This is a genomic window from Francisella sciaenopsi (assembly GCF_045862875.1).
Taxonomy (GTDB): domain Bacteria; phylum Pseudomonadota; class Gammaproteobacteria; order Francisellales; family Francisellaceae; genus Francisella; species Francisella sciaenopsi.
In genome coordinates, this window is sequence record NZ_BTHG01000006.1 from 57,672 (window position 1) to 173,014 (window position 115,343).

Genomic DNA, 115,343 nt, shown 5'->3' on the forward strand with positions numbered 1-115,343 from the left:
ATGAGAAATCAAATATTGGTAATAGATGTACATGAGTTGCTCCAAGTTCGTGAATACTATCTATACCTGTTGAAACAGATAGTTCACCATCTGAGCTGGTTATCTCAGATCCTTCATATACTGTGCCTAAGAATTTGCCACGAATATTATCTGGGATATTACTGTCAGGACTGATTGTAAAATCTCTAACATGTAGTTCGTATATAACAGCATCTTGAGGATTCTTAGGTGTGTGGAAGTAGCTGTTTCTCCAGCTTTCAGGTGCAAGCTCTTCGGAGTTAAGGTTTAGTATGAAGCCTTTTCTACCATTAGCACCAAGTCCAATTGCATAAGGATCGATAGCGTAAGTTATTTTTGTATATTTATTTCCACGATAATCTATATCATCAAAATAAAATCTATATAAATAGAACTTGTTCTCACAGAATTCTCTAGCAATGCTTACACTATGTGTGCCATACTCTGGTTCAGGTACTAGATTAAATGCATCATCAGGCATTTCATGTTTATCATTATCATCTTCATGATATATCAATAGCTCAACGTGCTTTGCTGTCGGAGCCCATATTCTAAAAGATACAATATCATTAGAGAATGTCACTCCCATATCATCATTTGGATAGTAATATTTATCTAAGAAGTTTCCGATACATACCTTAGTTGGCATAAACGTATTATTTGCACGTATTTCTATCAAGTCACTAGGACTTAAATCTGTAGGCAAATTAGTAAATATAACTTTTTTAGATTTATATTTGATAATACTTGCTGCATGGGTTACTTTTTTTGAGTTGATCCATAGTTCAAATATAGTGCCAACAAGAGGTGTATCAGATAGGTATGCTTCAATCTTATTAGGTTCATCTAATACGGCGTAATTTATTCTAGCGTTAGTTCTGTTAATAACATCATTTAGTGATGTATAGATGTCATAATCACCATAAACTATATAAAAATTATCATGCTCTTCATTTGTTTTGAATGAACCTGTCTGTTCGGCCCAATCATTTTGCCAATACATATTCCAATTTCTTTTACGAGCAATAATATTTTTATTTATACAATCAGCATATAAGCCAAAATCACTTTTTTTGGATAATGATTTAGGTCGTGTTTTGCCTTTTTCGTCATATGTCCATAATTCCCAACTAAAATCCTGACCTAGATATTGATCATCCTTTTTGACAAAATGAACAAGTTGCCCCTCTCGAGGTTCTCTAGCTATCCTAAAAACTCTTTCCGCCCTATGATTAGGATTGTTTTTGCTACTGCAAAAAACTTTAACTTCACTAATATCAGTTATTGCTGGATCAATAATTAGTTGATTGTTTTTGATTTCAATAAGCTTAGATTTAGGTTCTACTCGCCATGTAACATCTACAATACTTCTTTTTTTTGTCAATGATTCTGTTATTGCAACTAGATCTAGTTTATAACCTGGTACTATATAGTCTTCAGATGCTTTTATTGAAAGAATCTGAGGGTTTACACACCAATTAAAGGTTAATGGTTCAAAAGCACGATTGCTTGCAGATAGTCTTCTTTCATTACCTTCTAAATCAACTAATACAAAAGAGTATTGATTTGAGCCATTGATGAGACTAGAGATTTTAAGTACATTTTTTGTTAGCCATAAGCTACCATCATCAGGATCTGCTTCCCAGACAAGTTTATATCTATCTTCTTTTTTCCAATGATTGAAGTGTCCTATAACATATCCATATGAGAAACCATGCGCATTGATTCTAAATCTAATACTATTTGTATCTGGATCTTGATAGAGCGTATATTCGGCATTGAATTTTTCGAAAATATTATTTTTTTCTATCCATATATTATTTGATAACTGCATATCTACAACTTTAAGTTAAATTTAAAATTTTTGTGAATAATTTGGTTAAGCTATTATAGCTTTATTTTTTGAGTTTGAGAACAAGAGTGGCCATTGGAGGAACTTTTATTGTAATCCTTTGATCAAAACCATGTGATGATTCAGGAGTTGAGAATATTTCATCTGCAATAAGTTGACCAGAACCACCAAATTCAAGATCATCAGAGTTAAATGCTTCAATATAAGATCCTGCATCAGGAACACCTATATGGTAGTCGTAATATGTCACTGGAGTGAAGTTACAGACAAATATCAGCTTTTCTTTACCATCCTTGTTAGATCTAACAAAAGACAAAACACTTTGTTCAGAGTTGTTTGCATCAATCCATTGGAAGCCTTTATGATCATAATCACATTCCCATAACGCAGTTTCAGTTTTATAGAATTCATTTAGTTTCTTAAAGAAATGTAATGTCTCTCTGTGAGTATGATATTCATCAACAACTTGCCATTGTAGCTGCTCATACTCTCTCCATTCGATAAATTGACCAAATTCACTACCCATGAATATAAGTTTTTTACCTGGATGTCCAATCATAAATGACATGTATAAGCGAAGTCCTGCATACTTATTCCACAGATCCCCCCACATTTTATTTATCAATGATTTCTTACCATGTACAACTTCATCATGAGATATAGACAAAATAAACTTCTCTGAATAATGGTATACCATAGAGAAAGTGATTAAGTTGTGATGATATTTGCGATAAACAGGGTCTAATGAAATGTAGCGTAATGTATCGTTCATCCACCCCATATTCCATTTGAAATCGAATCCTAAACCACCTTGTTCAACAGGTGTGGAGATATTTGGCCAAGATGATGATTCCTCAGCAATTGTGATCACTCCTTTGCTAGTATGTTTTAAGACACCATTGAGCTCTCTTAAGAAAGCAATTCCTTCTAAATTCTCATGTCCACCATGAATGTTAGGTACCCACTGACCATCTTCTCTATCATAGTTTAGATATAAGATATTCGATACTGCATCGACACGAAGTCCATCGATATGAAATTCATTGATCCAGTACATGGCATTTGATATTAAGAAACATTTGACCTCATTTCTACCTAGATCAAAATTATGTGTCCCCCAGCCTTTATTTATAGCTTTTGTAGGCTCTTGGTATTCGTAGCATGCACTACCATCAAAGTTAATTAAACCATGCTGATCTTTGCAGAAATGTCCTGGTACCCAATCTAAGATTACACCAATATCATGCGTATGAAGTTTATCAACTAGATGTTTCAAACCTACTAAATCACCATGACGACTATTAACTGAGTAAAAACCTGTTGGTTGATAACCCCATGAAGCATCTAGTGGATGCTCATGTAACGGCATAAACTCAACATGTGTGTATCCCATATCCTTGACATATTTGGGTAATACTTCAGCAATTTCCTCATAAGTCATAAACTTATCATCTTTAGTTTTCCATGATGCTAAGTGAAGTTCGTATATGTTCATCGGGTTGTTATAATAGTCGGCAGTAGCACGCTTTTTTAACCATTTCTCATCATGCCATTTGTATGTGGTTTGTGTACTTATTACAGAGGCAGTATTTGGTCTTAATTCTGAGAAAAAAGCATAGGGATCACTTTTATATACATAATGATTTGTATCTTTATTTGTGACTACAAATTTATATTTATCACCATCTTTTACATCCGCGACAAATACGCTCCATAGTCCAGCATCAGTGATACGTTTCATGTGATTTTTATCTTCAACTTGCCAGTGGTTAAAATCACCAATGACACAAATACTTTTTGCATTTGGAGCCCATGTTGTAAATCTAATACCATCAATTCCATCTTCGGATGCTTTGTGAGCTCCCATGAACTCATAAGCATATATGTGCTTACCTTCGTGGAAGAAATGAATATCTTGCTCACCAATAGTAGAGTGATTATTTTGTTTTGAATTTACGTTTTTCATAAAAGCTCCTAATCAAAAAGTATAGAATCCATACGGATCTCTAGCCCGGATGCTTGCAAGCACCAAAAATCTCTATAATTACAATCTTAATAGTTTATGAGAGCTTAGTAAACTGAATAATTAATATAAAAAATAATTTTAGTAATAATACAGTTATTGGTTATTTTAAATTCATAGATATAGTGATAAGATGAATTGTATAGGCTATTACCTAATTCCAAATTTGGAAGAGGATTGCTGCTTATTTTATTCGTTAAATTAACTTAATAACTAAGGTAAAGAAATGGCTATTCAAACTATATCTACTAAACCTTTTGAAAATCAAAAACCAGGAACATCTGGTTTGCGTAACAAAGTTACTGCTTTTCAGCAACCAGGATATTTAGAGAATTTTGTACAATCTATATTTAACTCTTTGGATGATATACAAGGCAAGACTCTAGTTGTTGGTGGTGATGGTAGGTACTATAATGATGTAGCCGTACAAATTATTGTTAGAATGGCTGCGGCTAATGGGTTTGGTAAAATTATAGTTGGCCAAAATGGTATCTTTTCTACTCCAGCTGTCAGCTGTGTTATCAGAAAGTATCAAGCTTTTGGTGGTATTGTACTATCAGCTAGCCATAATCCAGGTGGTCCAAAAGGAGACTTTGGTATCAAATATAATGTTTCTAATGGTGGTCCAGCACCTGAGAAAATTACAGATAAAATCTTCTCAGAAACTAAGAAGATTGACCAATACTTGATAAGTGATGCGCCTAAAGATAGTGTTAATTTAAATAAGATAGGCACATACAAAATTGAAAATACAACGGTCGAGGTTATTAATTCAGTGATTGATTATGCTGAGTTAATGCAACAAATATTTGATTTTGATAAGATTCGTGGACTATTTGCAAATGGCTTTAAGGTACGTTTTGACTCTATGAGTGCAGTATCTGGTCCTTATGCAAAATATATTTTTGAGACTCTTTTGCAAGCTCCAGCTGGTACAGTTGTCAATGCTGAACCACTTGAGGATTTTGGTGGCTTTCATCCAGATCCAAATCCTGTCAATGCTGAAGATTTAGTCAAGCATATGCGTAGTGGTAAGTATGATTTCGGCGCAGCTTCAGATGGAGATGCTGATAGAAATATGATTGTTGGTAAACAAATAGATGTGTCGCCTTCAGACAGTTTAGCAATTATGGCTGCAAATGCGCATCTTATACCAGCGTATTCAAAAGGAATTAAAGGTGTTGCTAGATCAATGCCTACATCAACAGCAGTTGACAGGGTGGCAGAGTCATTAGGTCTACCTTGTTTTGAGACTCCAACAGGATGGAAATTCTTTGGTAATTTATTAGATGCTCAGAAAATCACACTGTGTGGTGAAGAGAGTTATGGAACAGGTTCAGATCACATCCGTGAGAAAGATGGAGTTTGGGCAGTATTATACTGGTTGAATTTAGTTGCTGCAACAGGCAAGCAGGTTGATCAATTGGTTGAGGAGCATTGGCAAAAATTTGGTCGTAACTTCTATTCAAGACATGATTATGAAGCTATAGATACTGTGATTGCTAACTCTATCATGAGTTCTTTAAGAGATAAATTATCTAGTCTTGCAGAAACGCAATTAAATGGTGAGAAAGTGGCTAAAGCAGATGATTTTAGTTATACAGATCCAATAGATGGTTCAGTTTCTAACCATCAAGGAATAAGAATTATTTTTGAAGATGGCTCTCGAATTGTGTTTAGGTTGTCAGGCACAGGAACGCAGGGAGCTACTTTACGTATATATTTAGAAAAATATGAGTCTGATTGTTCTAAATTTAATACACCTACACAACAAGCTTTAGCTAGTCTGATAAATATTGCTGGAGATTTAACCAATATCAAATCTCTGACAGGAATGACTGAACCAACTGTAGTAACTTAATTTAAAAATGTATTAACACTAAGGAGTTAATTATCATGGATAATCATAATTCATCATCACATCAATTATATAAAAAAGCGATGGCGCTAGTATTAGCTGGTGGGCGTGGCTCTCGTTTATATAATCTAACCGACACTAGAGCTAAACCAGCTGTTTATTTTGGTGGTAAGTTTAGAATTGTAGACTTTGCTCTATCAAATTGTTTAAACTCTGGTATCAGAAGAATCGGTGTGGTTACACAGTATAAATCACACTCGTTACTTCGTCATATCCAACGTGGTTGGGGCTTCTTACGCGGTGAGTTAAATGAGTTTATAGACTTATTACCAGCTCAACAAAGGGTCGATGAAGAGAGTTGGTATCGTGGTACTGCCGATGCTGTGTACCAAAACATTGATATTTTACGCTCTTATGGTCCGGAGTATGTTATAGTTTTAGCTGGCGATCATATATATAAAATGGATTACTCAGTAATGCTAAGAGACCATGCTCAAAGTGGTTATAAGTGTACTGTAGGATGTGTTGAGATTGCTGAAGAAGAAGCATATGCATTTGGTATTATGGGTATTAACGAAGATCGTGAAATTACAAGTTTCATCGAAAAACCTAAGAAAAATGCACCAACAATTCCTGGTACTACTGATAGATGTTATGCGAGTATGGGTATATATATATTCAATTCTGACTATTTGTATGATTTACTTGAAGAAGATATCGCAAACAAAGAGTCAAGCCATGACTTTGGTAAAGATATAATCCCAAGAGTGGTTAGTGAAAATCAAGCTTTAGCTCATCCATTTAGTATGTCATGTGTGCCTAGAGGAGAGGGTATTGAGCCTTATTGGAGAGATGTTGGTACTATAGATGCATTCTGGGAAGCTAACCTTGACTTGGCAGCTAATATGCCTGAGTTGAATATCTATGATAAAGACTGGCCTGTGTGGACAGCTCAAGAGCAACTTCCTCCAGCTAAATTTGTTCCAGATAGAAAGGGTAATCATGGTGTGATTACAAATACTTTGACATCTGGAGGATGTATCGTGCTTGGTTCACAGATTTCTAAATCTCTGATGTTCTCAAAAGTTAGAGTCTCAGCTGGTTGTGAGATTGATCAGTGTGTGATAATGCCTGAGGTAGTAGTAGGTGAAAATTGTCGTCTGAAAAAGGTTGTGATTGATAAAGGTTGTGATATCCCAGCTGGTATGGTTATTGGTGAAAACCCAAAAGAAGATGCTAAGAATTTCTACAGAACTGATAAAGGTGTAGTATTAGTAACTAAAAAAATGATAGATGAACTAAAAGAAAAATAAGAGAAGCTTATGCGCGTTTTACATGTATGTAGTGAATTATATCCAATTCTAAAAACAGGAGGTCTTGCGGATGTTACAGCTGCCTTGCCTCCTGCGTTAGCTAGTTTTGGAGTTGATAGTAGGGTTCTAGTTCCAGGATTTCCAGCATTTATGAATGCTATTAAGGATAAACAGCTTTTGATTAATATCCCTTCTCGTTTTGGTGCAGAAGAGATAAACATATTTTTAGCTAAGATTCCTAATACTAAAATCGACATATATGTAATAGATGCGCCTAGTCTATTTGCTCGTCCAGGTAATCCGTATGCAGATAGTAGTAATCAAGCTTATGCAGATAATTATCTTAGATTTGCTTTATTGGGCTGGGTAGCGGCGAGAATTTCCGAAGGCTTAGATGCTAAGTGGAAACCAGAAGTTGTTCATAGTCATGATTGGCATGCTGGATTAGTACCTGCTTATATCAAAGCAAGTGAGTTAGCATCTGGCAAAAAAGCTGTAAAAACGGTGTTCACTGTGCATAATCTTGCTTATCAAGGTCTTTTCCCAATGAGTGTTTTTGCGGAGTTAGATTTACCAGGTATATTCTTGAGTATGAATGGTTTAGAGTTCTATGGTCAAGTATCTTTTATGAAGGCAGGTCTATACTTTGCTGATAAGATTACCACAGTAAGTCCTACATATGCTAAAGAGATTCAGTCTTATGAGCAGGGATGTGGGTTAGAAGGACTACTTGCAGATCGTCATAATGATCTGTATGGAGTACTTAATGGCGTAGATCCTCATGTATGGAATCCTAAAAAAGATACTCTTATAGAAGCTAACTATTCAGTTACTACAGCGAATGTTGGTAAAGCAAAATGTAAAACAGCTCTACAGGCAATGACTGGACTTGCGAAAAAAGAGGATGCAGTAGTTTTTGGAATTGTAACACGCTTAACTGAGCAAAAAGGCCTAAACCTTTTAATTGAAGCAATAGGTGAAATCACTAGTAGAGGTGGTCAAGTTGTTTTGTTAGGAAGTGGTGATAAAGCTTTAGAAGAAGCGTTTTTAGCAGCCGCTAAGAAATCTCCTAAATCAATAGCTGTACAAATCGGTTATGATGAAGAGCAAGCACATCGTATAATTGCTGGTTCTGATGTGATAATGGTACCATCTCGTTTTGAGCCTTGTGGATTAACACAATTATATGGTCTGACTTATGGAACTTTACCTTTAGTACATAAAGTTGGTGGTCTAGCAGATACCGTTACAGATTCTTCATTGGAGAATTTAGCTGATGGTACGGCTACAGGGTTTGTTTTTGATGAGTTTAGTGTAGAGTCTCTAACTTTAGCAATTCGTCGAGCATTTGCATTATATAATCGTAAAGCAGACTGGAAGAAGGTTAGAAAAACTGCAATGCAACAAAAAGTAGATTGGAATGCAGCTGCTGATAAAATACATCAAATTTATTCTCAATTAGTTTAATAAGCTTTCAAAAAAATCAAAAAATCAATATTTTTTTTACCAAAAAAAATACTTAAATGATATTATAATTTTTAATGTAATTATTTTTTATCAATGAATTATTATCAAAGGTTTCTAAAAAAATGGATAACAAAAATCAAATCAAGCTTTTTTTACAAGATGCTTTAGGATGTGATATAGCTAAAGCAAGTGATCAAGATCTATATTATGCTCTATTATCTTATGTTAAAGAGCAAACAGAAAAACTACCAACGCCTGATTTCAAAAAGAAAATATATTATATATCTAGTGAATTTTTGATCGGTAGAATGCTAGCAAATAATCTTATAAATTTTGGAATTTATAATGATGTTAAAGAGCTATTTGAGGCTAATGGTAAAGATATTGCTTTGATAGAAGAGTGCGAGCCAGAGCCTTCTCTAGGTAATGGTGGTTTAGGTAGATTAGCAGCGTGCTTTTTAGATTCAATAGCATCATTAGCTATTCCTGCAACGGGTGTTAGTTTGAACTATCATTATGGTTTATTTAAGCAAAAATTCAAAAAGAACCTACAAAAAGAAACACCAAATCCATGGATAGAAGACAAAGGTTGGCTTAATAAGAGAAAAGCTGCTTATAAGATTGATTTCAATGGTTTTAGTATACAATCTCAGATGTATGATATTGAGATGGTTGGTTATCAAAATAATTTTGTTAATAAGTTATGTTTATTTGATGCTGAGAGTGTTGACTCTAGTATCGTTAAAAAAGGTATATCTTTTGATAAAACAGCTATCGAAAAGAATGTTACGCTTTTCTTATATCCAGATGATAGCGATGAAGCAGGACATTTATTAAGAATTTTCCAACAGTATTTCATGGTAAGTAATGCGGTGCATTTAGTCTTTGCTGATATGGATGATAAAGGCTACTCAATTGAGAAGCTTCATGAGCATGCAACTATTCAAATTAATGATACTCATCCAACTTTAGTGATTCCTGAGCTTGTACGTCAGCTTATGGCTAGAGGTATATCTATAGATGCAGCTATCGAAATAGTTAAGAAAACAGTAGCGTATACTAACCATACTATCCTAGCTGAAGCGCTAGAGAAATGGCCTCTAAGATATCTTAAAAAAGTACTAACTCAAGAGTTAATCGATATTATTAGATATTTAGATGCTAAAGTTAAGCTTGAGCATATTGATGAGAAGTTATCTATCATTGATGATCAAAGTATTGTACATATGGCTCATATGAGTATTCATTATAGCTTTAGTGTGAATGGTGTAGCAGCACTTCATACAGAGATTCTTAAAAATGATGAATTGAAGCATTTTAATGATATTTATCCAAATAAATTTAATAATAAGACTAATGGTATAACATTTAGAAGATGGTTATTACAATCTAACCCTGAGTTAACTAAATACTTAGAAAGTGTTATCGGCGATAGTTTCAAAACTAAAGCTACAGATTTAGAAAAACTTCTAAAATTTGATAATGATGATACTTTAAAAGCTCTTGAAGATATCAAAAAGGTTAAAAAAGCACAATTTATTAAATTTGCTAAAGAGCATTATGGTGTAGAGCTTATCAAAGATGGAATATTTGATGTGCAAATCAAGCGTATCCATGAATATAAGCGTCAACAAATGAATGCTTTGTATATAATCCATAGATATTTACAGATTAAATCAGGTAAGCTTAAGCCTGCAAGAGCTGTTAACTTTATTTTCGGTGGTAAGGCAGCTCCGGCTTATATTATAGCTAAGGATATTATTCATTTAATCCTATGCTTACAAGAGCTTATCAATAATGATTCTGATGTGAATAAGTACATGAGAGTATTGTTTGTTGAGAACTATAATGTAAGTGTTGCTGAGAAGTTAATCCCTGCTGCTGATATCTCTGAGCAAATATCTCTAGCATCAAAAGAAGCTAGTGGTACAGGTAACATGAAGTTTATGCTAAATGGTGCTATTACATTAGGAACTATGGATGGTGCTAACGTTGAGATTGCTGAGCTAGTTGGACAGGATAATATCTACACTTTTGGTAAGGATAGTGACACTATTATCAATCTATACAAGACTAGTGGTTATATTTCTAAAGATTACTATAAGCAGCCTGCGATCAAGCCAATTGTAGATTTTATAGTCTCTAAAAAACTTGTTAAGCTTGGTAAGAAATCTAACTTAAAAGAGTTGTATAACGAGTTACTTAATAAGGACTGGTTTATGACTTTGATAGATCTTGTAGAGTATGCAAAAGTTAAAGATCAAATGATCAAAGATTATGAAAATCGTAAAGAATGGATGTCTATGGCTTTAGTAAATATTGCAAAAGCTGGGTTCTTCAGTTCAGATAGAACTATTGCTGACTATAATAGAGATATCTGGAAGATTTAATTTAAAATGTGATTTCGCTACTTGTTTTGCAAGTAATAGCGACATACTTTTTCCATAGCAGAAAAAGTATGCAAAACTATCTAGCATTCTGCTCTCGCTATGTTGTAAACTAACGACAGTTACAAAACTCACTTAAGCACAGACAGTTGTAACTGTTAGAACATTAATTTACAACAGCTTGTCGCAATGTGCATTTTGTTTATGATGTAGAGAGAGTATATGAAAAAATCTGGATTATTATTAGCTATCTCAAGTTTACCAAGTCAATTTGGTATTGGTGATTTGGGTAAAAGTGCTTATGAATTTGTTGATATCCTAAAACAAGCAAATACTAAGATTTGGCAGGTATTACCACTTACGCCACTAGGCTTTGGTAATTCACCATATCAGTCAAGCTCTTCTTTTGCAGGAGATGAAATTTATATTAGCTTAGAAAAACTAGCAGATTATGGTTTGCTTGAAGAATCATCTCTTAAGAATCTAAATGCAAACTCTAACAAAGTTGAATATGAACTTGTTCGTAATTTCAAAGATAAATATCTTGAAGAAGCATTTAGTAATTTTCAAAGCTCAAAAGATAAGTTTGAACAAGAATATAATGATTTTATAGCTCAAAACACTTGGGTTAAAAATTATGCTATTTTTAAAGCCTTTAGAAAGGCAAATGATAACCAAGCTTGGAATTTTTGGCCGCAAGAATATAAAAACTGGATCAAAGAGAAAGCTATAGAATTGGATCAATTTCAACAAGAGATAGATTACCAAATATTTTTACAGTTTATCTTTTATAAACAGTGGTTTGAGCTAAGAGGGTATGCTAATAAAAATAATATTGAAATAATGGGTGATTTGCCTATCTATCTTGGTTTTGACTCTGCTGATGTATGGGAGCATCAAGAAATATTTTTATTAGATGAGAATCAAAATCCTAGTTATGTCGCAGGAGTTCCACCTGACTTTTTCTCAGAAACTGGTCAGCTATGGGGCAACCCTTTATATGATTGGGATAAGCTCAAAGAAACAAACTTTGATTTTTGGATAGATCGATTAAATGGTAACTTCAAACTATTTGATATTGTCAGGATTGATCATTTTAGAGCTTTTGATACATATTGGAAGATACCTGCAGGTGAAAAAACTGCTATAAATGGTGAATGGATAGAAGCTCCTGGTTATGATTTCTTTGATACAGTCTATAAGCGTATTCCAGATGCTAATATTATTGCGGAAGATTTAGGAGATTTACGCCCTGAAGTGCTTGAGTTGCGTGATCACTACAAGTTAAAAGGTATGAAGGTTTTTCCTTTCCACTTTGATCTGAAGACTGGTAGCTTTATTGATGATGCAAATATTGTTGCTTACTCTGGAACGCATGACAACAATACGCTCAAAGGTTGGTATTTTGATGAGCTAAATAGATACCAAAGAAAGCTGTTAAAGAAATATTTCAAAGCTAATGATAAAAATATTTTTAAAAAAATTATTAAGTATTTACTAAATTGTGATGCTGAATATGTGATTTTACCAGTCCAGGATGTTTTAGAGTTGGATAGTCATGCTAGACTAAATACTCCTGGTACTGTGGGTGAACCCAATTGGCAATGGAAGTTGGCTGATTTAAATAAGCTTATTATAAAGACATAATGTTTGTATAACGAAATGCGAAAATCTTTATGTAATTAAAAAGAATTTCTCTTTAATATTTATTTTTGATAAGATAAAACTTTCTAAAATTTAGTCTTATTAATTTATTAAAGAGGATATTTATGTATAAAAGTAAATCAACGAAGTATTTATTATCATTACTTTTTGCGATAGTTTTATTAATACCAAATTTAACTTTTGCAGATAATTTAAACACTACAACATCTATTGATAGTAAAGCGACATTTTCTCCTTACTCACCTAATCATGTATTAATAGATAGCCAAGCTTTTTATGATAACTTAAAATTAGTGCAACAACTATTTCCTCAAGATTTAAAGATATTGATAGTTATGAAGTCTAATGCTTATGGTTATGGTATTTTGAATTTGGTAGATGCTGCTAAAAAAGCAGGTATTAAATATTATGGAGTAACAGAAAATTCAGAAATGTTTGATCTATATAAAAGTAATGTTAATGCTACTATTATGAGGCTTAGAGAAGCAACGTTAGATGAAATTGAAGATGTTGCTAAAAATCCTCAACAATATGGTCAAATTGTTGAAATGACTGGTAATTATAATCTTGCTAAACAAATGGATGAAATAGCAGAAAAATATAATATGGTTATTCCTATTAATATAAATTTAAATTCTGCAGGTATGGGACGTAATGGCGTTGACCTTGATTCAGAAGAAGGTAAACAAGAGTTAAAAAATATTTTAGGTCTGAAAAATTTAAAAATTGTTGGAATAATGAGTCATTTCCCGAATGCTGGAGATAAGGATTTAACAAGTTCAAAAATAGCAATTAAGAAATTTGAGCAACAAGCAAACTGGGTTATACAGGAAGGTAAGTTAAATAGAGATGAACTGTTATTACATATGGCTGCAACATCAGCAGCATTAAGAATGTCAGAATCTCATTTTGATATGATTAGAGTAGGTTCTTTAATTTATGGTGAGAAAACAGAAAAAGAATCACCAAAAGATTTAAAACCTTTAATGTCATTTAAGAGTCATGTAGCTGCAAAAATGCATTTCTCAAAGGGAGATACTATTGGTTATGGTAGTAAGGCTATATTGGATAAAGATTCTGTCTTAGCAAATATTCCTTTTGGTAAAGTTAATGGTGTTCCTTATGATTTAAAGCAAGTTTTGATTGGTGGTAAAAGATTTAATACTATTGGTGCGATGTCAATGAATACTACAATGGTTGACATAACAGGTTATGAGAACGATATTAATCTAAATGATGAGGTCGTAATTCTTGGGAAACAAGTGGGTAAGCTTGGAGCAGATGAGATAACAACTCAAGAGATAATTGATAACGCTGGATTGAAGAGTTTGTCTATGCAAAATTATTTTATGGGAAATCTTAATTATTTAATTAGAGAGCAATTGTCTTAAATTCTTTGAAATGATGTAGAAATAAATCGCTTAAATTTAATAAAAGTAATCTATCTCTTTGAGATGGTTGAAAAAATAGCATCTAAAAATACTTATAAAATATTGTAGAATAATGGTTCACTAAATTAGCAATGGAAGTTGGTTGATTTTGATAATCTAATATCGCAGGTGAATGGCTACAAACACAAATTGTAAAGTCATTTGTGAGGTAGCCTTTTATTACTACATTATATCTAATGGAGATTTAAAGTTACCTTTGTTTAGCTCTTTTACTATGTGAGTATAAATCATCGTAGTACTTACATCCTTATGACCAAGTAGTTCTTGTATTGTTCTAATATCGATGCCATTTTGAAGTAGATGGGTTGCGAATGAGTGCCTAAAAGTATGGGCAGTTACATGCTTATTTATATTAGATTTTCTTACAGCTGATTGTATATTTCTGCTAAAAGTTCTATCTAGTATATGAAATCTCATTCTAGTTTTTTTATCTAGTGTCAGTGTTGTTGTTTTCATAGGAAATAGATATTGCCATTGAAATTTATATTTTGCATTTGGGTATTTAGAGGATAGATTATTTGGCATTTCAACTTCTCCAAATCCATCAGCTAAATCTTTGTTGTGAATGTTCTGTACATATTGCATGTGCATTTGTAAATCTTCTATTATAGATTTAGGCAAGGGAACTATTCTATCCTTTAATCCTTTGCTATCGATTATATAGATATTACCCATAGCAAAATCAATATCTTTGATTCTCAATCTTAATAACTCGTGCATTCTGAGGCCTGCTCCATATAGCAATGAGAGCATTATTTTATATACACCAGACATATTGAATATTACTAGCTTAACTTCTTCCATAGATAGAACTGTAGGCATCCTTTCACGCTGTTTGGCTCTTAACGCATTAATGTTTTGATCTTTTAATGATATTTGTAAAACTTGCTCATATAAAAACAATATAGCATTAAAAGCTTGGTTTTGGGTGGTTGCAGCCACATTTTTATGGGTTGTTAGGTGTGTGAGAAATGCTTCTATTTCTAACTTGCCCATATCTTTGGGGTGCTTTTTATCATGAAAGTATATGTATCTTTTAATCCAAGAAATATATGTTTGCTCTGTTTTGTAACTATAGTGTTTTAGTCTGATCTTATCTCTAATAATATCTAATAGTTTTTTCTGTTTAGGCATTTTATGTTTTAATGATTATATTTTGCGTAAATAACAACATATCTATACTTAAACTGTCTATCTATCGTGTATTTAATGTGTTTAGTGATTCTTTTTATGGCTAATTGTTTGAAATAATAATGATATGTGATTATGATTGGTGTATTAATAATTGTTATGCCAATTTAAAGAGTAGAGCTCATGCAAGATAGAATGGAAGAGTCCAGAAGGCGCGAAGAAGCTAAGAAGGAAAATGAGTATTTAGATGCAAGAGAGCGCGAATTATCTCGGTATAGAGAAATTATCGAGCATCAGGAGCGTGAGCTTGATGCTTATCGGTCTCGCTTAAAAGAAGAGCAAATAGAAAAAGAAAGAGAGCTAAGAAAAGAATTTGAAGAAAGAGAGAAGTTCTTTGTTGACCGAGAAAGAAAGTTGTTAGATCGGCAGAAGAATTTTGAAAAGCATTTTCATATGAGAGAGGCTGAAGTTGCTGAACTTCGTCATCGATTAGAAAATGAAGTGGCCCAACGCGAAGCCGACTTGAAAAAAGCTGCTATGGAATTACAGCAAGAAAAGGAAAGGCTAACCGAAGAAGGCAGAAAAAAGTTAGAGCAAACATCGAGAGATTACGTTGCCGATGCTTTAGAGGCATTGGGTAGCAAAGAGTCCAAATTTCATACTATATCTAAAATATGGAGTGGCATTGGTGCAGGGGCTATGGTAATCGGCTTCGCATTATTTGTGGTAATCACATTCACTACAAATATCGATGACTTAAAGGATGTATCATGGCCATTTCTAATCTTTACTTTATTCAAGGGGATTATCGCAGTTGGTCTACTTCTGGGGGTTGCCAAATACTCTTATTTGTTTAGTAGCTCATATATGCAGGAGTCACTTAAAAATGCCGATAGAAGGCATGCCATTAATTTTGGCAAATTTTACCTTGAATCTTATGGCTCTACCGCCAATTGGTCAGAAGTTAAAGAAGCATTCGAACACTGGAATATCACGGGTATAAATGCATTTAGCAAACAGGAAAGCCCAACGGTAGACGCTGGAGCATTAGAGAAAGCACTAGAAATTATTGAAAAAGCAGGAAAATCTGCATTGAAAGTTTCGGAAAGTGCGAAAAAGGCATAACAAAGTGCTGCTAGGGACAAACCTACGCTGCGCTCCGGTTTGCCCCAGAGCACGGCGTTACCATCATCAAAATTTATAAAAAAATAATTATGAGTATAAAACAACACTATTTAACCTTTTTAGATATTACATAAACTTATTTTTTGTACTTGAATAGAAATATCAACATCCTCTAAGCATTTTTCGCAACTCTAACTTTAAATATGTTAAAATCTATCTCAATTAATTAGGTTAAAAAATATTCAAAATGCTTACATTTCAAGAAATTATTTTAAAACTACATCATTATTGGGCATCTAAAGGTTGTGCGATTATTCAGCCATTAGATATGGAAGTAGGTGCTGGGACTTTTCATCCAGCGACAACTCTACGAGCGATAGGTCCAGAGCCATGGACAGCAGCATATGTCCAACCATCTAGACGTCCTACAGATGGTCGTTATGGTGAGAATCCAAATCGTACACAGCATTACTATCAATATCAGGTTGTAATGAAGCCATCGCCTGATGATATTCAAGAATTATATCTTGGTTCACTTAGAGAGCTAGGTATTGATCCATTAGAGAATGATATTCGTTTTGTTGAAGATAACTGGGAGTCGCCAACACTAGGTGCTTGGGGACTTGGTTGGGAAGTATGGTCAAATGGTATGGAGATTACACAGTTTACATATTTCCAACAAGTAGGTGGACTGGAGTGTAAGCCGGTTATGGGTGAGATTACTTATGGTCTTGAGCGACTAGCTATGTATATCCAAAATGTTGATAGTATGTATGATATCTTATGGGCTAATACGCAAAATGGTCCTTTGTATTATCGTGATGTATTTTTACAAAATGAAATTGAGATGTCTACTTATAATTTTGAAGAGGCTAATGTTGAAGAGCTTTTCAAACAGTTTGATTTATTAGAGAAAGAAGGTTATAGACTAGTAGGAAAAAATCTACCGATACCAGCTTATGAGTTTGTATTGAAAGCTTCACATACTTTTAACTTATTAGATGCGCGTCATGCAATATCTGTGACAGAAAGACAAGGCTATATTCTAAGAGTTAGAAAGTTAGCCCTAGAAGTGGCTAAAGAATATTATAGTGCTAGAGAAAAATTAGGTTTTCCAGCTTTTAAAAAAGACAATTGATTAAATGCTTTCGTTAACTTACGATGTAAATTTTAGCGACATACTTTTTGCAATAGTAGAAAAAGTATGCAAAACTGCTTAGCACATGTTCGCGCTTTAATGTAAGTCATTGGTGCCTACAAAACTCGCAAGCCCAGACAGTTGTAGTCACTGGATCAATGACTTTGACATAAGCTTGCCACAAAGTGCTTTAATGTGGTGAAAATTAAAATGAAAAGTATAAATCAAATATTAAAATTTCTAGATATTCAAACCTTATCTCCAAATAATTTTCAAATTGAAACGCTATCTTTAGATAGTCGTAAATGTGACGCAAAATCAGCATTTATAGCTCTCAAAGGGCTATCAACTGATGGTAATAAATATATTGATAGTGTTTTAGCTAAAAATGTTAGCTTAGTATTAACAGATAGTCATGAATTTGAAGATCATAAATGTGTTTTCTATATTCAAAATTTAAAAGAGAAACTATCGAACCTTGCTAAATGGTTTTATGACTATAAAAAGCCACAAAATATAATAGGTATAACAGGTACAAATGGTAAAACATCTATTTCTAGTTATATTGCACAATTACAAAAATTAATCGGTCAAAAATCATTATTACTAGGTACAAATGGCAATGGGATTTATCCAGATCTACAAGAAAGTACCCATACAACATTAGACATATTATCTTTGTATCAAACTATTTCATATTATAAGGATTATCAAAATCTTGTTATGGAAGTATCTTCTCACTCATTGGATCAAAAGCGTACTGAAGGTTTAGATTTTGATATTGCAGTATTTAGTAATCTTAGTCATGATCATCTTGATTATCATAAGACTATGGATAATTATTTTGAGGCTAAAGCAAAACTGTTCCAGTTTAAAAGCCTTAAAAAAGCTGTAATAAATATAGATGATGAATATGGTTTGAAACTGTGTAAAGTTTGCGATTGTGAGATAGTAACAGTCAGTTTAAAATCAAAAAAAGCGGATATTTATCTGGAATCTAGGAGTATAGAGAATATGCAAACAAGCTTTGATTTATATATTTCTCAAAAGTATATGGGTACTTATCAAACATCTTTAGTTGGCGAATTTAATCTAATGAATTTGGGTTTGAGCTTAGCGGCATTAGATGATGGCTCTACTAGAGATCAACTTCTAGAAAATATTTCTAAATTAAAACCTGTAAAAGGGCGTATGGAAGTAATCGCATTAGCAAATTGTGCTAAAATCATAATTGACTATGCGCATACTCCAGATGCTTTGGAGAAAGCTCTACAAACTTTAGCAAACTATCATCTAAATGATCTATGGTGTATCTTTGGTTGTGGTGGTAATAGAGATACCACCAAAAGACCTATAATGGCTAAAATAGCAGAAGAATACGCTAATAAAGTAGTCGTTACAGAAGATAATAACCGTTTTGAAAATATTGAAAGTATTTTTGATGATATCAAAAAAGGTTTTAGTCATCCTGATAAGCATACTTTTATTGATAGTAGAGAAAAAGCTATTAAATATAGTATTGAAAACTCGAAAGCCAATGATGTTATTCTATTAGCCGGTAAAGGTCATGAGTGCTATCTTGATAAAAATGGCATTAAAGAGTATTTTGATGAGCGAGAAGTTATCGCTAAGTATAAAAACACTACCCCGTCAACCTAAAGGTTGCCACCCCTTCAATATTTTGAAGGGAAATTTATGATATTTATGGAGCAAAATGACAAATTTAGAAAAGAAAATAAGTTTTATCCAAGAGATAGATAAGCTAAAAGGCGTATATCGTAGAGCATTGATAAAATGTGATAATAATCGTAGAGAGAATACAGCAGAACATAGTTGGCATGTAGCTCTTATGGGCGTTATATTAGAAGAATATGCAAGTGAAGAGCTTGATATGCTAAAAGTGCTTAAGATGCTATTGATCCATGATATTGTTGAGATATATGCAGGTGATACTTATGCTTTTGATAATCATGCAATACTTGCAGAGCAAAATGATAAAGAGCTAGAAGCATTAGAAAAAATATTTGCATTGTTGCCAAAAGATGAGGCTGATGAGTATAAAGCCTTATGGATTGAGTTTGAAGATAATCAAACAGCAGAAGCAAAATATTCAAAAGCTATCGAGCGAGCAGTCCCAGTTTTGCAAAATATGCAAAATAATGGTGGTAGTTGGGTAGCTTATGGCAAAGTACCTAAAGAAAAAGTTATTAATAGAAACTTAGGATTAAAAGACATTGCTCCAGAGTTATGGCAATATGTAAAAGGACAGATTGATTTGGCTGTAGAGAAAGGTTGGCTAGTTTAAGCAAATATTTGTAGTGACAGTACATTGTACTGTCATAAGAAAACAGACAGATCAATGATCTGTCACTACGATAGTTTATTTAAAGCTATTTTCCCTTCACACTTAGACTTCGCTCAGTGACAGGAAGGGGAATTTGATATTAGTCTTATGGAGAAAAAATGATCAAATCACTAAAACAATTAGCAACACAATCTGGGTTAGAATACATCGGTGAAGATGTATCAATTCAAACAGTTAGCATTAATTCTAATGATATTAAGCAAGATGCTTTATTTGTTGCGATTGTAGCTAATCGTGACGGCCATGAGTTTATTCCAAGTGCTATTAGCAATGGTGCAAAAGCTTTGTTAGTATCAAAAAAACAAGATATAAATATTCCGCAAGTAGTTTGTGGTAATACTATCAAGGGACTTAGAGCATTAGCCAAAGAGTATCGTAAGTCTCTAAAAATGCCAATTATTTCCTTAACTGGCAGTTGTGGTAAAACAACTGTTAAAGAGATGATGGTAACTCTACTTGGAGGTAAAAAAGTACATTTTACGCAAGGTAATTTCAACAACTATCTTGGTGTGCCGATGACAGTTTTAGAAACTCCACAAGATGTCGATTTTGCTGTGATTGAAACTGGTACAAGCGTTGCAGGTGAGATAAAAGCTGCTGCTGAAATTATTCAACCAGATATTGCGTTGATAACAAATGTTGGTGCTAGCCATTTAGAAAACCTAAAAACTATAGATGGTGTAATGGTTGAAAAAGGTGAGCTTCTTAAAACTTTACCAAAAGATGGTTTTTGCATTGTAAATCTTGATGATGAAAGAATACCAGCTTATTCAGGCAAATTAGACTGTAACAAAATTACTTGCTCAATGAGTAAGCAAGATGCAGATATCATCATCTTAGATTATCAGGTTACACCAGAGTTCTATGATGTTAAGGTTAGAATCTTTGACAAACAATATAACTATCAGTTGCCAAATATTGGTAAGCATAATTTGTCTAATAGTATGCTTGCAATAGCAAGTGTAGTTGCTGCAGGACTGGAACCTGCTGACTTCTTACAAAATACGCAAAATATCAAAAACTATAAAGGTAGATTCTCAATTGAAAAACTAAATGATAGATTTACTCTTGTAGATGATACATATAATGCTAGTGCAACAGCAGTTAAAGCAGCTATTGAAGATTTAGCAGGTTATGATGGTAAAAAAGTTATAGCAATTACCTCAATGAGAGAACTAGGTGATGAGGCAGAGAACTATCATCGCAAGATGGGGCAGTGGCTCAATAAAGCAAATTTGGATAATATATTTTTATTTGGCGAAAAAAATTTAATAAAGTTTGCTTTAGAAGAGTATAAAGGTTTAAATGCTAAATATTATGATGACAAACAAAAGTTAAATAATGATTTATTAAAAGTACTCGATGAGTATAAATCTCAACAAAATACTAAACTTACTGTCAAAGGAGCTAGAAGCTTTAAAATGGAAGAAGTTGTCAAATTTGTTAAGGAAAATTTATAAGGGATATTATGAAAAGACTTTTTGCTATATTAGCTTTTGTATTACTTATAAGCATATCTTTTGGTAAAGATATCGTGAAGTATCCACTAATGGAGTCAAATGTACTTTGTGATTCTGTAAGACCCTTTTGTGGCGATAACTGTAGTAATATGCCTTTTTATCCGACCTTATGTAAGCCTACTAAATATGGCTCAGCTTGGTCTGGTGGTGGAGCAACTAGTGCAACTAAACAACTGTATTGTGCAAATGCAACTTATGCAAATTGTCACTACTCAGGCTCTCCAGAAGCAACAGGTATAAATCCAAACAATCAAGCTATGCCATGTAAAGTAAGCGAAGATGGAAAAATAGCTAATTGTAGATGTAAGGTTTTCACAGGTCCTAACTATGTCAATATTGATGGAATTATGAACTTAGGTGTTTATTATAAGACAGTAGCAGTTTGTGGTAAAGATGGCTCAAAGTGTAAAAACCTTTCTACTTGTCTACCGGATGGTAATGGTGATTGTAAAGGAGTAGAAGCTCCAGTGTGTAAGTATATAGCTAATCAAAATACTCAAGATGATAATGTCTCTTTTATCCCAGGTGCTGATTTAATTTCAACTTATGGTTTTGATATGAATAAGGACTATGATATTGCAAAACCAGGTGAAGGGGTTAAATGTCAAAATATTGATGTGGCAGGTTGTATGACTCAGCCATGTAAATATGAGAAAGGTTCAAAAGAGTATGCGACTTGTAGTTGTCCTATTACAAATATGAAAACTATGATGCTAAGCCAAAAAGGCGTATCTTGTGATTTGCCAAAAGGTTATGTTTGGGAATAGCCTAAAAGAATTGAATCTTTTAAACTTTCTAAGATTTTTTATTTCAGATTTTATTTTTAATAATATTTAAAACTCTTCTTAGTGGTTCTGCAGCTCCCCATAATAGCTGATCTCCCACCGTGAAACAATGAAATATATCATCAGCTAATAGAGATGACTTAATACGACCTATAGCGATATCAAGAGTTCCTGAAGTTGCTTGAGGTGTTAGGTGCTTAAGAGTTTCTTCTTTGTTATTATCTATTACTTTAACCCACTCGTTACCTTGAGATATTTTTTGCTTAATTTCATCAATCGTTAGTTTCTTTCTAAGCTTGACTGTCAAAGCTTGAGAATGTGATCTTAGGCTAGAAACTCTGACACATACGCCATCAACAGGGATTGTTTTCTTAGTATCTAAAATCTTGTTTAGTTCTGTAGCTGCCTTGTACTCTTCTTTTGTTTGTCCACTTGGCATACCAACATCTATCCAAGGCAATAGATTATAAGCCAAAGTTTGTACAGTTTTTTGTTGAGGGATTTTTGAAGAGTCTTTAGATAGTTCTCTTAGAGTTTTTTCTCTTGTTAGTATATCTGTATTTGTATCATCAGCTTTACTCAAAAGATCAGCTTGTTGGAGAAGTTCTTGCATTGCTGCAGCACCAGAACCTGATATCGCTTGGTAAGTACTAGAGTTAACCCATTCAACAAGATCTTCTTTAAGTAGTCCAGCGATTGCTAGAGACATTAAACTAACAGTGCAATTACTACCAATAAAGTCTTTTTTACCACTATCAATAGCGTTGATTATTTGCCCATGATTTAATGGATCTAGAACTAGAGTACTTTCATTCTCTAGACGTAGTGTAGATGCGGCATCTATCCAAAAACCTTGCCAACCAGATGCTCTTAACTTAGAGTGAATTTCTTTGGTATATTCACCACCTTGACAGCTTAGAAGTATATCCATTTTAGCTAATTCTTCGATGCTGTAGGCATCTAGTAGTGCGCCATATTTCTCCATAAAACCTGAAGGCTGTTGTCCTGCTTGAGATGTTGAAAAAAATGTTGGCATGATATCATCAAAATCTTTCGATTCAACCATGCGAGACATCAAAACTGAGCCAACCATTCCACGCCAACCAATAAAACCAACTTTAAGCATAAAACCCTCATAATTATTAGTGATAAAATTTATGGCTCAAGTATAATACAAAAGTAATCAATTTGATATTTGTTAAGAGTAAGAGTGTAAAATATGATAGTACATAAATTTGGTGGTAGTAGTTTAGCATCAGCTGAGAAAATAAAAAATGTTTCGAATATAATTAGTTGTGTCGATGAAGCTGTGGTAGTTTCTGCGTCAGCAAAAACTACTAGTAATTTACAAAAAGCTATAGATCAAGCGATTGAATCTCAAGATTATAGTGAAACACTTAATTTTATTTTTGAGCATCATAGTTCTATACTTCAGGAATTAGTTCCTTCAGATGATTCACTGCAGCAGTCAATCTTAGAAGATTTAAAAAATATCAAACATATTTTAAGTACTATTGCTATTACAGGTTTTTGTGCAGATAGCTTAAGATTTTTCATACTAGGGTTTGGGGAAATCTGGTCAGCTAAAATTCTTACACTATATTTGCAATCAAAAGGTAAAAAATCTTATTTCATAGATGCATCACAATGTTTGATTGTAAATGATCGTAGCTATCCTGTTACAGTTGACTGGCAAAAAAGTTTGGAGCTACTTGAGTCTATCAAAAATGATAATCCAGCAGATGTATATATCATAACTGGCTTTATTGCTCAAAATAGACTAGGCAAAAGAACTATATTAGGTTTGAATTGTAGTGATTACTCAGCAGCTATTTTTGCCAAATTATTACAAGCAGATAAATTATATATTTGGACAGATGTGGCGGGTGTATATAGTGCAAATCCACAAGTGGTTCCAGAAGCAAAACCTCTAACTCAATTAACATATAAAGAAGCTCTTGAGCTTGCATACTTCGGTGCATCTGTAGTACATCCTTTGACTATTGCTCCTATGGCTCTAGAAAGAACTCCAATCTACATTAAGAGTAGTTATTCTCCAAATGAAGTTGGTACTAAAATTAGTGCAGATAAAGATGAAAATCAAGGAATTATCAAAGGTCTAACAAGCGTCTCAGATGTTGCGATTGTGCGTGTGCAAGGTGCTGGTATGATTGGTGTATCAGGAATATCATTTAAAGTATTTGGAGCGTTAGAGAAGGCAGAAGTGTCGGTAATGATGATATCTCAGGCTAGTTCTGAGTACTCTATCTGTTTTGCTATAGATAGTGTCAACGCGGACAAAGCAACAGAAGCTCTTAGACAAGAGTTTGCAAATGAGATAAAGAGTAATCTTATCGAAGAAATAGTTGTTCATAAACATCATGCTTTGATTACAGCTGTTGGTGAGGGCATGAAGTCTAAGACTGGCTCGCTAGCAAAATTGGTAAATTCACTTAAGTTAGCAAATATCAATATACATGCTATTGCTCAAGGATCATCAGAAAGAAGTGTTACATTTGCTGTAAAAGCAGAAGATGAGATACGTGGCGTACAAGCTATGCATCGTCACTATAATTCTGAGAGTGATGATATCGCAATTGCTGTTATTGGAGCTGGAAATATTGGTACAGCATTTATTAAACAAGTCAAAAAAACTTATGAAAAATGGTATGCAAAAGGCATTAATTTAGTATTAGTCGGAGCTACTAATTCAAAGCAAATGCGAGTTTCTTATGAGAATTTATTATTTGAAAATATAGATAATCTACTTAATGAGAATACAGAACAAGTTAATCTAGAGAAGTTGGCTGAGTTTATGTCACATGCTTCAGCTACAAAAAAAATTGTTATTGATGCTACGGCAAGTGAAAATGTTTCGAAAAATTATAGTAATTTCTTAAAGAATGGAATAAGCGTAATTACTCCTAATAAATATGCAAATTCAGGAAACTATGAGTTCTATCAAGAGCTTAGAAAAGTCGCTAAGCAAAATGGTACTAGTTTTCTATATGAAACAAACGTTTGTGCGGGTCTTCCGCTAATAGTTACATTACAAAATATGGTTCAAAGTGGTGATCATGTTAGCACTATAAAAGGAATTTTCTCAGGAACTTTAAGCTATTTATTTACTCAGTTAAATAACGGTGTGATTTTCTCAGATGCAGTTAAAATGGCTTATGATGCTGGGTATACAGAGCCAGATCCAAGACAAGATTTATCGGGTATGGATGTCGCGAGAAAGACAGTGATCTTAGCTCGAGAGATAGGTTTAAATATAGGCTTGAATGACTTGGTTATTGAAAATTTAGTACCTGAAGAGTTGCGTGAATGTAGTGTAGAAGAGTTTTTTGCAAAACTTCCAGCATTTAACGAGCAAATAATGCAACAAATAGCAGCTAAGAAGCAAAAACTTGCTGGTGTGCATTATGTTGGATCTATAGTTAATGGTGCGGCAAATGTAGGTATTCAAGCTTATGATGAATCTAGTCCTTTTGCAAATGTGAAAGGTACTGATAATATCGTAATGATAAATACAGATAGATATACTCAGCCTATGGTTATCCAAGGTGCTGGTGCTGGTGTTGAGGTAACAGCGGCAGGTGTATATGCTGATGTTATAACTGTGATAAGAGAAAAGTAGTCATGAAATTAGCTAATATTAAATCAGCTAAGGCATTTGCTCCAGCAACTAGTGCAAATTTTGCAGTTGGTTATGATTTGCTAGGATTTGCTATTGATGGAGTCGGTGATACTATAGAGCTTATCAAAAGAGATGATACTGAGTTGATTATCAAACAAATTAGTGGAGCCACTGGCGCAGATAAATTACCTTTTGACAGTGATAAGAATGTTGCTACAGCGGTAATTAAAAAGTTTTTGACAGATAAAAATATCAAGATAGGTTTTGATGTTTATATACAAAAAGGTATTACTTTAGGTTCTGGTATGGGTGGTTCAGCAGCCTCATCTGTTGCAGCTCTAGTCGCGATGAATGCTTTTTTTGAAACACCGTATAGCTATGATGATTTGATTGACTATGCTATCTATGGTGAGAGTTTGATATCAGGATCATTTCATGGTGATAATGCAGTTCCATGTATGTTTGGTGGACTGGTATTATTACAAAGTTCAAAACCATGCAAAAAAATAGATTTACCAATAGTTGATTGTAATGTCGTTATAGTTTGTCCAGATCTTTCAATTGAGACAAAAAAAGCACGTGAGCTTTTGAAAGAGCCTTATGATTTATCTACAATAGTTGAACATAGTGCATGCTTAGCAGCTACAATAAGTGCTTTATACACACAAGATATTGAATTGTTGAGTCAAAGTCTAAAAGATATATTGATTGAACCAAGAAGATCTAAATTAATCACAGGGTTTTATGATGTACAAAAAGCTGCTTATGATACTGGTGCGATAGCTTGTGGTATATCAGGATCAGGACCGACAATGTTTGCACTTGTAAAAAAACAAGATGATGCGAATGTTGTTGCTAAAACAATGCAAGATAAGTTTAAAGAATTTGACCTAAAGTCAGATAGCTGGATAAGTGCTATGAGTGACAAAGGTGCATATATACTAGAGAAAAAATAATAAAGGTAAGACATGAATTTTATTAGTACAAGAGATAAAAATATCAAAGTTTCATTAAGCGAGGCAATGCAGTCTGGGTTAGCTCCTGATGGAGGACTGTTTGTACCGGAGAGATTTCCAACGGTTGATTGGCAGAGTTTTGCTAAAGATATTAGCTATGCTGAATTTGCTGCAAATACTTTGAGAGAGTTCTTTAAGGGAGATCAGCTTGAAGCTTCTTTAGATAAGATTTGTAATAATGCTTTTACATTTGATGTGCCAGTTAAGCGCTTGGATAAAACTACATCTGTTTTAGAGCTTTTTCATGGACCAACTTTATCTTTTAAGGATTTTGGTGCGAGATTTTTAGCAAATTGTTTAAGTTCTATAGATAGTGAGAAGCCATTTACAATTTTAGTGGCAACCTCTGGCGATACAGGTTCTGCAGTAGCAGCAGCTTTTCATGGTAAGGGTAATATTCGTGTTATAGTGATGTTTCCTAAGGGTAAAATCTCCAAGAGACAAGAAAAACAAATAACTTGTTGGGGAGATAATATACAAGCTGTTGAAGTTGAAGGAGTTTTTGATGATTGTCAAAGTTTAGTTAAAGAAGCTTTTAAGACACCTTGGTGGACAGAAAGAACGAAACTAAATACATCTAATAGTATTAATATTGGTAGATTACTACCACAATCTACTTACTATGCTTATACATCATGGCAGCATTATTCACAGACTGGAGAGAAAGCAAACTACATAGTTCCATCTGGTAATATTGGTAATATCACAGCAGCATTTTGGGCTAAACAAATGGGCTTCCCAATCGGTGAGATATCTATGAGTCTAAATGCAAATGATACGGTTATAGATTACTTAAATACTGGAGAATTTAACCCAAGAGCAAGTGTTGAAACATTAGCTAATGCGATGGATGTTGGTAATCCTAGTAATTTTGAAAGATTATTATACTTGCTAGGGAATTATGAAAATTTCAAAGCTAATGTTAAGGCTATATGTGTTTCTGATTTTGAAATCATAGAAGAAATTAAGCAAGTTTATCGTCAGTATAATGAAGTTGTTTGCCCACACACTGCAACAGGTTTTGTAGCAAAAAATCAGCTTGATGTTAATAAGGATTATATAATCGTAGCGACTGCACATCCTGCTAAATTTGAGAGCGTAATTGAGCCAATATTAGATATACAGGTTCCAGCTACGCCAGCGTTACAGAAGCTACTAGACAAAGAGCAACATAAGGTAGCGATAAATAAGTCTATGGATGAACTTTGCGAAGTTTATACAAGAGCTTTTGAAGCTTAAGAAAAAAGTAAGTTCGCAAAATTCTTTAAGAATTCTTTGATTTAATCTGAGTAACTGCAATAAATCCTATTATTAAAATAACTCCAGCTATCCAATATAAATATGGTGCTAAATTACTATCTATAAGTAATCCACCACATATAAGGATAATTAGTTGAGGTAATGAGAAAAACATATTTAACCATCCCATATATTCACCAAGCCTATCTTTAGGAGCTAGTTTAGCTATCAATGTATAGCAAGATACTTGAGATAGAATAAATCCTGTAGCAACTGCGAATGTGATAATATACCAAAGATAGCTTTCTGTAGTTAAAAAAGATCCACATATTAATGCAATAGCAAATACTAATAGTCCGATTTTAAATATATTTTCAACCTTTATTAGATTAATAATAGTTGTTGCTAGTATTCCAACAATAACAGAGCCTATCCCAAAAAACATTACTAATGATGCTGAAAAGTCTTTACTAAAACCTAAGTAGTGGTTCATATATCCTCCCATTAGAGGCATAAAAGCACCAAATCCAGTTAGCATACAGAAAGTAGCCAAAAATAGCAGATTAATATTTCTATTGCTGAATATATCAAAGCTTAGTTTAAAAGCAGACGTCATCTGATTTTCAGGTCTTTCTTTAACTATAAAAGGTATTACTGCTATAGTAGGAACTATTAAGAGTAAGCATACAAAAATACAGCTGAGAAAAGCACCACCCATGTTCCAGATCATTGCTCCAACTAGACCAATAATTATTGTTCCTATTTGTGCTGTAGTCCTAGCTAGTAGTGTAGCAAAAGGAATTTGATCACGATCAACAACTTCTACAACCATTGTGTAGTAAGGTCCTTGAAAGAAGTTTATGCTAGCATATGTCAAAAAAGCTATTACAAATAAACAAATATAATTAGGAGCAAAAGGCCATAACATCTGAAATATACATGTGCTTATAAGTCCTATTAATAGCCAAGTTGTTCTTTTGCCAAGAAAGGTGCTTGGGGAAGTTTTGTCAGAAATAATTCCTGATAGTGTCTGCATAAATAAACCAGTGAATGCAGCCATGGATAACAAAAATCCAGCTAATAAAGATGAGTCTGTATGTTGGTATACTATCCATGAGCCAATAGTTCCAGTTAATGACCAGTACATTCCAATTCCAATATCGGGTATTGAAATTAAAAAAGGATTCCAACGACGGATATTGTATTTCATGATAGATTCCTATTGGTAATATTTAGAGTATAATTCATAAAACTCTGAGTATTTTAATATTTGAGTATCATATGCTTTAAGTTTAAGCCCTAAATATTCTATTTCATTTCCATTGTGATTTAAGATAATAGCAATTTTAGAATCCTTTTCACCTTTGATAACAACTTCAATGTCACTCGGAGAACTATAAGTATCTAAATTATGTTTTTTAGCTAAATCTAAGACTAAATCATTCCAAAAATATTCATCATCAATACCGGTGCCTATATAATAAATTTCTCCCTTGCCCACTTTATTTTTTACAGCAGCACTATAATTTTCAAATTCATCAATATAGTTACATAGTGACTTGCTAGATTCTTTAACTGTAAGCATATCACGCCATACGGTAGCAGTTAAATCTTTACCTTGATATTTGATTTTACAATCTGCTCCTATAGGAAGAGGCTCAAAATATTCTGCTTTTACACCAGCAAGTTCATGAATTGGATTCTCAACGCCAAAACGAATTTCATTATGATATTCTTTTAGGCCTGCTCTAAATGTAGCGATAACTGTGCCACCATTCTCGATGAATGTTTTGATTCTAGCAATATTTTCATCAGTAATTAACATAGCTACTGGAAGTAATAAAATAGAATAACTACTAAAATTATGACGAATATCTAATACGTCAACACTAATGTTTGCATCAAAAAAAGGTTTGTATAGCCTAGCGTGTTCATGTTGGATATTAAAAGCGGTAGATTGTTGCTGAATACGCCAGCTATAGATATTATCCATTGAGTATAGCAATGCTACTTTTGATTGTGTTGGAGCTTGTATTGCCTTTTGATTTTGTTTTGCTAATCTAATGATATCTATCATTTCATCATAACGATGGTTATATTTGTTATCATGATCTAGTACGCCATAACAAAATTGTTCAGCACCTTTTGTGGCAGTACGCCATCTGAAATATATTAGGTTTTCACAGCCTCTAGCCATAGCTTGGAAGGACCATAACTTAGCATGTCCAGGCCTAGGTACAAATCCCATTATATTATGAGCTTGAGCACCTATCAGTTGTTCTGTGATCCAGTAGTTTTTTCTATGAAAACCTCTAGTTTGATCTAACTTCATAGCTGTTTTATATGCATCTACAGGGATTTGTTGACCACCCCATACTGGATAGTTGTTTAAAGCAACGATATCTATTTGTTCTGCTAGATCTGTATGATCTTGTGCTTTAGAAAAGTAGTCCCCAGTAAAATTATGTAAAGTTTGTTGGTTTGGTACCATATCTTTAATAACCTTAGCTTGTATTGCTAAAAAGTTTGTTGTTGTTTGAGCTCTAAAGCGATTGAAGTATAATATCATACCAGGATTTGGAGCTGGAATTGTTGGACGAGGAATATTTATTTCATCAAAATTGTTGTAAGTTTGAGACCAAAAAACAGAACCAATAGCATCATTAAATGAATTGATGTCGTTATTAAACTGTTGTTTTAGATAGTTTCTAAACTCCAATTCACACTGATCACAATAACACATATCACTAGTTTCATGACCAAGCTCATTATCAATGTGCCAAAGCAGTAAAGCTGGGTGTTTATGATATGTTTCAACCATTTTTTGAGTAATGCGCTCAGCATACTTATTATAAGTTGGCGAATTTAGGCAAGCTTGTCTTCTACCACCAAAATGTCTTTGTAAACCATTTTCATCAATAGAGAAAATTTTAGGATCTTTTTTATATAGCCATGCAGGAACAGTTGCTGTAGGCGTGCCTAACATGACTTTTAATCCTAGTTTATGAGCTTTATTTAGTATCATTTCAAAAAAACTAAAATCAAACTGATTTTCTCTAGGCTCCATTAGATGCCAAGCAAATTCAGCAATTCTAATACAATTTAACTCAGAATTTGCTATACGATTTAAATCATCATCAATAAGAGAATAGTCCCATTGCTCTGGGTAATAGTCAACACCGAAATACATAATTACATTATATGGAAAATAAAGATAAAATTATTATATGTTTAAGCGATATTTACTTCAATTAATTAGTTAGAAATTTGGCTTTAAAAAAAGGATTATCTAAATTGAGGTGATTTGCATAATCTCACCATTTTTTGAGATTTTTATATAATTACCATCGTTGAACCAGTCACCAAGTACATATCTAGTATAGTTATCAGCTATATGTATAGCCATTTTATGCGTATGACCATGAATGACAATATCACAATTGTTACGATATTTTTCGATACCTTTATTAGTTACATCAACATTTGGATTCTTACGATTTTTTACATAGCTTGCTTGGCGGACATTCTTTGCTGTATATTCTCTTATGAATAAAGGTAATCTTCTAAAAATAAATCTCAGAATAGGGTTATATGCAATCCATTTTCTATAAGTTTGGTAACTCTTATCATCTGTACAAAATAGATCTCCATGCGAGAAAAGTATTTTTTGATTAGATATATTTATATAATACGGATCTTTAATTAGAGTCACTCCACTTTGTTTAGCAAATTTTCGACCAATCAAAAAATCACGATTTCCATACATGAAAAATATTTCTAAACCTTGATCTGAAGCTTCTTTTAGCCACTTTGTGATTTTATGATAAAAGTCATCTCTGTGGTTGTCACCAATCCAATAATCAAAAAAGTCACCAAGTATGAAAAGTTGATTTTGTGTAGATGTAATACTATCTAAAAACTTTTTAAAAAGATCGGCCATCTCAGCATGGTTAGCATTTAGATGAAGATCCGAAATTAGATAAATATCTTTGTTATGAGCCATATTTTTGACGATACTGTTTGAATTTGTCGATTATTGTTTCATCAAGATTTTCTTTGACATACTCAAAAATATTTTCAAAGTTTGTCACCGCTAAAACTGGGATATTGAAATCTTGAGATATTTTCTTGGTTGCTGAAATATCGCTATCTTTAGCTTTTTCTTGTCGATCTATCGATAGTATAACACCAGCTATCTCAGCATTAATAGTTTTTAGCTTGTTGTATGACTCGTGAAATGCGGTACCTGCAGTCATCACATCATCTATGAGTAATACTTTTTTATTAGTCATGTCGGCACCAACAAATACACCACCTTCACCATGATCTTTTGCTTCTTTACGATCAAAAGCATAAGGCATATCTATATTATACTTCAGAGCTAGTACAGTAGAGATAGCTGCAACTAGAGGAATTCCTTTATATGCTGGTCCAAAAAGAATATCGTACTTGATATTGCTTTTGGTAATCAGTTGAGCGTAATAATCGGCAAGTGTTGCAAGTTGAGTACCTGTGTTAAATAACCCCGCATTAAAGAAATATGGACTAATACGTCCTGATTTAAGGGTAAATTCACCAAATTTAAGTACCTGATTCTTAAGGGCAAACTCTATAAACATATATTATTCCTAATACATCCAAACCTACTATAAATTATAGATAATAACTTTGGTAATACCAAGTAAATATAGTTTAAGATAGATGTACATGATGAAAAAATTAAAAAAGCTGACAAAAGCCTTATTTGTTCATTATTTATGAGACATGAAAAAGCACTGTAATCAGCCAAGAGGAAATTTATCTAAAATATTTACTTAGATAAGTCGAGAGTAGATTACTTATGTAATCTATTAATGGGTTTAATATCATCATAAACAGTTAACTTGTCAAGGATATCAGGATATTTAATAACAATAATATCTTTGAACTTCAGAAGATTGCAAGGTTTTTTCAAAGATGAAGAATTTGATTTTGATACTATAACAGAGTTATCTAAATAATATTCATCAATTTTTGACAAGGACTATTAATATCTAACAGATAAACTTTTTTAACTTGATATATAATAATCTCACAAAGTTTATTTTATTAAATAAAGTCATTTTTTGGTGAGGAACATATATGAAAAAAATCATTGTCAGCTCAATACTAGCATCAATAGCACTACCAGTATTATCAGTGGCTAATACACCACTGAAAGAAGGGCAAGTTGCATATCACAATACATTCCCTATCAGTAAATCAGCAACTTATGACTTATTCGCTACCAATACTGAATATGCAAATACTGTAATTATGTCCAATACTATTGCCGGAGTTATGTATGGATATTTGATCAAGCAAAAATATCCTGATATGAAATTCAATAAGGATTATCTATATGGTTCATTAATTGGACAACTAATGCAAGAATCGGATATGACGACTCAAATTAACACTAACTTTGAGCCAAATAATCCGGATCAATCAATTCAAAACAAAACTTACTCTGATATTCTTCTATCAGTGGGTCAAGGAGGTCCTTATCAAATCAATGATTATTCAAAAAGATTACCAGCAGTTGGTGAAAAAGGTGCTCTTGGCCTGGTAAATTATGACTCGGTTGCGAAAGTTCTTGGTTATTCAATATTCAATCAAGACAATAAAGACATATATATTGATGGTAAAGAGGTGCCTAATCCAGACTATCAAACAACGCTGACTGGGCCTGAAGCTTTGGTAAATATTTATGCAGGCCCAATGATTACTGCATTTTATCACTTCAATGATATCAATAGAATGAATGTTAATGCATCAAATGACTGGTATGTATATCATGATTCATGGACAAAGTGCTTAGAAAACTCTCAGAAGAGTACTGCTAATGGGTTATCATTTCCGTTTGTAATGAATGTGGTTTATAATGCAGGCGATTATACTCCGGTGCTTGGAACATACTTAAACATTTGTGCTAATGAATCTACCGATTCTAAAGAGTATAAAAATATGAATAATTGGTTGTTAGATACTATTAAATATCAAACAATTATTGGCAATGCAACCCCTAGTGATGGTGATGCTACGTACTATCGTTATCCTAGGCAAGTATCTTTCTATATTAACCAAATATTCAATAACAACAATACAAAACTTCAGAATACAGGCATAGAAGTGAACAATAGTGTAGTATTCAAAATCACAAGATTAAAAGAAGTTTTTGGTATGGTGATGCATAAATTATCATATAGAGACCATAATGAAGAACTTCAGTATATAAGTGTTACAGATGCAAATACTGCTTTTGATCAAGCTATTAAGCAATTAAAAGTTACAGATACTGAACTAAGTTTCTCAAATACGCCTAAAACAGCTAATCAGCAGAGAGTATTACTATATAGAATCATCGAAAAAGCTATAGCTAATTTAGCAAAGAATGATAGTATAGATTTTGATGCAACTTATGATTCTTCAGAGCCAGAACCACAACCAGGCCCTACACCAGAGCCACAATATACTTATCCTAATGGAATTGGAGAGTATGTTGCTGGTACAGTTGTAAGTGCAGGTGATAGCACATATAAGTGTATATATCCAAACTGGTGTAACTCTTCTGCATATTCTCCACTAGGCCCTAATTCAGATTCAGCGTGGCAGAATTTGAACCCTCAACCAACACCTCCTACTCCAGAGGGTGACTGGGATCCTAGTAAGATATATGTTGAGAATGATGTAGTAAGAGTAGACAGCATAGATTATAAAGCTAAATACTGGAATAAAGATCAAGATCCACGTGAGAACAACTGTGATTACGGTTGTCCTTGGACTAAAATATAGTCTTAAAACTAATAAATCTGCCAATCTATTGAAGCAAAATTCTTTCTGATCAAAACTAGTGACTATATCAACATAAACAGATCCGATGACTCGGGAATTAAGTACTTGTAGCATCAATAAGTTTTTTTCTTGCGAGCAAATGAACCCGATAGTATAAAGACAAGATTTATTTTAATTTCAGATATCTTTTGTATTAGAGTGTCTGTAAAAGTCTCTTATCCAATATCTTTGTGTGAATTAACCTTGAGAACTTTTACGGTAAGAATTGTATTTAGGAGAGATATACTTCGCTCAATTCAAGATGCGAGATGATTAGAAGCTTTAAACCTGATAACATTTCTTTCTGATTTTGCAAATATACACGATGATGGAGGAACTTTAACCTCTTGTTGTACAGAAGAAGATCTATTAATATATTTAAACTTAATAAGCTGATATAATTTAACTACTTTATTAATTAAGTTTCAAAAAATTTTTAATGTCAAAACATATTCATATTTTAGGTATCTGTGGTACTTTTATGGGCTCTTTAGCTGTATTAGCTAAACAAAAGGGATATAAAGTAACAGGTTCGGATCTTAATGTCTATCCACCAATGAGTACTTATCTTGAGTCTCAAGGCATAGAGATATTACAGGGATTTGATTGTGATCAACTAGATACAAATCCTGATGAAATTATTATTGGTAATATCATGAAAAGAGGTATGCCAATAATAGAAAAAATTCTCGCAGAAAAGCTAAATTATTTCTCAGGACCACAATGGCTATATCAGAATATTCTTAAGTACAGAAAAGTAATTGCAATAGCTGGTACACATGGTAAAACTACAACTACTACAATGACTATAAAAATACTAGATCAGGCTGGCTTAAATCCTAGCTTTTTAGTTGGTGGTGTTAGTAGTGATTTTGGTGTTTCATCACGTTATACAGATTCAGAGTATTTTGTCATTGAAGCTGATGAATATGATACGGCTTTTTTTGATAAGCGTTCAAAATTGATACATTATGATCCAAGTATTTTTGTGATTAATAATATTGAGTTTGATCATGCTGATATTTTCAAAGATATTGACGCAATATTTTGGCAATTTCATCAACTACTTAGAAAAATGCCATCGACAGCGAAGATTATTTATAATGACAAAGATGAAAATGTTCAAAAGATAATATCAATGGGATGTTGGTCAGAGTTAGTTAGAGTAAATTCTGATAATGGAACCAAAATAGCTAAACATACAGCAGATTATTCAAGGTTTGAATTATGTGATATTAGTGGAAATAATATTGAAATATCATGGGGCTTAATAGGTGAGCATAATGCACTTAATGCGATGAGTGCCTATGCGGTAGCAAAACAACTAAATATATCTGATGAAGTAGTAAAAGATGCTTTAGAAAGCTTTAAGGGAGTTAAAAGACGTTTAGAAGTATTATCTCATCAGGATAATGTTACTTTGTATGATGATTTTGCTCATCATCCGACTTCTATTAAGCTAACTTTAGAAGCTGTGCGTAACAAAGCTAAAGAAGCTTATGTAATAGCTCTTATAGATCCACGTTCAAACACAATGCGCCAAGGCGACAATAAAGATAATCTGCCGATGTCAATTATCGAAGCTGATAGAGTATTGTTGTATGATCATAGTTTATTAAAATGGGATGCTAAAGAAGTTCTAAAAAATAGTAATAACGTTGATTTTATAGTGAATGTTGATGATTTTGTTGATCATATAGATGAATTGTTAACTAAGTACCAAGATAGAAATATCCAGCTTGTGATGATGAGTAATGGCTCGTTTGATGGATTAAGAGAAAAGCTAGTTAAGCTTTTGGAGACTAAATGAGTAGTTTAATTTATGGCATTCATGCTGTTGATAGTTTGGTAGAAGCTAATCAAGCAAAAGAAATATTGGTATTTAAGAAGCCAAATGCTAATCATAAGATTGAAGGTATTGTCTCTAAAGCTGAATCAAAAGGGTTAAAAGTTACTTATATTGATAGCTTCAAGCAACTTCCAGGGCGAATCAGAAAAGATGCAAATCATCAAAATATCTTTGCCATAGAGATAAATGACTTTAAAACATATTCTGAGAATGATATTGAAAATCTAATTCCTCAGGATAAAAATGCTTTTATTTTGATATTAGATAATGTCCAAGATCCTCATAATTTTGGTGCGTGTATACGTAGTGCACATTCTGCAGGTATTGATTTTATAATTATTCCTAAAGATAATAGCGCACCAGTCAATGCAACGGTCAAAAAAGTTGCTTGCGGTGCTGCAGAGCATACAAAGATTGTAGTTGTTACTAACCTTGCTAGAGCAATCGAAAAACTCAAACAATTAGGAGTATGGATTATTGGTTTAGCAGGCGAGGCAGATGACAGCTTATATTCGATGAATCTAGCAGATTCTGTAGCAATAGTTGCTGGTGCAGAAGGTAGTGGTATGCGTCAGCGCACAAAAGCTAGTTGTGATTTTCTTGCTAAATTACCAATGTTAGGCGAAGTTTCTAGCTTAAATGTCTCTGTTGCTACAGGAATAGCATTATATGAAACAGTAAGACAAAGAGGAATTATTTGATTGGAGTCTTTATCTACCTATTTTCTTATTGGTTAGGTATATAATTAAACTAGTAATTAATATAATAGTTAGTTGCTGGATAAGTAAATTTGATACAAGCATAGATATTGTAGAAAAACTCATTATAAAGTTTGCAGCTCCAGCAAGTGAAAATTTAAAAAAGTTATTTATAGCTGTTGCAGAGCCAAAGTTAGATGAGACCAATTGTAATGATTGGCTTAATAGAGATGTTGATCCTAAGCTTAGACCATAACAAGTAATTAGCATTAAACTTACAAAGATATAAGCATAATTAAGCTTAATATAGCTAAATAGAAGCATTATAAGAATGCTTGATAATGAAACACTAAGCCCTACAATTGTAAATAATTTTAGAGGGAATTTCTTACGTAATTTTTTTAATGTAAAATTTGCTAAAATTGATCCTACTATGGTTAAAGCAAAATATAGTATGTATAAAGTATATCCTGTTTCATAAATCTTAAGAAAAATTATTGAAGAAGAACTAATGTAGCTAAAAAAAGCAGCAAATATTAATCCTGAGCAAGTGGTATATGTAATAAATTGTATGTTTCTAAAATGACAAAAATATGCAGAGAATAGTTTTTTTATAGATTTAGTTCTTTGCTCGCTAATATGTGTTTCTGGAAGCATAAAACAAAGTAATAGTAATAATATTCCAAGAATAAATAAGAAATAAAAAGAACTTTTCCAGCTAGATGTTAGAAATATTAAACCTGAACCTATCATTGGTGAGACAATGAGTGATATTAACATTACTATGGCTAATGTTGAGACAGTGTTTGTCAAGTGTTTACCTACATAACAGTCTCTTGCAATGGCTAAAGAAATTACAGTTCCTGATGAAACCATTAGACCTTGAATTAATCTAAATAATCCAAGCTGTGAGAAACTATGACTATGTGCACACAGTAGAGTGCTTATTATATATAAAAACATTCCTATAATTAGACAATGTTTCCTACCGAATTTATCTGATAAAGAACCCCATAAAATCATACCAACTGAAAATCCTATAAAATAAGATGTTGTGAATGTGAAGGTTACGCTACTAGTATTAATATTAAAATGAGTTGCAATATTTGGAATTGCTGGAGCATAAGTATTTACAGCAAATGGAGGCAGCATCGCTAGAAATGCTAATGTGATAAGAAACGCTTTACTATCTTTTTGAATCATTTAAATTAATTATTTCACCAAATTTTTGTTAAGTTAGAAAAAATATTTTATCAAAAAAAAATATGAAAAAATAAGCTTACGTACTTCAAAGAACTTAGAGTTTAAAGCTAAAGAGTATTGTAATGATATGATAAACTATAAAAAACAATTTTATAATAAATAGTTGGTTTTTATGCAGTTTGCCTTTTTAAACAGTAATAAATATGCAACAATAAATGCTCTTAAAGCTACGTTAGCTGTTGTGATAGCTTATACATTAGGTCTTCTGTTAGGTAGTTTTTTTGATATAGAACAAATGTATCTTTGGATGACAATTACAGTAGTTGTTGTAATGTCTACTCAGCCTAACTTAGGAGGAGCTCTAGATAAGGCACTAATGAGATTTTTGGGAACAATTGCTGGAGCCATGGTGGCTTTAGTTATTATAGCCACAGTGCAGAATCATATTTTACAAGTAGTGTTAATTCTACCATTTATTTTTTTAGCTGTTTATTTTGCAGGAGCTTCTAAATACAGTTATGCTGGTACTTTGGCAGGAATAACTATTATAATTATTATTTTAAATAAACAGCCGGGTGTGCAGGTTGCTATTTATAGAGCTATTGAAATATCTCTGGGTATAGCAATCTCATTATTTGTAAATAGATTTATATTTCCGATTAGAGCAGAAACACGGCTTAAAGAAAGTTATGTTAAAACAATTTCAGAGATTCATGATTTTTTTGATATTCTGTTTATTGAGCGTAATCATTCACATAAAAAACTTAGAACTAGTATATTTCATGAGTTTGCAAAACACCTTACTCTTATTAAAGAACTGAAATATGAAAAGTCTGCAAAAAAAGTGCAAGAGTTTGAAAAAATGAGCTTATATATTCGTAGACTATATAGATATATGATTGTAATGTATGAGTATATAGAATTTTCTTTTGATCCTCAGACGATAGCAGATCTTGATAAGGAACCTGCTTTTATAGAGTTTAAGAAATATATCATGAAATCACTAACAGATGTATCAGAAGATATCAAAAAACGTAAACGTATAAGTTATAAAGAATTGTTACGTTTTGAAAGACACATTTTACCTTTATTAAAAGATGTTAGAGTTTTGAATGATAAAGATGAGAGTTTTATTTTTTATATAAAGATGTTTCTTAATGCACTAAAAAGACTTTCGTTAGAGCATAACTATATTTTGCAGATTTCCAAATATTGATAAATTAAGCCTGTTACGGTAGTATATACGCTTGAATTTTCTTATTGAAAAGCTTTTATTTTCATTTGTTACGAGGTTATATAAGTTATGAACTTACACTCTAAAAATATTTTGATTCCTATACTTATCACAACAATTATTATAGATATTATGGGGGCAGGGCTTGTTTTTCCAATAATGCCATCATTATTCTTTGGTCAATCTTGTGTTACTTTTGGTGATCCTGGTGGTAATTTTCAAAATTGGTATTATTCCATAGCTTTGGCTTGTTGGCCATTAGGGTTATTGATAGGCTGTCCAATAATAGGGGAGTTATCTGATAAGTATGGGCGTAAAATAATATTGGTTGTAGCTTTATCAACAACTTGTGTTGCTTATCTTTTATCGGCATATGCAATATATTCCCATGATTATTTATTATTTGTAGCAAGTAGGTTTATTTGCGGTTTAGCTGGAGGAGCTTTTGAGATTGCTCAAGCTGCTGTTATTGATATATCTACCGAAGAAGATAAGTCACGAAATCTAGGTTATATAACTATGGCTGCGTCTTTAGGTTTTGTAATTGGACCAATAGTCACTAGTTTTGCATCTGTAATGGAAGTAAGCCATACAATACCATTTGTATTTGCAGCTATTTTAGCGTTAGTAAATATTGCATTTATAGTTATCATTATGAAAAAGGATTTACCAAAAAATCCAGGTTTAGTCATCCAATTAGGTACGATTTATAGGACTATATCTTTTTTATTGTCAGACAAACGTGTTAGGTTAATTGGCGTAGTTTATCTTCTTGTACAGTGCGCGTGGGGGTTTTATGCACAAGGGGTAGCGTTGTTTTTAAATTTAACATATAGTTATAACATCTCTATGACAGGTGCTTTTTACGCTGTTATGGGCTTAGCTACAGCATTAGCAAGCATTCTTATACAACCGAAGATTTTTGCAAAAGTATCAAATCAAGTAGCTTTTGTGAGAGCTGCTGTTATTTGTGGTATTGGATTTATTTTAGTATCAATTATATTTAATGAAGCGGCACAGTGGGTTTTAACAATAGTTTTATCTGCATCACAGCTTATATGTTATACAGCACTTCTTTCAATGATTTCGAGCGCTGTGTCTGATAAAGAGCAAGGTAAAGCTATGGGAGCAGCTGGTGCTGGTTTTGGTCTAGCATGGTTCTTAAATGATATTATGATGGGACACTTATCATCAATATCGCCAAGTTCACCTATTACATTTGCTGGCTTCATGTATTTTATTGCTGCTATTATCTTTGTCTTTTCTATCAAAATCTTGCGTGAAAGGGTACAATAATCAGCATTAATTGAATTTGATTATTTTTCTTAAATGCAGCTAATCTCTCTTAAAAATGTAAGTTTAAACTTTGGTACTCAAATAGTTCTTGATAAGGTTAATTTAGAAATTACAAAAGGACAAAGAATTTGTCTAATTGGACGCAATGGTACGGGTAAATCATCATTATTGAAAATTATTGAAGGTAAGGTTATTCCAGATGGTGGTGAGGTAATAGTACATAATAATGCTATTGTCGCTAGTATGATCCAAGAAGTTCCTAGTGATATCAAAGGAAGTATCGCAGAAGTTATATTACAAGGTTTAGGGGAGCTTGGTGAGTATCTGATAGCATATCAGCAGACTTTAATGTCAGATCCTGAATCTAATGAGCTTGCAAAATTACATAGCTACATTGATGAAAATCATGGTTGGTCATATTTAAACGATGTTGAAGTTTTGGCTTCTAAACTTAATCTTGATTCTCAAGCTTCTTTTAAAGATCTATCAGGAGGGATGAAAAGACGAGTTATTCTAGCAAGAGCTTTGATAAAAAAACCTGACCTACTTCTTTTAGATGAGCCAACAAACCATTTGGATATTGATTCAATTAGTTGGCTTGAAGAATTCTTAGCGAGTTTTGCTGGAGCGATACTTTTTATTACTCATGATAGGAAGTTTCTAAACAATGTTGCTAAAAGTATTATAGAACTTGATAGGGGACATTTATATTCATTTGATGGTAACTATACAAAGTTTCTTGAAAAGAAAGAGCAAATCCTAGATGCTCAAGAAAAAGCAAATAGCGAGTTTGATAAAAAGTTAGCCCAAGAAGAAGCTTGGATTCGTCAAGGTATCAAAGCAAGACGCACTAGAAATGAAGGGCGTGTTAGAGCACTAGAGCAAATGCGTCGTGACAGACAGCAACGTAGAGAAAATGTTGGTAAAGCTGATATCAAGGTTGCTGAAGCAGGCAAATCATCTAGAAAAGTTATTCAAGCTAATAATATTTGCTTTGAGTATGATGATAAATTTCTGTTTAAAGATTTCTCTACTGAAATTCAAAAGGGTGACAAGATTGCAATTATTGGTCAAAATGGTTGTGGTAAAACAACGCTACTAAACTCACTACTTGGGTTGGATAAACCTACACAAGGTACAGTAACGTTAGCAGATAATATTAAAATTGCCTATTTTGATCAATTAAGAGATCAATTAGATGAGTCACTTAGCATTATAGATAATGTCAAAGAAGGATCTGATTTTATCAATATAGATGGTAAAGAAACTCACGTAATTACCTATTTACAAAAATTTTTGTTTACTCCAGAAAGGTTGCATTCTCCTATTACTCATTTGTCTGGGGGAGAAAAAAACAGATTATTGTTAGCCAAAATTTTATCTAAACCAAGTAATGTAATCATACTTGATGAACCGACTAATGATTTAGATATTGAAACTCTAGAAATTCTTGAGGAAATGTTGATAAGTTATCAAGGTACTGTAATTATTGTCAGTCATGATAGAGAGTTTATAAATAATATTGCAACAAGTACTATAGTTTTTGAGAATGGCAACTTACAAGAGTATATTGGTGGCTATGATAGTTGGATAGCGCAACGAAAACAGCCTTTGCAACCAACCAAAGAAACAAATAAGGCGCCACAGCCAAAAAACAGATTAACTTATGAGCAGAAAAAACAGCTACGTAATCTACCAAGTCAAATAGAAAAACTAGAGGCAAATATTACTTTGATTCAACAACAAATGGGGGAATTGGATTTTTACCAAAAATCACAAACACAGCAAAATGAAATTCAACAAAAACTCAACTCACTAAATGAAGATCTCGAGAAAAAATATGTACTTTGGGAAGAGCTTTTAGAATTAGAATAATCAAAATTTAATTATATATTTATGTTATTATAACGGCTATGTAAGTTTAAAGATTATTTATATTATTAAATATGAGTAGCCAAGATATCAACTCTAGAGATCTTAGAGAAGAAAAAAAAGTTTTAGCAATCACATCATTAGCAGAGTTTGCTGAGCGTTATGGGTATTATATAATCCAATCACTATTAATATTTTATTTGATAGATAAATTTCAAATTTCACAAGACTTATCAGCATCTTTGGTTGGCACAACTCTTTCGATGGTATATATTTCAGCTATTTTAGGAGGCTTTATTGCTGAGAGATATTTGGGATATTACCGAGCTGGTCTACTAGGTTCACTTTTCATGCTTAGCGGATTCTTTATATTGGCATATTCAACTAGTCAAAGCATGTTATATTTGGGTTTGAGTTTCATTTCTGTAAGTACAGGTCTCATAAAGTCAAATATGTCTGCCTTTATTGGGAGATTTTATGACAAGTCTAGTTTGAATGATTCAAAAAGAGATTTTGGTTTTAATATTTTCTACATGGGTATTAATTTGGGAAGCTTCGGAGCGCTATTTATAGCTAGTTGGTTAAAAGATAATTATGGCTATGGAGCACCATTTTATAGTAGTATGGCAGTTAGTGCATTCATGCTTTGTCTTTTATTAGTAGGCTTTAAGTTTTTAAATAAACATATTATAGAGTTTAAACTTACTTTATCAGTAACTCTGAAAGTAACTTTTTTATTAATAGTATATATAATAGTTTTATTTTATATCTTTGAACAACCAGTAATTGCTAATTTATCTATATTTGTTGCTGTGATAGCATCTAAAGTGATACTTGGTATGTCAATGAAGAAATCTAGTTTTAAAAAAGTGTTTGTTGCGGGAATATTTTTCTTGTTGTCAATAATATATTGGGGTCTGTACTTTCAAATATTTATAAGTGTATTGCTGTTTACTCAGTATTCAGTGGATAATTCGTTATTAAATCCGAGTCAGTTTTTAAGTGTAGAATCATTAAGTGTATTATTTTTTGCAGGAATTCTAGGCAAATTTTGGATTTATTTAGATAAGAAGCGAATGAAAGTAGAAGATATTGATAAATTTAATATTGCTTTTGTCTTATTAACTGTCACATTTTTAGTAATACTGGTTTCAATACTTATATCTCCTGAGCATACTAAAGTCTCGGCGTATGGTATCATTTTTGCTTATATAGTATTGGGAGTTTCTGAGCTATCTTTATCGGCTATTGGCTTATCAATGATTACAAAAATAGCGCCTAAAGGCTTTGTTGCTTTGTATATGGGAATATGGTTGCTTACATTGGGTGTAGGGGGAAAATTAGGAGGTTTTCTTGCTAGTTTCTTCTATATTTCAGATAGTGATTTAGGTTTATCTAAAGCTAATATGAGCGATGGTTTAGATACATTTATTGTTATAGCAATATTAACAAGTATGGTAATTTTGTTGCTGAGAAAGTTTGTGAATAGGAATGTTTAATATACAAAGAATATCTGCTATTTAGCTTCCCAAGTATTTCTAAGAGTAACAGTTCTGTTGAATACTAAATTTTCATTAGAGCAGTCTTTAAAATCGGATATGAAGTAACCAATTCTATTGAATTGAAAGTGTTGCTCAGAGCTTATATTTTCTAGAGATTTTTCTACTTTAGCATTTTTGATAATCTCTAGAGAGTCTGGATTTAGTACATCTTCAACATTATCAAAGCTTGCAGGATTCTCGTGATTAAATAGTCTGTCATATACTCTCACTTCAGCATCAATACAGTTATTAGCATCAACCCAATGTATGATGCCATTAGGTTTTATTCCATCATTAGGTTTCTTACCACCTAATGTTTCAGGTAAATAAGAACATACTAGTTCTATAATTTCACCATCATCATTAGTTATAACTTCTTTACACTCAATTACATAAGCATTTAAAAGCCTTACTCTCCCATTAGGACTGAGTTTTTTCATATCTTTCTCTAATTCAAAGACGAAGTCATCTCTTTCAATGTAAATATCAGAAGATATTGTTATATCTCGGCGACCAAACTCAGGGTCTTGGGGATGGTTTGGTACATTTAATTCATGCACTGGCATATCAGCTATAGTAACCTTGATAGGATCTAAAACAGCATTTTTTCTTAGGGCATTTTTGTTTAGGTCATTTCTAATAGTCTCTTCTAAAACAGAGATATCAATGATTGAATCTTGTTTAGATATTCCTATCATGTCGCAGAAGTTGCGAATAGACTCAGGAGTGTAGCCTCTACGTCTAAAACCTTTGATTGTTGGCATACGCGGATCATCCCAGCCACTTACTAGGTTATTATCGACAAGGTATTTCAACTTTCTCTTACTAGTTATAGTGTAATTTAAATTTAGCCTTGAAAATTCAATTTGTTGAGGCTTTTGTTGAAATTCAGTTTCTTCGATAACCCAGTCATAGAAAGGTCTTTGATCTTGAAACTCTAATGTACATAGTGAGTGAGTAATGGTTTCTATAGCATCCTCTAATGGATGTGCAAATGCATACATTGGATATATACACCATTTATTTCCAGTTTTTGGATGGTGTGAAAACTTTATTCTATATAAAGCAGGGTCTCTGAGGTTGATATTGCCAGAAGCCATATCTATCTTAGCACGTAATGTTTTATTTCCTTCAGCGAACTCACCATTTTTCATCGCTTCAAAAAGCTTAAGATTTTCCTCTATACTACGTTCTCTATATGGACTATCTTTACCGGGTTTTTTTAGTGTGCCACGATATTCACGCACTTCTTCTGCTGATAAATCACAAATATATGCTTTACCTTTTTTTATTAGTAATATTGCTAATTCATACATCTTATCAAAGTATTCTGAAGCAAAGTGAGGCTCATTTTCCCATTTAAAACCCAACCATTCGACATCTTCTCTTATTGCATTGATGTATTCGATATCTTCCTTGTCAGGGTTTGTATCATCAAAACGTAAGTTGCATTTACCACCAAACTCTTCAGCTATGCCAAAGTTTAGACATATGGATTTTGCATGTCCAATATGCAGATAACCATTTGGCTCGGGAGGGAAGCGTGTTAGAACACTAGAAACTCTTTTTGTTCCAATATCTTTTTTAATTATATTTTTAATAAAATTAGTTTTATTTGCTTTAGTTTCACTACTCATTTTGTTGAAGAAATCATTTACTTAATATATTTAGGTAATAGTTTACTTTATTACAAAAACAATAACATATTTTTTTGAAAAAAAAGTATATACCGGATATAATTTGCAGTTAAAATCTAAATGCTTCGCAACATAGGAACTTTCATTATGGATCCTTCAACCATAGACGATAATAAATATTTATATACAATTAAGGAAGTGCATCAAGATCTATCTTTGGATGAACTAGCTCAACATGCTAAAAACAATACTGGCTTTGTTGATTGCGAAGGAAAAACTTTAATTGTTGATAGTGGTGATATCAAAGGAAGACTTCCTGATGATAAATATATTGTTGAGACTAAATATGCAAAGAAAAATATTTGGTGGCATGAAGATGGATCGGATAATAAAAGATTAAAAAGAAAACATTGGAAAGTAATTAAGCAAAAATTTCATCAGGATGCATCTACTAAAGATATTTTCGTAATTGATGGCTTTTATAATCATGATGAAAAAAATTCAATTGCAGTTCGGTTAATAACAACTCAGGCATCAGCAGCATATTTTTTTAAATTGATATCGATTACGCCTAATCAAAAACAGTCAGAAGAGTTTGAACCACAGTGGGTGATTATGCACTCTCCAGCAACTGAGATTGATGACTATGTTGAAATAGGCTTAAACTCATCAAAAATAATAGCTACAAATCTAAAGCAGCGTGAAAGCATATTAATAGGTACTTTATATTTAGCAGAGATTAACAAAGTATTATTATCTGTCATGAGCTACTATTTATCATTGAATAATATAGGCGTTTTTTATTGTGCTGTTAGTGTTGATGATGAAGCTAATAGTTCTATGTTTTTTGGATTATCAGGTAGTGGTAAGACAACTTTGGCATTAGATAATAATAAAAGCTTAGTTGCTAATGAAGCTGTGGCTTGGACAGAGACACGAGGTGTCTATAGCTTAGAGTCTGGCTTAACTATTAAATCAGCAAGTTTTAAGAAAAATGATAGACGTATAAAAAAAGCACTTCAAGGTAATCTGCTAATTGAGAATCCTAACTTTGATGAAAATAAAAATATTGTTTTTGGAGAAAAATCAAAATCACAAAGTAACACGTATGTAACTTTCCCGAGAGAAAATTTTGACAATATTGTAAATACAAATGATCCAAGTAAGATAATCTTTCTTGTAAAAGACGCTAAAGGAGTTTTACCTCGAGTAGCTAAACTGAGTAAAGGTCAAGCAATTTATTATTTTTTATCAGGCTATACATGTACATCTACAGGAATTGAAGCAGGTGTTACTGAGCCTAAACCAGAGTTTTCGTGTTGTTATGCTCAACCATTTTTATTACTTAAACCAACTCGTTATGCTAGTATTCTGCGTCAACGTTTGAAGCACAGTGATGCTAAAATATATATGGTTAATGTTGGTTGGATTGATGGTGATTATAAAACTGGTAGACGAGTACCTGTTGAAGAAACAAAGATGATTGTTAACTACTTGTTGACAGAACCAGAAAATGTCAATTTCAAATTTGAACGTCAAAAATATTTTAACTTTAAAGCTTTGACTTCTATTTATGATAATGATGAGGTTATACATCTGAAAAATTTATGGGAAGATGAATCTGCATACAAAAAACAGTATAAGTCTTTAATTAAAAGTTTTATTAAAAATTACGAACAGTTTGAAGAAGATGATTTCGCTGTTAAATATAAGAAATTTGAACCAAGTATATAGATACTAATTTTCTCTCTATAAAAAATATAATATATCCATTATAATAGCGCAAATACACTGAAATTTTTTATTATATGTTAATCTATATTTTTAATTGGTTAAGTCACTACTATAAAGGTCTAGAGGTTTTTAGTAGTTATGTATCTGTAAGAATTATAATGATTTCTATAACTTCATTATTGATAACTCTTTTTCTTGGTAGACCAATGATTAGATGGTTGCAGAAAATGCAGATTGGTCAAGTTGTAAGAGATGATGGACCTCAAAGCCATTTTTCTAAGAGAAATACTCCAACTATGGGAGGAGTGTTGATACTTTCTTCGGTTATTATTTCTGCGCTGCTTTGGGGAAATTTATCTAGTATATATTTATGGATTTTGATTTTGGTAGTTATCTTCTTTGGAGCTATTGGCTTTTTTGATGATTATTTGAAATTGGTTCTTAAGAATCCTAAAGGTCTAAGAGCTAAACACAAATTTGCTTTACAATCTATTTTTTCAATTATATTAGCTATAGTTCTGTTTTACCTTTTGTCTAAAAACGGTCAGATGAGCCTTTCGATACCATTTTCTAAGAATCTATATATTCCTATGGGAATTTTCCTATTTGTGGTTTTGACATTTTTCATTATTAATGGAAGTAGTAATGCTGTTAATTTAACTGATGGATTAGATGGTTTAGCGATAGTTCCTGTAGTTCTTGTTGCCGCAGGATTAGGTATTTATGCTTATATTGAAACAAATAGTATGTTAGCTAATTATCTATTATTTCCATATATAAATAATCAGGGTCTTGCTGAGGTGGCAGTTTTTTGTGCGGCTCTATGTGGATCAGGTTTGGCATTTTTATGGTTTAACTCTCATCCTGCAGAAGTTTTTATGGGAGATGTAGGCTCTTTGACGTTAGGTGCTGTGCTAGGTGTGATCGCGGTGATGATTCGCCAAGAGTTAATCTTTTTTATTATGGGCTTATTATTTGTTGTAGAAGCTTTATCTGTGATATTACAAGTAGGATCATATAAGCTTAGAAATGGTAAGAGAATTTTTAAAATGGCTCCTATTCACCATCATTTTGAATTAATGGGGTGGCCTGAGACAAAAGTTGTGATACGTTTTTGGATAGTCTCTTTGATACTTTTCTTAATCGGTTTAGTAGCTATTAAGGTTAGATAATGTTTAGTTTTTATTTTGATGATAAAAAAATTTCTAAGCTGCTCATGGTTGGTTATGGTTCTACAGGTAAGTCTGTTTGTGATTTTTTAGCTAATTTTATTGATCTTTCAGTTGATATTTCACAGAATGATGATGATTTTATAAATTGTGATTTAGAGCAATATGATTTAATAACGGTAAGTCCAGGTATTCCTATTAATAAGTCGCCGTATCGGGTTTTATCTAAATTTAAGCAAAAAATAGTTAGTGATATTGATTTGTTTTATCAATCAATTAGAAACACTAAGGCAAAAATGATAGCTGTTACAGGATCAAATGGAAAAAGCACTATAGTGACGATGCTTGATTTTGTCTTAAGAGATCTGGGTTATAAGAGTATTCTTGTAGGTAATATTGGTACGCCGCCATTAAATAAAATTGGTGAAAAATTTGATTATTGTGTTGTTGAGGTCTCAAGTTTTCAAATAGACTTATTTAATAGTGTTGAGTTTGATTTAGGATGTGTAGTTAATGTATCACCCGATCATTTAGATAGATATAAAAATTATGAAGAATATAAGCAGTCGAAGCTAAATTTAGCAAAATTTAGTAAAGATTTTTTTGTTTATGATGTCCATAATACCGGCATTAAATATGCTGGGGAATATCAGATAGTAAGAGGTTCAATCTATAAAGATACAACTAAACTATTAGATATCACGGAAACAAATCTTTTTGGCGAACACAATCTGGAAAACATTATTGTTGTTTTGAATATCTTTGATAGATTTGGTATTGATATTTCTAAAGCTGTAGCTTCAATTAAAAAATTTAAAGGCTTGAAGCATCGTTGTAAAATTGTAAAAAAAATAGCTGGTGTTACTTATATAAATGACTCAAAAGGTACGAATGTTGGAGCTACTATAGCTGCACTAAATAGTATAACTAGTTCAAAGAATATTATATTATTACTCGGTGGAGTTGCTAAAGGCGGTGATTTTAGTCTAATGAGTAAATCACTAGCTAAGTATGTTAAATATGTTTATCTATATGGTCAAGATAGAGAATATATAGAAAATCACATCAAAGATCTGTGCCAATATCAGATTTGTAATGATATGAAAGACGCATTTAGATTAGCTAGTCAAAAGGCTCAAGATAGTGAGATTGTATTATTATCACCAGCATGTGCAAGCTTTGATGAGTTTAGTGGTTATGCTGAGCGAGGTGAGGTGTTTGAGAAACTTGTTGCTGATTTAAAATAAAAATTGGGAAAGTAGAGTGCTATATAGATTAAAGCTTTTATTAAGTAGTCAAAATACAAAAAAAGAACGTGTAAGAGCGAAGTTAGAAATAGATATCTCAATAGTTTTTGTAATGCTAGGGCTACTTACTTTTGGCTGGGTCATGGTTACATCCGCATCGATGATTGTTGCATTAGATGATTATAATAACCCATATTTTTATTCTATTAGACAGGGTTTTTTTGCAGTTATTGCGGTGTTTCTTTTTTTATTGGCGTTGTTAGTGCCGACTAAAAATTATGAGAAAAACTATAATGTTTTTTTCTTTGTAATGCTTATAGTGCTTGTAGCCGTATTGGTTCCAGGTGTTGGAAAAAGCGTAAATGGAGCTAGACGTTGGATACCTTTAATTGTCATCAATATTCAGGTTGCAGAATTGGCTAAACTTTTAGCAATTATCTTTTTTTCTGGATATATTGCTGAAAATCTATCCAAAATGGCTAATTTTAAAGAGGGTATTCTTACTCCTATTACATTATTAGGGTGTGTTGCAGTTTTATTGCTGATGCAACCTGATTTTGGTTCAACAGTTGTGATCTCTATATGTGTAATGGGGATGTTATTTGTATCTGGTAATAAGGCGCGGTGGTATGGCCTACTTATTGGTGCTATGGTCATTATGGCGACTATGCTTGTGATTATTTCACCGTATCGTATGCACAGGATTACGGGATTCCTTCATCCATGGGAAAATGCCAATGGTTCTGGCTATCAGCTTGTACAGGCTCTTATAGGCTTTGGTCGAGGAAGCTGGTTTGGTGATGGTTTAGGTAATGGTGTTCAGAAGCAGTTCTTTTTACCCGAGGCGCATACTGACTTTATCACTTCTGTAGTTGCCGAAGAGATAGGTGTTGTTGGTTTGATGGTATTGCTGCTTGTATATTTGTTTATAGTATTTAGAGCTATGAATATTGCAAAAGCAGCTTTTGAACTGAAAAGATATTATCAAGCATTTTTATCTTATGGGATAAGTTTTTGGATTGGCTTTCAGGTTTTTGTTAATATTGGCGTTAATACTGGTTTGTTGCCAACAAAAGGTCTTACTTTACCACTTATAAGCTATGGTGGTAGTAGTTTGCTTATTATGTGCTTTACTCTTGGTATTCTCGTGAGGATTGACTTTGAAAATAAACTTTTGGCAGATACCATTAATCCTAAATATATATATAAAAAAGTAAAAAAATAAAAAAATAAAAAATAGCTCTAACTATAAGATAATATTGTTATTTTTTTGATCATCTAGTGCTTGGTCGGATTTGAAGTATTCATATTCTCTGAGACGTGATTTACCAATAGGATCACTCTTATCGATAGCTTTGGCTGGGTGACACATTATTATTCCACCATGTTGTATTTTTTTATAAGCCAAGTTTATAACTTTTCGGAAATCTTCAGTATTACTCTCTAATGAGTATACCCCGGCAAAACTCGTGTTATATTTGATATTCTCAACTACTAGCATTTTATTGAGCTTTTTTGCACCACTATAGTATATGACCTTAGATTTAAAATCAGGTTTAGACATATTATAAGTTGAGCGAATATAAGTTTGTTTATTATTCATATTGAATTCTTTATAGAGGTTTACTAGAGCTTTTCTAATAATTGGGAAATGATGCACGTGTTGATGACCATCAATAAAATCAGGTAAGTTTCCCCAGTTATCTATGAAGTATTCTATTTGATATTTTAACTCATTATAGACATCTTTATATTTTATAAATCTTAGCTGTGATTTTATAAGAAGTTTTGATATGGGTATAAAAGAGCCATTACTTACTAATGATTTAGCCTCTGTAAAAGGAATTCCTTCCGTTAAATTTAGGTGAATACCTACATTTATAGAGTTATTGTATACTCTCTTTAGCTCGGAGACACCTTGTTTAAATTCGGGCATATTAGTCATACAACTAGTAGCATTTATAATATTTTTTTTTAAAAGTTCAACAATAGCATTATTTATGCTTTGGCTCATGCCGAAATCATCGGCACAAATTATAATTTTTTTAGACATATATACTACTTATTTTATTTTAGAAAAATATTTTTTACTGCTACTCATTTTATACTGACATGGCTATAATAGCATCAATTAAGGCTAATATATTTTTGTTTAATGGCTAACGTTAGAAATATCAAAGATCCAAATATTAATGCAGTTATACCCGTCTATAATGAAGAAGTTTTAATTGAGTCTTTTCTTAGAGATTTGGCTAATAAACTTTTACAGATTACTCCTAACTATAAGATAGTCGTTGTAAATGATGGAAGCTCAGATAACTCTGTTGCAATCATTCAATCCTTGATTGGACAGTTAAATATTAAGTTTATTAGTTTTTCAAGAAACTTTGGACAAGAGGCAGCTATTACAGCAGGATTAGAGGCATCTAAAGATGCAGACGCTGCAATTATTATGGATTGTGATTTTCAGCATCCTATAGAAGTAATTGATGAATTCTATGAGAAATGGTGTGAGGGATTTTCTAATATCTATGGAGTTAGAAATCGTACAGACCAAAGTGCTACTAGAAGCTTTTTATCGGAGATCTTCTTTAAGGTTAGTAATGAGCTAATGGGAGTTAAAATACCTGCGAATGCTGGATATTTTAGGCTATTGGACAAGCAGTGTATAAAAGCATTTAATTCTTTACCAGAAAACGGTAGGTTCATTAGAGGACTATTTGCATGGATAGGCTTTAAAGGATATCCAGTTTCTTTTGATGTTGCAGATAGACAGGATGGCACAGCTAGTCGTTGGGGCTATCGTAAGCTTTTTAAACTGGCATTTACAGGTATATTTTCATTTTCATCAGTGCCATTAAGACTCATATCTATATTTGGTCTATTAGTTTCGATAATCGCTATGTCGTACGGCCTTTATATTTTTGTTGAAAGTTTATTCTTCGGCGGGAATGTAAGTGGTTGGCCAACTATTGTTGTTAGTATAATGTTTTTTAGTGGAGTGCAACTTATATCATTAGGAATTTTAGGGGAATATATTAGTCGTATATTCGAAGAAGCAAAAAAGAGACCACGTTATATTATTGATGAAGATGAAAGTAGGAATCTTTAATTAAATTATAAAACTATTAATTTTTAATCACATTGACAACTATATTTTTTCTATAAGTTGCTTCTATTTTAAAACCAATATTAGGATATTTTTGTTGTAATTCTCCTAATTGGTTTTCTTGCAAGAAAATTATTATATTATCATTTGTCTTTAGTAGTTTATCAAATTGTGTATAAGTTATTAGATATTCTGGCCATTTACCATTATGGGAATTCTCATATTGCTTTATACCATAATGGAATTCTCTTGCCCAATTATCAATCTCAGGTGTATAAGTTTTCCAGTTGTAAACTATATAGATATTTTTATTTAACAATATAGGTAGATCTTCTTCATAACCTTTTTGTTTAAGTTCATCTTCGAGTATAAAGTGTTTCGGCTGAGTTCTATTGTAATAGACAAAGGTCGTATTAGGACTAGAGTTGCTGAGTATTTTTTCTACAAGTGGTTGAGATGTTCTTATATCATAAAAAGGTATTATAATTTGTCCGAGTATATTTAAGAGCATCATCACAGAAATTACAAAAATAATTGCTTGTTTGATATTATTTTTTAATGAGATTCTAAAGCTATATGATAAGGCTAAAGATAGTATTACTACTAGGGCTATATAAACTAAAGGTGCTTGAGTATCTAAGATGCTTTGCTGAATTTGAGAAAATATTACAACGGCAATTGCTACAATAAAAAATAGAATACTTGTAATTAAATGCATTTTTTTAAATGTAGATAAATTATCATTAGTTTTTATAATTTTCTCAAATGATAAAGCCATCAAAAGTGATAACGGAGCGAATATTGGCATAATATAACTTACAATTTTTGAGCTTGGTATAGTGAAAAAAATAAGAATAAGTACGCACCAAAGAGTTATCAAAAATCCTATGTAATCAGACTTTCGATTTTGCCAAATATTTTTGAATCCTCTAGGTAATCTATTGAAGAGTAGCATGCTGAATGGTAAAAATACTGCCAAAAGAATTATAAAATAAAACCACGGACCAATTGCATTATTGAAACCTTGTCCTACAAAACGATAAAACTGTTGAAAATAAAAAAAGAAATATAAAAAATCAGGATTTTGTTCTTGCGCTAATATTAACCATGGAGAAATGACTAGAACAAATAGTATTATGCCTGTTGGTATGTATAGCTCTTTTAGTCTATGCCAATTATTAGTAATAAGCATCCATACGAAAATAGCCATACATGGAAAAACAATCGCGATTAGTCCTTTGGTAAGAAAAGCTAAAGCAGATACAAAGTATGCGACATACATAAGTATTCTTTTACTCTTTGTGCTCGACTGTTTTAAACTAACCAAACATAGAAAAAAAGCAATCCATAGAAGGTTAGCAACAATCAGATCCATATTTGCATAATGAGCTTCGAAAAAATAAAGTACATTTGTTGCCAGTATAAAACTTGCAAGAACTCCAGCAAATCGTGAATAGAAATAGCGTCCAAAAATATATATTAATACACAGCCGAGTATACCAAATATTGCTTGAGGTAATCTAATTGCCCAAGCGTTGACTCCAAAGAAGTGCATTGAAGTTGCTTCAAGCCAGTAATACAGAGGAGGTTTATCTAAGAAGGGCACACCGTTGATTGTTGGAGTAACCCAGTTTCCAGATGTTAACATCTCTCTTGCTATTTCTGGATAACGTCCTTCATCGGGGATGCTTAGATGACGTGATCCTAAAAATAAGAAAAAATAAATGATATATATGGCTAGTAATATTAAAATATCAAAAAAATATGTATTTCTTAGATTTTTCACTTTTAATGGGTGGTGTGAAGCTTAGATTGTGTGCAAATTTAACCTTAAATAAGATAAATCGCAAGTAGATATTGTATATACTTTGAATGGATATTTTAAATTTCGTTGAATTGCTCTGGTTTGTCTTCTTTATTTTCAAATAAAAACTTCTGCATTTCTTCTTTGAGAAATTCTTTAGCTTTTGGGTCTATTAGATTTAAACGATACTCATTAATCAAAATTGTTTGGTGAGCTAACCAAGCTTGCCATGCTTTGTTTGAAATCTCAGTATGTATCTTTTTACCAAGTTCACCAGGTAGTGGTTGAAATGGGATAGCATCTAATTCTTCATTATATTTTTTACATAAAACTTTTGTCATTATTCACTCCTTTGAATATTTAAATACATCTTTTGGGTTTTGGAAGGCCTGCTAGTTTTGCAGCTTGCACCGCAGGAGATACTGGGAATAGTACTTGTAAGTACAAACTATTGCCTATTTTTTCTCCATGCTTTTCTTTTAATGCTTTTACAAACTCTCTAATCGCTGGGGATTTCTTATTTTGTTGATAAAAATCGCGTAAAAAGCTGACAACTAGCATATGCTCATCAGTTAACGAGATTTTCTCATCATTAGCAACTTTATTACAAAAGCCAATGTCCCAACTATCAAAGTCTAATAAAAAGCCTTGCTTGTCTATGTTGTAGTTATCCACAAATATGGTAAAATTTGATACTAGTTTTTTATTATCTGACAATTATAGCAAACTAGCATAATTGTTTTAATCCATAAAAAGGCATATTTGATGAAAGTTACATTATATACTACAAAATATTGTCCATATTCTTTGAGAGCAAGAATCGCTTTGTCAGAAAAGAAAATGGCAATGGATGTTGTTGAATCAGGAGATTTAGATCCAAATGTGGTTAAAAAAATCTCTCCAAATGGTATTTTTCCTGTTCTTATGGAAAAAGATTATAGTATAAATAATAGAAAAGCATTATTGATATATATTGATGAGCGCTTTCCGGCACCAAGTTTATTACCAAGTGTTGTCAATGACCGTATTAAGATACGTCTTTCTTTAGATAAGATTGATAATGAGTGGTATCCAGTACTTGATGAGATCAGAAAAAATAGAGAGAATAAGACTAAACTAAAAGCAATTTTTAAAGATCTTAAAGAGAGTTTATTAGCTATGGAAAAAGCTTTTTCGGATGCGGATTATTTCATATCTTCAGGTTTTACTTTAGCTGACTGTTACATAGCTGCTTTAATTATCTGTTTAGAAGCAGAAGGTTTTGTAATTGATGAAGAATATGGATCAATTTTTAATTATAAGAAGCGTGTGTTTGCAAGAGATTCTGTTAAAAAAGCTAATTTAAAAGGTGGTGCCGGAGAGTCTTTATTAAAGACTTTAAGAGCTCATCGATAGGATAAAATAATTATGTGGTATCAAGGTTTTATAGATTTTGTATTTTTCGCTTTAAGTACAGCCTTGGTTGTAATAGCTATTGTTTTTGTTGTAGGTAGTTTTTTTTCTTTACTTGCTAAAGCCAAACAAGAGGTTTCAAAATTAGCAAAAGGAAAACTTGAAATTAATAGAATGGGCGATGAGTATAAATCTACAAAAGAGCAAATTTTAGAAACTTTGTTAGATAAAAAAGAATATAAAAAGTTTGTCAAAGAACAGAAAAAAATTGATAAACAGGAAAAACCTAAGCAAAGAAAGTTTGTTGTTAATTTTAAAGGAGATATTCACGCATCTCAAGTTGAAGATTTACGCAACGAAGTAACAGCAATTCTAGCTGTAGCAGTAGCAGGCGATGAAGTTGTAGTTAGAATAGACAGCCCAGGAGGCGTTGTCAATGGTTATGGGTTCGCAGCAGCTCAATTAGAGCGTATTAGACAGGTAGGGATAACTTTGACAGTTTGTATTGATCAAGTCGCAGCTAGTGGTGGATATATGATGTCAGCGGTTGCTAATAAGATTATTGCAGCACCTTTTGCTATAGTGGGTTCAATTGGTGTTGTTGGTACCGTTCCGAATATTAGAGAGCTTCTTGAAAAAAATGGTATCAATGTTGAAATGCACACTTCAGGGGAGTTTAAGCGTACATTAACAACTGTTGGCGAGAATACAGAGGAAGGGCGTAAGAAGTTCAAGCAAGATTTAGAAAATATTCACGAGTTATTCAAAAAGCATATTTTGGCATATCGTCCAAGTTTAGATATGCATAAAGTAGCTACCGGAGAATATTGGTTTGGTAAAGATGCTTTAGAGTTGGGTCTAGTTGATGAAATTAGAACTTATGATGATTATTTAATTGAGTTTCTTGATAATCATTATTCTGTCTATGAAGTTAGCTACGTTAGAAAAAAGGATAAAGGGTTTATTAAATCTAAGCTTGCTATGATTAAAAAAGCTATAACAAGTTTTTTGTATGCGCGTAAAATAATGTAGGTCAAAAGTGTTATCTTTAGGTATTCATCAGCAACTTCTTGATAGTTTTTTTGAGCAAAAAACGAAAAATATGTTACATCATGCTCTTATTTTTAGAGTAAAAGATGCAGTATTATTAGATAGCTTTATGAATTCTTTGTGTCAACTATTATTGGGACAGAGTGTTACTGACTATAAAGACTCTCCCTATGTAAGTGTGGCTGCTATAGAAAATGATGAGATCAAAGTTTCTGAAATTAAAAAAATAATTAAAAACTGTGAACTGACTGCGCATAATAATTTAGCTAAGATAGTTATAATTGAAGAACTTGACTTGTTAAATGAATCTGCAGCTAATGCTTTATTAAAAACATTGGAAGAGCCTACAGCAGATACCTTCTTTTTGATGTTTACCAAAAACTATACAGATATTTTACCGACGGTTAAGAGTAGATCTATAGTCTATGATATTAAATTTAGCCAAAAAGATAAATATAACTATTTAAAGTATACATTTGATATGTCTCAAGAAGCTGTTGAGAAATCATTGCAAATGGCTCGTGATGATATAAATATTATAGCTAAGATTAAGCTTGAGCAACATTTTTGGGTGCTTAGGAATAACTCGATGAAGGTTTTGGTTAATCAAACGAATCCTAATGTGTTTTTAAAGGAGATTAATCCGTATTTTAGAGATACATTATATTGGTTAACTAGTATAATAATTGATGTTTATAATTATAAACTTAATGAGCAGGTAGAAGTTGCCAACTACGATAAGTTAGCAGTTATAAAGTATCTTGCAACTAAATTTACAGATGATTACATATATAATCTTTATCATAAATCACTAGAAGCAAAGAGTTATTTTTTAAACTTTAAGAATGTTGATAAAGAGTTAGTATTAGAAAATTTAATATTAGAAATTATAAAATAGGTAAAATAGAATGGATGTAAAACAACAACAAAATTTAAAAGCCCAAGCACATGCTTTAAAGCCAGTTGTGCTAATGGGCGAAAAAGGACTTACTGAGAATGTAATGTTAGAAATTGATCTAGCCTTAGCATCACATGAGCTGATCAAAGTAAAAGCAGGCCGCCTACCTAAACAAGAAAAGCAAGAAATTGCTGCAGAGATTGTTAAAGCTACAAAGTCCGAGCTTGTTCAGATAATCGGTAATATCTTAGTGCTATACAGAAGAAATCCTAATATAAAGAAAAAGTAGGTTTAAATAAATATGAGTTTTCCAATATCACGCCCACGTAGACTTAGAGTTACTCAAGCCTTTCGAGATATGGTTGCTGAGACAAATTTGAACATAGACGATTTGATGTATCCAATATTTGTTGTACATGGTAATGGTATCAAAAAAGAAATCTCAAGTATGCCAAATCAATATCATTGGTCAGTTGATATGCTTGATGAGCTTGTTGAGCAGGTTGTAAAATCAGGAATAAAAAGTTTGATGATATTTGGTGTACCAAAAACCAAAGATCTTATATCATCAGAGAATTATGATCCCAATGGTATAACGCAACAAGCAATCAGAAAAATTAAACAACTTGCCCCAGAGCTTGTGATAGCTACAGATGTGTGTATGTGTAGTTTTACACCTCATGGACACTGTGGTATTTTGGATGAGCATGATTATGTTGATAATGATCAAACATTAGAGATATTACAAAAGACAGCTGTTTCTCATGCACAGGCTGGTGCAGATATTGTCGCACCAAGTGGAATGATGGATGGCATGATAATTGCGATGCGTCAAGCATTGGATGAGTCAGGATTTGAAACTGTAAGTATTATGTCATACTCTGTGAAGTATGCTTCAGCATATTATGGTCCATTTAGAAGTGCTTGTAGCTCATCTCTTAAGGGAGATCGTAAAACTTATCAAATGGATTATCGTAATAAAAAAGAGGCTATCCGTGAAGCTCTAGCAGATGTTGAACAAGGTGCAGACTTTATTATGGTCAAACCAGCATTGAGTTATTTAGACATTATTAATGAATTGAGTCATATAATAGAGTTGCCAATAGCAGCATATCATGTCAGTGGGGAATATGCGATGATTAAAGCTGCTGCAAAAGCAGGTCTAGTTGATGAAAAAGCAATCACTATAGAAACACTGACATCAATGAAAAGAGCTGGAGCTAAAATAATTCTTACTTATACAGCTTTAGATGTTGCATCTTGGTTAAATTAAGAACTATCAAAAAATTTTAAAATAATATAGAATCGAAACTATAAGATTATTTTAGGTATCGTTACAATGAAAAAAAAACTTAGTTTGATTTCAGTTGTATTTTTTTTATTAATTATCTCTTCATGCGCAATAATTTCACAAGATGAGTTTGTTTATTTGGGACATCCTAAGTCTTTGAATGATTATCATATTTATTATGATAAGACAGAAAAACTTTATCTATTTATTGATACCAAAGGATGTTTTTACAAATCAGAAGAGTCTGGCACTTGTTTTGCGTTGGATGAAAGTGAGACAAAATATTTTCTTGACAATGTTCTTCCTAAAATGATAGCTGCTGAACACAAAGTTATAAAGCATAAACAGAAGCTTCTAAAATACTTGAAAGAAACAAATAAGAAAATTATTAGAAAAGCAGTTAAAATTAATTATGAAGTTAAGCCTGTGAAGCAAATCGATATTGATAATCATAAGGAGTATCATTTAGTTAATCAGAAATATAATCTTGAAGCTAACTTAGTTGTTATAGAAAATAATGACGATATCGTAGTCTTGTATTCTGTGAGAATTCCTGAAGCTATGAAAAAACAAAAAACACCTAACAAACCATTTTTACTTGATCCTGAATATTTGCAAAAGATTATGAATAAAGATTTTATAGCACGAGCAGAGAGCTATCATTTAGATAAAACAGTAGCAAAAAAAGCGAAACAAGATGAGTTTGATAATTTTTTAAATAATGATGTAGATATATAAAAATGATAAATATTGCTTTATATGAGCCTGAGATTCCACCAAATACCGGTAATATAATTAGATTATGTGCGAATGTTGGCGCTAAGTTACACTTGATAGAACCATTAGGGTTTAAATTAGAAGACAAGCAACTTAGAAGAGCGGGTCTTGATTATCATGAATTTGCAGATCTTAGAGTTTATAAGAATTTTGATGAGTTTTATCAGAAAAATAAAGAAAATAAGATTTGGGCATGTACAACCAAAGCAAAACAATATTATCATCAAATAAATTTTGATCATGATGATATTTTACTTTTTGGTCCGGAGACAAGAGGGTTGCCGGTAGAAGTTTTAAAATTACTTGAGCAGACACAGCTTAAGATTCCAATGCACAAGAATAGTCGTAGTCTGAATTTGTCAAATTCTGTAGCTGTGATTTTATATGGAGCCCTGAATAATATAGGCTTTGATAAATTAGGCCTTTTGTAACATTTATTCTTTGTGAAAAACAGCTAACTTGCTTGCCTAATATAATTCTTGTTGAGTTATTCTAAAACTGTGATTTAATTTGTATAAATTAATCTCAGTTTATTAGTGCTATGGAAAATATCAAAAAAATCATACTTTGTTTTTCAATTTATCTTATGACAGTTGCTATGGGATTAGCTCTACCGAATGTATATATTGTTGCTACAGGAGGTACGATAGCAGGGGTTGCTAAATCATCAACAGATTCAGTCTATAAAGCAGGAAGTTTATCTATTAATGATATTGTTGAGCAAGTACCATCAATCACTAAAATAGCAAATATAAAATCTGAACAGTTTTATAATATTGATAGTGTAGATATGACTATGGCAATGAGAGTCAAGCTGGCTGAATATGTACAAAAACTGTTAGATAATTCAGATGTAGATGCTGTGATAATTACTCATGGTACTGATAGTATGGTGCAAACAGCCTTCTTTTTAAATCAAGTTTTAGATGTTAAAAAACCGGTTATCTTCGTGGGTGCAATGCGAGCATTTACAGCTTTAAGCAGTGATGCTCTTATGAATCTTTATGATGCGTTATTGGTTGCGGTTGATAAACAATCTTTGGATAAGGGAGTATTAGTAGTTATGAACGAAGAGATCTTAACTGCTAACGATGTTTCTAAAACTAATACAACGAATGTTGATGCTTTTAAAGCATTAAATTATGGTAGATTAGGTGTTGTAACTCCTAATAATGTTAGTTATTATCAAACTCCTAAATATGTAGGGAATATAGTATCTGTAGAAGATTTGGAGAAAATAAAAGCCTTACCTCATGTTGAGGTTATTTTTGAGTCACCGGATATATCCATAGAGTTTTTAGATAATCTTTTTAAAATTAAAGATTTAAAGGGTATTGTTCTTGCCGGTCTTGGTGATGGTAATATTCCATCTAATCAAGCTGATTTTCTTAAGAAAGCAAGAGCTAAGGGTATAGTTGTTGTACGCTCAAGTTATGTGGGTTCTGGTCAGATTACACATAATTATAATAATTTAGATGATAAGTTTGATCTTGTATCATCAGGAACTCTTTCACCAGAGAAAGCGAGAATATTTCTACAACTATGTTTGCTAAAAACAGACAATGTAAATCAGATCCAAAAATTATTTGATCGTTTTTAACAAGCTAAATGATTACTGTTGATTAATAAGTTTCTTTTTAAAAGGCGAAAGACCAAAAGATATAAATGAAACAATTACAATAGCAATTCCAATCATTAAGAAAAGGCTAGTGTAGGTATTTAGAGATAGAGTTAGGGTTTCTGAAGATACTTGTTGTTTACTAATAGCAGTTAATTGAGCAACTAATCCACCTAAAATCGAAGCAAATGCTAAGAATACCCACCAAACTCCAATCATAAATCCATTAACTTTAACTGGAGCAAGTCTGCTAAACATTGATAAACCAATTGCTGATATTAGCAGTTCTCCTAATGCCTGAAGAGCATAACTACCAAATAACCAGTATGATGAGATGATACCATTATGAGCTGTAAATTTAGAAATATATAGTAGTATGAAAGATAAACCTATTACAAGTAATCCTGTAGAGAATTTGCTATATACACTTAAGCTAAATTTTGTGTTATTAGAGTGTATATAGTACATTGCTAGAATTGGACTTAAAACAAATATCCAGAAAGGATTGAGAGCCTGGAATGTTTCCGGTGCTATCATAAATCCCAAGATTGAATGATCTGTATTTTTGATAGTAAATAGGTTTATTGATGATGCCATTTGTATGTATGAAATCTTATATACTATAGCTTCACACATTAGTATCAAAGCAAGCATCATCTTGTAGAAATATCCATCCTTTTTGTATAAAAATGCTAGATATATATAGATAAGTAAACAAGCAATAAAGCTCAAAATAACTATCAACTTTGCTAAGAGTAAATACGCAAGTAGAGCTTTGACTATATATATCATAGCAATCATCCCTACTATTACCCAGAATAAATAACTTAATCTAAGCTTCTTGGCACCTGCGTGAGTAGAGATATGTTTCATCGTGAAACCAAAGCCTACAAAAGTAGCTATAGCAAAGATTAAAGCTATAGAGATAACTACAAAACTCGCAGAATAGCCATAATGTTTCGCAATCGTTGGAATCGCTAAGCTACCAAGTAGTGAGCCTAAATTTATAGCCATATAAAAAAGAGTGAAGGCATTGCTGATTTGTCCGGAGTCACTTTTTTCATAACATTTTGATAATAGACTTGTAGGGTTTGATTTAAATAAACCTGTACCAACACATATAAAAGAAAGTCCCCATAATGTTGACTCTTTATCTCCTATTGTCAATAGTGCATATCCACTTAGTAAGACAATAAGTCCTAGAACGATTGTTCTTTTTGCTCCTAGTATTGCATCGCCAATATAGCCACCTAATACTATAAACGCATATACCAGTGCTGCGAATGCAGCATAAGTCGCAATTGCAGAGCTTTCGCTTAATTGAATGCTACCACGTTGTAGATAAACAACTAAAATAGCAACTAAAGCCTGATAGCCAAAGCGTTCCCATATCTCTAACATAAAGATAGTATAAAAAGCCTTCGGCTGTTCAAAAATTTTTAACATAAGCTAGTTTCCAATTAATTTCTAACTGACTTTATAGTAGAAATTAAAGTTAAATTTGGTAGGACTAAAGTAGTTATTTATTTCTACATTCTCTCAGGAATAGAGATTCCTAATAAGTCTGTTGCTATAGTCATGGCTTTTACTGTTGCCATACATAATGCGATTCTTGATTTTTTTAGTTGTTCATCTTCAAGATTCATAATAGGACAATTTACATAAAATCTGTTAAAACTATTAGCAAGAGAGTATGCGTATTCACAAATGTGATGAGGCTGAGAATTTTCATAAGCACGAGATACTGCAATTGGGAATTGTATTAATTGTAGTTGTAGTTTTTCTTCATGCTCATTATCTGCTTTTGTTATTCTGTATTCTTTAGCTAGAACGTTGATGTCGTAATTCTCGCCGAAGACTTTTCTCAAAATAGCTTTTGCTCTAACTGTTGTATATAGTAGATACGGACCAGTTTTACCCTCGTACTGTGCGAACTTTTCTAAGTCAAAAATATAGTCATTAGCATAGTTGTTAACCAAATCACCAAACTTAATAGTTGCCATAGCGATTTGATTAATAATATTCTCATCGTTCTCTTCGGGCATTCTTTTATGAGCATAATTTTTCGCTTGAGATATTAGATCTGAAAGATGCATTACACCACCTTCACGTGTTTTAAATGGGCGACCATCCTTTCCATTTACGGTGCCAAATGCAACATGCTTAAGTTTACATTCTTCACTAATTACTTTTGTTCTCTTAGCAACACTAAATACCTGCTTAAAATGAAGGGATTGTCTTTTATCCACTACATAAATTATTTCATCAGGGTTTAAATCTTTAGCACGCTGCCATAGTGTCGCAAGGTCGGTAGTGCCGTACATCACACCCCCATCTTTTTTAATGACTATAAGTGGAGGAATACCTTCTTTGCTGGTGTCAATGACCCATGCTCCTTCATCTTCATATATAAAGTTATTTGTTTTAAAATGCTCGATCATTTCATCTACAAATTTATTTGCATCACTTTCGCCGAGCCATAAGTCAAAATGTACATCTAAACTATCAAAATCTTTTTTAATAGCTTCTATAGATATTCTCACAAAATGTTGCCATAGAGCTACATAACCTTTGCGACCTTGTTGAAGTTCAAAAGTTGCTTGTCTTGCTTTATCCATTTCGATAATATCAGATTTACATCTTTTTGAAGCTCTTGGATATATTTCAGCTAATTCTTGAACAGTTACAGGAGATTCTTTAGGGTACTCCCCATTGTAGCTTTCATCAAAGTAGACTAGATTTGGAGATTCTAGCTTTATTTCTTCTATCAACATACCCATTTGTGTACCCCAGTCACCAAGATGCACATCTGATATTACATTATCATTGCAGAATCTATGTAATCTTTGGAGAGCATCACCTAATAATGCTGATCTGATATGACCAACATGCATTGGTTTAGCAACATTTGGTCCACCAAAGTCTAAAACTACTTTCTTGGACTTTGAGTTGCCTTGTAGACCAAACTTGGATGAATTTAAGAATTTATCAGTTGTGGTTGCTAGAAACTTATTGGATAAAGATATATTTATAAATCCAGGCTTTGCTATTTCAAGTTTAGAAAAAATGTCTTCATTATCTATTTGCTCAATTATTTCTTGAGCTATTACTAGAGGTGCTTTTTTGGCAAATTTAGCTAGCGGCATCGCTCCATTGCATTGAAAGTGACCTACACCTTCGCGAGTAGATGTTACAACTTTAGCAAAACTCTGAGAGTATCCTAACTTTTCAAATGCTTGTGCAAATATGTCTGATAAATAATTTTCTATATTCATTGAAGTTAATCCAGTTCTTTGTTTTAGAAATTACCGTCTTTAAATTAAAAATGGAAAAATTTAGTAAATGTAGATATAATATCACGGTTATTTTTAAAAACTCAATAAAATTAAGGCTTTCAAAGGTCAAATATGTTAAAGGGGATTCACAGGTATTTACTAGTATGCTTCGGTACTGTAGCGTTTACGGTACAAGCGCATGCTGCGCGGATTATTAGTAAAAATCCTATCAAAGAAGATTGGAAATGTGAAATTGTAGATGGTCAGTGGAGCTGCAAAAGAGCAGAAAAGCCTAAGAACGTTTTTGATAAAGAAATTAGCGCTGCAGAGAAAGAAAAAGCTCTTGCTGATGACTTGGCATGGGTTAAAAAACCTGAAACTTTTGTGGGAGGTTATTACAGTAACGATTCACAGTTTACCCAAGCTTTATGTGCCTCGAAGAAGACTGATCTTAGTTACGAAAATTCTGAATTTGATAATGATGGTACATTAATTGCTTCTGGTAATGTACAAGTTCTTCAATGTGATCAAGAATTATATGGGAACAATGCTATAGTAAATTTAACGAGTGATAATAGTGCGATTAGATCAATGGTAATAACGGGTGATGTTATTGCTAAGCAACCATCTACAGGTATTGTAATTAGGACGAAAGAACTAGATTCTGATATGACTAATGGCACTTATAGTACTGGAGAAGCTTATTTTAGAATGGCTCGTGAGATGCCTGATACCAGGATTTACGATAAAGAGAATTTTACGGGTTATTTGCGTGGTTATGCAAAAACACTTAAGAAAGAAGAAGATGGTAATATAATGCTTTCTGATGGTTATATTACATCAGGTAGTCCATATGATAATGCGTGGAAGATAACTGGTAGTGATATTGATATTGATACTAATACAGAGATGGCATATGTTAAAAATGGTTTCTTCAAGATAGATGATGTGCCTGTGATGTACATACCATATTTTTCACATCCAATAAACGATAAGCGTAAATCAGGTTTCTTATTCCCAGGATTGGTGCAAAATAGTAATTCTGGTATAGGAGTTTCTGTACCATACTACTTTAATTTAGCACCAAACTATGATTTCTTACTTAATAACGTTATTTGGTCAGAAAGAGGTATTATGGAAAATGGTACTTTCAGATATATGACTAAATATTTTGAAGGAGAGTTTGATGGCTCTATTGTTCCATGGGACTTCAAAGAAGGTAGGATGAGAGGTGCATTTGATATAACTACTACTGGCAGTTATGCACTCGGAGATGGGACCTTATCTACAAATTTGATATACGAATATGTCAGTGATGAGAATTACTATAATGATTTCTCAGCAGGGAATGTTAATTTGGTTACTAAAACATTGCTTACTAGACAGTTTGATTTAAATTATGATAATGATTATGTTGATTCTGGGATAACAGTTTTAGATTATGGAGTTGTTAACCCTTCTATTGATTTAGCAAACATCCCTTATGCTAAACTGCCAGAGGTGAAATTTAATGTAACTTCTGATGGTTATACACCTGATTATGTAACACTAAGTGCAAATACTCTTAACACATATTTCTATAAATCACCTTGGGCAATAAACCCTGCGGTGTCGCCGACAGAAGGGACTAACGTAAGTGGCTTTAGATCTTATGAATCACCTAAAATTAAAGGTAATTTCAATAATGAGTGGGGCTATCTTAACCCTTCTTTAGAGTTGCCAATTCGTTATTATCAACTTGATAGAAAAGCAACTGATACAATCAAATTTAATAATAGTACGGTTACAAGTGTTTTACCTATATTTAATATAGATGCAGCTGCATATTTTGATAGGGATTATACGACTGAAGGTGGTTCATATACACAAACAATTAAACCAAGACTGTTCTACACATATATTCCTTATCAGAATCAAACAGATATTCCAATATTTGATACAAGTATGCAGAATGAGCAGTATATGCAGATGTTCCAAGTAAATAGATTTACAGGTTATGATAGAATTAATAATGCTAATCAGTTGACCTATGCCCTAGAAACATACACTACAAGCCAAGATGATGGAAGTACTTTAGCTTCTGCTAAAATTGGACAGATGGCATATTTTGAGGATAGAAAAGTTAATTTATGTCAAGGCGATGCAAAATGTCCATATCCTGGAATGGAAGATCAATATGCAAATGATATGTTTTCTCCTATTATGTCATCTTTTGAATTCCAGGTAGTAAAAAATATCTATTTATCAGCACAAATTAATTATAGGCTACAAACCTCAAAATTTGACTACCAGGTTTATCAATTATCATACAAAGATGAAAATGAGAATATCTTTAATATTTCTTATAATAGTATTGAAAATAACTGGAACTCTATTACACAAGAACAAATTAATAATGGACAAACTCCTCAGCCTCAAGAGACTATAACTTTATCAACACTGTTGAATATTACAGACCACTGGGGTATTACGGCTTTATGGAACTATAACTTTAAGCAACAGCAAATATCAAACGTATTTGCAGGTCTTCAGTACAATGCTAAGTCTTGGGCTCTTAGGGCTATGTGGCAAGCTAGTTCATATACTAATGAAGATCCAAATAACCCACAGAAATTAGCTGACTTGACAAATACTTTCTTATTAGAGTTTGAATTAAAAGGTCTTGGTGGAGTTGGAAATACTAGTAATTTATCTTCGCGCTTACAACAGATAAATGGCTATAAAGAGGGTCAGTGGGGAGAGGGCATATAATGAAGAGGCTACTGACTTCAGTTGTTATTACATTGCTGACTGTCTCTAGCGGTCTATCAGATATATCATCTAGCTTATTTCAAAATTCTTTTAATTCTAGTATCAATGCACCAACAGACTCACCAGAGATTTCTGAAGATAAAAGACATCTTGTTAACAAGACAGTAGCAATAGTTAATAGCAAACCTATTACTTCTTTTGAGTTAGATCAAGAAGTCGCAAAACTTGAAGCAATGAATCCAAATTCAAGCTTTAACTCTGATGCATTACAGCTTAGAAGGGAAGCTCTACAGGAGTTAATATCTCAGAGTGTATTGTTACAATTAGCTGAGCGAAATAATATAGTAATTTCTAATCAACAACTTGATGCTGCGATAAAAGATGTAGCAGCAAAAAATGGAGTTTCGGTTGAATCTCTAAAACTAAATATTGAAGCTTCAGGTATGCCTTTTGATAGTTATAAGAGAAGAATTAGAGAGCAACTCATGGTTGGTCAGCTACAGCAACAAGCTATTTCTCAACAAGTATATGTTTCACCAGAAGAAATTCAAAAATATATTAAGAAGCATCAAGAACAATTTGATAGAGAAATGGCTCCTGTTAAGCTTTATACTTTAAAAAATCTTATTGTAGCTTTACCAGATTCGAAAAAAGCGCAACAAAAGAAAATAGATTTATTTAAGAAACTAGCAATTGCAGTTAACAAAGGATATGTTGATTTTTCGGAAGTTGTTAAACAGTTTTCTCAAGCTCCTAATGCTACTTATGGAGGTATTGTTAGTCAACAAGTTAAATTTGATTCAATACCTAGTATGTATCAAGAGTATGTAAAAGATTTGAAAGAGCATGAAGTATCAGATCCTTTTATTGTAAATCATACATTACAAATGATATATATAGATAACATTGATGAAAGAGCACCAATGCTAAGTAAGAAAGTTACTAAATACTATGTATATGCTATTGAAATAAAATTAGATGGTGGTATGACAGAGGAAGGAGCTAAGAGTTCTCTAGATCGTGCAAGGCTTGCCATAGAGAGTGGACAGGATTTTACAAAGGTAGCTTTGAAATATAATCAAGACTATGATCATGCTAATGGTAAATTTAGATGGGTTTCTAGATTAGATAGTCCGCCTGCGATACCACCGGCAGCATTTGAAAAATTAGAGTCTATGAAAGAGGGAGAAATTTCTGAGCCTTTTCAAGCAGATCCTAAAACTTGGATGATTATGAAATATACAAAAGTTAAAGAGCATGACGCCGCAGAAGAGCTTAAAGAGCAAAAAGCTTTAGAAGCTATTTTCTCTGAGAAAGCTCAACAAGTTTATAAGACATGGTTAACCTCAATGAAAGATGACGCGTATATTGATATATTAGAAGATGATTTAAAAACACCAGAACTTTATTAAAATGCAATATAAAACAAAAGCTAAAAAATCATTAGGTCAAAATTTTCTACAAGATGAAAATATAATAAGAAAGATAGTCCAATTAGCCAATATTAAAAAGGATGATATAGTTCTTGAAATAGGTCCTGGTCTAGGAGCATTGACACGCTATATACTTACATGCTCTAATAATGTTAATGTTGTTGAGTTTGATGCTAGTGTTATTGATACTTTATTGCAAAATTGTAAAAAATATGGTGAACCAAAAGTTTATAATGAGGATTTTTTAAAGTTTGATTTGGATGTTGTAAGAGCTGAATTGCAACAGAAGTTGAAGCTTATTGGGAATTTACCTTACAATATTTCCTCACCAATATTATTTAAAGTAGTTGAGCAGAGTGACAAAATTATTGATGCACATTTTATGCTACAGAAGGAAGTTGTTGAGAGAATCGTATCTCAACCAAATTCAAAAACTTATGGTCGATTATCAGTGATTTTACAGTATCATTTTGATTGTAGTATGATATTGAAGATTCCTCCAGAAGTTTTTTATCCGCAACCAAAAGTTGACTCAGCAATTTTGCGCCTTAAACCAAAAGCTAATAAGTTGGTTATAAACGATTATGTTTTTTTTGAAAATATTGTTAAACAAAGCTTTGCGCAACGCAGAAAAACTCTGCATAATAATCTTAAGGGTATATTAAAAGAACTTGATGTTGATCCTAGTACTTTGCCTGTAGATACTAAGCTCAGAGCAGAAAACTTAAGTATGGAGGACTTCGTCAGTTTAGCAAATTTTTTAAAATAAGGTGTAAATGAATGGCTACATATGTTATCGGTGACGTACAGGGCTGTTATGATGAGCTACAATTGTTACTGCAAGATATAAAGTTTAATAAGCATAAAGATAAACTTATTTTTGCGGGAGATATTTTAAATAAAGGACCTAAGTCTCTTGAGACAGTTAATTTCATAATGTCTTTAGGAGAATCAGCGCAAGTTGTCTTAGGCAATCATGAGATATTATTTTTAGCAGTTAGTTATAATTATTTACCATCAAGTAATAAGAATACTTTTGATGATATTGTTAAAACTAAGAATTTGAAAGAAATTCAAGAGTGGCTGTGTAATCAAAGTCTTCTAGTGAAAGTAAATAACACTTTTATAGTTCATGCAGGAGTTCCACATATTTGGTCACCTAAAAAAGCGCTTAAAAGGGCTAATGAAATAGAGTTTGTTCTAAAAAATCCGACAACTAGAAGGCTTTTATTAGCTAATTTGTTTAGTAATGATATCGAGAAATGGAATAAAGAGTTAGAAGGTATTGATAGGTGGTTATGTATCCTCAATTATTTTACCAGAATGAGAACAATCGATAAAAATGGAAGGTTAAATCTTAAATTTAGTTCAACAATTGATCAAGTCCCTGAAAATTTTAAGCCATGGTTTAAACTTAAACATAAGAAATTTGAAAATAAGTATAAGATAGTTTTTGGTCATTGGGCAGCTATCAAAGGAGAAACAAAAGATAGTAATGTTATAGCTTTGGATACAGGTTGTGTTTTTGGGGGTAGGTTAAGCTGTTATTGTGTAGAGACGAATAAGCGTTATAGTGTTAAAGCTTTAAAAAGCTACAAGGATATTTAGTATGGATATTTTAGTTATTAATGGACCTAACCTTAATCTTTTAGGAAAAAGGCAGCCTCATATATATGGCAATAAAACTATTGATGATATTAATAATGAGTTGCATAAAACAGCGCAAAATAATAATGTAACTATTGATTTTTTTCAGAGTAATCATGAAGGAGAAATTGTTGATAAAATTCAACAATCAGTCGCAAAAATAATAATTATAAACCCCGCAGCATATACACATACAAGTATTGCGATACGAGATGCTTTTTTGGCGATAAATAAGCCTTTTATTGAAATACATTTGTCTAATATATATAATAGAGAAGAGTTTAGGACTAAGTCGCTTCTATCGGATATCGCTTATGGGTGCATATTTGGGTTTGGGCCAAACGGATATACATTAGCGCTAATAGAAGCAATTAACTATATTAATATGAAAGGAGAGTAGAACATGGATTTATTAAAAGCGATAGATAGAGTAGCAGAGATTCTTAACTCGAGTGATATCAAAGAAATTAGAGTAAAAGATGGTGGTTCGAGCATCTTTATGACAAAAAATAATACTGTTGCTACAGTTGTATCAGCAGCTCCTGCTGTAAGTAGTGTAACATCCGCTGCACCTGTTGTGGCTAGTACTCCAGCTCCAGTATCTGCTTCTAAGCAAGCAGAAGTAGCTTCGGAAATTAGCGGTGAAGAGATTAAGTCTCCTATGGTTGGTACTTTCTATAGTGCATCTTCGCCTGATGCAGCACCTTATGTTAAAGAAGGTCAAGAAGTTAAGAAAGGTGATGTTCTTTGTATAATCGAAGCAATGAAGATTATGAATAAAATTGAAGCTGAAAAAGCTGGTAAGATCGTTAAAGTAATCGCTAAAGATGGCGATGCTGTTCAATTTGATCAACCTTTATTTATTATTGAATAATAGCAAATCAATAATTTAAGTAGAGACTTCGTAAATCTAGTATAAACTTTTAAAGGTAATACAAAATGATTAAAAAAGTATTAATTGCCAATAGAGGTGAAATAGCCCTTAGAATATTAAGAGCATGTAGAGAGTTGGGGATTAAGACAGTAGCTGTATATTCAACTGCTGATGCTAATCTTATGCATGTAAAGTTAGCAGATGAAGCCGTTTGCATTGGTCCAGCTGCTCCTAATCTTAGTTACCTTAACATTCAAGCTATTATAGCAGCTGCTGAAATAACATCTGCAGATGCAATCCATCCAGGTTATGGTTTCCTATCTGAAAATGCAAAATTTGCAAAAGCAGTCGAAGAAAGTGGCTTCATATTTATTGGTCCACGTGCCGAAAATATTGAAGTAATGGGTGATAAAGTAGAAGCTATTAAGTATATGAAGAAAGCTGGAGTACCTTGTGTACCTGGTTCAGGTGGTCCATTAGGAAGTGATGAAAAGAAAAACTTAGAAATCGCTGAGCAAATTGGCTATCCTGTTATCATCAAAGCTGCTGGTGGTGGTGGCGGTCGTGGTATGAGTATCGTTAGAAAGAAAGAAGATTTGATCAGTGCTATCTCTCTTACTAAGAGTGAAGCAAGAATCGCTTTCAATAACGACATGGTATACATGGAGAAGTTTTTAGAAAATCCACGTCATATTGAAATTCAGGTTTTCGGAGATGGTCAAGGTAATGCTGTTTATTTATTTGAGAGAGATTGTTCAACTCAAAGAAGACACCAAAAGGTTATCGAAGAAGCTCCGGCAATCGGCTTGACTGATGAGCAGAGAAAACGTATTGGTGAACAGTGTGTTAATGCTTGTAAAATACTTAAATATCGTGGTGCTGGTACTTTCGAATTTTTATATGAGAATGGTGAGTTTTATTTCATTGAGATGAATACTAGAATTCAGGTTGAGCATCCAGTAACGGAGTCTATAACTTCTACAGATCTTATCAAAGAACAGCTCAAGGTTGCATCTGGTCTGGGATTAAGTTGGAAACAAGAAGATATTGCTATCGTTGGACATGCTATTGAGTGCAGGATTAATGCAGAAGATCCTGAGAGAATGATACCATCTCCAGGTAAGATAGATATGTATCATGCGCCAGCGGGTCCAAGAGTGCGTGTAGATTCACACATATATTCTGGTTATACTGTACCACCAAACTATGATTCAATGATAGCAAAAGTTATCGTAAGAGGTCATGACAGAACTACAGCATTACAGAAAATGCGTGCTGCACTTGAAGAAATGGTTATTAGTGGTATCAAAACCAATATACCTCTTCATCAAGAAATTCTGAATCATGAAGAATTCATCAAAGGTGGAACTAACATACATTTCTTAGAGAAAATGTTAGAAAAGAAAAAACAGTCTAAGTAAATCCTTTCTTTCGTATATATCTTCATTTAAATTTCTAGTTTTTTCTTATATAATTTTCTTAGTATTTAAATATAATAAAATATTTGCGAATTATGCATAATTTTCAAACTTTTCTTAAAATGACTAGAGAAGCAAAAGAGCTTCAGACAGAAACGGTGGCAGATGCTATAAATTTGTCAGTACAAACAATTGAGATAATTGAAGAAGCTGATAATGATTCATTGTTGCAGAACTCTAATAGTGTGCTTAAAAATCAGATCAGAAGATATTGTGAATACTTAGAAATTCCTGAGAAGAAGATAGTATCAATGCTTAACAAAATTGATGTTTTGTATTATAAGAAATCTCGTTATGGTAAGTTAAAGTTTTTTGATTATTTGAACAGGCTTGCAATTCTTATAATAGCAATAGCAATAATTGTTTTAGTCGTTAAACATATCAAAGAAAATATGTATATAGCGAGCACAGAAGAAGGCCCTAAATCATCTATAATATATACACCAATTAATTATGATCTGAATGAACCAGATCAACAGTCTATTGCTGATAACTCTTCTGCTTCTAGTGATGTATCTATTACTCAAAATAATATACCAACCTCAAATGATGAGATAAGCAGTGGCTCTTCTGTAGCAACAGAGTCAGAAAAAAATCCTCAAGGTACTGCTAACAGTAGCATGGCAGCTCATCCACCAGCAACTGCAAATATGAATGATATTGTCATAGATGATGATATTGATAGTAGCAGATAAACTTATAGTATTTTCTTATAATGAATGTTTTAAATAATGTTTTGTTAAGAGTAGAAAACTATTCTACTTTGTATATTCTATTTATAGATTTCTTATTATGCTTTGGTCTTAGTATAGTTATTTCTATACTTGGTAGCATTCTTGTTATCAAATATAAAAATACAATCAGGTTCACATTTGTTAAATCATTTAAGCTAACATTATATATTATAATTTGGTCCTACTTTATCAAAACCTGTGTTGATTTACCTGTAATAGTTCATCTACCAAATTATAAAGAAGTTATAATTCAGTATTCAGATAAAATTTTTGATTTTTGTATATATTTAGCAATTATTATCAGTTTATTTAAGTTTTTGTATAATAGTAAGAATATTTCTATTGAGAAGAAAAAAGCACAAAATAAAGATTCCTATAGTGACTTTAGAGATATTAATGCTATATATAAAGCTTTTGAACTAGGAGCTGTCGCTATCTCTGTTATACTAATCTTAGCAGCATTTAATGTACCTTTAACTGCTTTAGGAGCTTTTAGTGGTGTAGCTTTTGCTGGCTTAACTTTTTCTCAAAGTACACTGATTACAAATTTCTTTGGTGGATTATTTGTTATATTTAATCGCAAGTATTCTGAGGGTGATGTTATTTCATCAGACATCAATTCATCGATTAAGTTTAGTGGAACTATTAAAAAAATAGGTACTCTTACAACACAGGTTGATAATTATGAAACAGCACCAATGCATATTCCAAATTCGGTGTTTTTAAATACATGTATAACAACAACTTCACGTCGTACTCATAGACGGATAGTACAGTTTATAACTATTGATTATAAATACATAGATAAAATACCAGTTATAAAAGAAAAAATTCTTGCCGTACTTAAGTCTCATCCTAATATTGATCAGAATAAAACAGTATCAGTATCACTAGCTTCTAGTGGTAGTAATATTTCCGGTAGATCGGAGGGTAGCTTTGGAACTAATGGTATCAATTTACAAGTTTATGCTATGGTAAATAAGGTATTTTTTGTTGATTTTATAACAGCTCAAGATGAAGTGTTTTTGAGCATTGCAAAAGAGTTAAGAGACTTGAGCGTAGAGTTTGCAATAAATCCAATTACTTTGTATAAGTAGCATTATTGATTAATCTATAATGTTCAAATCTTGTATTTTGTCAATATTTTCTAAACTCATAAGAAGTCTATCGAAACCTAGTGCTACTCCAGAGCATTCTGGTATATTTTCTATACAAGTTAGAAGCTTATGATCTATATCTAAAGAACCCTTATTTTGTTGTTTCCTTATTTCGAGATCACTATCGAAGCGCTTGAGCTGTTCATCTTTATCAATTAGTTCATAGTATCCATTTGCTAGTTCAATACCATTACTAAATACTTCAAATCTTGCGGCTACTAGTTGTTGATTTTTATTATATATTTTTCTAGCGAGTGCCGATTGGTGGATTGTATAATCATAAATAAAATAGATAGTATCCTTTTGGTTAAGGTTTCTTTCAATTTTATAACTAAAAAGTATATCTAAACAATCTGCGATTGTTGGATTTGTCAGTCCTTGAATATCTCCAACAGTTTCTCTGACTATATCTTGTAAATGTTCTAGAGATATATCGTGAGGATTAATCTTATAATATTTTTCAAAAGCTTCATGATAACTTAAATACATAAAGTTTAAATCTGGTTTAAGCGCTAAGAATAAATTCTCCATCTCTTGCACTAGTTGCAGATAGTCAACACCTACTCGATACCACTCTATCATTGTAAATTCATGCTTATGGAGTTGTCCACAAGGCTCATCACGGAATGCTTTACAAATTTGGTATATACTACCGCTACCTGCAGCTAATAGCCTTTTCATTGCATACTCTGGGGAACTTTGGAGGTATCTTTTGCCAGAAACTGTCTCAATGCTAAAAACATCTATAAAAGGATCTGTTACACCAAATTCATAAGCTAAGGGTGTATCCACTTCGAGAACTTCTAAGTTTTTGAAATAAGTACGAATTTTTTCTAAATATTTCGCACGTTTTTTTATATTTGCTAAGCTCATTTTATGACTCTTATTTTACTAATATTTGCTAGATCAAACTCGTGAAGATTGTTATTATCATCTAAAATTTTTAGCATTAGATTATCAGTAACACCTTTTGCGATCCCTTGGAAACTCTTATTTGAATAGTTGAAGGTGATCTTTTTGTTCAGTGTGTAATCATACTTTGAAAAAGCTTCTAGAGTATCTAAGTAAGATTTCTCAAAATTATCAATAATATATCTTACTAAATCGACTATAACTTTAGATGAGTCTATCTCATGATTATTAATTATGGATAGTGATGTCCACTGCCTATCAATATCTTGATTAATATTTGTCATATTTACATTTATACCGATACCAATAACAATATCAAAACTATCTTTTTTGATATTTTTAGTTTCAATAAGTATTCCTACTAATTTATGATCTTTAAAATAAATATCATTTGGTAGTTTTATTTTTAGTTTTTCTTGTTGATCAACCGGAATATATTTCTTGATAGTTTCTAAAACTCCTAGTGCTACTTTAACGCTTATAAAAGGGTCTTCTGAGATGTTAAAGTTACAGCTAAATGCCAATGTTGAATAAATATTGTCATTGTTATCAGAGATCCATTTATCACCACGACGCCCACGCCCTTTAGTCTGTTGATCTGCATAGCAAAAATGATATTTATGTGATAGCTCTCTTTCTAGTAAATAGTCATTGGTTGAGCCTATTGTAGAGAAATGTTCAACATATATATCACCAATAACTGTATTGAGAGCGGTCTTAATATATTTATGATTTTTCATTTTTCGATAAGTTTAATATTGAGAGATAAGTTTGTCTGCCCGAGGAACTCTTCTTTTTGTAGTTCGTAACAAGCTTTTATAGTATCGCCAATAGCTATTTGTTCAGTTATTTTATTATCTGAAGCATTAAACCATATTGCTTTGATTGAAGGAATATTTTTATAGCGTAAAACTAGTTGAGCATGATTTTTATCTTTACCAACTAAACGTAGATTTTCTATAGTGAAGCTATTGTAAAATAGAGGTTTTTCAAATTCTCTGCCAAATGGTTCAAGAGATTCTATCTTTTCTAGAGTTTGTAGTTTGAAATCATTTTCATCAAGCTCAAAATCATACTCTAAAATAGGTTCTAAAGATATACTATTGTTTTTAACGAAATTGATAATTTCACTTTCAAATAAATCATAAAAAGTATCGAAATCAGATTTGTTAATTGTTAAGCCAGCAGCACCTTTATGACCACCATATTTTATCATCAAAGTAGGTGATTTACGTGCTATAGTATCAAGTATTGTTTTAATATTAATACTATCTACACTTCTAGCAGAGCCTGATATTATGTTAGAATCATTTTGTGTTTCAGAAAAAATAATCACAGGTTTACCAAACATTTCTTTGACTCTACTTGCTGTAATACCATGAATTCCAGAGTGACCATAATTAAGTAGTATACATAATGATTTGTTATTATTGTCTAATTGATGTGCTTTGGTTATTGCTTCATGAGTAAGCTTTTTTTGAATTTCTTTACGTTGACTATTTTGTTTAGTTAGGTTTTCGTAAGTTTCTTCAATTTTGCGTTCATCATTCTCAAGTAAAAAGCTAACAGACCCTAGTGCATCAGAAACTCTTCCGTCACTATTTAGCAAAGGAGCTATACTAAAACTAATATACTCACTTGATAATTTATCTTTATCTAAGAAGTCCCAACATAGACGATCATTGTTTTTTAGTTGCTCTATACCTAGTTTTGTAACAATGCGGTTGTTGTGACTATTTGCCATGCTAACACAGTCTGCAACTGTACCAATTGCAACAAAATCAAGTAAATTACTTAATCCGTAAGACTTAGATAATGATTTACCATTTTGCAGATATTTTCTACGAAGAGCCGCCATAAAAAGCCAAGAAACCATACAGCCAGCTATAGCTTTATCTGGATAATCACAATCATGTTGGGTTGGGTTAAGTATAGCTATAGCACTTTGCGGAGAACCTTCTGGAGGAATACCATGGTGATCTGTTACAATAGTGTCTATTCCATTTTGTTTAAGAACAGCAATTCTAGGCTCATCTGTTGAACCATTGTCAGCTGTTATAATAAGATTTGGTCTAATACTATCTGTTAATATTCTATTCATCAAAGACTCAGACAGACCATATCCTTCCTGCATCCTGTGACCTATATATGAGCGAATCTTATCTTTAGGATAGTTAAATATCTTTGTCAGTGCCTCATATAAAATTGCATGAGATGTTTGCCCATCACAGTCATGATCAGTTTCCAATCCAATAACTTCATTATTTTGTAATGCTTGAAAAAGTCTATCTACAGCTTTATCGATATCTTTGAAGAGAAAGGGGGACGATAGATCCTTGATTGATCCTTTCAATATAAGATCAATATTCTCAAAATTACTTACTCTAGAAGAGATTATTTTTGATAAGAATGTATCGTAACCTTTTGATATCAAAGTATCTAAAACTTTTTGGTTAATTTGTTTTTGTTTTATTAGCATAGATTTATATTAGAAATATTTTTTTTACCACTGAGGTGGTTTCGACACATATTTACACCTGATATAAACAGTAATGCTAAAGGTATCGCAAAGAATATACCCCATAATCCCCAAATACCACCAAATATAAGAATAGACGATACTACTCCTACAGGGTGGATATTTAGAACTTCAGAGAAAAGAAGAGGGACTAGCAAGTTACCATCTAAAGCTTGGATAATAAAGAATACGATCAGCATTGATACAAATGTACCATTTAGCCCAAACTGTAAAATACCAACCATGACGACTGGGATTGTAATAATAACCATTCCAACATAAGGTATAATTACCGATAAACCAACACCAACAGCTAATAGCAATGCATAGTTTAAATTAAAATACGCGAAACCCATATATGTTACGATAGACACTATAATCAACTCAATAGCTTTGCCTCTAACATAATCAGCAAGTTTAGGTTTAAGATCATTCCAAACGAAATATAATGCACCATTTTGTTCTGGTAAAAATGATTTAAACCAGTTAATCATTCTTGCTTTATCTTTTAGAAAGTAAAACACCATAAGAGGTACTAAAAATAGATATATCAAAACAGAGAAAAGAAAAGGAATTGTAGTAGCAGTATTTTGTAGAATAAAAGATCCTATATTTGAGCTTATCTTTTGCCAGTCAATACTATCAAACCAAGTTACTATAGAATTGATTCTAGCCTCGGTAAGTATTGTTGGATATTTCACAGATAACTGCTCTAAGCTTTCTTTTAAACTAGATAGTGTATGTGAAGCTTGTTTAATAAAATCAATTAGCTGATTAACAATAATTGGTAATAAGACAAATATTAGTGATAAAAGTAATATAAGGAATAATATATAAACGAAGTACACTAAGATGATACGTTTTATCTTGGTGAATTTCTGTAATATATTTACAAGAGTATCTAATAGATAGGCAATAACAAGAGCAGCTAATATAGGAGCTATATAATTGCCTAAAAATGTTAAAACTAAGTAGAAGAATAGCATTAAGCCAAAAAAGACAATTGGCTCATTATTTTGATATCTATCGCGATACCAGCTTTTTATAGTTCGTAAAATCATTTATGATTAAATCATTATTAAATTTGAAGATATTGTAACAGTTTTAAAAAAAATTGAATATATAAAGGTATCAAAAGTAAACTTAAGAAGAAGCTATTTTTTGATAGTTATGACAGCCGGGATGATTAGTGTTACAATGATTCCACCTATAAGCATCATATCAAAGTTGAAAACAGACATAGCCATACTATCTATAGGTATGAATCCAACTATAATCGCAACAATACATCCAATACATCCTAACAGAGCCATTAGTATAGTCCCAAAAGAGCCTTTACATATTTCATATTGACCTTCTTGAAGAGGAGAGCTTATCTTAAGCTTCACAGCTGTAATAAACATAAGTATATATGCAATAACAGCTAATTGAGCCGTTAGATCACTAAGATACCAGTAAGCCTCATTGACTGATGGCATAAATATATATGAAAAACAAAATACTGTAAAAATAAGGGCCTGAGTTATCAGCATAGTATCAGGAGCATCATTTTTGTTAGTTCTACCAAATGCTTGAGGTAGGATATTGTCATTACTGACAACCATAAATGCTCTAGATAATCCCATAATCCAAGCTGAAGTTGTTGTAAATGCGCCAAATATTAAGGTAATAGCAATAATATATGTCATCCACGGCATATTGATTTGGTTAAAGAAGTAGTGAAATGAAACCATCAATCCTGTAACAATATCAACATCACCAATCTGTAGCTGACTACTAACTAAAATCACTGCAATATTTGATAATATCAAAGAACCTAGTATTACAGAGCCTGAGATTAGTAAAGCTCTAGGGAAGTTCTTTTTAGCATTTTTGACGTTAGCTGCATGAATTGCACTCATTTCTAGACCAAATAGACTAAACATAACCGTTATAAATAAAGCCCAGCTACTTATGTTATTGCCAGATGGGATAAAATCAGTAACTGTGGGTAAAACTATCTCGGAGCTATGAGAAAACGACCAAACAATAGCTATTAATATAATAATAAACATCGGAAGAAGTGTACCTATGATAGCACCAAGAGTACTTACTGTACTTGATGTTTTGATACCGAATAAGTTTATAGCTGTAGCACTCCAAAACATTACTAAACTCATTGATATCATATACCATGGATTAGCTACCAGCTCATTAGCATTTTGACCTATGGAAGGAGCTATTACATAAGCTATGATACCAGCGAAAAAGCCACAAATTGAAGGAAACCATACGAGGTTATAAACCCATTGTATCCATATCACTAGAAAGCCTAATCTTTTACCAAAAGCTTTTTTGACCCAGATATAAATACCACCAGTCTCTTGAGATGATCCTGTAGACATCTCAGCAGTAAGTAGTGCACATGGAACTAAAAAGAAAATACCTGCAAGAATATAAAATGTAATAACAATCCAGCCAGCTTGAGCCGTGATTGATATGTTTCTTAAGCTATCAACAGCAATAATATTTATCATTATTAGTCTGATTAGACCAAACTTTTTACTACTAATAATTTGTTCCATTATTCCACTTTTCTATTTCTCCGATACCACGGTTTAGTATATACTTAAAGGAATTTTATAACAACTAGAGCGTGTGTTACTTTTATGAAACGAAAAGTTTTTGTTTTGGGCCTGCTAGTTAGCTTACTAAATGTGGCTTATTCTGAAGAAGATTCGTATATTTGTGATAATAAAATTCTCAAAAATCCAATTATAGCATCAGAGTCTAGAACCCAGTTAAATTTTACAAACTGGGCTGACTATATATCTCCTGATATAGTTCCTTGTTTTTCAGAGTTGTCTAATACTAGAGTTAAGTATATATATACATCTGATGATAATATGACAAGAGCGAAGATAATGACGGGCTCTTCAGGTTTTGATTTGATAGAGCAGGGTGCTTTGTATTTGAATAGTGAGATAGCATCGAATGCTCTTATCAAGTTAGATAAGTCAAAGTTACCGAATCTTGATTATCGTAATAAAGTTATCTATGATAAGGTGTCTCAAATTAATGATCCAGGTAATAACTATGCTGTAGTATATAGTTATGGAACTACTGGACTAGCTTATAACAAACAAGAAATAGAACAAAGATTAGGAAAGGATGTTGTTCCTAATAGTTGGAAATATGTATTTGATAAAAAGTATCTCAAACAGATAGCGCCATGTGGAGTCTCATTGCTTGATGAGCCTGAGCAGATTTTTGGTAATTATTTCTTCTATCATGGTATTGATCCTAATACTAATAGTAAAGCCGAATATGAGAAGGCAGCTCTAGATATTATCAAAAACGTACGTCCATATATTAAGTATTTTGATAGTAATAAATATCAAAATGATTTCACGGCTGGTAATCTTTGTCTAGTAATGGGATACTCTGGCGATGTGGTTAGATCTGTTGAAAGAGCAAAGACTGTTAACCCTGATGTGACTTTAGCTTATGTGATACCTAAAGAAGGTACTAATATTTGGTTTGATATGTTAATGATTCCAAAAGGAGCTAAAGATCTTGATAAAGCTTATGCTCTTATGAATTATATTATAGATCCATACGTAGCAGCTCAAAATAGTAATTATTTATATCAGCCTAATGCAGTAACACAAAATGAAAAATATTTAGATGATATATTTAATGATACGAATATCAGACCTATTGATGAGATGATCAAAAAAATGTATGTTCTTAATATTCATGATGCAGAAATGCAGAGTTTCATCAGCAGAATGTGGATGAATGTTAAATATGGCATAGAATTTACACCAAAGTACTATAAGCCCGCTCAAAATAACTAATGTGCATACATACCTACGCTAAACTACTAGCAAGTATAGGGTAGGTAACAAGCATTATCTGAGTTATATTAACTAAATAGTGAGTTGTAATACTTGCTAATAGATTATTTGTAGAATTATATGATAATCCATAAATAATACTTGCAAAAAAAGCAAGAATTGCAAATTTATAGTTTGCAAAAACTAAGTGTGCTGTTGCGAATAAAATAGCTATTATGAGTATAGATAAATATTTATTTAAATAATTGTTAAATATGTTCTTTTGTAATAATCCTCGCCAGAAAACTTCTTCATAAAAACAAGTAAAAAATAAATTTTGAATCATAAATATGATAATCAAATTATTAAATTTAATATCCCATTTAACAAAATTGAAGTTAAATGCTATACCTCCAATTATAAGAATAGCTAATAAACCATAAAAAATACCGAATAATATAGATTTCATAATCTTGTATTTTAACTCTTGTACTAGAGTTGGTATCGCCACAGTAATTATTGATAATCCTACAAATAGAGAGTCAAACTTTAAAGTCATAGAGTATGGTATAGCATCAGGCGAGACCAGTATGTTTTTATATAAATTCAGATTGTTAAATCCTGGAAGTATATGCAGCATCAGCAAGTATGCAAATAAAGCTAATATGATTTTAAATATAATGTGATTATATTTATTCACAACTATAGAAAATGCTAAAAATAATAATAGAATTAAAGCACCAATTAAATTTACAATATTAGTCAATAAACCTATTAATAATGACAATATTAGAAATATTATATATTTATAGTCGCCATTTTGTGAATTCATTGAAATACCTATAGATGCATGATTTTAAATATATTTTAAGATCCTGAATATTATAGTTATGATTTGATCTCTGCTAATATTCGATGATAATTCTTAAATCTAACAGGGTTAATATGACCTTGTTTAACTTGCTCGACAATTTGACAACCTTTAGATCCCTCTTCATGTGAGCAATTTCTGAATTGGCACATCCCTTTATATTTTTTGAAATCTAAGAAACCATCAAAAAGCTCTTCTTTTGTGATATGCCAAAGTCCAAATTCTCTTATGCCAGGAGAGTCGATTATATTAGTGGTATCATCTATCTCGTACAAAGTAGAGCATGTAGTAGTATGACGTCCTTTTTTGGTAGAATCTGATACAGCAGTTGTTGCAGTGATTTTTTCACCTAGTATTGTATTTAATGTTTCAGACTTGCCAACACCAGATTGGCCTAAGAATATAGATGTTCTGTCTTTAAGTTCTTCAAGAAGGTTATCAATTCCTATATTGTTTTGTGCAGATATATAAAAAACTTTATAGCCAATTTCTTGGTAAACATTTGCTAGATTTTGAATATGTTTTTTATATTCTTCTGTTTGATTGTCTATCTTATTGATAACAATAATAGGTTCTATAATACTATTATGTAATGCAGCTAGATATCTATCAATATAGTGCTCAACTGGTGCTGGAGAGTGTGCAATAATTATTACAGCATTATCAATATTTGCGGCAATATTTTTATTTTTACGCTGATATTGATTTGGACGAGAAATTAGATTCTTTCTATCAAGTAATTTACTAATGACATATGTTGAATTTGTATATTCTAATTCTACATTATCACCAACAGTGAGTTCACCTTTTAAGTGGCTTCGTAATAGTGCCGAAACTTTCTCGCCATTTGTAAGTTTGACAGAGATATTGCCACCAAAATTCGTTATGATTTTTCCTTGCAAGAATGTACAATTTTAATTACTTAATATTAGAATTAATTATAAGCTTTATTTATAAAAATGCTAATAATGTCTTGTATATATTTGAATAAAAATATTATCTTTGTTAGTATCGAGAGATTAAGAAAGAAAATTTATATTTAATCTTAAAGAAGAATTAAAGGAGAAATAATGAAAAAAACTAAAATTTTAGCATTAATGGCTTTGGCAACGTTTGGTGCGACAAGTTTTTCTTATGCAGATGATGCAGGAGGTGTTAATTTATCACCAGAAGGTTACTGGGTACAATTTGATGAAGATCCAGATGCTGGCAAAGGAATGCCAGAAGGTATTATTCATACTTATTATGCAGAGAATGATGAGTATGGCAAGAAAGGTACGCTACAGATGGAAATCGTAGTTCCATTAATGAATGTAAATGCATCTGGTAAGCCGGCTAAGCCAAGAGCAACTTGTAATAACTGTTCAAACAGTTCTTACAATGGCTTTAGCTATAAAGGTAAAAATGCCCCTCTACAAGGTTTTGTGTTTGCAGGCAATATGCAACCACAATCAAGTACAGGTGTTGCTGGTCAAAGTAGTGATGTATATAAAGATGGTGGTGTAATAAATCCAAATGATGGTAAAGTTTATGCATCGGAAGCACAAGTTCAAGATGCAGGCAGAACAATGTATGCAAAAGCAGCTTATATTGTTTGGGGCAAAGAATTAGGTAGTAAGGCGGCTTACTGGCAAAGAATCACAAAAGCTGATTATGAAAAAGTTAAAGCGGACTGTGGCGTAACTGCTGATGGACAATATGTAAATAAAGATGAGAAAGTTACTGCTATTTGTACTAACTATCCTGTTGAGCAATTTGGTGTTAAAAGTCCTGTCTAATTAAGTTTGTATAATTACAATTTTTCTTTATACTTTATCTTAAAAGTCATAACAAATTTCTACAATGATTAAAAAAATTACTTTTCTAATTTTTGGTTTTTTAGTGGCTATGACTAGCTATGCGAAATTTGATAGATCAAATATTAATGGCTACTGGTTACAGAGGGATGATGCTACAAATACAAATGTTGGTGTAATTCATGCTTATACTAATGACCATGGTAGTTTAAATGCTAAAATGTTTGTACCACTAGCAAATGTTGATGATGGTAAGATTCACCCACCTATGGTCTACTGTAAAAATTGTGGTAAGGGTGATGCTTATGGACATAAATATGATTACTCTAGTGGACATGATACATATCAAGGGTTAGAATTTGTCTGGGATATTAAAAAATCAGGTTCTGCTGATAAATCACATGGAAAAGGATCTGTTTATACTGAAGGATCTGTACTAAATCCACATGATGGTAAATTTTATCATGTCAAAGCTCAAACTATAGAAGATGGCGATAAAGTTTATGTTAGAGCTTTTTGGGGATTTTTAGGTAAAGATGAATACTGGCAAAGAATACCTAAATCCCAAGCTAATAAAATAAAATGGGAATGTGGTCTAACGAAAGATAAAATCTATCCATATCAAGATAAGTCTGGCAAGATTATCGATCAGGAGCTATGGAAGGAGTGTTCAACAAGAGATTTTGTAAAAGATCCTTTATGATAGAGTATCTATGTATTCTAAGCAAAATTATCGCCAAATAAGATTATTACCTGAAGATTTAGCCAATCAAATAGCTGCTGGGGAAGTTATAGAAAGACCCTCTTCTGTAGTGAAAGAGTTAGTCGAAAATTCTATAGATGCTGGAGCAACATCTATTACTATAGAAATTCAAGAAGGTGGTAAATCTTTAATTAGAATCAGAGATAATGGTAGAGGGATTACACAGGATGATTTACAATTAGCTTTAGCACCTCATGCAACAAGTAAAGTTTATACCCTTGAAGAGTTAGAATCTGTTGCAAGTATGGGCTTTCGTGGTGAGGCTCTAGCGAGTATTGCATCTGTTTCAAAGCTAAAGATTATCTCAAAACATCAGGATTTAGATGATGCTTGGCAAATCAATAACCAAACTAGAGAGGTTGTGCCAGCTGCACATGTGACTGGGACAACTATTGAGGTTTGTGAGCTTTTTTATAACACTCCGGCTCGACGTAAGTTTTTAAAGAAAGACAATACCGAGTTTTTACATATTTCTGATTTACTTAAGAAATATATGCTTTGCTATTTTGGTATAGCTTTTCGACTTATTCATAATGGTAAAGAAGTCAAAGATCTATTATTAGCAGAAGATGCGCAACTAAAATATAATCGTGTTTTAGATTTGTATAGTCGTGATTTTATTGAGAATGCTATCTATATAGATAAAGAAGTTGGTGATGCTCATTTATGGGGGTGGGTGGCTAGTCCTAGATTTAATAGAGCTAGAGCAGATATGCAGAGTTTCTATATAAATGGGCGTATTATCAAAGATAAGATTGTCACTCATGCGATAAAAAATGCTTATAAAGATGTAATGTATGGTAATAGATATCCAGCATTTCTACTTTATCTTGATATGGATTATAAAGAGGTAGATGTAAATGTTCATCCAGCTAAGAGTGAAGTACGTTTTAGAAACCAAAAATTTATCTATGATTTTCTATTTGGTACAGTTAATAAAGCAATAACGACAAGTGCAGATATCGAGATTGAAACTTCTAGTTTTAGTGAAAACAATACATACCAAGAATCTAAAGGTACTAATAATCCTCTTAATATTGGTAATATGAGTTTAGATATCAATATTGAAGATGATAAAGAAGAAGATAATAGTGCGACTATATTAGATAGGTATTTTAATAATCAAAACACTCAAGAAAATGAAATTAATATATCACAAAAGCCAAAAGCTAGTGGTTTAGGACAAGCTATCTGTCAGATTCATGGTATATATATACTCTCACAAGTTGAAGATGGTGTTGTGCTTGTTGATATGCATGCAGCACATGAGAGAATACTCTATGAAGAGATGAAAAAAACTTGGCATGCAGATACTGCTAAGTTTAAGCAAAATCTATTAATGCCCTTAACATGCAGATTATCAAGTAATATAGTCGCAACGATTGATGAGAACATCGAAGTGTTTGAGAGACTAGGCTTTGAAATATCAGTAGTAGCAGATGATGCAGTATTAGTGCGTTCAACGCCAATATATGTCAAAGATAAAGATGTGCAAAATCTAATATCAAATGTAGCTACAGAGCTTACATCTTCTGGTAAGACAAAGAGTGTCGAGTTTTATTTAAATCATATTTTAGCTACAGTATCTTGTCATGCTGCAGTTAGAGCAAATGATAAGTTGAGTATCCCAGAAATGAATCATCTATTAAGACAAATGGAAACTGTTGAAAATTCTGGTCAATGTAATCATGGTCGCCCAACTTGGGTAAAGCTTAATTTTGCACAATTAGATAATTTCTTTTTGAGGGGACGTTAACCTTAAATATACAAATTATAACTTGTTTAGTTATTGTAGTGACAGAACATTGTTTTGTGTTTTTATTTCGTTACTTACTGCGTAAGTTATAGCGACATACTTTTTTCATGGCAGAAAAAGTATGCAAAACTGCCTAGCACTACGCTATCGTAGTTTAAAACAAATCGAAAATAAAAAACTAACTTCGTTCAAACAGTTTTATTTTCTAATCATTTGTTTTTGAAACTACTTGTCGCTGATGTGCATGTGCAGTATGGGGTTTCGTTTGATATAGAAGCTATAAGAGCTTATTATATATATTATCATTTTTGGTATCCTAATTAATTCTTATGAAAAAGTTAACCGATAGAAATCATTTTAGTCCGGTTTTTTCCAATAGACATTGGACTAGTGAGGAGAATGGTTGGCATTATAGTTATTATTACTATTGCAAAAATAGAAAAAAGGTTGTTGAAGCAAATAAAGATATAGGCAAGACTGCATGGGGATTTGAATATCATCTATATTCACAAACACTTGAGGATCGTCTTGATGTTGAGCTTGAAAATCAAGTAAAGCACCTTTATGATAAATTATTACAGAATGAAGCTTTATCCTCTAATGAGAGGATGAAGTGGGGACAATTTATTATTACTCAAGCGGTAAGGACACCAAGTTTTTTTAAATATAGAGATAAGCTTGAAGAATTGAATGGTGGGAATAGTGAGCTATATAAAGAAGAAATTATAGGCTGCCAATGGTGTATGGATAATCAATATATAGCGAATAGAAATTGGATTATTCTTGAAGCAGCTGAAGATGATTACTTTGTTAGAACAGATAATCCAGTATATATGACAGGCTTTCTTGATAACCCAGAAACAGTAATATATTATCCACTTAGTCCAAAAAAATGTTTTGTTGCATGTTCATTTATTGAAGCGATACCTATCTTAAAAGGTAGTGAGCCTAGTTTACCTAAACAAGAACTTTTACAATTATCAAAAGGTGATGCGTTTAAAATTAATTTTGATATTATAAGGTCTGCTTCTAATTCATTAATCGTTTCTAAAACAAATAATAACTGGGCTACTAATCATATGAATCTTCAATTGCTTGGATTATATCCACAGATTCCATTTATGTTATCTAGGGCTAACAACGCATTTTCTGAGTCGGAGGAAATGAACAAGATTATCAAATTAATGAGTATTGCAGATAATGTCGAATATCCTTTAGATAGAGAGTATGAATTGAAACCATTTTATGGAGTTGAGTTTTCAATGGGTATTAACCCTTTTTCAGTTTTTGGTGTAACAGATGAAAAGCTTCGTGAGTTGTATCCAGATATTGAAATATAAATTACATCAGTATTGCCATACTTTCATCTTGCTTATAAATATTTTTAATATAGAATCTCCTTAGATTATTTATGTCTGCATTTTCAGTGATTAATTTAGTCTTATGACTTTTTTAAAAATCTTATTTTAGATAGGTATTAGTATGCTTAATTATTTTAAAGCTAGAAGTAGACTATTTAGTAATAGTTCTTTTAGCTATGCTTGTGTGATGACTTTATTTAATGCTACTGTGGTAGGTATCGCGTATATATCTATAAGTTGGCATTTGTTAACTCTAAAGAATAACCTTGAAGTTATAATGTTGTTTATGCTTACTTGGTGGATTTTTGGAGTAATATTATCTCCAATTACCGGTTATTTTGCTGACCTTATACCTAGAAGAATAATTATAGTTCTAGTAAATGTCTTTCGAGTTATATTACTTTCATCATTTGTATTTTTGGGTAATTTAGACTCTTTAACTCTAGTATATTTGTTTACAAGTATATGGGGAATTATATTAGCATTTTTTATGCCGGCAATGATGATAATGTCGCGAGAGCTATTTCCTAATGATGATGTTCTATTGTATGCAAATAGTACGATGGATGGACTATTTGAATTTGGTATGGTTATTGGAATGTCTTTAGGAGGGATCTTAGTGGCGTATTTCGATATGCACCAGATTATGATAATAATGCTTGCTGGAAGTATTTTTGCTACTTTGTGTAGTTTTATGATTGTGCCAAAGAGAATTGTAAAAAATCAAAAAGGGAATTTTGTAGATAATTGGAAAGAAGTTATGAACTACCTTAGCAAAAATATATCGCTATATTGGTGTTATTTAGCTCAAGTTAGTATGACTTGTATATATATGATTGCTCCAATCTTCATATCTCCATACGCGAAGAATATTCTTCATGCGTCGTCTTTGGAATTTGGACTAATAGAAGTGGCGTTTTCAGTAGGTTTTATTATTGGGAATATTTTACTGCCATATATGATAGAAAAAATGTCGCCAAAATTAACTCTAGCTTTTTCTATGAGTGCATCAGCTATGATGTATTTATTGTTAGGATTAAACCAGAGTATAGCTTTTGCTATTTTGTATTATCTAGTAGCAGGTGTGTTTATATCATCATGGGTGATAATTGTTACTATAGCACAAAAAAATACGCCGATAACTTTACAGGGTAAAATACAAGGTGTTGCTTATGGTTTATCTGGTCTAGTGGTTATGTTTATATATACAATATTCTTTATGGTTAACTATTTAGAGCCGTTACCTAGTAATAGATGGTTTTATGTATTAGCAGCTTTGGCATTATGTACATTATGGCCAATACTTAAAGGATTAAAATTTTTAGATAAAACCAAGTAATAGATATTTAATTAGTGATGAGTTGAAATTATTGATTTAGGTTATCTAAGTACTTTTCAGCATCTAGTGCAGCCATACAGCCAGTACCTGCAGAAGTTACTGCTTGTTTGTAAATATGATCAGCTACATCTCCAGCAGCAAATACGCCTTTGATATTTGTTTGAGTAGCATCGCCAGCTAGACCAGATTTTACCTTGACATAGCCATTTTCCATTTCAATCTGACCTTCAAATATACCAGTATTTGGAGTGTGACCGATAGCAATAAATACTCCCATTACATCAATTTGAGATTCCTCATTGGTTTTGACATTTCGAACACGTAGTGCATTTACACCCATATCATCACCAAGAACTTCTTCTAATGTAGTATCCCAGATAATATTTACATTACCATTCTCAGCTTTTTCCATTAGCTTGTCGATTAGGATTTTTTCAGATCTAAGCGAGTCTCTACGATGAATCAAGGTTACAGATTTAGCAATGTTTGATAAAAATAGTGCCTCTTCAACAGCAGTGTTACCACCACCTACAACCGCAACATCTTTATTTTTGTAGAAGAATCCATCACAAGTAGCACAAGCAGATACACCTTTGCCCATGAATTTTTCTTCTGATTCTAAACCTAAGTATCTAGCAGTAGCACCAGTAGCTATAATTAGAGCATCACAAGTATACTCTTCAATCTCTCCAACTAACTTGAAAGGTCTAGTTTGTAGATCTACGGAGTTAATTGTGTCATATGTGATTTGTGTATCGAATCTCTCAGCTTGTTTTTGTAGTTTTTCCATAAGCTCAGGGCCCATGATACCATCAGCTTCACCTGGCCAGTTATCGACATCTGTAGTAGTTGTAAGTTGTCCACCTGGTTGCATACCTGTGATAATTACAGGGTTTAAGTTTGCACGAGCTGCATAGATTGCTGCAGTGTATCCCGCAGGGCCGGATCCTAAAATTATTAATTTGTGATGAGTTGCCATTTTAAAAAGTTCTTCAAAATACGATTATGGCAAAATTATAACATAGTGCTTGTTCAAGTGAAATTTTGAAATTACCTTCTTAAGAGGTTTATTTTTGAAACTACTAATTATTAATGCGAATTTATTTCTTTGACAAGGTTTTTAATTGCTGCAAAATCATCAAAATATGCAAAGCTATCTAGAGCTTCTAGATCTACACCATTATGATAACCATAACTTACCATTATAGTTTTTACATTTGCCTCTTTAGCACATAAATAATCATTCATAGAATCGCCAACCATCAAACTCTCTTCGGTTTTAGCATTTAGCTTATTCATAGCAAACAGGAGAGGTTCTGAGTATGGTTTGTAGCTGGTTGTAGTATCTCCACCGACAATTACTTCAAAATAGTCAATCAAACCTAAATGAGTTAGAGACTGTATGGCATCATCTTCATGTTTGTTTGTTACAACAGCCATTTTGATACCTTGTTGCTTTAAGAAATCTAAAGTTTCAATGACATGGGGATATACTCTACTATTTGCACTATTTAGGGTTTTGTATGTTTGACTGACAATTTTGACACCTGTATCAGCGATAGATTCAATATAATCATTATCATTGAAATCTAATGCTAAAATTTTTCTAACAGTAGTAGGGTAGCCTTTGCCAATAATACTAGCTAAGACATCTTCAGATACCGGCTCAAGTCCAAAATGTTTACGCATGGTATTTGTTGCAACTGTTAGGTCACCAACTGTATTAACAAGTGTGCCGTCTAAGTCAAAGAATATATTTTTTATCATACTTCTATAGCTAACTAATTTAATTAGGGAGAATTATATCTAAGTTTGAGTAATGTTTCTAACTTTTGAGTTTCGGGAAGTTATCTATTATAAACTCATTTAACATTCTTATTCTATAAGCTTGAAATTGTTTAGAAGGATATAAAATACTTATCATATTTTCAGGCTTATCATTAGGGTTAAGAATGACTTTATAATCTGGCAATATATGTATAAGTTTGCCTAATTCATAATCTTTTTTTACATCTAATAATGATTTAGAAGCTACTCCATAGCCTCCTATGCACATCTTTCGACTTATATAACCATTATTAACGATACAAGATGGATTAATATTAATTTTATGTTTGTTGTTAGAATCAACTAAGTACCAGTTTGTAATAGTTGAAGAATTTATTTTAAGAGTTATGAAATTACATTTGGATAATATATTTATATCATTAATATTAGATATATTTGCTTTTTTTAAATATTCAGGACTTGCACATAATACTCTATAATCTTTGGTTAATGTTTTTGCGATAAAGTTACTATTAGGTAAATTACCATGTCTAATAGCAATATCAAAAGGAAATTGATTATATGAAACAACATCGTCAGTAAGGAAAATATCATATTTGATCTTAGGATTATTTTGACTAAATTTTTCTAATATTGGCAATATGAATTGTTCACCTAGATCAAAAGGCATAGTTATTTTGATAAGCCCTTCAATATTATCTTTTTTATTTTGAATATCTTCTTTTATACAGTCTAGTTGTTCTAATACTTTAGTTGCAGATTTATATAATTCTTCTCCTGCTTTTGTAATCTCAACTTTTCTTGTTGTTCTAATCAGTAATCTTGTTTGATAATACTCTTCTAAAGAATTTATTTTGTTGCTTATACTAGCTGGAGATAAATGAAATTGCCTTCCAGCTGCAGAAAGATTTCCATGATCAACTACAGCTATAAAAAGTCGTAGCTCGTGTAACATTTCCATTTTTTAGCTTTAATAAAAAGTCTTTTTATAAATTATGATATTATCATCAAAAATATAAAAAGTATAATGAGAGCAACTCATATTTTTTTGAGAAGATATTAGTTCAAATAAATATTATAGGTACGTATTATGAAAAAAAGTTTGATTCCATTAATGTTAGGAGCATTGACAATAGGCATTACAGAGTTTGTGATGATGGGGATTTTGCCTCAAGTATCGGAGTATTTTAATATTAGTATTTCTGAAGCTGGACATTCAATTAGCATATATGCTGTGGGTGTTGTAGTAGGTGCTCCAGCTCTCGTACTTTTCTCAAAAAAATTTAGTCCGAGATTTTTGTTGATAGCATTAAGTATTATGCTAGCTATTTTTAATAGTTTATCTATTTTTGCAACTAATTATGATTTTTTGTTGATTACTAGGTTTCTATCAGGTTTACCTCATGGTGCATTTTTTGGTGTTGGTGCCATTGTTGCTATGAAAGTTGCTAATAAAGGTAAAGAATCTCAAGCAATAGCATTAATGTTTATGGGATTAACAATTGCCAATCTATTTGGGGTACCTTTAGCAACACATTTATCACTAGTAACAAGTTGGCAGATGGCATTTATTATTGTGGGTCTTATAGGAGTGATTACAGTAATTACTACTGTGATGTGGATACCTCACGTTAATCTAAATAACGAAGAGCTTCATGAAGATAATGAATCTTCAAATATAAAAGCGCTAATGAGGTTAAATACATGGTTAGCATTTGGAGTTGTATCATTTGGTTTTGCTGGTTTATTTGCTTGGTTTAGCTATATTTCACCAATAATGACAAATATTACTCATATATCAGAAAATACTATTCCGTATGTATTGTTTCTTGTTGGATTAGGGATGTTTTGTGGCAATATTTATGGTGGCAAATTAACAGATAAAAAAGGAGCACTAGGTGCAACAGTTATTAGTTTAATTGGATTGGTATTAGCTTTATTATTAGCTTATTTATTTGTGGATTATAAGGTTATTTCTATTGTTATAAGTTTTCTTGTTGGTTTTTTTGCATTTGGTTTAGCTCCTTCAATTCAAACACTGTTAATAAGAGTTTTTAAAGGAGCAGAGATGCTTGGTTCAGCTATGAGTCAGGCTGGATTTAATATAGCAAATGCTTTAGGTGCTTTTTTAGGAGGGCTGCCTATAGCATATGGTTTATCTTACTCAAGTAGCATTATATCAGGAATAATAGCATCAGTATTTGGTGTTATATTGATATTTGTTCTGAAATATAGAGTTATTAAGTTATCTAAAAGTTAATTGTTTGTGACTTTATATTAGTAATCTCATCAATCTGACTAATTTTAATTTCTAAGGCGGAAGCTGGGAATGCTATAGAGTCAGTATCTCGCAAAATTTTTTTAGAAGCAGAGCAGTGAATATTTGTTATTTTTGTAGTTTCGAGTATTTCTTTTACATTATTTGAGTTAATTCCACCACCGGGCATGATTTGGATTTGTCTCCCAAACTTTTCTTGTAGTGATTTTATAATTTCTAAACCAGTTATTACATTAGTAGCTGTTCCTGATGTTAGAATCCTATCAAAGCCTAGATTGATGATTTCTTGCGTAGCTGTGTATATATCTGTTGTTAAATCAATTGCTCTATGAAAAGTTAGTTCTTTGCCAGCTTTTTTTGTAAGTTCAATAAATGGTTCTAAGAATTTTTTATTAATCTTGTTTTCTTTAGTTAAAGCACCAATTACAACTCCATCTACATTTAGTTCAAGCATTGTTTTTAGATCATCGAGCATAATTTGCTGATCTATTTCATCATAATAAAAATCACCTGCACGATGACGGATCATAGCTTGAAGCGAACCTGTGAAATTATCTTTGGCAAACTTAACTAAGCTAGGAGAGGGAGTAAGTCCTTCAACTCCAAGTGCAGAACATAGTTCTAATCTATCAGCACTAGCTTTTTGAGCATTAACAATTGATTGATGGTTATCTATACAGATTTCTAGGGTTGTCATTTGTTGAGAACAAGCAAATTATCATGATATATATTATATTTAGTTAGGTGTTATACTTAAATATCTAAAGTATAAAAGTTCATCAGTGATTATGAAATTGGTAACAAATAGGACAATTCTTGAAATTTCAGATTCAAAAGATGCTCAATTAATATTAGATTATTATGTTGAAAATAAAGAACATCTAGCACCATGGGAACCAATAAGGAAAGATAGCTTTTTTACATTACAAAACTTTTCTAAAACCTTAGATCAAAATCAGCAAGATTTTAAAACTAGTTCGGCTTTGAGATTTACTATTTTTGATGAAAATAGGAATGTTGTCATAGGTGTTTGTAACTTCACAAATATTATATATGGGCCATTTCAAGCATGTAATCTTGGGTATTCTATAGCAGAAAAATATCAGGGCATGGGACTTATGAAAGAAGCTTTAGAAGTAGCTATTGATTATGTATTTGAGGGATTAAATTTACATAGGATTATGGCAAACTATTTACCATCAAATAGCCGAAGTGCAGAACTATTAACAAAACTTGGATTTGAAAAAGAAGGAATTGCAAAATCTTATCTTAAGATAGCTGGGAAGTGGCAAGATCATATTCTTACATCAAAGATAAATCCTAAACATAATGATTATTAATAACTAAAATTACAAAACATAGGAAGAATTTAATGAGTCAATTATTTATAGTTTATCTTGGTGGGAGTGCACCAAAAGCAAATATAGAGTTACATGATATACAGTTTGTAATCGGAGATACTATCGAAGATACTTATGAACAACTTAGAAAAAATTGGTTTGGAACTATTAAAGGGTTGCATCTAGATAGTTATAAAGCTGTTAAAGGAGCAGATGGTTATAAGATATCTATAGAAGATAAACCTCAAAACTTTGATAAAAAATTATATTTTGTCAATCTTGGTGGTTATGATGAATCTAAACTAAATGAGCTACATGAGTTTGCATTATTTGTTGCTGCAGATAAAACAGGGGCAAAAGAAAAAGCTAAGAAGTCTTTGCTAAAAAACTCATTACATCAGCATAAAGATAATCTTATGGAAGTTGATGATTGTTTAGAGATTAGTTCCGTAGGTGGTAAATATATTCATCTAAGTCCAAGTGATGAAAAATATGATTTAAAACCTGATTGGTTTGGGTATAGAGTTATAGGTTCTTAAAGTTAATATGGTTTTGAAATAGCTTGAGTAACACTAACATTTTTATGAATCTCTTTGAACGCGGTTGAAAATGCCTCCTTACTGTTAACGTATTTGTAGGTGTTTTCTAAAAAATCTGCTTGATTAATACTAGTAGCATCAAATGATTTAGTTTTCCATTCTTGACCAATTTGTATTATAGTATTTTTGAATTTAATAAATTTAAAAATAGCTACCTCACCAGGATTGTTATTATAGGCTTTTATATTTTTATTTGATAAAGATCCACATAGCAAAATTGACATACTTGAAGATTCTGTCTTTGCAGTATTTAGAATTTTAACATTTTTACCACATGACTTTACAAACCCAGATAGAACATAGTTAGCATATTGAGATATACTAAGCTTATTTTCCTTGTCATATAATCCTGATATGGTATATATTTCTTTCCAATCATCAAAACTCTGTCCTGTAGGTATTTGTTCATATAAAAAACTAATCCCTTTTTGACTTCTATAGACATCTCCAATTAGACCTGTGCTAAACCATGTTGGATATGGGTATGTCAATGAAGCATCATAAATTTTCATTGTTTGAATGGAGTTTTTAACTTGATCCTTTGACATCCCCATATAATCTTTTTCTGCTGAGAATGAAATACTAAGCGATATTAATATAGTAAAAACTGATAAAAGTAATTTTGTCATTTACAAGAGCATTTTATTTGAATATATCTATTTTAAATAGATGTATTAAGAAAAGTAAATAACTACGATATTAATTCAGCTTGTTTTTTAATTGGTTCTTCCATATCATCAGTCCAAACCCAATAAAAGACTGGTTCGCTACCTTTGAAACTTGCAACATAATAGTTATCTTGATTATCAATTGCATGAATTGTTAGCTCATCTAAGTATCCAGTTTTAAGATGGCGCAAGTCCTTAGCAGCTTCTAACACAGCATCTTTTACAGACATTCCCATTTTCATATATAAAACTACAGATCTAGCAGTACTACAACGAATTGCCATCTCGCCAGTATGTGTACAAGCACAAGCTCCATATCGAGAGTCAGCATATGAGCCAGCGCCAATAATTGGACTATCACCTAATCTACCAGGATAGCGCCAAGCCCAACCAGAAGTGCTTGTAGCAGATGAGATAGTATTTTTATGATCCTTTGATAGATATACAGTAGTATCAAAAACCTTCTCAGGGTCAACAGCAAATTTACTTACACCTATAAGAGGGATGTTTGGGAAGTTCTTTTTTTGTTCAGCTGAAAGATGTTTATTTAAATGTTTTTGCCATTGTTTTTTAATTTCAGGTGTTAAGTTATCAACTTTTAGAGCATCTATTTCATTAGCAAAACGATTTGCTCCCTCACCAACTAATAGTTCATGATCAAGTCTCTCCATTACTTGGTATGCTACCTCTACCGCGTTAGCATATCCTTTTAGAGCTCCAACAGATCCTGTACGTAGATCATCTCCATCCATTACAGAAGCATCTAGTGTTACATTACCTAATATATCAGGCCATGATCCTCTACCTACAGTAGTTATTGTTGTATCATTCTCAACAAGTTTGATACCTTCGATAATAGCTCGTAGACCATTTTCTTTGCTTTGAAGACGTTTAAAGGCTTCAGGTACGCCACCACGACCCTCATCATTTGCAATTAAAATCATTTTTATACCTTTGTCTTAGTAAGTTTTTTTAATATTGGGGTTAATGCCAATAATATAACAGCCATGATAGTTGCTGCAATAAAAAGTTTAAAATATCCTGAAGCAAAGCTACTTGCAGGGGTATTTTTACCAACTGCAATGTGTGAGCTAATTACACCACCAAAGAATCCAGCATAAGCACTAATTGTCCACCATACTCCCATCATTGTTGATTTTAGATGCTCAGGAGCTAAGCGAGTAACCAAGGCTAAACCAACTGGTGAAATGCACAGCTCACCAAAAACAAGCATTAAGTAACACAGTAGTAGCCATATTACATTAGCATGTCCAGTTTGAGCTGCTATAGATCCAGCTATGCTTAAGAATAGGAAACATAATGCGAGAAATACTAAACTAAATACAAATTTTAATTCATCAGAGGGCTCTTTGTTTTTTTGACTTAGTTTTTGCCATAAAACACCAAAGAAAGGGGTAATTATAACTAATAAGGTTAGTTGTGTTGCCATAACTGTAGTAACAGGCATATTAAAACCTAAGATATTAAGTTCAATATTATGCTTGATAAATAGAGGAATACTGATAGAAGTTTGGTTACTCAATGACCAATAGAAAAGCATAAAAATAGATAATATTAGAAGAATTGCAATATTAGTCTTTTGACTGCTTCCAAGAGATTTCCAAAGAGATATTAGATAAATCAACAGAACAATTCCAGATAATGAAATAATTATCATTGATTGAGTAGGGTGAGCTATTAAATAAGCAAAAATGCATGCTGAAAATATCACAAATAAGATAATCACTTGCCAAACGTTTAAACCTAAGAAAAGTTTTCTTTGCATAACTTCATAGTTTGGTTCATCACAGCTTTTTGGAAAATATTTTTTACCAAGTTCAAAACATATTAGACCCAGAGCCATTCCAAAAGCGGCTAAACTAAAACCATAATGCCAACCAATTTTCTCACCGACAAAACCAACTATAAAGGTAGCTAGAACAGATCCAAAGTTAATACCTGTATAAAAATAAGCAAAACCACTATTTCGTAGAGACTCTCTATCATCATAAAGTCTACCAACCATTGTAGAGACATTGGACTTAAAGAAACCTGTGCCGGCAGAAATACAACCTAACCCTAAAAATAATGCTGTATTACTAGATCCAGATAATGCCATAATTATATGTCCAGTCATTATAGATACTCCACCGATTAAAACACAACGTCTATAACCAATGATTCTATCTGCTAAGATTCCACCAATTGCTGTAGTGATATATAGGAATGTAACATAACTACCAAAGACTAAAGCTGCATTAGCATCTGTGAAGTTTAGTCTCTGAGTCATATATAAGATTAAGATAGCTGATAGTCCATAGAAGCTAAAACGTTCCCACATTTCAGCAAAGAATAAAAATTTGAGTCCTCGAGGATGTTTAAGAGGTTCCATTTTTGATTTTATTAAAATAGAGGGTAAATTCATTTTAACTAAATACTAAATATAAATCATTAATAAGCTATTGCTAAATTTACTTTTAATAGCTAAAAAGCCTTAGTCGCTATTGATATCTAATATAGATGGAATATAATTTTCGCTCTTATATAAATTAATAATCTAATCGAGGTAAATATGTCATTCAAAGGTTCATGCCTATGTAATTCTGTTCAATTTGAAATTAATGGTAATTTTGAAAGTTTCTTTTTGTGTCATTGTGAGCATTGTCGTAAAGATACTGGTTCAGCTCATGCCGCTAATTTGTTTTCATCAAATGCAAAATTAAATTGGCAATCTGGTCAAGAGTTAATCAAAAAATATAAACTACCTGGATCACATCATACAAAAAGTTTTTGTAGTGAATGTGGTTCGGCATTACCTTTTGAGCAATCAGAATTTAATTTAGTAGTAGTGCCTGCAGGTAGTCTAGATGATAAAGTAGATATTAAGCCGACAGCTAATATATTTATGGCTAGTAAAGCTAATTGGGATGAAAATTTAGCATCAGCTCATAGTTTTGATGCTTTTCCAGCACTTTAAAAATAATATTACTTACTATTTTTCATAAGTTTTTCTATACCTACAAATGTAACATTAAATATTACAGGTCCAAGAAATATTCCGATAAAACCAAAAGCTTGGATTCCTCCTAGTATACCTATTAATGAAGCAGCGAAACTAAGCTCAACTTGTTTATTAATGATTTTCGGTTGCATAATATTATCAGTAAAAATATTTAGAGCAAAACCAACCACTAATATAATAATAGCTTTAGTAGCGCCATATACTATAAATACACTAGCTCCGATAAGTATATAAACAATGCCAACCATAAATGGAATCATAGATGCTATAGCTACGGTAAATGCAAGTAAAATTGGTGTTGGCATATCTGTAAATAAGAATGTCATAGCCATAACAGTACCAACAAGTGATGCGGTTAGAAAAATTGCTAAACTTACTCTACGAGTTGTAATAATTGCTGTAGATATGAAACTATCACTATCATCAAAGTCTTTAAGTACTATTTTTTTTGCAAATTTCTCTAGAGTAGAGCTACTAACTAGGAATTGATATACCAGTAGAAGTGTAATTAAAAAATCTGTTATAAAGCTTATAGACGTTGAGCCTACGTATCTAACTTTAGGTAATATTTGACCTAAATTAGAGATTATAGTGTCACTATCATCGTTAATTGCCTTTATTAGTTTGTCAAAATGTTCTTGAAGGATGCTTCCTATGTAAGGAATTTTACCTATAGAATCACCAAGCTTAGTAAAAGTTTGAGAAAGTGTTTCTGGATGTTGTAAGTATGAAACAATCTCTGAAATAGCATAGTATAAAACAATTAATATAGGAATAAAAATACACAGAAGAATCCCCATAACTAGTAGGAAACTACTTCTATGTTTACCAATATGTTGCTCTAAGTACTCTTGAAGAGGAGCAAGTATTATTGCTAAAAGTCCTGCAAAAAGTATAGAGTAAATAAAAGGGTATAAAACCCACATTACTAAAGCCCCAATAATGCAAATAATAGATAGTTTTTTAATAGTTTGTAGAGACATTTTATTTATAGTTGTAGTAATAATTAGGATAAAGAATAGCAATATGTTTAAGTTTTATAAACTACTCTATAAGCTTAATTCATAAAACTTGCAACTATTTAAGTGATTCTAAAATATAACAAGGTTGATTTAGAAGTATTTCAGGAGGTTTTACCATTGCTCAATATTTCCTTGAGCATCTAAAAATTTTCCAGAATCTGTATGACGGAGATTTTCAATAAGATTAGTCATTGCTTGAATGCTATCACTAATTTCTATAGTAGCGTTATCTCCACCCATCTTAGTTTTAACCCAGCCAGGTCGAAGACTTATAGTAATTATCTCTGGGCATTCAGCAGCAAATGTTTTTGTTAACATATTAAGAGCTGCCTTAGATATTCTGTATGAATAACCAAAACCAGCTTTCGTTTGACTAATAGATCCTGCTTGGCTAGCCATATTGATAACTATTGGATTATCAGATTTTAGCAGATTATCTTTGAAATTATGAATAAGATAAAAAGCCCCTAAACAGTTTGTTTGAAAAGCATTGTTTATCCAACTAGGATCTGTATTAGATATGCTTATTTTTTTATGATCTTCAGGATAAATACCGGCATTGTTTATTAATATATCAATAACTATACTTTTATATTTCTGAAGTAATTGCTCTTGGTCTGTAGGGCTACTAACATCAAGTTTTTCTATAATAAGATTTTGATATTTCTTAGAAAGTTCTTTTAGGTCATTTGCTTTAGCTGGATCACGGCAAGTTGCGATTACATTAAAGTTTTTTGCTAAATAGTATTTGACGAAACCAAGACCTATACCTCTATTTGCACCGGTTATTATAATAGTTTTTTTATATGGAGATGGCATGATTTTATAAGTTAGTTTTATCTATGGTTTGTTATTATAACATCTTATATTTTTTAATATTTATAGGTAATACAATCTCTCTAGAGAAGCTAAGGAAGATTTTTAAGATCTGCTAGTTATAAAAATAATCAAATAGGATTTAAGAATTCATTTATATGTTGAACAACTTGATCACAATCTTCGATATGTGGCATATGCCCCACATTTTTTAGAATTACTTGTTGTGAATTTTGGATATGTTTTTTCATATAATCACTATAAGGAATAGGGGCTATTCGATCTTCTTCTCCACTAATAATTAGTGTTGGGGCTTGTATTTTCTCTAGGCTATTGTTTTCAAAGGAGTTAATAGCTAGTACTTGATGCTTAAATCCTTCTAAATGTGTAGGATATTGTCGATTTAAAGAGCGCTCAATATAGTCGGTGACATTTTTCTCGTTTGACATAAAGGTTTCACCAAAGCACCATGTCATTGAGTTTTTAATTAATACAATAGGGTCAATTTTACTGTCTATTAGATGGAATGCTATTTCGCTTTGGATTGTTGATAAGGGAGATGCTTTACAGCGAGTGCTCATTAAAATTAATTTATCAAGTTTTTCAGGATATTGCATTGCAAATTCTTGAGCTAAGTAGCCTCCCATTGAGTGTCCTAATATAGAAGCTTTTTTTAGTGTTAATTCTTCAATTACACTCATGACATCATTTGCCATATCTGAGATGCTAAAAGGTGCTTGAGTAACTTGACTTCTACCAGCTCCGCGATTATCAATTAGAATAACCTGATAATGTTTTTGTAATTCTAAAACTATACTTCCCCACATTGTTTGATCACCTGTTAATCCAGGTAGCATAACAAGAGGAGATCCTTGACCAACAACACTATAAAAAATTTTTGTACCATTTTTTTCGATTATTGCCATATTATTTCTCGCTTTTCTATTCAATATAAGTTTAGTAATTCTAAGGATTACAGAATATTTGAAACTGATTTATGATGTTATCATAGTAAATCTCTATTAAAGTGATTTAGGTATTTATATGAGATTGCAATTATCTTTTGCTTTCTGTGTTAGGCTAGATGCTGTAATTGATGGTAGTTCAACAGCTCCTACTCCGGCACCTAACACTGCACCTAAAATAACAGCTCCACCTATTTGAAATGGCTGTATAAATGAATTTTTACTTAAGCCACCACTATCAAACATCATCGGGGACATCATAGCTCCGCCAGCCATTCCTCCCAATAAGCCTACAGGTACCATTAAAATAGTTCCTACTCCTATACCTACTGCTGAGATAGGCGTCATAAGGATAGTAGACAGTGTGCCACATTCTTTGTTTTGTTTATGATTTTCATTTTTTAATGTTTCTGGTGTTACAGGACTTATGTTTCTATTCTCTGATGAACAATACCCTATGCTGGTAGTTAGGAGTAGTATCGTAAGACTAAAAAATAAAATTATTTTCTTAAACATAATTTCACTAGTAAGTTAATAGCTTATATGAAACTATGTTATCACTTTAAATTAGATTTTTGGAAATTATAAAACTGAAATACAAGTGAAGAAAAAATATTTAGAAAATAAAAATTACCAACCAGTAACTTCTTTAAGTTTAGAACCTAATTCAGCAGGTGATCTAGTATAAGCAATACCAGCAGCTTCAAATGCAGCGAATTTTTCTTCAGCTGTACCTTTACCACCAGAGATGATCGCACCAGCATGACCCATACGCTTTCCTGGAGGAGCTGTAACACCGGCGATATATCCGATAACTGGCTTAGTTACATTATGTTTAATGTACTCAGCAGCTTCTTCTTCAGCTGTACCACCAATTTCACCGATTAAGATGATAGCTTCAGTTTGAGGATCATTTTCTAAAAGTTTAAGAGCTTCGATTTGGTTCATACCTGGGATTGGATCTCCACCTATACCGATACAAGTAGATTGACCAAAGCCTAACTTAGTAGTTTGAGCAACTGCTTCATAAGTTAGAGTACCAGAACGAGAAATGATACCAACTTTACCAGGTTGGTGAATATGGCCAGGCATAATACCAATCTTACATTGACCTGGAGTGATTACACCTGGACAGTTAGGACCAACTACTTGTACATCTTTACCTTTTAAGTATTCTTTAACTACTAACATATCTAGAGTAGGAACACCTTCAGTAATGATTACAACTAACTTAACACCAGAATCGATTGCTTCGATAGCAGAATCTTTTACAAATGGAGCTGGTACATAGATTACAGATGCATCTGCACCAGTAGCTGCAACAGCTTCAGCCATTGTGTTAAAAACTGGTCTATCTAAGTGAGTAGTACCACCTTTACCAGGAGTCACACCACCTACGATATTTGTACCATAAGCAATAGCTTGCTCTGAATGGAAAGTACCGTTTTTACCAGTAAAACCTTGTACTAAAACTTTTGTATTTTTATCAACTAATACGCTCATTATTTAATATCCTTTTAACTGTTTTAATTTATTAACCTAGTGATTTCACAACTTTATCAGCAGCATCAGCTAAACCATCAGCAGGTATTAGTGTTAAACCTGAATCAGCTAATATCTTAGCGCCTTTTTCTGCATTGTTACCTTCTAGACGAACAACTACTGGTACAGTTACGTTTACTTCTTTAACAGCTTCGATAATTGCTTCAGCGATCATATCACAACGTACGATACCACCGAAGATGTTAATTAAAACAGCTTTTACATTTTCATCATCTAGGATTAGTTTGAAAGCTTCGATTACTCTTTCTTTAGTAGCACCACCACCTACATCTAGGAAGTTAGCAGGCTTACCACCGTATAATTGGATAATATCCATAGTAGCCATTGCTAGACCAGCACCGTTTACCATACAACCGATGTTACCTTCAAGAGCTACATAGTTTAGCTCATGCTCAGAAGCCTTAAGTTCTTTAGCATTTTCTTGAGATTTGTCTCTAAGAGCTAATAATTTAGGGTGTCTGTAAAGAGCATTTGAATCAAGATTGATTTTACCATCAACACAAACGATTTCGCCATTTTCTCTAACTGCAAGAGGGTTGATTTCAAATAATGCAAAATCACACTCAACAAATGCTTTGTAAGCACCTAGCATAGTTTTAACGAAATCATTAATTTGCTTACCTTCAAGACCAAGTTTGAAAGCCACTTCACGAGCTTGGAAAGGTTGAAGACCAACTAATGGATCTACTTCTACTTTAAGGATTTTCTCTGGAGTGTTGTGAGCTACTTCTTCAATATCTACACCACCTTCAGTTGAAGCCATGAATGTTACTTTACGGCTAGATCTATCAACTACCGCACCAAGGTATAACTCACGAGTAACAGGGTATACATCTTCAAATACACCTACAGAATTAACTGGCTGACCTTCAGCATCAGTTTGGAAAGTAACAAGATTTGTACCGATTAGGCTTTCTGCTACTTCACGAGCTTCTTGAGATGATTTAACAACTTTTACACCACCAGCTTTACCACGACCACCAGCATGTACCTGAGCTTTAACCACAGCAAATTTACCACCAAGTTGGTCAAATGCTTGAGCAGCTTCATTTGGGTTATGAGCTACGATACCTTTTTGAACTTTTAGACCATAGCTTTCTAAAAGATCTTTAGCTTGATATTCATGTAAGTTCATTGATTTTCTTCCTTATTTGATCGTTTGACGAAAATTTTTGTTAAATAACATCTCAAATAATAACTCATTTACGCTATTTTTTCTAATAAAAAACAGAATTTAAACTTAAAGAATTGGATATATGAAAACTCTTTAGGTATAGCATGTAATGGAGTATTCAATATCATAATTTTATAGTTATAAGTATTTCATTTATGGTGTTGTTACATTTTTTTAAAGATAAATATAATTTACTAAAACTCTCTAATGCTGAAAGATTAGTCCTAAAAAAGTCGTTAATAAAATGCAATTATAGTAATATTATTTGGTAAATTTAAAAATAAAATAAGGTGATTGGGAATGTTTGATTACATATTTAATAAGATTAAATCGACTATTTTTTCTAAACTCACGCCTACACAATTGTTAATTACATCAATATTAGCGTTTGTGTTTGGTTTTATTCCAGGAGTCTCATACTCACCATTACTCTTTGTAGCAGTAATAACATTGGTGATAATTTTTAGGATAAATATTGGTGTGTTTGTATTTATCGCTATTATCGCAAAGGCGCTTTCATTCGTACTTGAGGTAGTTAGTTTCTCATTCGGACAGTTTTTGCTAGATGGTTTTACACAACCGATTTTCAAGGCTATGGTTAATACGCCAGTCTTAGCCTATGCAGGATTTGATTACTATCTTGTCGCAGGAGGATTTGTTTTAGCAATAATCTTAGGTGTTATATTTGGCCTTATTATTGCCAAGATATACAAAAAGATAATTGCAAAAATGTCGTCTATCCAATCAGGTACTGAACTATATAACAAAATTACCAAGAATTTTTTTGTTAAGGTAGCTAGCTGGATTTTCTTGGGTAAGAATATTGCAAAAGTTGACTGGGTTGAAATGCAAAATCGCAAATTTAGACAGCCATTTAGATTAACAGGAATTGTTCTTGTGGCTTTAATTATTACAGCTTTGATATATTCTCCTAAGCTTTTAGAAACATCAATGGTATCAAATATCATTAAGCAACAGTTGACTAAAGCAAATGGAGCAACGGTAGATTATCAATCTTTAAGTTTAGATTTTACAAATGCAAGTCTTGATATTAAAGGTTTAGGCGTAGCAGATCCAAAAAATCTTGATAAGGATAGATTCTATGCTGAAAATGTGAAAGCAAGTCTAAATATTTCAAATTTACTTACTAGACAATTGACGCTAAAAAATGTGATAGTTACTGGAGTATCTTTGGATAAACAAAGAGCAAAGAAAGCTAGCTTATATATCAATACTAAAGCAACATCTAAAGATGGTGCTAGTATAAACTCAGAAGAATTCAAGAAGAAAGCTATAGAAAGTATTGGTAAGGCAAGTCAAAATTTACAACAGGTAGATCTTCAAAAGTTAGAAGCTAATGCGAAACAGGCTAAAGAAGTTGCTAATGGTATTAAGCAAGCAGCAGAGTTCTTATCAAACTTTAGTTCTAGTAGTGAGGATGATACAACTGGTGCTAAACAGGCAGGATCAGTTACACCAAAGCAACAAGCTAAAGTATATGGCTACGCGAATGTAAAAAATGAAATGCTTCGTGATAAGTATCCTAGTTTTGTAATTCAAAACATTGATATAAAAGGTTATCAAAATGCAGGTACTACCTATGATGCTAATATAACTAACATATCAACAAATCCCGTGTTATTGGGTCAGCCAACAGTAATTAATGTTAAATCTGTGAGTAATAGTGATGTTGATGTTAACGTAGTTGTTTCAAATAAGCTAAATGTTGATAATACTGTCAAGTTCAATTTGCAGAATGTAGCAGGTAAAGCAATTAAGGGCTTGAATATTCAAGGGGTTAATATAGATGCTAATAGCTTAACAATATCTGGTCAAGGAACTTGGCAGTTTAGTGGAGTAAGAAATATAGTGTTCAATATACCTCTGCAGCTAAAATTTGATATTGTAAGTGTTAGCTTTAACCAGTTTACTCAGAAAATTCCTAGCTTAACATTAAATGGTGTTATTACTGGTGATTTGAATAAACTTGACTTTAGTGTTGATGCCTCTTCTTTGAAGAATCTATTGAATGTCGATACAGTCAAAAATGTTGCTAGTCAAGTTGCTAAGCAGGCAGGCTTAGATAAGAAAGCGCAACAAATTATTAACAACACCAAGATTAATGGTAAGTCTATTCAAGATTTAAATGCGAATGACATTAAAAAAATTAATAAAAAGGATGTTCAAAATATAGCTTCTCAGTTTGGAATCAAAATTAATTGATAAATTTTTTATAGTCAACTTTCTATTAGGATTTATTTAATATAATTACTCATATGATGCTTGCATATTTATATACTACTCTTTGTTAGAATATTTATTTATAGTTTTATTTTTTATTATGATGTTACAATAAATGCTTAGGTATTATAGGTTTAGTACTGCATTTTACTCATAAAAAGGAGAACGGTTTTGAGAAGGTTTATTATATTTATATTAAGTATCTTAGGTTTAATGTTATCTAGTTGTGCTAATCAACAAGTTGGGCCTAAGCCAACCACCTCTGTAGATGATGTGCTATCGACAAAAAGTGAAGATACTAGATCGTATGCAGAAGTGATAGCAATTCCTGTGGTAATGAGTAGTCTATTGGATGATAAATCAACTCCTAGAGTCGGTCCAAAGAATGCTAAAAAAGCAGTAGTTGTATTCTTTGATTATGCATGTGGCAAGTGTGCGCAAATATCAAAAGAAATGAATAAACTAATTAAAGAAAATCCAGATACAGAATTTATCTTTAAGGCATATCCTTCATTAAAAAGAGATGCTAAAGTTGCAAATTATGCGACGTTAGTTGCTAATGAAGCATATCTTCAAGGTGGATCAGAATTGTTTTTAGCATACAATAAGGCAGTTTTCTCACAGCGTGAGAATAGTGGTCGTTTGACAAATGAAGATGTCGAGCATGCTGCTAAACGACTTGGAATCAAAGTTGATGATAATAGTCTTAAGCAGAAGGCTGCTACTGAAGAGCTTGAAACAAGAAAGCTTGGTAAATTAATAGGATTTCATGGGCCTCACGCATTTATAGTCCTTCCTACTGATTTAGCAAATATGAGTGCTGAGCAGCTTGAGAGTAATACGGATAAAATATATGTGATTTCTGACAAACAAACAAATTCTATAACAGATGATTATCAAGAGGCTGCAAAATGGTCAGCATCAAAAATTCAAACACAGCTTAAAAGTATGAAGTAGAGATCGTAATATTATTCAAATACTTCTAGAGCTTTCAAGAAAGTATCTACGCTAGCATCTTTTTTAGTTGCATTTTCACTTAAATAGCGACGGAAAACCTTAGCATTAGGCAAACCATTAAATAAGTTTAATGTGTGTTTTGTTATATTGTTAAGTTTCATATTGGGATCATTACTTAGCTGGATTTTTATGTATTCAGCCATTTCATAAGCTACTTCAAGTGGAGATATGTCATTGATCGACTGATTATAAAACAAATTATCAAAATCATTAAATAACATAGGGTTATGATAAGCCTCGCGACCAATCATTACACTATCTACATACTTTAAGTGTTCTTGGGTATCTTCTATGGTTGTGACTCCACCATTGATGCCTAGTTCAAGATTTGGGAAATCTTTTTTAATATTATAAACAATATTATATTTTAGCTCAGGAATGGTTCTATTTTCTTTGGGAGATAGACCACTAAGCCAACCTTTGCGAGCATGAATACAAAGATAATCAACACCAGCTTGTACTTGTTTGTTGACGAAGTTATAAAGTTCTTCATAACTGTCATTATAATCATAGCCAATACGACATTTTACAGAAATAGGTATATCTAAATTATCCTTCATAGCTTTGACACAATCTGCTACAAGCTCAGGCTCTGCCATTAGAGATAAGCCAAAATTACCTTTTTTAACTCTCTCACTAGGACAACCTACATTTATATTAATTTCATTATAGCCAAGATTTTGTGCAAGTTTGCCACATGTTATAAAATCTTCTGGGACACATCCTCCAAGCTGCAATGTAACAGGATTTTCTTCAGGATTATATTTTAATAAAAAATCCTTATTACCATGTATTATGGCATTCAAGGTAATCATCTCTGTATATAGCATAGTATGCTTTGTTATTAGACGCATCATATAGCGATAGTGCTTATCCGTCCAATCTAGCATTGGTGCAATACATATTTTTCTGTCAGTAATTTTCATTTAACTGTGTAGCAAGAAATTAAATTATGGGTAATTATAATGGATCATCATCAAAAGTTAAGCGATGAATGATACTATCTATTTGCGTACGATATTTTTCTGTGTCTTTTGAGTATCTACTGTATTGGGGATTTGATCTATCATATAGCCAGTTGGCTAAATCCCAACCATAAGTTGTTGTAAAACAAAGTTTACCGAATTCTGTTAGATTAAATTCTGCTTGAGTTTGTAAACATCCTGTCATAAAAACATCAGCATAAGTTTGCAAAATAGGGTAGTCTTTATTCGGAAATTCAGCATCTTTGAAGTCTTTAACATACATCCAATAGTCGCCTTTGGGTAAGCTTTTGATACCTAGTGGAACAATGTCTTTGTGTGGTATTTTTACGCGACAGTATGATGCTTCTCTTAAATCTGTTGCCGAAATATCAGATGCGTTAGCTTGGTAATATATTGCATTCATTACATAGCCTTTATTTGGCACAGCCAATAAAAATGTAGCATGAGATTTATCACCACGTGATGCCCATAATCTTTCAAAACCGCTAACGATTACAGGTGCCGCATAAGTTGCTTCAGGGACAGTTATTTGCCGAGAATCTTTATTCATCAAACTTCCATAACCAATAACATAATTATTTCTTTTTGAACTGACCTTAGGGCGACAATTCAAGCTGTTTTCAGGTGTTTGAGATAGTTTACTTTGTTCTAGTATTCTAAGTTCACTTTGGTGAATTGACTCTGCTTTTTGTATTCCTGATTTCTTTCCGATCAGGAAACTAGAAGCAATTACAACAATTAACAATACTACTACTAAAATATTTTTCTTTTTCAAGGCTCTAAAAATTGCTTTATATCTAAAGTATAAGATTATATTAGCATTTCTATATTAAATGAAAACCCCTGAATGATTATTACAAGGTTACTGATCTAAATTAATATAAATGTTTATTTGTGTTATAATATCACGTGATTGTAGATTTTAAATATAAATATATATTGGAGCTTGTTAATGTCTGAAAATAAAGCTTATGATTCATCGAGTATTAAAGTACTCAAAGGCTTAGATGCAGTTAGAAAAAGACCAGGAATGTACATTGGTGATACAGATGATGGTAGTGGTTTGCATCATATGGTATTTGAGGTTGTTGATAATGCTATCGATGAAGCTTTGGCTGGTCATTGTGATGATATTAAAGTTATCATAAATAAAGATGGCTCGGTATCTGTGTCAGATAACGGACGTGGTATTCCAACAGATATTCATAAAGAAGAAGGTCGTTCAGCTGCAGAAGTAATTTTGACTGTACTTCACGCTGGTGGTAAGTTTGATGACAACTCATATAAGGTTTCTGGTGGTTTACATGGTGTGGGTGTCTCTGTAGTTAACGCTTTATCAGAACAGCTAAAACTTACAATATATCGTAGTGGTATCGAGCATTATCAAGAGTATGTTCATGGTGTTCCACAATTTCCACTTAAAGAAGTTGGAGCTACCGATAAAAAAGGTACTGTTATCACTTTCAAGCCTAGTAAAGATACATTTTCTTTTGTTGATTTTGATTATGATATTCTGATGAAAAGAATTCGTGAATTATCTTTTCTAAATTCAGGTGTAAAAATTGAGCTTATCGATAGAATCAATAATAGATCAGAAATATTCAAGTATGATGGTGGTATTATAGCCTTTGTAAAATATTTGAATAATAGTAAGAAACCAATTCATGAGAATGTTATTGCTGTAAATGGTATCAAAGATGATATTCAGGTTGAGCTTGCATTACAGTGGAATGATTCTTACAAAGAGTCTATTTTCTGTTTTACAAACAATATTCCTCAACGCGATGGCGGTACTCATTTATCAGGTTTAAAGGCTGCTGTTACTCGTACTATGAATACATATATTGAGTCGGAAGGTTTAAATAAAAAGCTTAAAGTTACACTTACAGGTGAGGATACACGAGAAGGTTTAGCTGCTGTATTATCTGTAAAAGTTCCAGATCCTAAATTTTCTTCTCAAACAAAGGATAAACTAGTATCGTCAGATGTTAAATCTGCTGTTGAATCATTAGTAAATGAGAAGTTACAAGAGTTTCTTTTAGAGAACCCTAAAGAGGCTAAAATAGTATGTGAGAAGATTTTAGACTCTGCAAAAGCTCGTGAAGCAGCTCGTAAAGCTCGTGATATGACTCGTCGTAAAGGAGCTTTGGATATCGCAGGTCTTCCAGGTAAGTTAGCTGATTGCCAAGAAAAGGATCCTTCGTTATCTGAAATCTATCTAGTGGAGGGAGATTCTGCAGGAGGTTCAGCTAAACAGGCTCGTGATCGTAAAACTCAAGCAATTCTACCTCTAAAAGGTAAGATTTTGAATGTAGAGAAAGCTCGTTTCGACAAAATGCTTGGTTCTCAAGAGGTTGCTACTCTTATCAAAGCACTAGGTTGTGGTATTGGTGCAGAAGACTATAATCCTGATAAAACTAGATATCATAAAATTATTTTGATGACGGATGCCGATGTTGATGGATCTCATATTAGAACTCTTCTTTTAACATTCTTTTATAGACAAATGCCTGAACTTGTTGAGAGAGGGTATTTATATATTGCACAACCACCTTTATATAAGGTTAAAAAAGGTAAGCAAGAAACATATCTAAAAGATGAAGATGCTTTAGCAGTGTATCTTGGAAACATTGGTCTTGAGGGTGCAACTATTTTCCTTGAAGGAGGTGATGCTATTTCTGGTCAAGTTTTAACTAATTATTATGAGCTTTATCAGAAGTCAGAGAAAGTAATTAAGAAGTATGCAAAAACATATCCTGAAAAATTACTCAGAGTGATGGCATATGGTGCTAAGTATGTAGATGAAAGTGCTGATATCAAGCAATGGTGGGAAACTATTGTTGAGAAGTGTAATCAAAAAGCACTATCTTACGAAAGATTTAAACTTATAGAAACTAAAGATGTAGATGAGGATGGTCAAGAAACTATTTCTTATGGCGTTAATCATTATATAAATGGTTATGATACTGACTATATTGTTAAAAATAGTTTCTTTACTACTAAAGATTATGAAGATCTTGTTACTTATGGTGATGTGTTATCTGATATTTCTTTCAAAGGTGCTTATGTAGAAAGGGGTGCTAAAAAAGAATATGTTGATGACTTTGAGTCAGCAATTGATTGGTTACTTAAAGAAGCAAGACGCGGTAATGATGTACAGCGCTACAAAGGTTTAGGAGAAATGAACCCTGGTCAGCTTTGGGAGACAACTATGGATCCTGATAATAGAGTCCTACTTCAAGTATCAATTAAAGATGCTGTTGAAGCTGATGCTTTATTTACTACTCTTATGGGTGATGAAGTTGAGCCTCGTAGGAATTTTATTGAGTCTAACGCGCTTAATGTTGTTAATTTGGATGTTTAATTCTAACTCTTCTTTTGCTTCTACATTTTTTTAAATCTTAACAAAAAATTAATTTATCTACAGCAAATTTAAAACTATAAAAATTGATAATTCGCCTGTACTAGTTAGGCAGGATACTATTTTAGTAAGTAGTTTTCATCCTGAATTGACTGAAGATTATTCAGTGCATAAGTACTTTCTAAATATATAGTTTTATTTCTGACACTTTTTACAAAAGAATGTGTTCCTTTGTGCTATCACCAAGCTTTCAATTTTAGTACTACAAATGTGACAGTTTTGATTAGCTCTACCATAAACATTGAGTTGTTGAGTGAAATAGCCAGGTTTACCTTCTGTATTTTTATAGTCCTTGAGTGTTGTGCCACCTTCTGCAATTGCTTTATCAAGTATTTTCTTAATTGAAGTTACAAGCCTCTCAGCTTCTTTTTTTGTGATGGTGTTAGAAGCTCTTGTGGGTAAGATATTACTATCAAATAATGCTTCACTAGCATATATGTTTCCTACGCCAACAACTATGCTATTATCCATGATAGTTTGTTTGATCTTTCTAGAGGTTTTATTTAATTTAGATATCAAATATTCAGCATTGAAATCATATGTTAAAGGCTCAACTCCATGAGAGGCTAAAACTTTGTGTTCTAGTGGCATCTTATTAGTATTGACTAGCCAGTATCCAAATTTACGCGGGTCATTATAAACTAGATTTAAGTTGTTAGATAATTCTAAAATAATATGGTCATGTTTTATCTTGTTGTATTCAGAAGTATTTACAATTTTAACGACACCTGACATACCTAGATGAATAATTAACTGTAAGTTATCTTCTAGAATAATAATTAGATGCTTACCTCTTCTTTGAATATCCTTTATAACTTTGTTTTTTAGTGATAGAAGTTGAGCTTTATCTATGGGATAGCGAAGCTTATCAGTATTTATTTGTACACTTTTAATCTTTTTGCTAATAATATTTTTGGTTAAACCTCTTTTGACAGTCTCTACTTCAGGAAGTTCAGGCATAAATTTAATATTACTATAAAAATTAAGGTTACTATATGATAACATAATAGGTTATCTATAAGCTTATTATTACAATTAATACTGGTATAAAAATGCGCCTAAAACAGCTTAAATCTGCTATACATAAAAAATTAAATCAATCTTATATCTATGACTGCAATAAAGAAATTGACTTTAAGAGTTTTGTAAATGGTTCAATAATTATTGCTAATGATACCTCTATAATTACACTGTTAGCATTAAAAGAATATTTAAAGGATGAATCCATCACGGTACTGGGAAGTTTTGATAATAGAATCAAAGGTCTTGAAAAAGCTGTAATTGATACTGGTATAAATTATATTGATGATATTAGTTTTTGGAATCATCAAAATATACTTGTGGTAGATAAAAGTTACATCTCTCAGGTTGAGCAAAATGATAATAGATTTTTGTTATTTGCGTGTGGGCCTGAAATGCCATATTTTTCAGATCGTAAGAATCTAGATAGGCAAGTATTTTTCGATATTACTAAACTTAAAAATTTAAAAAGTTTGAATGAGGAGATGGATGATCTTTCTGTGAGGGCGTGGGAAGGGTACTTAACTTTGCTAAAAGCTCCTGCTGAAATTTGGTTTAGGCAAATGTTAAATGCTAAAAAGAATTTTGTATTAACTGATACCACAGGTGTTGCTTTAGATGGTTATAAGTTTGCAACTGGCGCAGTATTGATGTCTAAAAAGCTTCAAGAAATCAC

General features: G+C 32.2%; 97 protein-coding genes and 1 pseudogene (2 of these 98 cut by a window edge). 59 read left to right on the forward strand and 39 right to left on the reverse strand.

Features of this window, described 5'->3' with window-relative positions; all coding sequences use genetic code 11:
- Positions 1-1,852 carry the 5' portion of a type I pullulanase gene (gene pulA, locus ACKTR7_RS07710; protein ID WP_407877761.1) on the reverse strand. It extends 1,361 nt beyond the left edge of the window, so 1,852 of the gene's 3,213 nt are visible here — the first part of the coding sequence; its start codon is at positions 1,850-1,852; its stop codon lies beyond the left edge, outside the window.
- A gap of 61 nt (positions 1,853-1,913) precedes the next feature.
- Positions 1,914-3,836 carry a 1,4-alpha-glucan branching protein GlgB gene (glgB, locus tag ACKTR7_RS07715; protein WP_407877762.1) on the reverse strand — a complete coding sequence of 641 codons (1,923 nt, stop codon included), beginning with the start codon at positions 3,834-3,836 and terminating at the stop codon, positions 1,914-1,916.
- 283 nt (positions 3,837-4,119) lie between these two features.
- On the opposite strand from glgB, the gene ACKTR7_RS07720 reads away from it, so the two are divergent.
- The 6 genes from ACKTR7_RS07720 (at position 4,120) to alr (ending at position 13,974) form a co-directional block, all read left to right on the forward strand.
- Positions 4,120-5,754: an alpha-D-glucose phosphate-specific phosphoglucomutase gene (locus ACKTR7_RS07720; protein ID WP_407877763.1), complete on the forward strand. Its 1,635-nt coding sequence runs from the start codon at positions 4,120-4,122 to the stop codon at positions 5,752-5,754.
- A 35-nt stretch (positions 5,755-5,789) separates the two neighbouring features.
- Positions 5,790-7,064: a glucose-1-phosphate adenylyltransferase gene (glgC, locus tag ACKTR7_RS07725; protein ID WP_407877764.1), complete on the forward strand. Its 1,275-nt coding sequence runs from the start codon at positions 5,790-5,792 to the stop codon at positions 7,062-7,064.
- A 9-nt stretch (positions 7,065-7,073) separates the two neighbouring features.
- Positions 7,074-8,531 carry a glycogen synthase GlgA gene (gene glgA / locus ACKTR7_RS07730; RefSeq protein WP_407877765.1) on the forward strand — a complete coding sequence of 486 codons (1,458 nt, stop codon included), beginning with the start codon at positions 7,074-7,076 and terminating at the stop codon, positions 8,529-8,531.
- 122 nt (positions 8,532-8,653) lie between these two features.
- A complete protein-coding gene (glgP, locus tag ACKTR7_RS07735; RefSeq protein ID WP_222830975.1) occupies positions 8,654-10,921 on the forward strand; it encodes a glycogen/starch/alpha-glucan family phosphorylase in 2,268 nt (755 codons plus the stop codon).
- 219 nt (positions 10,922-11,140) lie between these two features.
- Complete coding sequence (gene malQ / locus ACKTR7_RS07740) at positions 11,141-12,565, forward strand: 4-alpha-glucanotransferase (protein WP_407877766.1); 1,425 nt, start codon at positions 11,141-11,143, stop codon at positions 12,563-12,565.
- A gap of 122 nt (positions 12,566-12,687) precedes the next feature.
- Complete coding sequence (alr, locus tag ACKTR7_RS07745; protein WP_407877767.1) at positions 12,688-13,974, forward strand: alanine racemase; 1,287 nt, start codon at positions 12,688-12,690, stop codon at positions 13,972-13,974.
- Between the two features lie 222 nt (positions 13,975-14,196).
- Here alr and ACKTR7_RS07750 read toward each other — a convergent pair whose 3' ends face one another.
- On the reverse strand, positions 14,197-15,168 hold the full coding sequence (locus tag ACKTR7_RS07750) for an integron integrase (RefSeq protein ID WP_369841977.1): 972 nt from the start codon (positions 15,166-15,168) through the stop codon (positions 14,197-14,199).
- 180 nt (positions 15,169-15,348) lie between these two features.
- Here ACKTR7_RS07750 and ACKTR7_RS07755 point away from each other — a divergent pair, with 180 nt between their 5' ends.
- From ACKTR7_RS07755 to ACKTR7_RS07780, 6 genes are all read left to right on the forward strand, one after another.
- Positions 15,349-16,290, forward strand: a complete 942-nt coding sequence (locus ACKTR7_RS07755; protein WP_407877768.1) for a hypothetical protein — start codon at positions 15,349-15,351, stop codon at positions 16,288-16,290.
- Between the two features lie 247 nt (positions 16,291-16,537).
- Positions 16,538-17,428 carry a glycine--tRNA ligase subunit alpha gene (gene glyQ, locus ACKTR7_RS07760; protein ID WP_004288222.1) on the forward strand — a complete coding sequence of 297 codons (891 nt, stop codon included), beginning with the start codon at positions 16,538-16,540 and terminating at the stop codon, positions 17,426-17,428.
- Positions 17,429-17,638: 210 nt separating this feature from the next.
- Positions 17,639-19,087: a UDP-N-acetylmuramoyl-L-alanyl-D-glutamate--2,6-diaminopimelate ligase gene (locus tag ACKTR7_RS07765; protein WP_407877769.1), complete on the forward strand. Its 1,449-nt coding sequence runs from the start codon at positions 17,639-17,641 to the stop codon at positions 19,085-19,087.
- Between the two features lie 55 nt (positions 19,088-19,142).
- Positions 19,143-19,733: an HD domain-containing protein gene (locus ACKTR7_RS07770; RefSeq protein WP_407877770.1), complete on the forward strand. Its 591-nt coding sequence runs from the start codon at positions 19,143-19,145 to the stop codon at positions 19,731-19,733.
- A 158-nt stretch (positions 19,734-19,891) separates the two neighbouring features.
- Positions 19,892-21,253: a UDP-N-acetylmuramoyl-tripeptide--D-alanyl-D-alanine ligase gene (locus tag ACKTR7_RS07775; protein WP_407877771.1), complete on the forward strand. Its 1,362-nt coding sequence runs from the start codon at positions 19,892-19,894 to the stop codon at positions 21,251-21,253.
- A gap of 8 nt (positions 21,254-21,261) precedes the next feature.
- On the forward strand, positions 21,262-22,080 hold the full coding sequence (locus ACKTR7_RS07780; RefSeq protein ID WP_407877772.1) for a hypothetical protein: 819 nt from the start codon (positions 21,262-21,264) through the stop codon (positions 22,078-22,080).
- A gap of 43 nt (positions 22,081-22,123) precedes the next feature.
- Here the strand turns inward: ACKTR7_RS07780 and asd are convergent, their stop codons facing one another.
- Positions 22,124-23,224 (reverse strand): aspartate-semialdehyde dehydrogenase, encoded by a 1,101-nt coding sequence (asd, locus tag ACKTR7_RS07785; protein ID WP_407877773.1) that lies wholly within the window; start codon positions 23,222-23,224, stop codon positions 22,124-22,126.
- Positions 23,225-23,317: 93 nt separating this feature from the next.
- Between asd and thrA the strand changes: the two genes are divergently transcribed.
- Genes thrA through thrC form a run of 3 tightly spaced genes read left to right on the forward strand, consistent with a single transcriptional unit; the run spans position 23,318 to position 27,993 of the window.
- Complete coding sequence (thrA, locus tag ACKTR7_RS07790; RefSeq protein WP_407877774.1) at positions 23,318-25,738, forward strand: bifunctional aspartate kinase/homoserine dehydrogenase I; 2,421 nt, start codon at positions 23,318-23,320, stop codon at positions 25,736-25,738.
- Between the two features lie 2 nt (positions 25,739-25,740).
- A complete protein-coding gene (locus ACKTR7_RS07795) occupies positions 25,741-26,694 on the forward strand; it encodes a homoserine kinase (RefSeq protein WP_407877775.1) in 954 nt (317 codons plus the stop codon).
- A gap of 12 nt (positions 26,695-26,706) precedes the next feature.
- A complete protein-coding gene (gene thrC / locus ACKTR7_RS07800) occupies positions 26,707-27,993 on the forward strand; it encodes a threonine synthase (RefSeq protein ID WP_407877776.1) in 1,287 nt (428 codons plus the stop codon).
- 25 nt (positions 27,994-28,018) lie between these two features.
- Here thrC and ACKTR7_RS07805 read toward each other — a convergent pair whose 3' ends face one another.
- From ACKTR7_RS07805 to pyrE, 4 genes are all read right to left on the reverse strand, one after another.
- Positions 28,019-29,203 carry an MFS transporter gene (locus ACKTR7_RS07805; RefSeq protein WP_407877777.1) on the reverse strand — a complete coding sequence of 395 codons (1,185 nt, stop codon included), beginning with the start codon at positions 29,201-29,203 and terminating at the stop codon, positions 28,019-28,021.
- 9 nt (positions 29,204-29,212) lie between these two features.
- Positions 29,213-31,183, reverse strand: coding sequence for a beta-galactosidase (locus tag ACKTR7_RS07810; RefSeq protein WP_407877778.1), 1,971 nt, complete (start codon positions 31,181-31,183; stop codon positions 29,213-29,215).
- Positions 31,184-31,282: 99 nt separating this feature from the next.
- The gene (locus ACKTR7_RS07815) at positions 31,283-31,996 is read right to left on the reverse strand and encodes a UDP-2,3-diacylglucosamine diphosphatase (protein ID WP_407877779.1); all 714 of its coding nucleotides are present in this window, start codon (positions 31,994-31,996) and stop codon (positions 31,283-31,285) included.
- On the reverse strand, positions 31,986-32,612 hold the full coding sequence (pyrE, locus tag ACKTR7_RS07820) for an orotate phosphoribosyltransferase (RefSeq protein WP_407877780.1): 627 nt from the start codon (positions 32,610-32,612) through the stop codon (positions 31,986-31,988). Before pyrE ends, ACKTR7_RS07815 begins: the two co-directional genes overlap by 11 nt.
- Before the next feature lie 502 nt (positions 32,613-33,114).
- Here pyrE and ACKTR7_RS07825 point away from each other — a divergent pair.
- From ACKTR7_RS07825 to rlmB, 3 genes are all read left to right on the forward strand, one after another.
- A complete protein-coding gene (locus tag ACKTR7_RS07825) occupies positions 33,115-34,806 on the forward strand; it encodes a chitin-binding protein (protein ID WP_407877781.1) in 1,692 nt (563 codons plus the stop codon).
- A 478-nt stretch (positions 34,807-35,284) separates the two neighbouring features.
- A complete protein-coding gene (gene mpl / locus ACKTR7_RS07830; RefSeq protein ID WP_407877782.1) occupies positions 35,285-36,655 on the forward strand; it encodes a UDP-N-acetylmuramate:L-alanyl-gamma-D-glutamyl-meso-diaminopimelate ligase in 1,371 nt (456 codons plus the stop codon).
- Positions 36,652-37,395, forward strand: coding sequence for a 23S rRNA (guanosine(2251)-2'-O)-methyltransferase RlmB (rlmB, locus tag ACKTR7_RS07835; protein ID WP_407877783.1), 744 nt, complete (start codon positions 36,652-36,654; stop codon positions 37,393-37,395). Before mpl ends, rlmB begins: the two co-directional genes overlap by 4 nt.
- A gap of 9 nt (positions 37,396-37,404) precedes the next feature.
- Here rlmB and ACKTR7_RS07840 read toward each other — a convergent pair whose 3' ends face one another.
- Positions 37,405-38,595, reverse strand: coding sequence for a Bcr/CflA family efflux MFS transporter (locus ACKTR7_RS07840; protein WP_407877784.1), 1,191 nt, complete (start codon positions 38,593-38,595; stop codon positions 37,405-37,407).
- A 172-nt stretch (positions 38,596-38,767) separates the two neighbouring features.
- On the opposite strand from ACKTR7_RS07840, the gene ACKTR7_RS07845 reads away from it, so the two are divergent.
- The 4 genes from ACKTR7_RS07845 (at position 38,768) to ACKTR7_RS07860 (ending at position 44,496) form a co-directional block, all read left to right on the forward strand.
- Positions 38,768-39,811: an FUSC family protein gene (locus ACKTR7_RS07845; RefSeq protein ID WP_407877785.1), complete on the forward strand. Its 1,044-nt coding sequence runs from the start codon at positions 38,768-38,770 to the stop codon at positions 39,809-39,811.
- An 87-nt stretch (positions 39,812-39,898) separates the two neighbouring features.
- Entirely contained in the window at positions 39,899-41,125 is a 1,227-nt protein-coding gene (locus tag ACKTR7_RS07850; protein WP_407877786.1) for an MFS transporter, read from the forward strand.
- 33 nt (positions 41,126-41,158) lie between these two features.
- A complete protein-coding gene (locus ACKTR7_RS07855; RefSeq protein ID WP_407877787.1) occupies positions 41,159-43,000 on the forward strand; it encodes an ATP-binding cassette domain-containing protein in 1,842 nt (613 codons plus the stop codon).
- 71 nt (positions 43,001-43,071) lie between these two features.
- The gene (locus ACKTR7_RS07860) at positions 43,072-44,496 is read left to right on the forward strand and encodes a peptide MFS transporter (RefSeq protein ID WP_407877788.1); all 1,425 of its coding nucleotides are present in this window, start codon (positions 43,072-43,074) and stop codon (positions 44,494-44,496) included.
- A 17-nt stretch (positions 44,497-44,513) separates the two neighbouring features.
- Here ACKTR7_RS07860 and ACKTR7_RS07865 read toward each other — a convergent pair whose 3' ends face one another.
- The gene (locus ACKTR7_RS07865) at positions 44,514-46,175 is read right to left on the reverse strand and encodes a glutamine--tRNA ligase/YqeY domain fusion protein (RefSeq protein ID WP_407877789.1); all 1,662 of its coding nucleotides are present in this window, start codon (positions 46,173-46,175) and stop codon (positions 44,514-44,516) included.
- Between the two features lie 147 nt (positions 46,176-46,322).
- Between ACKTR7_RS07865 and ACKTR7_RS07870 the strand changes: the two genes are divergently transcribed.
- The 4 genes from ACKTR7_RS07870 to ftsW all read left to right on the forward strand — a co-directional run bounded on the left by ACKTR7_RS07870 (position 46,323) and on the right by ftsW (position 51,550).
- Positions 46,323-47,909, forward strand: coding sequence for a phosphoenolpyruvate carboxykinase (ATP) (locus ACKTR7_RS07870; RefSeq protein WP_407877790.1), 1,587 nt, complete (start codon positions 46,323-46,325; stop codon positions 47,907-47,909).
- A gap of 74 nt (positions 47,910-47,983) precedes the next feature.
- On the forward strand, positions 47,984-49,081 hold the full coding sequence (gene mraY / locus ACKTR7_RS07875; protein ID WP_407877791.1) for a phospho-N-acetylmuramoyl-pentapeptide-transferase: 1,098 nt from the start codon (positions 47,984-47,986) through the stop codon (positions 49,079-49,081).
- Positions 49,081-50,325, forward strand: coding sequence for a UDP-N-acetylmuramoyl-L-alanine--D-glutamate ligase (gene murD / locus ACKTR7_RS07880; RefSeq protein WP_407877792.1), 1,245 nt, complete (start codon positions 49,081-49,083; stop codon positions 50,323-50,325). Before mraY ends, murD begins: the two co-directional genes overlap by 1 nt.
- A 16-nt stretch (positions 50,326-50,341) precedes the next feature.
- Positions 50,342-51,550 (forward strand): putative lipid II flippase FtsW, encoded by a 1,209-nt coding sequence (ftsW, locus tag ACKTR7_RS07885; RefSeq protein ID WP_407877793.1) that lies wholly within the window; start codon positions 50,342-50,344, stop codon positions 51,548-51,550.
- A gap of 21 nt (positions 51,551-51,571) precedes the next feature.
- On the opposite strand, the gene ACKTR7_RS07890 is transcribed toward ftsW, so the two are convergent.
- On the reverse strand, positions 51,572-52,378 hold the full coding sequence (locus tag ACKTR7_RS07890) for a ChbG/HpnK family deacetylase (RefSeq protein ID WP_407877794.1): 807 nt from the start codon (positions 52,376-52,378) through the stop codon (positions 51,572-51,574).
- 102 nt (positions 52,379-52,480) lie between these two features.
- On the opposite strand from ACKTR7_RS07890, the gene ACKTR7_RS07895 reads away from it, so the two are divergent.
- Positions 52,481-53,437: a glycosyltransferase family 2 protein gene (locus tag ACKTR7_RS07895; protein ID WP_407877795.1), complete on the forward strand. Its 957-nt coding sequence runs from the start codon at positions 52,481-52,483 to the stop codon at positions 53,435-53,437.
- Positions 53,438-53,453: 16 nt separating this feature from the next.
- Here the strand turns inward: ACKTR7_RS07895 and ACKTR7_RS07900 are convergent, their stop codons facing one another.
- From ACKTR7_RS07900 to ACKTR7_RS07910, 3 genes are all read right to left on the reverse strand, one after another.
- Entirely contained in the window at positions 53,454-55,220 is a 1,767-nt protein-coding gene (locus ACKTR7_RS07900) for an ArnT family glycosyltransferase (RefSeq protein ID WP_407877796.1), read from the reverse strand.
- Between the two features lie 95 nt (positions 55,221-55,315).
- Positions 55,316-55,579, reverse strand: coding sequence for an oxidative damage protection protein (locus ACKTR7_RS07905; protein WP_407877797.1), 264 nt, complete (start codon positions 55,577-55,579; stop codon positions 55,316-55,318).
- Positions 55,580-55,598: 19 nt separating this feature from the next.
- A complete protein-coding gene (locus ACKTR7_RS07910; RefSeq protein WP_407877865.1) occupies positions 55,599-55,913 on the reverse strand; it encodes a TusE/DsrC/DsvC family sulfur relay protein in 315 nt (104 codons plus the stop codon).
- Between the two features lie 90 nt (positions 55,914-56,003).
- Between ACKTR7_RS07910 and sspA the strand changes: the two genes are divergently transcribed.
- The 8 genes from sspA (at position 56,004) to ACKTR7_RS07950 (ending at position 62,246) form a co-directional block, all read left to right on the forward strand.
- Positions 56,004-56,633 (forward strand): transcriptional regulator SspA, encoded by a 630-nt coding sequence (sspA, locus tag ACKTR7_RS07915; RefSeq protein ID WP_407877798.1) that lies wholly within the window; start codon positions 56,004-56,006, stop codon positions 56,631-56,633.
- Positions 56,634-56,645: 12 nt separating this feature from the next.
- A complete protein-coding gene (gene sohB / locus ACKTR7_RS07920) occupies positions 56,646-57,662 on the forward strand; it encodes a protease SohB (RefSeq protein WP_407877799.1) in 1,017 nt (338 codons plus the stop codon).
- A 7-nt stretch (positions 57,663-57,669) separates the two neighbouring features.
- Positions 57,670-58,578 (forward strand): DNA polymerase III subunit delta' C-terminal domain-containing protein, encoded by a 909-nt coding sequence (locus ACKTR7_RS07925; protein ID WP_407877800.1) that lies wholly within the window; start codon positions 57,670-57,672, stop codon positions 58,576-58,578.
- Between the two features lie 10 nt (positions 58,579-58,588).
- Positions 58,589-58,867 (forward strand): ribosome assembly RNA-binding protein YhbY, encoded by a 279-nt coding sequence (gene yhbY, locus ACKTR7_RS07930; protein ID WP_004288189.1) that lies wholly within the window; start codon positions 58,589-58,591, stop codon positions 58,865-58,867.
- 12 nt (positions 58,868-58,879) lie between these two features.
- Positions 58,880-59,851 carry a porphobilinogen synthase gene (hemB, locus tag ACKTR7_RS07935; protein WP_407877801.1) on the forward strand — a complete coding sequence of 324 codons (972 nt, stop codon included), beginning with the start codon at positions 58,880-58,882 and terminating at the stop codon, positions 59,849-59,851.
- Positions 59,852-59,917: 66 nt separating this feature from the next.
- Positions 59,918-60,607: an FTN_0109 family protein gene (locus ACKTR7_RS07940; protein ID WP_407877802.1), complete on the forward strand. Its 690-nt coding sequence runs from the start codon at positions 59,918-59,920 to the stop codon at positions 60,605-60,607.
- 2 nt (positions 60,608-60,609) lie between these two features.
- Positions 60,610-61,077: a tRNA (uridine(34)/cytosine(34)/5-carboxymethylaminomethyluridine(34)-2'-O)-methyltransferase TrmL gene (gene trmL / locus ACKTR7_RS07945; protein WP_407877803.1), complete on the forward strand. Its 468-nt coding sequence runs from the start codon at positions 60,610-60,612 to the stop codon at positions 61,075-61,077.
- A gap of 110 nt (positions 61,078-61,187) precedes the next feature.
- Positions 61,188-62,246: an asparaginase gene (locus ACKTR7_RS07950; protein ID WP_407877804.1), complete on the forward strand. Its 1,059-nt coding sequence runs from the start codon at positions 61,188-61,190 to the stop codon at positions 62,244-62,246.
- Between the two features lie 12 nt (positions 62,247-62,258).
- Here the strand turns inward: ACKTR7_RS07950 and ACKTR7_RS07955 are convergent, their stop codons facing one another.
- Both ACKTR7_RS07955 and argS read right to left on the reverse strand, forming a co-directional pair.
- Positions 62,259-63,710, reverse strand: a complete 1,452-nt coding sequence (locus ACKTR7_RS07955) for a peptide MFS transporter (protein ID WP_407877805.1) — start codon at positions 63,708-63,710, stop codon at positions 62,259-62,261.
- An 83-nt stretch (positions 63,711-63,793) separates the two neighbouring features.
- Positions 63,794-65,539 (reverse strand): arginine--tRNA ligase, encoded by a 1,746-nt coding sequence (gene argS / locus ACKTR7_RS07960; protein ID WP_407877806.1) that lies wholly within the window; start codon positions 65,537-65,539, stop codon positions 63,794-63,796.
- A gap of 132 nt (positions 65,540-65,671) precedes the next feature.
- Here argS and ACKTR7_RS07965 point away from each other — a divergent pair, with 132 nt between their 5' ends.
- The 9 genes from ACKTR7_RS07965 (at position 65,672) to ACKTR7_RS08005 (ending at position 75,553) form a co-directional block, all read left to right on the forward strand.
- Positions 65,672-68,290 carry an LPS-assembly protein LptD gene (locus ACKTR7_RS07965; RefSeq protein ID WP_407877807.1) on the forward strand — a complete coding sequence of 873 codons (2,619 nt, stop codon included), beginning with the start codon at positions 65,672-65,674 and terminating at the stop codon, positions 68,288-68,290.
- Complete coding sequence (locus ACKTR7_RS07970; protein ID WP_407877808.1) at positions 68,290-69,702, forward strand: SurA N-terminal domain-containing protein; 1,413 nt, start codon at positions 68,290-68,292, stop codon at positions 69,700-69,702. Before ACKTR7_RS07965 ends, ACKTR7_RS07970 begins: the two co-directional genes overlap by 1 nt.
- A gap of 1 nt (position 69,703) precedes the next feature.
- On the forward strand, positions 69,704-70,492 hold the full coding sequence (gene rsmA / locus ACKTR7_RS07975; RefSeq protein ID WP_407877809.1) for a 16S rRNA (adenine(1518)-N(6)/adenine(1519)-N(6))-dimethyltransferase RsmA: 789 nt from the start codon (positions 69,704-69,706) through the stop codon (positions 70,490-70,492).
- 11 nt (positions 70,493-70,503) lie between these two features.
- Positions 70,504-71,331: a symmetrical bis(5'-nucleosyl)-tetraphosphatase gene (locus ACKTR7_RS07980; protein WP_407877810.1), complete on the forward strand. Its 828-nt coding sequence runs from the start codon at positions 70,504-70,506 to the stop codon at positions 71,329-71,331.
- 1 nt (position 71,332) lies between these two features.
- Positions 71,333-71,770 (forward strand): type II 3-dehydroquinate dehydratase, encoded by a 438-nt coding sequence (gene aroQ / locus ACKTR7_RS07985; protein WP_407877811.1) that lies wholly within the window; start codon positions 71,333-71,335, stop codon positions 71,768-71,770.
- Between the two features lie 3 nt (positions 71,771-71,773).
- Positions 71,774-72,244: an acetyl-CoA carboxylase biotin carboxyl carrier protein gene (gene accB / locus ACKTR7_RS07990; protein ID WP_407877812.1), complete on the forward strand. Its 471-nt coding sequence runs from the start codon at positions 71,774-71,776 to the stop codon at positions 72,242-72,244.
- A gap of 65 nt (positions 72,245-72,309) precedes the next feature.
- Positions 72,310-73,665 (forward strand): acetyl-CoA carboxylase biotin carboxylase subunit, encoded by a 1,356-nt coding sequence (gene accC / locus ACKTR7_RS07995; protein ID WP_407877813.1) that lies wholly within the window; start codon positions 72,310-72,312, stop codon positions 73,663-73,665.
- A gap of 92 nt (positions 73,666-73,757) precedes the next feature.
- On the forward strand, positions 73,758-74,417 hold the full coding sequence (locus ACKTR7_RS08000) for a helix-turn-helix domain-containing protein (RefSeq protein ID WP_407877814.1): 660 nt from the start codon (positions 73,758-73,760) through the stop codon (positions 74,415-74,417).
- A 20-nt stretch (positions 74,418-74,437) separates the two neighbouring features.
- Complete coding sequence (locus tag ACKTR7_RS08005) at positions 74,438-75,553, forward strand: mechanosensitive ion channel family protein (protein ID WP_407877815.1); 1,116 nt, start codon at positions 74,438-74,440, stop codon at positions 75,551-75,553.
- Between the two features lie 9 nt (positions 75,554-75,562).
- On the opposite strand, the gene epmA is transcribed toward ACKTR7_RS08005, so the two are convergent.
- The 5 genes from epmA to gadC all read right to left on the reverse strand — a co-directional run bounded on the left by epmA (position 75,563) and on the right by gadC (position 81,607).
- A complete protein-coding gene (gene epmA / locus ACKTR7_RS08010) occupies positions 75,563-76,486 on the reverse strand; it encodes an EF-P lysine aminoacylase EpmA (RefSeq protein WP_407877816.1) in 924 nt (307 codons plus the stop codon).
- The gene (locus ACKTR7_RS08015; RefSeq protein WP_407877817.1) at positions 76,483-77,265 is read right to left on the reverse strand and encodes a biotin--[acetyl-CoA-carboxylase] ligase; all 783 of its coding nucleotides are present in this window, start codon (positions 77,263-77,265) and stop codon (positions 76,483-76,485) included. The genes epmA and ACKTR7_RS08015 overlap by 4 nt, the downstream gene beginning before the upstream one ends.
- Positions 77,262-79,004 carry a single-stranded-DNA-specific exonuclease RecJ gene (gene recJ, locus ACKTR7_RS08020; protein ID WP_407877818.1) on the reverse strand — a complete coding sequence of 581 codons (1,743 nt, stop codon included), beginning with the start codon at positions 79,002-79,004 and terminating at the stop codon, positions 77,262-77,264. The genes ACKTR7_RS08015 and recJ overlap by 4 nt, the downstream gene beginning before the upstream one ends.
- The gene (locus ACKTR7_RS08025; protein ID WP_407877819.1) at positions 78,998-80,104 is read right to left on the reverse strand and encodes an AI-2E family transporter; all 1,107 of its coding nucleotides are present in this window, start codon (positions 80,102-80,104) and stop codon (positions 78,998-79,000) included. Before ACKTR7_RS08025 ends, recJ begins: the two co-directional genes overlap by 7 nt.
- A gap of 93 nt (positions 80,105-80,197) precedes the next feature.
- Positions 80,198-81,607, reverse strand: a complete 1,410-nt coding sequence (gadC, locus tag ACKTR7_RS08030; protein ID WP_407877820.1) for a glutamate transporter GadC — start codon at positions 81,605-81,607, stop codon at positions 80,198-80,200.
- Positions 81,608-81,691: 84 nt separating this feature from the next.
- Between gadC and ACKTR7_RS08035 the strand changes: the two genes are divergently transcribed.
- Entirely contained in the window at positions 81,692-82,882 is a 1,191-nt protein-coding gene (locus ACKTR7_RS08035; RefSeq protein ID WP_407877821.1) for a polyamine ABC transporter substrate-binding protein, read from the forward strand.
- 13 nt (positions 82,883-82,895) lie between these two features.
- Here the strand turns inward: ACKTR7_RS08035 and ACKTR7_RS08040 are convergent, their stop codons facing one another.
- A complete protein-coding gene (locus ACKTR7_RS08040) occupies positions 82,896-83,693 on the reverse strand; it encodes a CPBP family intramembrane glutamic endopeptidase (protein WP_407877822.1) in 798 nt (265 codons plus the stop codon).
- A 56-nt stretch (positions 83,694-83,749) separates the two neighbouring features.
- Complete coding sequence (gene rsgA / locus ACKTR7_RS08045; protein WP_407877823.1) at positions 83,750-84,634, reverse strand: ribosome small subunit-dependent GTPase A; 885 nt, start codon at positions 84,632-84,634, stop codon at positions 83,750-83,752.
- Positions 84,635-84,802: 168 nt separating this feature from the next.
- On the opposite strand from rsgA, the gene ACKTR7_RS08050 reads away from it, so the two are divergent.
- The 5 genes from ACKTR7_RS08050 to ACKTR7_RS08070 all read left to right on the forward strand — a co-directional run bounded on the left by ACKTR7_RS08050 (position 84,803) and on the right by ACKTR7_RS08070 (position 90,747).
- The gene (locus ACKTR7_RS08050; protein ID WP_407877824.1) at positions 84,803-85,510 is read left to right on the forward strand and encodes a DUF2147 domain-containing protein; all 708 of its coding nucleotides are present in this window, start codon (positions 84,803-84,805) and stop codon (positions 85,508-85,510) included.
- 109 nt (positions 85,511-85,619) lie between these two features.
- Positions 85,620-86,231 carry a DUF2147 domain-containing protein gene (locus ACKTR7_RS08055; protein ID WP_407877866.1) on the forward strand — a complete coding sequence of 204 codons (612 nt, stop codon included), beginning with the start codon at positions 85,620-85,622 and terminating at the stop codon, positions 86,229-86,231.
- Positions 86,232-86,241: 10 nt separating this feature from the next.
- Positions 86,242-88,047: a DNA mismatch repair endonuclease MutL gene (mutL, locus tag ACKTR7_RS08060; protein WP_407877825.1), complete on the forward strand. Its 1,806-nt coding sequence runs from the start codon at positions 86,242-86,244 to the stop codon at positions 88,045-88,047.
- Between the two features lie 329 nt (positions 88,048-88,376).
- Complete coding sequence (locus ACKTR7_RS08065) at positions 88,377-89,387, forward strand: DUF4238 domain-containing protein (RefSeq protein WP_407877826.1); 1,011 nt, start codon at positions 88,377-88,379, stop codon at positions 89,385-89,387.
- A gap of 142 nt (positions 89,388-89,529) precedes the next feature.
- Entirely contained in the window at positions 89,530-90,747 is a 1,218-nt protein-coding gene (locus tag ACKTR7_RS08070) for an MFS transporter (protein ID WP_407877827.1), read from the forward strand.
- Positions 90,748-90,775: 28 nt separating this feature from the next.
- Here ACKTR7_RS08070 and trxB read toward each other — a convergent pair whose 3' ends face one another.
- From trxB to ACKTR7_RS08085, 3 genes are all read right to left on the reverse strand, one after another.
- A complete protein-coding gene (gene trxB, locus ACKTR7_RS08075) occupies positions 90,776-91,726 on the reverse strand; it encodes a thioredoxin-disulfide reductase (protein WP_407877828.1) in 951 nt (316 codons plus the stop codon).
- A gap of 110 nt (positions 91,727-91,836) precedes the next feature.
- Positions 91,837-92,514 carry an HAD-IA family hydrolase gene (locus tag ACKTR7_RS08080; protein ID WP_407877829.1) on the reverse strand — a complete coding sequence of 226 codons (678 nt, stop codon included), beginning with the start codon at positions 92,512-92,514 and terminating at the stop codon, positions 91,837-91,839.
- 58 nt (positions 92,515-92,572) lie between these two features.
- Positions 92,573-93,496, reverse strand: a complete 924-nt coding sequence (locus ACKTR7_RS08085) for a LysR substrate-binding domain-containing protein (RefSeq protein WP_407877830.1) — start codon at positions 93,494-93,496, stop codon at positions 92,573-92,575.
- Between the two features lie 129 nt (positions 93,497-93,625).
- Here ACKTR7_RS08085 and ACKTR7_RS08090 point away from each other — a divergent pair, with 129 nt between their 5' ends.
- Positions 93,626-94,795, forward strand: a complete 1,170-nt coding sequence (locus tag ACKTR7_RS08090) for an MFS transporter (RefSeq protein WP_407877831.1) — start codon at positions 93,626-93,628, stop codon at positions 94,793-94,795.
- Here ACKTR7_RS08090 and ACKTR7_RS08095 read toward each other — a convergent pair.
- Complete coding sequence (locus tag ACKTR7_RS08095) at positions 94,785-95,510, reverse strand: copper homeostasis protein CutC (protein WP_407877832.1); 726 nt, start codon at positions 95,508-95,510, stop codon at positions 94,785-94,787. The genes ACKTR7_RS08090 and ACKTR7_RS08095 overlap by 11 nt on opposite strands.
- A 52-nt stretch (positions 95,511-95,562) precedes the next feature.
- On the opposite strand from ACKTR7_RS08095, the gene rimJ reads away from it, so the two are divergent.
- Together rimJ and ACKTR7_RS08105 are read left to right on the forward strand one after the other, a co-directional pair.
- Positions 95,563-96,153, forward strand: a complete 591-nt coding sequence (gene rimJ, locus ACKTR7_RS08100) for a ribosomal protein S5-alanine N-acetyltransferase (RefSeq protein ID WP_407877867.1) — start codon at positions 95,563-95,565, stop codon at positions 96,151-96,153.
- 32 nt (positions 96,154-96,185) lie between these two features.
- Complete coding sequence (locus ACKTR7_RS08105) at positions 96,186-96,692, forward strand: DUF1543 domain-containing protein (protein WP_407877833.1); 507 nt, start codon at positions 96,186-96,188, stop codon at positions 96,690-96,692.
- A gap of 2 nt (positions 96,693-96,694) precedes the next feature.
- On the opposite strand, the gene ACKTR7_RS08110 is transcribed toward ACKTR7_RS08105, so the two are convergent.
- The 3 genes from ACKTR7_RS08110 to ACKTR7_RS08120 all read right to left on the reverse strand — a co-directional run bounded on the left by ACKTR7_RS08110 (position 96,695) and on the right by ACKTR7_RS08120 (position 99,812).
- The gene (locus ACKTR7_RS08110) at positions 96,695-97,381 is read right to left on the reverse strand and encodes a hypothetical protein (protein ID WP_407877834.1); all 687 of its coding nucleotides are present in this window, start codon (positions 97,379-97,381) and stop codon (positions 96,695-96,697) included.
- Between the two features lie 62 nt (positions 97,382-97,443).
- Positions 97,444-98,364, reverse strand: coding sequence for a N(4)-(beta-N-acetylglucosaminyl)-L-asparaginase (locus ACKTR7_RS08115; protein WP_407877835.1), 921 nt, complete (start codon positions 98,362-98,364; stop codon positions 97,444-97,446).
- Positions 98,365-98,366: 2 nt separating this feature from the next.
- Entirely contained in the window at positions 98,367-99,812 is a 1,446-nt protein-coding gene (locus ACKTR7_RS08120; RefSeq protein ID WP_407877868.1) for a peptide MFS transporter, read from the reverse strand.
- A gap of 180 nt (positions 99,813-99,992) precedes the next feature.
- On the opposite strand from ACKTR7_RS08120, the gene ACKTR7_RS08125 reads away from it, so the two are divergent.
- Entirely contained in the window at positions 99,993-100,397 is a 405-nt protein-coding gene (locus ACKTR7_RS08125; RefSeq protein WP_407877836.1) for a GFA family protein, read from the forward strand.
- A gap of 8 nt (positions 100,398-100,405) precedes the next feature.
- On the opposite strand, the gene ACKTR7_RS08130 is transcribed toward ACKTR7_RS08125, so the two are convergent.
- The 6 genes from ACKTR7_RS08130 to sucC all read right to left on the reverse strand — a co-directional run bounded on the left by ACKTR7_RS08130 (position 100,406) and on the right by sucC (position 105,943).
- Positions 100,406-101,425: an AI-2E family transporter gene (locus tag ACKTR7_RS08130; RefSeq protein ID WP_407877837.1), complete on the reverse strand. Its 1,020-nt coding sequence runs from the start codon at positions 101,423-101,425 to the stop codon at positions 100,406-100,408.
- A gap of 150 nt (positions 101,426-101,575) precedes the next feature.
- Complete coding sequence (locus ACKTR7_RS08135; protein ID WP_407877838.1) at positions 101,576-102,283, reverse strand: SDR family oxidoreductase; 708 nt, start codon at positions 102,281-102,283, stop codon at positions 101,576-101,578.
- 128 nt (positions 102,284-102,411) lie between these two features.
- Positions 102,412-103,206 carry an alpha/beta fold hydrolase gene (locus ACKTR7_RS08140; protein ID WP_407877839.1) on the reverse strand — a complete coding sequence of 265 codons (795 nt, stop codon included), beginning with the start codon at positions 103,204-103,206 and terminating at the stop codon, positions 102,412-102,414.
- 114 nt (positions 103,207-103,320) lie between these two features.
- Positions 103,321-103,761 (reverse strand): hypothetical protein, encoded by a 441-nt coding sequence (locus ACKTR7_RS08145; protein WP_407877840.1) that lies wholly within the window; start codon positions 103,759-103,761, stop codon positions 103,321-103,323.
- A gap of 114 nt (positions 103,762-103,875) precedes the next feature.
- Complete coding sequence (gene sucD / locus ACKTR7_RS08150) at positions 103,876-104,748, reverse strand: succinate--CoA ligase subunit alpha (protein ID WP_035735287.1); 873 nt, start codon at positions 104,746-104,748, stop codon at positions 103,876-103,878.
- A 31-nt stretch (positions 104,749-104,779) separates the two neighbouring features.
- Positions 104,780-105,943 (reverse strand): ADP-forming succinate--CoA ligase subunit beta, encoded by a 1,164-nt coding sequence (sucC, locus tag ACKTR7_RS08155; RefSeq protein WP_004288146.1) that lies wholly within the window; start codon positions 105,941-105,943, stop codon positions 104,780-104,782.
- A gap of 339 nt (positions 105,944-106,282) precedes the next feature.
- Between sucC and ACKTR7_RS08160 the strand changes: the two genes are divergently transcribed.
- Positions 106,283-108,205 (forward strand): TIGR03546 family protein, encoded by a 1,923-nt coding sequence (locus ACKTR7_RS08160; protein WP_407877841.1) that lies wholly within the window; start codon positions 106,283-106,285, stop codon positions 108,203-108,205.
- 189 nt (positions 108,206-108,394) lie between these two features.
- On the forward strand, positions 108,395-109,180 hold the full coding sequence (locus tag ACKTR7_RS08165; RefSeq protein ID WP_407877842.1) for a thioredoxin domain-containing protein: 786 nt from the start codon (positions 108,395-108,397) through the stop codon (positions 109,178-109,180).
- Positions 109,181-109,191: 11 nt separating this feature from the next.
- Here the strand turns inward: ACKTR7_RS08165 and dusA are convergent, their stop codons facing one another.
- The gene (dusA, locus tag ACKTR7_RS08170; protein ID WP_407877843.1) at positions 109,192-110,166 is read right to left on the reverse strand and encodes a tRNA dihydrouridine(20/20a) synthase DusA; all 975 of its coding nucleotides are present in this window, start codon (positions 110,164-110,166) and stop codon (positions 109,192-109,194) included.
- Between the two features lie 34 nt (positions 110,167-110,200).
- The gene (gene chaC / locus ACKTR7_RS08175; protein ID WP_014715135.1) at positions 110,201-111,001 is read right to left on the reverse strand and encodes a gamma-glutamylcyclotransferase ChaC; all 801 of its coding nucleotides are present in this window, start codon (positions 110,999-111,001) and stop codon (positions 110,201-110,203) included.
- A gap of 177 nt (positions 111,002-111,178) precedes the next feature.
- Here chaC and gyrB point away from each other — a divergent pair, with 177 nt between their 5' ends.
- Together gyrB and ACKTR7_RS08185 are read left to right on the forward strand one after the other, a co-directional pair.
- Entirely contained in the window at positions 111,179-113,590 is a 2,412-nt protein-coding gene (gene gyrB, locus ACKTR7_RS08180; RefSeq protein ID WP_407877844.1) for a DNA topoisomerase (ATP-hydrolyzing) subunit B, read from the forward strand.
- Between the two features lie 79 nt (positions 113,591-113,669).
- Positions 113,670-113,780 (forward strand): annotated as a pseudogene (locus tag ACKTR7_RS08185) (pyridoxal 5'-phosphate synthase glutaminase subunit PdxT); the annotation flags it as partial.
- Between the two features lie 2 nt (positions 113,781-113,782).
- Here the strand turns inward: ACKTR7_RS08185 and mutM are convergent.
- The gene (gene mutM / locus ACKTR7_RS08190; protein ID WP_407877869.1) at positions 113,783-114,607 is read right to left on the reverse strand and encodes a bifunctional DNA-formamidopyrimidine glycosylase/DNA-(apurinic or apyrimidinic site) lyase; all 825 of its coding nucleotides are present in this window, start codon (positions 114,605-114,607) and stop codon (positions 113,783-113,785) included.
- A gap of 92 nt (positions 114,608-114,699) precedes the next feature.
- On the opposite strand from mutM, the gene migR reads away from it, so the two are divergent.
- Positions 114,700-115,343: the start of an iglABCD operon regulator MigR gene (gene migR / locus ACKTR7_RS08195; protein WP_407877845.1), read on the forward strand. It continues 1,456 nt past the right edge of the window; only the first 644 of its 2,100 coding nucleotides appear in the window; it begins with the start codon at positions 114,700-114,702; its stop codon lies beyond the right edge, outside the window.

Excerpts from the sequence above, each read along its gene's own strand:
- yhbY (WP_004288189.1), top strand. The coding sequence starts at position 58,589 with ATGGATGTAAAACAACAACAAAATTTAAAAGCCCAAGCACATGCTTTA.
- ACKTR7_RS07810 (WP_407877778.1), bottom strand. The coding sequence starts at position 31,183 with ATGTATTTCGGTGTTGACTATTACCCAGAGCAATGGGACTATTCTCTT.
- gadC (WP_407877820.1), bottom strand. The coding sequence starts at position 81,607 with ATGGAACAAATTATTAGTAGTAAAAAGTTTGGTCTAATCAGACTAATA.
- ACKTR7_RS08120 (WP_407877868.1), bottom strand. The coding sequence starts at position 99,812 with ATGGAACCTCTTAAACATCCTCGAGGACTCAAATTTTTATTCTTTGCT.
- mraY (WP_407877791.1), top strand. The coding sequence starts at position 47,984 with ATGTTAATCTATATTTTTAATTGGTTAAGTCACTACTATAAAGGTCTA.
- glgP (WP_222830975.1), top strand. The coding sequence starts at position 8,654 with ATGGATAACAAAAATCAAATCAAGCTTTTTTTACAAGATGCTTTAGGA.
- glyQ (WP_004288222.1), top strand. The coding sequence starts at position 16,538 with ATGCTTACATTTCAAGAAATTATTTTAAAACTACATCATTATTGGGCA.
- ACKTR7_RS07865 (WP_407877789.1), bottom strand. The coding sequence starts at position 46,175 with ATGAGTAGTGAAACTAAAGCAAATAAAACTAATTTTATTAAAAATATA.
- ACKTR7_RS08005 (WP_407877815.1), top strand. The coding sequence starts at position 74,438 with ATGAATGTTTTAAATAATGTTTTGTTAAGAGTAGAAAACTATTCTACT.
- rlmB (WP_407877783.1), top strand. The coding sequence starts at position 36,652 with ATGAGTAGTTTAATTTATGGCATTCATGCTGTTGATAGTTTGGTAGAA.
- accB (WP_407877812.1), top strand. The coding sequence starts at position 71,774 with ATGGATTTATTAAAAGCGATAGATAGAGTAGCAGAGATTCTTAACTCG.
- recJ (WP_407877818.1), bottom strand. The coding sequence starts at position 79,004 with ATGCTAATAAAACAAAAACAAATTAACCAAAAAGTTTTAGATACTTTG.
- ACKTR7_RS08115 (WP_407877835.1), bottom strand. The coding sequence starts at position 98,364 with ATGATTTTAATTGCAAATGATGAGGGTCGTGGTGGCGTACCTGAAGCC.
- ACKTR7_RS07870 (WP_407877790.1), top strand. The coding sequence starts at position 46,323 with ATGGATCCTTCAACCATAGACGATAATAAATATTTATATACAATTAAG.
- ACKTR7_RS07965 (WP_407877807.1), top strand. The coding sequence starts at position 65,672 with ATGTTAAAGGGGATTCACAGGTATTTACTAGTATGCTTCGGTACTGTA.
- thrA (WP_407877774.1), top strand. The coding sequence starts at position 23,318 with ATGATAGTACATAAATTTGGTGGTAGTAGTTTAGCATCAGCTGAGAAA.
- sucD (WP_035735287.1), bottom strand. The coding sequence starts at position 104,748 with ATGAGCGTATTAGTTGATAAAAATACAAAAGTTTTAGTACAAGGTTTT.
- ACKTR7_RS08040 (WP_407877822.1), bottom strand. The coding sequence starts at position 83,693 with ATGAATTCACAAAATGGCGACTATAAATATATAATATTTCTAATATTG.
- ACKTR7_RS08000 (WP_407877814.1), top strand. The coding sequence starts at position 73,758 with ATGCATAATTTTCAAACTTTTCTTAAAATGACTAGAGAAGCAAAAGAG.
- ACKTR7_RS07905 (WP_407877797.1), bottom strand. The coding sequence starts at position 55,579 with ATGACAAAAGTTTTATGTAAAAAATATAATGAAGAATTAGATGCTATC.
- ACKTR7_RS07750 (WP_369841977.1), bottom strand. The coding sequence starts at position 15,168 with ATGCCTAAACAGAAAAAACTATTAGATATTATTAGAGATAAGATCAGA.
- alr (WP_407877767.1), top strand. The coding sequence starts at position 12,688 with ATGTATAAAAGTAAATCAACGAAGTATTTATTATCATTACTTTTTGCG.
- dusA (WP_407877843.1), bottom strand. The coding sequence starts at position 110,166 with ATGAAAATTACTGACAGAAAAATATGTATTGCACCAATGCTAGATTGG.
- ACKTR7_RS08015 (WP_407877817.1), bottom strand. The coding sequence starts at position 77,265 with ATGAAAAATCATAAATATATTAAGACCGCTCTCAATACAGTTATTGGT.
- ACKTR7_RS07825 (WP_407877781.1), top strand. The coding sequence starts at position 33,115 with ATGAAAAAAATCATTGTCAGCTCAATACTAGCATCAATAGCACTACCA.
- ACKTR7_RS08080 (WP_407877829.1), bottom strand. The coding sequence starts at position 92,514 with ATGATAAAAAATATATTCTTTGACTTAGACGGCACACTTGTTAATACA.
- ACKTR7_RS07765 (WP_407877769.1), top strand. The coding sequence starts at position 17,639 with ATGAAAAGTATAAATCAAATATTAAAATTTCTAGATATTCAAACCTTA.
- murD (WP_407877792.1), top strand. The coding sequence starts at position 49,081 with ATGTTTAGTTTTTATTTTGATGATAAAAAAATTTCTAAGCTGCTCATG.
- ACKTR7_RS07955 (WP_407877805.1), bottom strand. The coding sequence starts at position 63,710 with ATGTTAAAAATTTTTGAACAGCCGAAGGCTTTTTATACTATCTTTATG.
- ACKTR7_RS08125 (WP_407877836.1), top strand. The coding sequence starts at position 99,993 with ATGTCATTCAAAGGTTCATGCCTATGTAATTCTGTTCAATTTGAAATT.
- sspA (WP_407877798.1), top strand. The coding sequence starts at position 56,004 with ATGAAAGTTACATTATATACTACAAAATATTGTCCATATTCTTTGAGA.
- ACKTR7_RS07815 (WP_407877779.1), bottom strand. The coding sequence starts at position 31,996 with ATGGCTCATAACAAAGATATTTATCTAATTTCGGATCTTCATCTAAAT.
- sohB (WP_407877799.1), top strand. The coding sequence starts at position 56,646 with ATGTGGTATCAAGGTTTTATAGATTTTGTATTTTTCGCTTTAAGTACA.
- glgA (WP_407877765.1), top strand. The coding sequence starts at position 7,074 with ATGCGCGTTTTACATGTATGTAGTGAATTATATCCAATTCTAAAAACA.
- thrC (WP_407877776.1), top strand. The coding sequence starts at position 26,707 with ATGAATTTTATTAGTACAAGAGATAAAAATATCAAAGTTTCATTAAGC.
- ACKTR7_RS07980 (WP_407877810.1), top strand. The coding sequence starts at position 70,504 with ATGGCTACATATGTTATCGGTGACGTACAGGGCTGTTATGATGAGCTA.
- glgC (WP_407877764.1), top strand. The coding sequence starts at position 5,790 with ATGGATAATCATAATTCATCATCACATCAATTATATAAAAAAGCGATG.
- ACKTR7_RS08095 (WP_407877832.1), bottom strand. The coding sequence starts at position 95,510 with ATGACAACCCTAGAAATCTGTATAGATAACCATCAATCAATTGTTAAT.
- glgB (WP_407877762.1), bottom strand. The coding sequence starts at position 3,836 with ATGAAAAACGTAAATTCAAAACAAAATAATCACTCTACTATTGGTGAG.
- ACKTR7_RS08035 (WP_407877821.1), top strand. The coding sequence starts at position 81,692 with ATGAAACGAAAAGTTTTTGTTTTGGGCCTGCTAGTTAGCTTACTAAAT.
- rsmA (WP_407877809.1), top strand. The coding sequence starts at position 69,704 with ATGCAATATAAAACAAAAGCTAAAAAATCATTAGGTCAAAATTTTCTA.
- ACKTR7_RS08065 (WP_407877826.1), top strand. The coding sequence starts at position 88,377 with ATGAAAAAGTTAACCGATAGAAATCATTTTAGTCCGGTTTTTTCCAAT.
- ACKTR7_RS08130 (WP_407877837.1), bottom strand. The coding sequence starts at position 101,425 with ATGTCTCTACAAACTATTAAAAAACTATCTATTATTTGCATTATTGGG.
- ACKTR7_RS07970 (WP_407877808.1), top strand. The coding sequence starts at position 68,290 with ATGAAGAGGCTACTGACTTCAGTTGTTATTACATTGCTGACTGTCTCT.
- ACKTR7_RS08160 (WP_407877841.1), top strand. The coding sequence starts at position 106,283 with ATGTTTGATTACATATTTAATAAGATTAAATCGACTATTTTTTCTAAA.
- trxB (WP_407877828.1), bottom strand. The coding sequence starts at position 91,726 with ATGGCAACTCATCACAAATTAATAATTTTAGGATCCGGCCCTGCGGGA.
- ACKTR7_RS07950 (WP_407877804.1), top strand. The coding sequence starts at position 61,188 with ATGGAAAATATCAAAAAAATCATACTTTGTTTTTCAATTTATCTTATG.
- ACKTR7_RS07780 (WP_407877772.1), top strand. The coding sequence starts at position 21,262 with ATGAAAAGACTTTTTGCTATATTAGCTTTTGTATTACTTATAAGCATA.
- ACKTR7_RS07770 (WP_407877770.1), top strand. The coding sequence starts at position 19,143 with ATGACAAATTTAGAAAAGAAAATAAGTTTTATCCAAGAGATAGATAAG.
- ACKTR7_RS07895 (WP_407877795.1), top strand. The coding sequence starts at position 52,481 with ATGGCTAACGTTAGAAATATCAAAGATCCAAATATTAATGCAGTTATA.
- ACKTR7_RS08145 (WP_407877840.1), bottom strand. The coding sequence starts at position 103,761 with ATGTTTAAGAAAATAATTTTATTTTTTAGTCTTACGATACTACTCCTA.
- accC (WP_407877813.1), top strand. The coding sequence starts at position 72,310 with ATGATTAAAAAAGTATTAATTGCCAATAGAGGTGAAATAGCCCTTAGA.
- mpl (WP_407877782.1), top strand. The coding sequence starts at position 35,285 with ATGTCAAAACATATTCATATTTTAGGTATCTGTGGTACTTTTATGGGC.
- ACKTR7_RS07805 (WP_407877777.1), bottom strand. The coding sequence starts at position 29,203 with ATGAAATACAATATCCGTCGTTGGAATCCTTTTTTAATTTCAATACCC.
- epmA (WP_407877816.1), bottom strand. The coding sequence starts at position 76,486 with ATGAGCTTAGCAAATATAAAAAAACGTGCGAAATATTTAGAAAAAATT.
- ACKTR7_RS08050 (WP_407877824.1), top strand. The coding sequence starts at position 84,803 with ATGAAAAAAACTAAAATTTTAGCATTAATGGCTTTGGCAACGTTTGGT.
- ACKTR7_RS07940 (WP_407877802.1), top strand. The coding sequence starts at position 59,918 with ATGAAAAAAAAACTTAGTTTGATTTCAGTTGTATTTTTTTTATTAATT.
- mutM (WP_407877869.1), bottom strand. The coding sequence starts at position 114,607 with ATGCCTGAACTTCCTGAAGTAGAGACTGTCAAAAGAGGTTTAACCAAA.
- ACKTR7_RS08055 (WP_407877866.1), top strand. The coding sequence starts at position 85,620 with ATGACTAGCTATGCGAAATTTGATAGATCAAATATTAATGGCTACTGG.
- pyrE (WP_407877780.1), bottom strand. The coding sequence starts at position 32,612 with ATGTTTATAGAGTTTGCCCTTAAGAATCAGGTACTTAAATTTGGTGAA.
- ACKTR7_RS08070 (WP_407877827.1), top strand. The coding sequence starts at position 89,530 with ATGCTTAATTATTTTAAAGCTAGAAGTAGACTATTTAGTAATAGTTCT.
- ACKTR7_RS07845 (WP_407877785.1), top strand. The coding sequence starts at position 38,768 with ATGCAGTTTGCCTTTTTAAACAGTAATAAATATGCAACAATAAATGCT.
- ACKTR7_RS08135 (WP_407877838.1), bottom strand. The coding sequence starts at position 102,283 with ATGCCATCTCCATATAAAAAAACTATTATAATAACCGGTGCAAATAGA.
- ACKTR7_RS07840 (WP_407877784.1), bottom strand. The coding sequence starts at position 38,595 with ATGATTCAAAAAGATAGTAAAGCGTTTCTTATCACATTAGCATTTCTA.
- ACKTR7_RS08140 (WP_407877839.1), bottom strand. The coding sequence starts at position 103,206 with ATGGCAATAATCGAAAAAAATGGTACAAAAATTTTTTATAGTGTTGTT.
- gyrB (WP_407877844.1), top strand. The coding sequence starts at position 111,179 with ATGTCTGAAAATAAAGCTTATGATTCATCGAGTATTAAAGTACTCAAA.
- ACKTR7_RS07860 (WP_407877788.1), top strand. The coding sequence starts at position 43,072 with ATGAGTAGCCAAGATATCAACTCTAGAGATCTTAGAGAAGAAAAAAAA.
- asd (WP_407877773.1), bottom strand. The coding sequence starts at position 23,224 with ATGCTTAAAGTTGGTTTTATTGGTTGGCGTGGAATGGTTGGCTCAGTT.
- hemB (WP_407877801.1), top strand. The coding sequence starts at position 58,880 with ATGAGTTTTCCAATATCACGCCCACGTAGACTTAGAGTTACTCAAGCC.
- ACKTR7_RS07850 (WP_407877786.1), top strand. The coding sequence starts at position 39,899 with ATGAACTTACACTCTAAAAATATTTTGATTCCTATACTTATCACAACA.
- ACKTR7_RS08025 (WP_407877819.1), bottom strand. The coding sequence starts at position 80,104 with ATGATTTTACGAACTATAAAAAGCTGGTATCGCGATAGATATCAAAAT.
- aroQ (WP_407877811.1), top strand. The coding sequence starts at position 71,333 with ATGGATATTTTAGTTATTAATGGACCTAACCTTAATCTTTTAGGAAAA.
- ACKTR7_RS07795 (WP_407877775.1), top strand. The coding sequence starts at position 25,741 with ATGAAATTAGCTAATATTAAATCAGCTAAGGCATTTGCTCCAGCAACT.
- ACKTR7_RS07890 (WP_407877794.1), bottom strand. The coding sequence starts at position 52,378 with ATGTCTAAAAAAATTATAATTTGTGCCGATGATTTCGGCATGAGCCAA.
- ACKTR7_RS08085 (WP_407877830.1), bottom strand. The coding sequence starts at position 93,496 with ATGGAAATGTTACACGAGCTACGACTTTTTATAGCTGTAGTTGATCAT.
- ACKTR7_RS08110 (WP_407877834.1), bottom strand. The coding sequence starts at position 97,381 with ATGACAAAATTACTTTTATCAGTTTTTACTATATTAATATCGCTTAGT.
- ACKTR7_RS08105 (WP_407877833.1), top strand. The coding sequence starts at position 96,186 with ATGAGTCAATTATTTATAGTTTATCTTGGTGGGAGTGCACCAAAAGCA.
- argS (WP_407877806.1), bottom strand. The coding sequence starts at position 65,539 with ATGAATATAGAAAATTATTTATCAGACATATTTGCACAAGCATTTGAA.
- ACKTR7_RS07720 (WP_407877763.1), top strand. The coding sequence starts at position 4,120 with ATGGCTATTCAAACTATATCTACTAAACCTTTTGAAAATCAAAAACCA.
- ACKTR7_RS07775 (WP_407877771.1), top strand. The coding sequence starts at position 19,892 with ATGATCAAATCACTAAAACAATTAGCAACACAATCTGGGTTAGAATAC.
- ACKTR7_RS07855 (WP_407877787.1), top strand. The coding sequence starts at position 41,159 with ATGCAGCTAATCTCTCTTAAAAATGTAAGTTTAAACTTTGGTACTCAA.
- malQ (WP_407877766.1), top strand. The coding sequence starts at position 11,141 with ATGAAAAAATCTGGATTATTATTAGCTATCTCAAGTTTACCAAGTCAA.
- trmL (WP_407877803.1), top strand. The coding sequence starts at position 60,610 with ATGATAAATATTGCTTTATATGAGCCTGAGATTCCACCAAATACCGGT.
- sucC (WP_004288146.1), bottom strand. The coding sequence starts at position 105,943 with ATGAACTTACATGAATATCAAGCTAAAGATCTTTTAGAAAGCTATGGT.
- ACKTR7_RS07755 (WP_407877768.1), top strand. The coding sequence starts at position 15,349 with ATGCAAGATAGAATGGAAGAGTCCAGAAGGCGCGAAGAAGCTAAGAAG.
- ACKTR7_RS08090 (WP_407877831.1), top strand. The coding sequence starts at position 93,626 with ATGAAAAAAAGTTTGATTCCATTAATGTTAGGAGCATTGACAATAGGC.
- mutL (WP_407877825.1), top strand. The coding sequence starts at position 86,242 with ATGTATTCTAAGCAAAATTATCGCCAAATAAGATTATTACCTGAAGAT.